Below are 115,343 nucleotides of genomic sequence, written 5' to 3'. Positions count from 1 at the left end.
CACCGTTTTCTTCTACAACCCCAATATCCATCCGGTGCGCGAATATGAACTGCGCAAGCAGGAAAACATCCGCTTTGCCGAACAGCACGGTATCGAATTTATTGATGCCGACTACGACGTGGATAACTGGTTTGAACGCGTACGCGGCCTGGAACACGCCCCCGAGCGCGGCGAGCGTTGTACGGTCTGCTTTGACATGCGCTTTGAGCGCACAGCCCTCTACGCCCATGAAAATGGCTACGACATCATCTCCAGCGTCCTGGGTATTTCGCGCTGGAAAGACATGAACCAGATCAACGACTGCGGCGAGCGCGCCGCAGCCCGTTATCCGGAGATGAAATACTGGACCTACAACTGGCGCAAAGGTGGCGGCTCGCAACGCATGCTGGAGATCAGCAAGCGCGAGAACTTCTATCAGCAGGAATATTGCGGCTGCGTGTACTCGCTGCGCGACACCAACCGCCACCGCCGCTCGCAAGGCCGCCCTCGTGTCGAGATCGGTGTGAAGTTCTACGGCAAGGATGAGCTGGACCTGACTCCGCCCCCAGCACCGGCGCAAAAGAACGCATAAGCGAGGCCTGAACGGTCGTCCTGGCGGACTTAGCACACCTGGCTGAAACAGCCTCTGCTTGACAGTTGTCCCTTATACGAACAGTGCATCGATAAGCCCCACCAGGATTCTGAATAGCTTTGTCTTTGCCAAAACCCAAGTGGGTGGCACAGATCACAGGTAAAGCAACCCAAGCTTGAAACAATCCGTCGAGCCAAAGAAAAAGCGCCTTGGTTGCCCAAGGCGCTTTTTTTACTGCCGTTTCAACTAAGGCTTACTGCATGCGCTGGTCCGCTCTACTGCTCAACGCTCACCAGCACAGCAGTAATCAGAGCCTGCTCATTACTGGATACTGCGGGTGAACGTAAACTCGCCGTCCTTCCAGTCCACAGGCACCACATCTTTAGGACCAAAGCGACCTTCCAGAATCAGACGTGCCACCGGGTTCTCAATGTGCTGCTGGATAGCACGTTTCAACGGACGTGCACCAAACACAGGATCAAACCCGGCCTTGGCCAACTGCGCCAAAGCAGCCTCGCTGACTTCCAGATGCATGTCACGTTGAGCCAGACGCTGATCCAGACGCTCAAGCTGGATACGAGCAATGGACTCGATGTGTTCTGCTTCCAGACCGTGGAATACCACCACTTCGTCGATACGGTTCAGGAACTCGGGGCGGAAATGCTGTTTCACTTCTTCCCACACCACTTCCTTGATCACATCGTAAGGCTCGCCCGACAAACGCTGAATATGCTGCGAACCCAGGTTCGAGGTCATGATGATCACCGTATTGCGGAAGTCCACCGTACGGCCCTGACCATCGGTCAAACGGCCATCGTCCAGCACCTGCAAGAGCACGTTAAAGACGTCGGGGTGTGCTTTCTCGACCTCATCCAGCAAAATCACCGAATAAGGTTTGCGACGCACGGCCTCGGTCAGGTAACCGCCCTCTTCATAGCCCACGTAGCCGGGAGGCGCCCCGATCAAACGAGCCACCGAGTGTTTCTCCATGAATTCGCTCATGTCGATACGAATCATGTGATCCTCGGAATCAAAGAGGAAGTTGGCCAATGCCTTGGTCAGTTCGGTCTTACCCACACCGGTTGGCCCCAGGAACAGGAAGGAACCATAAGGGCGGGAAGGATCAGACAGACCGGCACGCGAGCGACGGATGGCATCCGACACCAAACGTACGGCTTCACCTTGGCCGACCACACGCTTGTGCAAGTAGTCTTCCATCTGCAAGAGTTTTTCACGCTCGCCCTGCATCATCTTGGACACAGGAATACCGGTTGCGCGCGAAACCACTTCCGCGATTTCCTCGGCACCAACCTGTGTACGCAACAAGCGAGGCTTGTCCTGATCAGCCTTGTCCATATTGGCTTCAGCCGCTTTCAGGCGCTCTTCCAGTTCGGGCAGCTTGCCGTATTGAAGCTCGGCCAACTTGTCGAACTGGCCCTTGCGTTGCAGCTCGGCCATTTCGGCACGCACTTTCTCGATTTCCTCTTTAACGACTTGCGAGCCCTGAACTGCCGCTTTTTCGGCTTTCCAGATCTCTTCGTAGTCGTTGTACTCACGCTGCAGCTTCTCCATCTCGTCATTGATGGCCTGCAAACGGCGCTGAGAGGCTTCGTCCGTGTCCTTGATGACGGCTTCACGCTCAATCTTCAACTGAATGATGCGGCGATCCAGCTTGTCCATGACCTCGGGCTTGGAGTCGATCTCCATGCGGATACGGGCCGCGGCCTCGTCGATCAGGTCAATGGCCTTATCGGGCAGGAAACGGTCCGTAATGTAACGCTGCGATAGCTCGGCCGCAGCCACAATGGCCGGGTCGGTAATCGCCACACCGTGGTGCAGCTCGTAGCGCTCCTGCAAACCACGGAGAATCGCAATGGTGGACTCCATGTCCGGTTCGTTAACCAGCACTTTCTGGAAACGACGCTCCAGAGCCGCGTCTTTCTCGATGTACTGGCGATACTCGTTCAGCGTAGTAGCACCGATACAGTGCAGCTCGCCGCGCGACAAGGCGGGTTTGAGCATATTGCCGGCATCCATGGCACCTTCGGCCTTACCGGCGCCCACCATGGTGTGCAACTCGTCAATAAAGACAATGGTTTTGCCATCGTCCTTGGACAGCTCTTTCAAGACGGCTTTCAGACGCTCTTCAAATTCGCCACGGTACTTGGCACCTGCCAGCAAGGCAGCCAGGTCCAGCACCAGAACGCGCTTGCCCTTCAGGGTTTCGGGCACTTCGTTGTTCACGATACGCTGCGCCAAGCCTTCCACAATGGCGGTCTTACCTACACCAGGCTCACCAATCAACACGGGGTTGTTCTTGGTGCGACGCTGCAGAATCTGGATAGTGCGACGAATTTCGTCGTCACGGCCAATCACCGGGTCCAGCTTGCCCAGACGGGCACGCTCGGTCAGGTCAGTGGTGTACTTGTCCAGCGCCTCACGGTTGCTATCACCTTCGGCATCACTCACATTGGCACCACCGCGTACGGCCTCGATGGCCGCTTCCAAGGCACGGCGCTGCAAGCCGGCATCGCGCAAGGCACGACCGGTTTCGCCTTTGTCGTCAGCCAGGGCCAGCAGGAACAACTCGCTGGCGATATAGGTATCACCGCGCTGGGCGGCTTCCTTGTCGGTTTTGGCCAAAGCGGCTTGCAGAGCCGAGCTGAGCTGCTGCTGACCTTCCGCCCCTTGTACCTTGGGCAGATTGGAGATCAGGCGGTTAAGCTCGTTTTCCAGACGGGGAATGGCGACGCCCGCACGAGCCAGCAAGCTGCCAGTGCCGGAATCGGCATCGGCCAGCAAGGCGACCAGTACGTGGGCGGGTTCCAGATAGGGGTTGTCTTCGCGAACAGCCAGGCTCTGCGCATCGGCTAGAGCCTGTTGAAACTTCGTTGTCAATTTATCGATTCGCATAGAATTTTCACTTGAGAAAATATGCGATAAGCTAAAGCAAACAGTTACTAAATACTGCTCGCTCAGATCTCGCAACAAATAACAGGATGAATTGAAGATAAGGCCAAAAACCAAGTATTCAAGTGTTTGGATCGCTTTTAAACAACAACCTGGCAAGAGCAGTCTGACCGCGCTGTACCCGGCATGGGCAGCCGCTTCCCGCATGGCGCAGCTCTTAAGAACTAAACATATTAAGGATTAGCGGGAATACCAACCAATAAAAAGCTACAATTACACTTGATTTGACTCAAAGATTTAGCGTTTCGCCATCTGACATTATTCCTTATGCAAAAACGTATCTCGGTTACCGCTGACTCCATACGCTGCTCCAGCTGTATGCTCAATGAGGTATGTCTACCTCTTGGGATGCCTAAGCATGAAATGGAGCGGTTGGACGAATTAGTCAAGGAGCGCATCCGCATCCCCAAGGGCGGCGTGCTGTTTCGACTGGCCGACTCAGTCGAAGGAATCTATGGTCTGCGCTCTGGCTCGATCAAGATGCAGCTGGAAGATTCCACCGGCCACATCCAGATTACGGGCTTTTTATTACCAGGAGAAATCCTTGGCATGGATAGCCTGGTTGAAAACCGCCATGTCTCCCATGCCATCGCCCTGGAAGACAGCGAAGTCTGTGTGATCCGCCTTGATGATCTGGACCGCCTGTCGGCCCAACTGCCTATCTTGCAACAACAATTCCGTCGCTTGATGAGCAAGGAAATCAACCGCGCCCATCAACTGATGATGACCTTGGCCGGACTGCGTTCCGAGCAGCGCCTGGCCGCCTTCTTGCTGAACCTGTCCCAGCGCCTGTCGCTGCTTGGCTACTCCCCTTACGAATTCATTCTGCGCATGAGCCGCGAAGAAATCGGCAACTTCCTGGGCCTGACACTGGAAACGGTCAGCCGCCTGTTCTCGCGTTTTGCGCGCGAAGGTCTGCTGAAAATTTCTCAGCGTGAAGTCCACTTGCTGGATCTGGCCGCCCTGCGCACTCTGGCAGGCACGGAGTGCGATTAAAGCCACTGGCTGGCTCCTTGCCTTTACCTGGTATTGCCTAGGGCTTACGCAAGGCTCTGAACGTCTCTAGGGCCTGCTGCATCACTCCCCAGCGCCAAGCGCGTACAAAAAAAGCACATGCAAATTGCATGTGCTTTTTTGTCGTTTGGCGCTTGTCGAAATCAGTCCAGACTATCTGCCGGTTCAGCCAGTACCGCTGGCGAACCAGAGGACATATACAGGCTAAGCGTACAAGCCACCGCAGCGGCCACCCAGAACAGAAAAAACGCCACCGTGTAAAAGGTCAGTCGATCTACTTGCATATGTCCAAGCACAACGATGTCCAACGGGTCTACCAAAGCAAACACAATTGCACTCAGTACCCCAGCGACCAGGAATGAAGGCCACAGTATCCACATCAACGATCGGATGGTCATTCGTACCCCCTTCTTGAACGGAAACATACTTCTCTCAACCCTAGCGTAACGGTGTATCAACTACTTTTAGCGCTGCTCGCGGGCAGGCTCGCCTTTGGTGACGACCAGACCTTGCTTGACGCCGCCGTCCGTCACTCCCTGATTACTGAAGTTCTGGAACGCCAGCACAATGGTAATGACGCAGCCCACGATAGCCAGAGCCGGGCCGGCCATCAACAACCAGGGCCACGGTTCACGCCACCAGGGTCCACTGTCCTTTGATTCGTCCATGTTTTGCTCTTTATAAAGTTACTGAGGAATATAGAAACTACTGCGTTCATTCACGTAGGTCTTGCGGCCGCCTTCATGCTCGCCGACTGCCTGAATGGAAATATCATACAGGCCTGGCTTGGCACTACTAATTGGGACTTGCACCACGACAGGCAACAATCTATTGCCTGCAGGGGCCACATGAATGTGATCCTGGCCGTTCTCGGTCAAGTGAATGCGTGCACCTTCCAGACCTGTTACGGACAACTGCAACTCCATCGCCTCTTCCGAGGTATTGATGACTTGCAGACGGAACACGTTTTCGATCATGCCGCCAGGCACTTCACGGCCCAGAGCACCACGGTCACGAATCACGTCCACACGCATCGGGGTACGGGTTGCCAGGGTGTAGACGAAGGCACCGCAAATGACGGCCAGAATCAGGATATAAGACAGCACGCGCGGGCGCAGCATGCGACGCCGCACCTGCGATTGCGTCATGCGCTCTTTAATGGCGCGCTCCGAGGTGTAGCGGATCAGGCCCTTCTCATAGCCCATCTTGTCCATGACCTGGTCACAGACGTCCACACAGGCGCCACAGCCAATACACATGTATTGCAGGCCATCACGAATATCAATACCGGTCGGACAGACCTGAACACAGAGGCTGCAGTCCACACAGTCACCCATACCGGCTTCTTTATGGTCAATCTTGCGAGATCGACCACCGCGGGTTTCACCACGCACAAAGTCGTAGGTCACCACAAAGGTATCGCTGTCCACCATGGCACTTTGGAAACGTGCGTAGGGGCACATGTACTTACAGACGGCTTCGCGCATGAAACCGGCGTTACCCCAGGTGGCAAAGGCGTAGAACAAGAGCCAGAACCACTGCCAAGGGCCCAGAGACAGGGCGATCAGCTCGCCACCCAGTTCGCGGATAGGAGCAAAGTAGCCGATAAAGGTAAAGCCGGTCCACAAAGCAATCACAATCCACAGGAAGTGCTTGGTCGCTTTGAGACGCAATTTACGGGCGTTCCAGGCTTGCTCATCCAAGCGGATACGCGCCAGACGGTCCCCTTCCACCTTGCGCTCGACCCACATGAAGATCTCGGTGTAGACCGTCTGCGGACAGGCATAGCCACAGAACAAGCGTCCGGCCATGGCGGTGAAAAGGAATAAGGAGAAGGCAGATATCAGGAGCAGCACCGTCAGGTAAATAACGTCCTGGGGCCACAAAATCATGCCAAAGATGTAGAACTTGCGTTCCAGCAGGTCAAACAGCACGGCCTGACGGCCATGCCATTCCAACCAGGGCAGACCATAGAAAATGATCTGCGTGAAATACACCATCCAGATCCGCCAGCGGGCGAATACGCCCTTGACGGATCGTGGATAGATTTTGCTGCGTACATCGACCAGCGCCTTCTCGACTTGCGGAGAGGTTCCACCCGCTCCCTTGGTGTTACGTGGAGGTTGCCACTTGGGCACAGTTCCCTGCGCGTTATCAGCGCTGGGTTGGGAAGAATCACTACTCATTGCAAGTCCTGAAGGCGTCAGATCAATTTAAAACACATTAGTTAGCCTGGGCAGGCTCGGCATTGTTCGACAAGCCCCAGACCCAACCCGCCAGCAAACGAATCTGCTCAGGAGTCAAAGTGGCTTTCTGAGCCGGCATCTGGTTGGTACGGCCCTGCAAGACGGTCTGAACGATGGTGGCTTCGGAGCTGCCATACAACCAGTAATCGTCCGTCAGATCAGGAGCGCCCAACAAGGTGTTGCCCTTGGCATCCGCACCGTGACAGGCAAAACATGCGCTGTCATAGACACGCTTACCAGCCACCAGACGCAGAGGATCTGCAGCCAGGCCGGACAAGGAACGCACATACTGAGCCACGTCGGAGGCTTGAGCGGGGGTGAATTGCGCTTGTGGCGGCATCATCCCGGTACGACCTTCGGTAATGGTGTGCAGAATCTGCTCGGGCTCGCCACCCCACAACCAGGCTTTATTGGCCAGGTTAGGGAAGCTGGGAGAACCCTGCGCATCAGAGCCGTGACACTGGGCGCAGTTGTTCAGAAACAGGCGCTGACCAATTTCGCGGGCTTCCTGATCGCGAGCGATCTCTTCAATAGGCATTTCGCGGTAACGGGCGTACACAGGCTCCAGGCGAGCATTGATCTCGGCCTGTTGCTGCTTGACCTGCTGGCCGGAACTAAACCCCAATGTGCCCTTGAAACTGCCCAGGCCGGGATACAGCACCAGGTAACCCAAGGCAAACACACACAAACCGATGTACATCACGGTCCACCAGCGAGGCACCGGCGTGTTCAGCTCGGTCAGGTCACCATCCCAGACGTGGCCGGTTTCTTCCACATCGACCGTCTTGCCCAGAAATGCACGCTGAGTAAATAACAGCCACAAACAAAATATGATGCCTAACAAGGCGATGCCGGAAATCCAGAGGCTCCAGCCATTATTAAAAAAGTCACTCATTCGGAACCCCCAGGGTTTTTATCGTTGCATCCCTCGTCGGGCAAGGCGAAAGGCAGAAGCGCGGCTTCTTCGTTGGCCTGGCGGCGTCCCCGAGAGAACGCCCACCAGCAAATGCCAAGGAAGGTCGCCATCGCCAAAGCAGTCATAACACCGTTGATGATGGCTAGCATTTAGTGGCTCCCCTGCTCCACAGCCCTAGCAGCTGCGTCGCGACTGGCTACGCCCAGGCCCTGCAAGTAAGCAACCACCGCATCTTCTTCGGTCTTGCCTACCAGCTCCTGAGGAGCAGCATCAATTTGTTCCTGCGTGTAGGGGACACCCAACGTACGCAATACCTTCATGCGATCCTGAATGTTTTCACCTTCGACCGAGTTTTTCTGCAGCCATGGGTAGGCGGGCATATTGGACTCTTTCACCACGTTACGTGGGTTGCGCAGGTGAATGCGGTGCCATTCGTCGCTGTAGCGCTGACCAACACGGGCCAGGTCAGGACCAGTACGCTTGGAACCCCACAGGAAGGGGTAGTCATAGACAGACTCCCCAGCCAGCGAGTAAGGACCATAACGCTGCACTTCGGACTGCAGCATACGAATCTGCTGCGAGTGACAGCCCACACAACCCTCACGGATGTAGATGTCACGTCCCATCAGTCGCAAAGGCTCGTATGGCTCGATACCTTCAGTGGGCTGGGTCGTCGAGTGTTGAAAGAACAAAGGTACGATCTGTACCAGGCCAGCGAAGGAAATCACCAAGATACTCAGGATGATCAGCAGCCCGGTATTTTTCTCGATCGTGGCGTGCGAAAAGCGCTTATTAGTGTCATTAGCCATGATTTACTCCTTAGGCCAGCACAGGGGTTGGACCCACCAGGGCTGGATCGCGGGCGTCTGGGTTCTTGAGGGGCACAACAGGGTTGATGCCTTTCTCGCCTGCACGGATGGTCAGGAACACGTTCCAGGACATCAGCAAGATGCCGGCCACAAAGAAGGCGCCGCCCAAAGCACGGATTGCGTAAAAGGGGTAAGTAGCTTTCACGACTTCCACAAAGCTGTACGTCAAGGTGCCATCAACACCGGTAGCACGCCACATCAAACCTTGCATCACACCGGCAATCCACATCGCGGCGATATACAGCACCACACCCAGGGTAGCCAGCCAGAAGTGCAGGTCGATCAGACGAGGACGAGCCATTTCAGTACGGCCGTACAGACGGGGAATCAGGTAGTACAGAGAACCGAAGGTAATCATGGCAACCCAGCCCAACGCGCCGGAATGCACGTGACCAATGGTCCAGTCGGTGTAGTGCGACAGCGCGTTCACCGTACGGATAGCCATCATGGAGCCTTCAAAGGTGGACATACCGTAGAAGGACAGAGCCACAACCATGAACTTCAGGATCGCGTCAGTACGCAGCTTGTGCCAGGCACCCGACAAAGTCATGATGCCGTTGATCATGCCGCCCCAGGAGGGAGCCAGCAGAATCAGGGAGAAAGTCATGCCCAGGGACTGAGTCCAGTCTGGCAAGGAGGTGTACAGCAAGTGGTGAGGACCTGCCCACATGTACGTAAAGCCCAGAGCCCAGAAGTGAACGATGGACAAACGGTAGGAGTAGATGGGGCGGTTGGCCTGTTTGGGGATGAAGTAGTACATCATGCCCAGGAAGGACGTGGTCAGGAAAAAGCCCACGGCGTTATGGCCGTACCACCACTGCACCATGGCGTCCTGCACACCGGCGTAGGCCGAGTAGGACTTCATGAAGCTGACTGGCAGTTCCAGGTTATTGAAAATGTGCAGTACAGCGATGGTAACGATGTAGGAGCCAAAGAACCAGTTGGCCACATAAATGTGACGCACACGGCGCTTGACGATCGTGCCAAAGAACACAATGGCGTAAGCCACCCAGACCAGCGTGATCAGGATGTCAATCGGCCATTCCAGTTCGGCGTACTCTTTGGAGCTGGTGTAACCCATAGGCAGGGTAATGACCGCGGCCACCAGCACGGCTTGCCAGCCCCAGAAGGTGAAGGCTGCCAGCTTGTCGCAGAACAAACGGGCCTGACAGGTACGCTGCACGACATAGTAGGATGTCGCGAACAAGCCGGTGCCACCAAAGGCAAAAATCACAGCGTTCGTATGCAGTGGACGCAGACGTCCAAAACTAAGCCACGGTGTGTCGAAATTGAGTTCTGGCCAAATCAACTGCAAGGCAATAAAAAGGCCTATTGCCATGCCGATGACGCCCCAAAATACGGTCATGATGGCGAACTGCCTCACAATCCCGTAATTGAAGACTTCGGCGTTATTTCCGACTGCATCGGAAGTGCCCATTTGCTTCCCCTAAACAAACATTGTTAATACAAGCGACAACAAGCTACATCATCCAGCAAGTCGGTAATCTGCTACTTGATGCTTATCAAAAAACTTCGGAAAGCACGCGCTCGCGCGTGTTTCCGCCCCGCAGACTGTGTGTCGCCGACCATTTGCAGGGCTAAAAAACAAAAAAATTGGAAGGTATCAGGAATCGGGTGGACGCTCTGCTCCCGACAAACCCGCTGTGGAGTCGTCGTCCAGCAAGATGGAATCAGCCGCATTGCCCGTATCTTCAAACTGGCCAGCAAAAATGGCCCACCAGAAAGAGACACCGATAACAATGACCAGGAAAATGGAGATGGGGATCAGGACCAGCAAAGAGCCAAACATATCAGCCCTGCCTTGCTGCTGGACCGGTCCACTGAGCCGGCACCTCGCGGGTGCGGCTGCGATAGATGCGCCAGGAGTTGGCCGCCACGGCCAAAGAGGACACCAGCATGCTGACGGCGGCCAGCCAGGGAGCCACAATGCCCAAGGCCGCCAAAGGAGTCATGAGCAAGTGCCAGACAATCGAACCGTACAGGTTTTGACGGGCGATGCGGCCGGTTTGCTGGGTCAGTTGTACAACTTCAAATTCATTCTTGGCAGGTCGGGCCAGCAAACCGGCATGCGCCGAAGCGACGGCCGAAGGCACCGACATGGACATGGCACAGGGACAGCTCATGACCAGCATGGCAACCACAACGGGAACGACATGCGAAGGGTCCATCCAGTACCAGACCAGACCAAATGCGGCGGCCAATACCAGCTGAATGCTGACAAACCAGAATGCCAGAGTATTGGCATGACCTGTCACAGACTGGCGAAAGCGTTCGATCAGGTCATGGGATGCGGACTGCGTCACCGACTGGCGCGCGCAAAGCTCCAGATAACGGGCAGTCAGCAAAAAGGCCACGAACATCGTGACCGAGTCGTAGTACACCTCACCCTGCTGGATCCAGGTGTTGTACACGCTAGGCAGGAAGGCACCCACAATACCCAAGGCCACCGGCACATCCATGCCTACACGACCTTCGGACAAGCTTTTGATAGCCCCTTTTAGAATGGGCCAGGCACAGTACAGCACGACAGGCATGGTCAAGCACAGGCCCGCCCAGTTCATGAGCACAATGACTTGCGAGAGAGATTCAATGTCTTCAGCGCGAGTGCTGAAAGAGCGCATATAGCCAGGGAAAGCAAACATCATCACCTGCATGGCAGCCAGCCAAGACAGGCCCAAACGGGCTAATGTATGTCGCCGACGCGACCGCTGCTCATCGGTGAGGGGCTTTGGAAGAGAAAAAATCGAATATGCGCGCATGGAAGGACTATAAGCCACTGATATTTCTTCATTCTTGATTTAAATCAATACGACTTTGCTTCGATCCTATATCGTTGTCCTTATGCATCTTGTTCAGGCCGTTACCCCCCCAACGCGGCGCTAACTGTTCAATGCTTTCAAGGCTGCTTATTGGCAGCCTTTTTTTTATTCCCATCCGCAACACAGGGCAAGGATTTCGCACTGCTTGTGCGTCTCTTGCGCGGCCAAAGTCTACCACGCCTTTTCCCTATGAGAATGCCTTGATTATCAAGACTTTTCATGACGAAATAATGTAGCTCTGTGAATGCAAATCAATCCACGCAAACGTGCACCTTGAATTGAAGAACAGGCAGGTCTGACCACCCGCTTTGCAAGCCTTTCCGGGCTTGTTTCCGCTCCCTCTTTCCATACTTTCAAACTCTGTTCAAAACAGCTTCCACCAAATATCAAGCCTTCAAATTTGATATTTGAAATATGTAGCTTTTAAGCAAAAAAGTGTGCCAATAAAAAAGCAGCCCACCGACTGGAGCGTACGGTGGGCTGCCTGCAACCAGAGAAGGGGCTATCTACCCTTCCCTGTCCTGCTTATGCCTCGGAGGGCGCAAACTGCTCGGCTTCTGTGGAGCCGGCCAGTGCGGTCGTCGAGGACTTACCGGCTTCAACTGTCTGAGTGACAGCATCAAAGTAGCCTGTACCCACTTCGCGCTGGTGTTTCACAGCGGTAAAGCCCAGGGGTGCAGCGGCGAACTCTTTTTCCTGCAGTTGAACGAAGGCGCTCATCTGGTTGCGGGCGTAGCCATGGGCCAGCTCGAACATGCCGTAGTTCAGTGCGTGGAAACCAGCCAGAGTGATGAACTGGAACTTGTAGCCCATGGCACCCAGCTCGCGCTGGAACTTGGCAATCGTGGCGTCGTCCAGGTTCTTCTTCCAGTTGAACGATGGCGAGCAGTTGTAGGACAGCAGCTTGCCAGGGAACTGACGGTGGATGGCTTCCGCGAAGCGGCGGGCGTACTCCAGATCCGGTGTGGAGGTTTCGCACCAGACCAGATCGGCATAAGGAGCGTAGGCCAGACCACGGGCAATGGCTTGATCCAGACCGGCACGGGTGCGGTAGAAGCCTTCCACCGTACGCTCATCCAGAATGAAGGGGCGATCGTACTCGTCCACATCGCTGGTGATCAGGTCCGCTGCATCCGCATCCGTACGGGCAACCAGAATGGTGGGAACGTCCAGAACGTCAGCAGCCAGACGAGCAGCCACCAGCTTGGAGATGGCCTCACGAGTTGGCACCAGCACTTTGCCACCCAAGTGACCACACTTCTTGGCCGAAGCCAGCTGGTCCTCGAAGTGAACGCCAGCAGCGCCAGCCACAATCATGGCCTTCATCAATTCAAATGCGTTCAGCACGCCACCGAAACCGGCTTCCGCGTCGGCCACGATAGGAGCGAAGTAATCCACGTAGCCTTCGTCACCCGGGTTCACCCCTTCCATCCACTGGATCTGATCACAACGGGCCAGGGAGTTGTTGATGCGACGCACCACGGATGGCACCGAGTTGACGGGGTACAGCGACTGGTCAGGGTACATTTCGCCAGCGCTGTTAGCGTCGCCAGCCACTTGCCAACCCGACAGGTAAATCGCTTTCAAACCGGCCTTGACCTGTTGCATGGCCTGGTTACCCGTCAGAGCGCCCAGTGCGTTCACAAAGGGTTCCTGATTGATGGATTGCCACAGACGCTCAGCACCACGGCGAGCCAGGGTGTGCTCCTCAACCAGAGAACCACGCAAACGAATCACTTCCTCAGCGGTGTAACCACGCTTGATACCTTGCCAGCGTGGGTCTTCTGCCCAGCGTTTTTGCAAATTGCGGATCTCAGTTTCTCGAGCATTCATGGTGAACTCCTAAGATGGATTTAACAGTGAACAAGATGACTACAGTCTACCCAAATGCTGCACCGCATCCATGTTTTCTATCTTATATAAGAGTAAATATTTTTCTTTTAAAAATCATATAGATATATAATTAATTCCGAGATATGAAATTACTTACCTGTTTGTGAAATGAAAAACTGTGCGGCGCGCAAGCCGTTTTTTGCATACTGAGACAAGGATTTCACAATGTGGGATAATCGCCTTTATACCGCCCGGTGAGCGCCTGCTCGCTGCACCGGTTTCCCGTTTTATTTCTGCAGCACCCGTCAATGAGCAACAACTCCCCTCTTAAAGACTCGCCTCTTGGGCACGATGTGGTTTATCCCACACAGTACGACCCCAGTGTCCTGTTTGGTATTGAGCGCTCCCTGAACCGCCAGGCGCTTCAGCTTCCCGAGCAATGGCATGGCGCCGATATCTGGAACGGTTACGAGATCTCCTGGCTCAATCCCAAAGGCAAGCCTGTCGTCGCACTGGCGCGCTTTGTTATTCCCTGGAATAGCCCACGCATCATCGAGTCCAAATCCTTCAAGCTTTATCTGAACTCGTTCAATGATGAAGTGGTGGAAGATGCGGCCAGCCTTGTGCAACGCATGGAGCAAGACTTGAGCGCGGTTGCCGGTGCCGCTGTCAATGTGACGCTGATTCCGCTCAAGGCCTTGAACGGCCAGCCTATCCGTCAGCTCGAAGGCCATTGCATTGATGAGCTGGACATCAGCATTCAGGACTACACGCCACAAAGCGGCTTGCTGCAATGCCTGCCAGATGCCCCCATCGTGACCGAATCCCTGGTTTCTGATTTGCTCAAGTCCAATTGCCCCGTTACCGGCCAGCCCGACTGGGGTAGTGTGCAAGTACGCTATACCGGCCCGCAGATTGATCCGGCTTCCTTGTTGCGCTATATCGTCTCACTGCGCTGGCATACCGAGTTCCACGAACATTGTGTAGAACGCCTCTACAGCGATATCCAGCAAAGCTGCCAGCCCGAGCGTTTGCTGGTGTACGCGCGTTATACCCGCCGCGGTGGCCTGGACATCAATCCCTGGCGCAGCAGCCACGCGGATAGCGTGGACGAACCTCGCCTGGCGCGTCAGTGATCTCTATATAAAGCCAGCTAGAGATGTTTGAACCAGGAGGGCCAATACGCCTTTCTGGATTCAAGGTGCCAAGCTCCGCAGCAAGACGCAGCCAGGGCAAGAAAAAACCCCAAAAACTTGACAGGTTTTTGGGGTTCTCTTTTAGGGCTTTCCAAGTAGCCATGAATAGCTTCAAGCCAATCAGGATTTGGCCGCACGGCTTACGGTAGAAGCCACATACACCGCTAGGCCAGCCGCAGTCCAATACCCGATGGCTGCGCCGTACCAGGGAGCCTGGGTCAAACCCACGTCCAGCAGCAAACCAAAGCCCACTGGTGCCAGGGAAGAACCTACGTCCATGCCCGAGTACACCAGACCATACACTGCGCCGGTAGACCCTTTGGGAGTGACACGACGTATCAGCATGTCCCGCGATGGCGAGGCAATACCCGAGCAAAAGCCAGCCGCGCCCACCACGAACAAGGCCAACGAAGGCATGACCCAACCTGCCCCCAGTACCAGCAACAAAGCGCCCGATACGCAAAGGGACACAAACACAATCAATTCAGAACGTGGTGTCGTGGAAGCAATAAAGCCACCCACAAACATGCCCGCTGCCGAGGCCAGCATGAAACCGGACAAAGCCGTACCCGCCGTCACCTTATCAATGCCATAGGTGTTATGCAGCATAGGAATGGTGTAGTTCTGCACCACGGCCATCGCTGCCGTAGCAAAGGCAAAGAACAGGAAGGCACCCCACAGGGAAGGACGGGACAGCAAAGTAGATAGCGTCGTCCAAACCGATTCTTTGCTCTGTGGACGTGCAGGCGCTGTTCCCGAGGCTGTACGTCCCGCCAAGGCATCCCGGTTGATCAGGACTAGCACCAGAATAGCCGCAATCAGGGCTGCCGCCGACAGCACGGCAACACGCCAGTTAAAGTAAATAGTCAGCGTGGTGATAAAGACCGGCGTCAGGGCCCAGCCCAGATTCCCAGTCAAACCGTGTGCGCTAAAAGCGTGGCCCAAACGAGCCGGGCTGACACGATGATTCAGGATGGAGTAATCCACCGGGTGGAACACGGCATTGCCCACGCCACCGATCAAGGCAGCCGCCAACAGCATTCCATAGCCATTGGCCGTCCCGATCAGCAAGGCCGCCACCACAAAACAGGACAGACCCACTTTCAGGACCGGCAAGGCGCCGATGCGGTCAACCAGAAAACCGGAAGAGGCCTGCCCAAAACAGGACACCAGATAAAAGGTGGTCACCAGACCACCCAAGGTCAGGAAGTCGTAACCGAACTCTTGGCCCAGGGAAATATACAGTGTGGGCAGAATCAGCTGAAAGAAGTGCGAACTGGCGTGGGCGATACCAATAACGCCAATAACCCGCCAGTCCTGTGAACCGTCAGGCCCCGCCCCATCCAGCGTCGTTGTTGATGAATTAGCCATTTAACTTAAAGCTGCTTTTTCTTGATTTCCGGCCAGGCCTTCTGCAAGTAATAGCACATGGACCAGACCGTCAGGACTGCAGCGACAATAATCAGGGCTTGCCCAATGATCCGTGTCGGCAGGCCCATGACAGGCGACCAGTACAGCAGACAAGGAATGGCAACCATTTGCGCCGCAGTCTTGAATTTACCCAAGCGGTGAACAGCCACACTACCACTGGCACCAATCTTGGCCATCCATTCCCGCAATGCCGAAATGGTGATTTCGCGGCCAATAATAATCAGGGCGATAAAGGCGTCCACACGGCCCAGATCCAGCAAGACCAGCAAAGCGGCACTGACCATGAGTTTGTCCGCAACCGGGTCCAGGAAGGCCCCGAATGAGGACGTCTGGTTCCAGCGGCGAGCCAGCCAGCCGTCAAACCAGTCCGTTGCGGCGGCCACGATAAACACCGAAGCGGCCCACAGATCGCGTGTTTCCATGCTCAGCCAATTCGCTGGCAGATAAAACAGGGCGACGATCAAGGGGATCAGAACGATGCGAAGCCACGTCAGGGCTATGGGCAGATTAAAAGGCATAGCTTGGATACCAACCTAATTTAAAACAAAGGCTCTAGCCTATCGTAAAGCATGATAAATGCGTTCGGCCAGTTCAGTGGATATTCCATCAACCGCACTAAGCTCATCAATACTTGCGTCCGCAACGCCACTAAAACCACCAAAGCGAGCCAGCAGACGCTGACGCCGTTTGGCGCCAATCCCGTCAATATCTTCCAGGCGTGACACATTGCGCGTTTTGGCACGTTGGGCACGCATGCCCGTAATGGCAAAACGGTGCGCTTCGTCACGCACCTGAGCGACCAGCATCAGTGCCGCCGACTCCACACCCAAAGCCACAGGCGGGCGATCATCGGCAAATACCAGGGTTTCCAGACCTACTTTACGCTTTTCACCCTTGGCAACGCCGACCAGGACGTGAATATCCAGGCCCAGTTCCACAAAAACCTGGCGGGCAATTTCCACCTGCCCCTTGCCACCGTCGATCAACACAATGTCGGGCAAAGGCGCCAAACCTTCGGCAACCCGCGAGAAACGTCGGTTCAGCACTTGGCGCATGGCCGCATAATCATCGCCGGGCGTGATGCCTGCAATGTTGTAGCGGCGATAAAGCGAGTTCTGCATCTCGTGGTGTTTATAAACCACACACGAGGCTTGGGTGGCCTCCCCTGCTGTATGGCTGATATCGAAACATTCGATGTGCAGGGTATCAAGCTGGGCCTCATCCAGGTCCAGTTGCAGTGCTTCGGCCAGGGCTCGGGTACGGTCAGCGCGAGCGGTGGATTCGCTCAGCACACGGGCCAAGGCCAGACCGGCATTCTTGGTGGCCTGCTCCAGCCAGATCTTGCGTACCCCTTGGGGGCGCACCACCACACGCGCCTTCACACCGGTTTGCTCGGCCAGCAATGGCATCAGGTCTGCATCGGGTAAAGCGTGCGAACAGACCAGAACCGGCGGCATGCGGCGCTCCAGATAGTGCTGGGCGATAAACGCGGCCAGCACATCGCTAGGGGTGTCATCGTTGATTTGGGTGGGGAAGAAAGCACGGTCACCCAAGTGACGGCCGCCACGCACCATGGCCAGGTTCACACAGAACTTACCACCGGCGTTCAGCACCACAATAATGTCTACGTCTTCCTTGCCTACCTGCTCCATGCTTTGCTGCTGCAGTACGGCGGACAGGGCTTTCATCTGGTCGCGCAAAATCGCTGCCTGCTCGAAATCCAGCGAGTCCGAAGCCTGCATCATGCGCTCTTGCAGCTCGCCCAGAATTTCAGAGGTATTCCCGTCCAGAAAGCTGATGGCGCGCTGCACATCCAGCTGATACTGCTCGGGCGCGATCAAGTTCACACAGGGGGCCGAACAGCGCCCGATCTGATGCAGCAAACAGGGACGGCTGCGGTTGGCGTACACGCTGTCTTCACAGGTCCGCAAACGAAACACCCGTTGCAGGATCTGAATGGTTTCACGCACTGCCCAGGAGTTGGGATAAGGGCCGAAAAAATGCCCTTTTCCGCTGGTACTGCCCCGGTAATAGGCAATACGCGGCGCCTGGTGGGCGCTGATCATCAGGTAGGGGTAGGACTTGTCGTCCCGGAAAAGAATGTTGTAGCGCGGCCGCAGGCGCTTGATAAGGTTGTTTTCCAGCAGCAAGGCCTCGGCCTCGCTGCGGGTAACGGTTACCTCGATGCGCGCGACGCGCGCCACCATATGGGCAATACGGGGACTGCTCAGCGTTTTCTGGAAGTACGAGCTGACACGGCGCTTGAGATCACGCGCCTTGCCCACATACAGTACCTCGCCCTGTTCGTCGATGTGCCGGTACACGCCCGGCAGATTCGGCAAATCAGACAGATAGGATTTTAGATTGAAGTCCGCGGGCATATTGATAGTGTTCATCCGCTTGCAAAGCGTCCCAATCCAGGGCTGGCGTCGTCGGCATCAAACGACGAATGCGGTTTTGCGATTCCTCGGAAATCGTGAAATCCAGGCGCGAGAGCAAGTCGTCGGCCAGATCAGGACGATTGCATACCAGCACCATGTCGCAACCGGCCCCCAAGGCGGCCTGAGCACGTGCCAGGATATCGCCCACGACAGTGGCGCCTTCCATGGTCAGGTCGTCGGAAAAAATCACGCCGTCATAAGCCAGGGCCTTGCGCAGCACACGCTGAATCCAGTATGACGAAAAGCCGGCTGGCAGCGGGTCCACTTTGGAATAAATCACGTGAGCAGGCATCACCGAAGGTAGCTGCAAGGTGCCCAGCCAGCCGTAAGGAGCAGCATCCTCGTCCAGAATCTCTTCCAGCGTACGATCGTCAACGGGAATCTCGTGATGCGAATCTGCCTCTACACCGCCATGGCCAGGAAAGTGCTTGCCGCAGGCAGCCATACCGGCCTTGTTCAAACCACGGATCAAGCCGGCTGCCAACATGGAGACGGCACGGGGATTACGGTGGAAAGAGCGATCACCAATCACCTTGCTGACACCCCAGTCCAGATCCAGTACCGGCGTAAAGCTCATGTCCACGCCGCAAGCGCGCAGCTCGGCCGCCAGCACATAGCCCGTATCGGCGGCAACAGCAGCGGCCTTGACCGCATCGCGCGTCCACAGTTGACCCAACTGGCTCATGGCGGGCAGCGTGGTAAAGCCATCCTCGCGGAAACGCTGTACCCGGCCCCCCTCATGGTCCACGGCGATCAGCAATGGCTCATCTCGCGCTTCGTGAATGGACTGGCACAGGGCGGTCAGCTGAGCACGATTTTCAAAGTTGCGGCTGAACAGGATCACGCCACCGACCAGAGGGTGGCGCAGGCGCTCACGCTCCTGATCCGTCAGGATCATGCCCTGCACGTCCACCATGACCGGGCCCGGAGGCAGCACTGCTTGCGAGGAAGAACTCATTTAGTATCAGACTCAGCTAAGGATAAGGAAGGAATGGCAGGCGCTTTGGCTTCCAGCACAACAAAGGCCATGGCCATATCGGATTCATCTGTCAGGGAAATATGAACGGCCCCGAAGCGGGCGTCAAACCAGTCTTGCAAATCAGCAGACAGGCGCACTACCGGGCGGCCACCAGGCGCGTTCAAGGTTTGCATGCGTGACCAGGCCATAGGCATGCGCATGCCCAGCCCCACCGCTTTGGAAAAAGCTTCCTTGGCTGCGAAACGGGTGGCCAGATAGCGCAGGCCGCGCACCGGGTCGCGTGCCTGACGGCGGGCATAGACCTCTCGCTCCTGCTCGCCCAGAATGCGCTTTACAAAGCGATCACCATGACGAGCCAAGGCGCGCTCGATCCGCTCGATACGGATCAGGTCGGTGCCGATGCCGGCAATCAAACCGGACGGTATTGGGGGCATGATGTCATCAGAAAAAATACTGCAAAAGCGGCCTGGGCCGCCCACCAGCTTGCAATGATACCGTGAGAGCGCGGAATACAAAAACGGCCCTGCCAGAGCAGAGCCGTTTTTTTGACGTCAACACGCCAGACTTAGAACGCGCGCTTGTCGATCACACGTTTGGCTTTGCCCGTCACAGTACGCTCGACCATGCCGGAGGACTGCACACGAATTCGTGCGCTGACACCGATAAAGGTCTTGATGGAGTGGCTCAGACGGCGGGCCATTTGCTCGCGCTCGGCGTCGTTCAGGTGATTGAACTCGGGACGCACTTCAACCAGAATTTCCAGTTCGTCCATATTGCCGTTACGGCTCAATACCAACTGATACTGGGCGGCCAGCTCGGGCATCTTCAGAACCAGTTCTTCGACCTGGGTCGGGAACAGGTTCACGCCACGCACAATGACCATATCGTCGCTGCGGCCCGTAATCTTGCCAATACGGCGCATGCTGCGCGAAGTGGGCGGCAACAGTTGTGTCAGGTCGCGAGTGCGGTAGCGAATGACGGGCATGGCTTCCTTGCTCAGCGAGGTAAAGACCAGTTCACCACTTTCACCCTCAGCCACAGGCTCGCCGGTTTCAGGGTTGATGATTTCGGGGTAGAAATGGTCTTCCCATACCACTGGGCCGTCCTTGCTTTCCACACACTCCATGGCCACGCCCGGGCCCATCACTTCGGACAGACCGTAGATGTCCACGGCGTCAATGCCAGCGCGCTGCTCAATATCCAGACGCATCTGGCCGGTCCAGGGCTCGGCACCAAAAATACCGATACGCAAGGAGGTATCGCGGGGGTCCATGCCCTGGCGCTCGATCTCTTCGACGATATTGCAGAAGTACGAAGGGGTAACCAGAATCACGTCGGGACGGAAATCCTGAATCAGCTGAACTTGTTTTTCAGTCTGACCACCGGACATGGGAACCACGGTACAACCCAGACGCTCGGCACCGTAGTGCGCACCCAGACCGCCAGTGAACAGGCCGTAGCCGTAAGCCACGTGGGCAATATCACCGGGGCGGGCACCGGCCGCCCACATGGAACGGGCAAACAGATCGGCCCAGGTGGAGATGTCATTGGCGGTGTAGCCCACCACGGTTGGCTTGCCCGTGGTGCCACTGGAAGCGTGCACGCGTGCCACCTGTTCACGGGGAACCGCAAACATCTTGAAGGGGTAGTTGTCACGCAGGTCCTGCTTGGTCGTGAAAGGGAACTTGGAAATGTCCGACAACTGCTTCAAATCGTCGGGGTGCACGCCCGCTTCGTCAAATTTCTGCCGATAGTGCGGCACATTCTCGTAAGCATGCTTTAGCGTCCATTTCAGACGCTCCAGCTGCAAGTTGCGGATTTCGTCAACACTTGCATGCTCAATGGCATCGCGGCCAACCTGTTCTTTAATTGCTGTCATGGTGTACTCCTGCCCTGCCGCTGGTGTGGTACTTCCGACCCCCCCGGGTCTACAGGGTATGTATCGTCAAAAAATTATTTTTTTTCAATCCCGCCCAGTACCGTGCCATTCAGCCGGTACGAGCGCCCACGGAACAAGGCAACGCGCTTGTTGTTCTGGTTGACCACCTCGATGTCATACACCCCGGTGCGACCGGCCAGGGAGGCCTCGACCGCACGAGCGGTCAGGACGTCCCCTTCAAAGGCAGGAGCCAGGTAATCGATAGTGCAGCCGGACGCAACAGTCGGTGCATTGCGAGAATTGCAGGCAAACGCAAAGGTGCTGTCAGCCAACGCAAAAATGAAACCACCGTGACAGGTCTTGTGCCCGTTGAGCATGTCGGCGCGCACCGTCATGCTCATGTCGGCCTTGCCCGGTGCCACGCTATCCAGGCTCAGGCCCAAAGCCTGAGATGCCTGGTCATTGCCATACATATGGTCACTGACCTGCTCGGCCAGTGCTTGTGGGTCTTCAACAGCCATTGCGTTGCTTTGCATTACTTTCCTTTAAATTGGGGGGCACGCTTGCCCAGGAATGCATTAACACCCTCGCGGTAATCCTCGGATGCACCCAGTTCACGCATCAAGTCGCGCTCCAGATCCAACTGTTGATCAAGCGAATGGGCATCACTGGCATAAATCGCTTTCTTGGCGTAAGCCAGACCTTTGGTCGGTGCCTGCGCAAAATGGGCAGCCAGTTCGTTCAGGCGAGCCTGGAAAGCGTCATCGTCCACGCATTCCCAGATCAGGCCCCACTGCGCTGCCTGCTCGGCCGAGAGCTTGTCACCCAGCAAAGACAGGCCCATCGCGCGTGCCGTGCCCACCAGACGAGGCAGGAAGAAGGTACCGCCAGTGTCAGGCAGCAAGCCCAGGCGGCAGAATGGCTGGATGAAGCTGGCCGAACGAGTGGCGATCACGATGTCGCCGGCCAGAGCCAGGTTCGCGCCAGCACCGGCGGCCACACCATTGACACCCACCACCACAGGGGCCGCCAGCGCACGCAGACGGCGCACCAGCGGTGCGTAGAATTTTTCAATGGTGGCACCCAGATCCACGGGGGCATCGCCCGCGCTCATCTGACGCTCGGACAGGTCCTGGCCGGCGCAAAAGCCACGGCCATTACCGGTCAGAATCAGCACACGCAGATCCGCGCACTGTTCTACTTTATCCAGAGCCTGAGCCAGCTCGCCGTGCATATCGGCCGTGAAGCTGTTGAGCTTGTCGGGACGATTCAAGGTAATGCGTGCTACGCCATTTTCCAGCTGAAATTGAATACTTTGGTCAGTCACCTGGCCACCCTCCTTTAGAAATGCCAGCGAGTCTGAACGACACGGAAGCGGTTAGCAACATAGGCCGAATCCGACAGGGATGCGTTGGCAGCCGGGTTGGCGCCAGTGCCGTGGAAGTCGCTATAGGCTGCGGTCTGGTTGATGAACACAGCGCCGGTCAGGTTCAGGGACAGGGATACGCCGGAACGCTCGGCCATGCGCTGAATCTTGGCGGTCACGGCATCATCGGTGCTGTAAGCCGACAAGGTCAGTGCGCCGTGCTCGATCACGTTGCGACCTGCCACTTCAATGCTTTGCTCGGTCGAATCGGTTTGCACCACAAAAACGATGGGGCCGAACCATTCTTGTTGAATCTCGGGCTGATCCACACGGGCCTGCAAGACCAACGGTGTACGTACGCGGGCACCGGGGAATGCGGGGTGTTCCAGCGTCTGGCTGTCAGCCAGGATAGGCATGCCCAATTGGCGAGCCTGATCAATACGCTGTGCGCAGGCTTCGTTTTGCACGGCACCCGTAATTTCAACGGCACGGGCCGGATCGGACACCAGCTTTTGCACTGCCTGGGCCAGACCTTGAGCCACTTCGTCAAAGCTCATCACGCCATCGGCAGTACGGATACCGTCACGAGGCACGTAAATGTTTTGAGGGGCGGTACACATCTGGCCGGAGTACAGCGCAAAGGAGAACGCCAGGTTGCGGGCAACCGCCTTGAAATCCTCAACCGAATCAATGATGACCTGGTTCACACCGGCTTTTTCGGTGTAGACCAAGGCGTGGCGAGCATTTTCTTCCAACCAGTTACCGTTCTGGCTGCTGCCGGTAAAGTCGATCAGCTTGACGGCCTTGTTCAGTGCCAGTTGCTGGGCGGTGTCTTCCGATGGCTCGTGAGCGGCCAGCAAGACCACATTAGGATTGAAGCCGGCTTCGGCCAGCACTTCGCGGGCGACAGCAACGGTAATGGCCAGAGGCAGAATCGCGCCAGGGTGCGGCTTCACAATTACGGTGTTACCGGTTGCCAGCGAGGCAAACAGACCGGGGTAACCGTTCCAGGTCGGGAAGGTGGAGCAACCAATCACCAGACCAATGCCACGGGGCACGACTTTGAACTGTTTCTTCATCTGGATGGGATCGTGCTTGCCCTGGGGCTTGATCCAGTCAACCAGACCGGGGATACGGGACATTTCCTGCCAGGCGTAGGCCACGGCTTCCAGCGCACGCTCCTGGGCGTGGGGGCCACCGGCCTGGAAGGCCATCATGAAGCCCTGACCCGTGGTGTGCTGCACAGCGTGAGCGATCTCGAAGCTGCGCTGATTCAAGCGATGCAGGATTTCCAAGCAAATGCCAACCCAGGCTTGCGGGCCAGCATCGCGCCAGCTGTCCAGCGCCAGTTGCGACTGAGCCAGCAATTGGTCCACCGGCACTTTGGGGTAGCTAATGCCCAGATCAAAACCAAAAGGCGATTGCTCGTTGCCGACTTCACCTTGTGCGCCTTCCAGCGTCAAGGGAAAGGCTTTGCCACGGTAGGCTTCAAAAGCAGCCTGACCATCCTGAGCCGCGGTTTCACCGTAGGCGCGCGGGCTGGGATTTTCAGGATAAGCGCTCCAGAAGTTGCGCTCCAGAATACTGCTCAAAGCCTGATCCAGCGTTGCCTGATGCGTCTTGAAAAAATCTGCTGCCATACAATGTGCTCCTGAAACTAGTAGGACGCCAAGCTGGGAAGCTGGCGTCCAGATTCTTGAAAAACCGCTATGTTGCTGCGGTCTTAGGTTTCCTGATCGAAGTCAATCACCACCCGGTCGGTAACCGGAAAGCTTTGGCAACTGAGCACGAAACCGCGGGCTACTTCGTAATCTTCCAATGCAAAGTTGGCGTCCATGTCCACTTCGCCCTCTACCACTTTGCAACGGCAGGTAGAACAAACCCCACCTTTACAGGAGTAAGGCAATTCCAGCCCTTGCTCCAGTGCCGCATCCAAAATGCTGCTGTTGCTTTTGCTGATAGTCAGGTTGCGGGTAATGCCGTCCTGAATCACGGTCAGCTCGCACTCTTCCTTGCCCGGAGCCTTGCGCGACTCTTCGCCCGTACGTAGTGCTCGTGGGCCTTTGGGAGCGCCGAACAGCTCGAACTTGATCTGGGATTTTTCCAGGCCGTTTTCCTGCAAGGCAGCAACCACCTGCTCGCTCATGTCCTGGGGGCCACACACAAAGGCCACGTCCACACTGGCCGGATCGAACCATTGCTGCATCAGTTGGCGCACTTTCTCGCCATCTAGACGACCATTGAACAGGTCGATATCCTGCGTTTCCCGGCTCATGATATACACGATGGAGAAACGTTCCATATAGGTGTTTTTCAGGTCCTCGATCTCTTCGCGGAACATGATGGCCGAGGAAGCACGGTTACCGAAAAACAGCGTGAAAGTGGACTTGGGCTCGGTATCCAGCGCGGTTTTTACCAGCGACAGAATCGGTGTAATGCCACTACCGACCGCAAAGGCGGCGTAACGGTGAGCCTGGCTGGGATCAAAGTCCACGGTGAAGTTGCCATCAGGCGGCATCACTTCCAGGGTGGCGCCCGCTTCCAGATGACTATTGGCCCAAGTGGAGAAAGCGCCATCATTCACACGCTTGATCGCCACGCGCAGCAACCGATCGTGCGGAGCCGCACAGATCGAGTAGGAGCGGCGCAATTCCTGGCCATCCAGGTGAGTGCGCAAGGTCAGGTACTGACCGGGACGAAACTGAAACACATCCTGCAAATCCTCGGGCACGGTAAAGGCCACCACCACGGCGTCGCGGGTGCTGCGGGAGACCGAGGCCACAGGAAGAGAATAAAACTGACTCATAGGACTAATGCGCCTTAAAGTAATCGAATGGTTCACCGCAACTGATGCAGCGATACAGCGCCTTGCAGGGTGTGGAGCCAAACTGGCTGATCACCCGGGTATGCGTGGAGCTGCATTGAGGACAAGCCACCACGGGCGCCTCGGGCTGACGCAGCAAACCAGAAATATCAACCGCACTTTGAGCCGGAGGAGCGATACCGTAATCGCGCAAGGCCAACTTGCCCTGCTCGCTCATCCAATCGGTCGTCCAGGCCGGTGACAACTTGGTATCCACCCGAACCTGCTCGATACCGGCCTGTTGCAAGGCCTGTTCAATCGAGTGGCTCATCTCGTACATCGCCGGACAACCGGAGTAGGTCGGTGTGATGGTGACCACACACACGTCCTGCTCCCAACTCACGTCACGCACAATGCCCAGGTCCAGCAGGGAGATCACGGGGATCTCCGGGTCTGGAACCGTGGCCAGCACTTGCATGACCTGCTCGGTGCTCCAGGTCTGTGTCATGGCGATCACCAAGTGGCGTCAGGATACATACGTGGCAGGTGCTGCATTTCTGCCAACAGAAACCCTAACGCTTCCGTGTGACGGCCTTGGGGACCACCACGGTAGGCCTTGTGCTGAGCATCCTGCTCGGCCGGGCAACGCAAGGTGGCGCGCTCCAGCGCATTCTGGATGTACTCCAGGCAAGGCTGCCACAGGCTGGCCATCAACGGCACAGCCTGACGCTGAGCCAGTTCCTCGGTGACCTCGTCATCCAGGAACAGCTCACCCAGGTAGAACCAGGCATCATCAATGGCTTTTTGCATGCGCTTGTGGCTTTCCGGGGTGCCATCACCCAGGCGCACGATCAAGTCGGTCGAGCGGCGCAGGTGATACAGCACTTCCTTATGCGCCTTCTGGGCAATCTCGCGAATCTGCTCGTCGCTGGATTCGATCAACTGCTCCAGCAGGAAGCAATGCCAGGCATCAAACAGGAACTGACGTGCCAGCGTGTCGCCGTAGTGACCATTCTCGCGCTCCACCAACAAGTAGTTGGTGTACTCGTGGACGTCTCGGTGATAGGCCAGACGATCTTCATCCCGGCCCTGACCTTCGGTCTCACCTGCCAGTGTCAGCCACATACGGGCCTGACCCAGCAAGTCCAGTGCCGTATTGGCACAGGCCAGTTCTTCTTCCAGAGCCGGGCCGTGGCCAGTCCACTCACCCAGGCGCTGAGCCAGCACCAGGGTGGAATCGCCCATGCGCAGGGCGTAGGAAAACAAAGCTTTGTCCATACCAGTTCCTACATATTGATGCCGTCAGGCATGGGGAAAAACGTAGGGTGACGGTAGACCTTGGTGTTGGATGGCTCGAACAGCGGGCCTTTGTCACCAGGGCTGGAAGCAGCGATATCGGCTGCACGTACGACCCAGATGCTCACGCCTTCGTTACGGCGGGTGTACACATCACGGGCATTGTTGATGGCCATTTCGGCGTCCGGAGCATGCAGGCTGCCTACGTGCTTGTGGGCCAAGCCATGCTGGCTGCGAATGAAAACTTCCCACAGGGGCCAATCGTTCTTGCTCATAACTGAAAATTCCTTGCTGTGCAGCGGCGCTGTCAAAGCGCCTGCTGCGAATCGGATCGAATCAGAAACCGTGCTGGTTTCCTAGCCTTCTTGATCAGGCCACCTTGCGGACGGCTTCCTGCTTTTGGGCATGTGCATCCAGTGCATCACGGAACCAGGCGCCGTTCTCGTGGGCCTGGACTCGGGCTTCGAGTCGCTCACGATTACAGGGACCATTGCCCTTGATCACCGCCCAGAATTCTTCCCAGTCGATCTCGCCAAAGTCGTAGTGACCGCGCTCTTCGTTCCAGCGCAGATCAGGGTCAGGAATGGTCAGACCCAGGTACTCGGCCTGAGGCACGGTCTGGTCCACCATCTTCTGGCGCAGTTCGTCGTTGGAGAACAGCTTGATCTTCCACTGCATGGACTGGGCGCTGTTGGTGGAGTCCGCATCCGAAGGACCGAACATCATCAAGGCAGGCCACCACCAGCGGTTGATGGAATCCTGAACCATGGCCTTTTGCTCCGGCGTACCGTGCAGGCACATCTGAATCAGCAAGTCGTAACCCTGGCGCTGGTGGAAGGACTCTTCCTTGCACACGCGCACCATGGCACGGGCATAAGGACCGTAGGAGCAGCGGCACAGCGGAATCTGGTTGATGATGGCCGAGCCATCGACCAGCCAGCCGATCATGCCGATATCGGCCCAGTTCAATGTTGGGTAGTTAAAAATACTGGAGTACTTGGCTTTGCCCGACAGCAGATCGTCGACCAGCTTGTCACGGCTTACGCCCAGCGTTTCGGCCGCGCTGTACAGGTACAGACCGTGACCGGCCTCGTCCTGCACCTTGGCCATCAAGATGGCTTTGCGCTTGAGCGAAGGGGCGCGAGTAATCCAGTTACCTTCGGGCAGCATCCCGACAACCTCGGAGTGCGCGTGCTGAGAAATCTGGCGAACCAAGGTTTTGCGATAGGCTTCGGGCATCCAGTCCCTGGCTTCGATGCGGACACCCTCATCGATGCGCTCTTGGAACCGACGCTCTTCGTCGGACATCTGCTCGATATCCTGGACCTGCTTGACGCCTGTCTCTACAAGTTGTGCATACATGACCATCCCCGGTAAGAGTGCAGAAAGCGCCCAAACAAATTTGTTTCGACGCAAACCATATACACTTCATTATTTAATACGAAAAATGTGATGTCAATCGTAAAACCGTATCATATGACCTTGAAGCAGATACTTTAAGGGTAAATACTTAGACGTAAAAAAACCGAGGTGCGACAAATCGCTATCTCGGTTTTGATCCTGCCAATGTGTCCCCGCCTACAGCTGCAGCGCGCTCACGAACCGTGCTGGGACCCGCACACCTTCCGCCCTGCCTGCCCTTCCCGTTTACAGACGGATGAAGTGCTCGCGGTAGTGTTTCAGCTCGTCAATGGACTCGTAAATATCGGCCAAGGCCTCGTGGCGGCTTTGCTTGACGAAACTTTTAACCACTTCAGGCTTCCAACGCAAGGCCAGTTCTTTCAGAGTGCTGACATCCAGATTGCGATAGTGGAAGAAAGCCTCCAGACGAGGCATGTAGCGGTACATGAAACGACGGTCCTGGCTGATGGTGTTGCCACACAGGGGCGACTTGCCAGCCGGTACGTGCTCTTTCAGGAATTCCAGCAACTGATCCTCGGCTTGCGCTTCGGTCAGGGTAGAAGCTTTGACCTTGTCGATCAGGCCGCTACGGCCATGCGTACCCTTGTTCCAGGCGTCCATGCCATCGAGCAATGCATTGCTTTGATGAACCACCAGAACCGGGCCTTCCGCCACCAGAGTCAAGTCTGCTTCTGTTACCACGACCGCAACTTCGATGATGCGCTCTTTGTCCGGATCCAGTCCTGTCATCTCCATATCGAGCCAGACCAGACGCTGTGTATGAACCGCCATATAATCATTCCTCAAAACGCCCATTTTACATATAGCCGCCTACATGCTGACTTTGTTGTTCATTATCTTTCTGCTTGCAGACGTTTTGCTGCGCTTTTATTTAGGCCTGCGGCAGATCCGGCACGTTTATCGTCATCAGAACGAGGTGCCGGCCGAATTTTCCGAACGCATTGGCCTGCATAGCCATCAACGTGCGGCACGCTACACCATCGCACGCACCCGGCTGGGTTTAAGCGAGCGTCTGGTAGAGGCCCTGGTCTTGCTGGGCTTTACGCTGCTGGGCGGTCTGCAATGGCTGGATGTCACGCTGGGCAACTGGATCAGTCATGAACTGCTGCGTCAGCTAACCCTGATTGGCACGGTCCTGGCGATTATGGGTGTCGTGGGCCTGCCTTTTGCCTGGTATCGCAAGTTTGTACTGGAAGCGCGCTTTGGTTTTAACCGCATGAAGCCTGCCCTGTTCTTTGCCGATACCGCAAAAACTCTGATCATCGTCCTGATTCTGGGTACACCCTTGTGTGCCGCCCTGCTCAGCCTGATGGATTGGGCCGGCCCGTCCTGGCCCTGGTACGGCTGGGGTCTGTGGCTGGTTTTCAATCTGCTGGTGCTGTGGCTGTACCCGCGCGTTATCGCCCCTATTTTCAATACCTTCAAACCACTGGAAGATGCCAGCCTGCGTGAACGCATCAATGCCCTGGCGCAACGTTGCGGCTTTCAAACCAACGGCTTGTATGTGATGGATGGCTCGCGCCGCTCCGCCCATGGCAATGCGTACTTCACCGGCCTGGGTCGCCAAAAGCGCATCGTGTTTTTTGATACCTTGCTGAACAAGCTGCAGCCCGAAGAAGTAGAAGCCGTGCTGGCGCATGAGCTGGGCCACTTCAAGCATCGCCATATCCAGCGCCGTCTGCTGATCAGCGTATTCACATCCCTGATCTTTTTTCTGCTGGCCGGCTGGGCCTGGGGCAAGGTGGGCTTTTATACCGGGCTGGGCGTGATTCCCCAGTTAGGTCGCCCCAACGACGCCCTGGCCCTGATCCTGTTCTTTATGGTGGTGCCTACCTTCACCTTCTGGATGGGCCCCTTGAGCGCCCTGCTCTCGCGCCGGGACGAATATCAGGCCGACAGCTTTGCCGCCCAGCACAGCCAGGCCCAGGACTTGATCAGCGCCTTGCTCAAGCTCTATAACGACAATGCCGCAACCTTGACGCCCGACCCTATGCACTCTGCCTTTTACGATAGCCACCCCAACGCGATTGATCGCATTCGACACCTGAAAAGCCTGGCATGACATCTAAATACCTTAGCGGTCTGGTGACCGCCGCCCATGGTCGTCACTACTTTGTCGAACTGCCTGATGGCGAAACGATCAAGTGCTTCCCTCGTGGAAAAAAAGCCGGGATTGCGGTTGGCGATCAAGTCGATGTGTTGATGCAGGCCAAAGGGGAAGGCTCTATTGAGGCGGTGCAAGAAAGGCGCAATCTGCTATATCGCTCTGACGACTTCCGCACCAAGCAGTTTGCCGCCAATATTGATCAGCTTCTGATTGTGGTGGCACCAGAACCCGTTTACTCCGAAGACTTGCTGGGACGCGCCCTGGTCGCGGCCTGGAGTGTGGATATTGAGCCGGTGATTATTCTGAACAAGGCCGATCTGAGCACCCACCTGGAGCGCGCACGCGCCAAGCTGGCCCCTATCGCCGCCCTGGGCGTCCCTATTCTGGAAATGGTGGCGCTGGAACCAGAACAGACACGGGAAGCGCTGGCCCCCTGGCTGGCGAACAAACGTACCTTGCTGCTGGGGCAAAGCGGCATGGGTAAATCCACCCTGCTCAATGCCCTGGTCCCGGATGCCGGCGCGCTGACCCAGGAATACTCGCAAGCCTTGGGGGCGGGCCGACACACAACCACCAGCACCCGCCTGTATCACCTGCCTAATAGCGGCGACCTGATCGACAGCCCCGGCTTCCAGGCCTTTGGCCTGTCGCATATGACACAGGAAGATATTGCGCACGGCTTCCCCGATTTCCGAAAAGCGGTGGAGTCTTGCCGCTTTTATAACTGCACCCACAGGCATGAACCGGGCTGTGGCGTGCTGGCGGCCATCGAAGCCGGCAGCATTCACCCTGAACGGCACGCGCTATACCAGCGTTTGCTGGCCGAGCACGAAAACAAGCCACGTTATTAGGGGAACAAGGGGCAAAGCAAAATGCCCCTTTTTTGTGAAGGCGGAATACGCTGCAAAGCGCCCGCCTGTCAGACCTGATTACAGGCTTTTGGCGTGAGTGTCTCCACCGGCAGACAACTGCACCCAGGCAGCCGACAAGTGGTGGTAAAGATTACGGATCAAGACCGCCGTGGCACCCCAGATAAAGTACGGCCCCCAAGGGATGGAGAAGTAGTAACGCCCTGCCCCGTCCGGCAAATCGGCGTGATGCAATTGATGACGCTGCGGGTCCAGCAGGACCGACAAGGGCACTTCAAAGACCTCGGCCACTTCAGAGCTATCGGGCAACACCTGAAAACCCTCTTGCAGCTCGCCAATAATGGGGCGCATCGCAAACTGGGTACTGGTGACAAAAATAGGATGCTGACCCAGATAACGCACAAAGCGCGGCTCGATGCCGATCTCTTCCTGGGTTTCACGCAAGGCGGCTTCGACCGGCCCCAGATCCGAGGCTTCAATACGTCCGCCGGGAAAACTGATCTGCCCTGCATGATTGTGCAAGTGCATGGCCCGACGCGTAAAAATAACGGTGGGCCCTTCGGGGCGCTGCATCACACCAATACAGACGGCGGAGCGCACATTCATGGAACCGGGCAAAAACTCTGGATAAAAGGAGCTGCGAAACAAAGGCTCGACCTGCCACTGTATGGGCTGGGCAAAAGCGCTACGTAGAAAATCCAGTTGCTGGGCCTGAGCAGGCAATTCAGGCAAAGAGTCTAATGCAACCAGAGGCTGGCTGCGAGGGTCGAATCCAGGAACGATAACGGGCCTGATACGAGGCTTATCCATAAGAACTGGTATGTGATCCCACATAAAAACAAAGGCACCCGCCTGGGTGCCTTTGCATCGCTGTTCGCTTGGGAATTAGTTACCCGAACGACGAACGAGTTTTTCTTTGATGCGAGCGGCTTTACCCGAGCGATCGCGCAGATAGTACAGTTTAGCACGACGCACAGCGCCACGACGCTTGACTTCGATGCTGGCGATCTGAGGGGAATACAGCTGGAATGTACGCTCAACAGCTTCGCCCGAAGAAATCTTGCGAACGATGAAAGAAGAGTTCAGACCACGATTGCGACGGCCGATAACCACGCCTTCGTAAGCCTGGACACGCTTACGCGTACCTTCAACCACGTTTACGTTCACAACAACAGTGTCACCAGGACCGAACTCGGGAGGCAGCTTGCCACCGGTCAGGCGCTGGATTTCTTCTTGCTCAAGAATAGCGATCAAATCCACGATTGACTCCAAAACCATCGTATCAGCCGCACACATTATAAAAATCGCGCTGACAGAGGATGAAAAAATGATTAGCCCATGATTCTATCAGCAAAAAGCCTGAATTACCAAGCTTTTTGACTGATCGGGGCTTCGTTTCCCGGCGTTTAACTACGCTAAAATACGACACTTTGGGCACGATGCCCCCGTATTAAACGCAGCAAAGGCGGAAATTTACTCGATTCGCCCTCCCCTTGGCAAAAAGGGGCCGACCTTATCAAAGGACACAGTCTATGCATGCTGAATACAAAGTCCCTGGCGGCAAGCTGGTCGTGATCGATCTGGATGTCAAAGATCATATGATCGAACAAGCACGATTGAGCGGCGACTTTTTTCTGGAACCTCCCGAAGCACTGGGCCTGATCAATCAAGCCCTGCAGGGCCTGTCCGTCAACAGCAGTGCTGAAGAAATTGCGGCTCATGTTAGCCGCGCCCTGCCTGCCGACATCGAAATGTTCGGTCTGGACCCGCAGGCCATTGGCGTGGTCGTGCGGAGGGCCTTGGCATGATGAGCTGGAACGAGTTGCCCTGGGAACTGGTCCATATGGAGCCGCAACCCGCTGCCCTGCATATGGCCCTGGATGAAATCATCACCCAGGAAGTCAGTGAAGGCACCCGCGCCCCCACCCTGCGCATCTGGGAGTGGCAAGAAGCGGCAGTGGTGATTGGGCGTTTCCAGTCCCTGCGCAATGAAATTGAAGCCGAGGCAGCTGCCCGTCACGGTATACGCGTCGTGCGCCGTATCAGTGGCGGTGGTGCCATGTTCATCGAGCCAGGCAACACCATAACGTATTCGCTTAGCGTACCCAAGCAGTTTGTAGCCGGCATGACGTTTCAGGAGTCCTACGAGTTTCTGGATTCCTGGGTGATCGAAGCCCTACGGGAAATTGGTATTGATGCCTGGTACCAACCGCTGAACGACATTACCAGTGCTGGTGGAAAAATTGGCGGCGCCGCACAAGCACGCCGTGGCAATGCTGTATTGCACCATGTGACCATGGCCTACGATATTGATGCTGACAAGATGCTGGAAGTCCTGCGCATCGGTAAGGAAAAACTCTCGGACAAAGGCACCACCAGCGCCAAGAAACGCGTGGACCCTATCCGCAGTCAAACCGGCATGAGCCGCGAGGCTGTGATTGAAGCCATGCTGGACGTGTTCCGCAAAAAGACGGCACTTCAACCCCGCACACTGGAAACACCCACACTGGAGCAGGCCGAAAAACTGGCACGGGACCGTTTCCTGTCAAACGACTGGACACAACTGGTGCCCTGATCGCCCCTTGGAACAGCACAAGGGCGTGGCCTTAAAACCCGCCCATGCTGCCCAACCACAACAAGCCAGGAATACTGGCACCCCACACGGCAACCAAACACACATCCATGACCTTGGCCTTGAAAGACAGAGGCTTGGTGAACGGACTGGACGAGGCTGCGGAACGGACTGGGCCACGGAAACGAGGAGTGGCTTGAGGACGGTAATGACGGCTTGGACTGGGCATGGCTAACTCCGATTACTGTTTTCTTATACAGTACTGTACTTAAAACCAGCTTTTAGTGCAATTAGTACCTGCGCGAATGTTGCGCCTTGTCCACTGATGCGCTGAACCCCAGTCCTGAAGCCAGCTGCAGTCAATTTCTTACCAGGCTTGGCTTGCCTGCCCTCTCCCCTCCGCAGCTGGAAAACTGTGATTACCCCGTGGTTTTATACAGTAGTTCTATGCCGTAATTGTGATCCCCAGAAACCCTTGAAAAAACACCAGGACATGCGCTGAGCCCAAGCGAGAGCTGCCTACCTGGAAAGGCTGTACCCATAAAAAAGCCCTCGTGCCATAAGCAGGAGGGCTTTTTGTCTGAGCCTAAAGACCAAGTGGCAATTACTTGTTAGGCTGAGGCGTCACACGCAGGTAAGGACGGATCTCGGTGTAGCCTTTGGGGAATTTCTGCTTCAGAACTTCCGGATCTTTCAGGCTGGGAACGATGATCACGTCGTCGCCGTCTTCCCAGTTCACTGGCGTGGCCACGCTGTGGCTGTCGGTCAGTTGCAGGGAATCGATCACGCGCAGGATCTCGTTGAAGTTGCGGCCCGTGCTGGCTGGGTAAGTGATGATCAGACGCACTTTCTTGGCCGGGTCGATGATGAACACCGAACGCACAGTCACGGTGGTGCTGGCGTTGGGGTGAATCATATCGTACAGATCCGACACCTTGCGGTCAGCATCAGCCAGGATGGGGAAGTTAACGGTGGTTTTTTGTGTTTCGTTGATGTCATCAATCCACTTGCCGTGGGAATCAACGTCGTCAACGGAAACGGCAATCACTTTCACGCCGCGCTTGGCGAACTCGTCCGCCAGTTTGGCGGTGTAACCCAGTTCGGTGGTGCACACAGGCGTAAAGTCGGCTGGGTGGGAGAACAGAACGCCCCAGCTATTACCCAAGAACTCGTGAAACTTGATGGTGCCAGCGGAGGATTTTTGTTCAAAATCAGGGGCCAGGTCACCCAGACGAAGTGTAGCCATTACGTTCCTCTTTTCGAAATGCAGCCGCGATCAGGAGATCACCGACTTAAATAATCAGGACTAGTCAGATGATTTTGTCAGTATAAAGAGCACGTTTCAAATAATTAAACGTTATATCAATATACCCAAAAAAGGCCCGGCAGCCAAAGAAGCGGCGCGGGCCTTTATGCCTTGGGGCTGATCGAGTTACAGCAGCTCAGTCGACAGGTAAGGAGTCAGCTCCACACCATCCGCTACGGACTGTGCCAAGGCACCGGCACGTGGCAGCAAGTGGCTAGCAAAGAACACGCTGGTCGAGAGCTTGCGGCGCAGGAATGGATCCTGGCTGCCTTCGCTCAATGCTTTCTCCGCAGCCAAAGCGGCACGGGCCATCTGCCAGCCAGTCAGCACATAGCCGGACAGCATCAAGAATGGCACGCTGCCCAGGAACACGGCAGGCAGGTCTTTCTGAGCGTTCATCAAGGTGAACATGGCAGCGCGTTCCACGCTCTTCACTCCGGCTTCCAGACGATCGGCGATCAAGGTCAACGCCGCTTTGTGATCACCGCCTTGAGCCGCACGCTCACGCAGCTTGGCAACAGTTGCACCCAACTCGGGAGCCAAGCCCTGGATCACAGCACCGGCGTCACGCAGAACCTTGCGACCGATGAAGTCATTGGCCTGAATCGCGGTTGTCCCCTCGTAGATAGGCAGAATGCGCGAGTCACGGTAATGCTGGGCCGCACCAGTTTCCTCGATAAAGCCCATACCACCGTGCACCTGCACGCCCAGGGAAGTCACTTCCAGGGACATTTCAGTGCTGAAACCCTTGACCACAGGCACCAGGAATTCGTACAGAGCCTGGTAGCGCTTGCGGGCATTTTCGTCGGCACTGTGACGCGCCTTGTCGTTCACACCGGCAGCAAAGTAAGCCAAGGCACGGGAGCCTTCTGTCAGGGCACGCATTTGCACCAACATGCGCTGCACGTCGGGGTGATGGGCAATCGACACAGCCTTGCCGCCAGTCAGAGGCGCACCCTGTACACGCTCGTTGGCGTATTCAAGAGCCTGCTGGAATGCACGTTCGGCCACGGCGATACCTTGCACGCCCACCGCGTAACGGGCCGCGTTCATCATGATGAACATGTACTTCAGGCCTTCGTTTTCCTTGCCGACCAGGTAGCCGACGGCACCCTCGCCCACCTCACCCTTGCCTGAGCCGTACAGCAGCACAGCGGTTGGGCTACCGTGGATGCCCAGCTTGTGCTCCAGCGAAGCACACCAGACGTCGTTACGGGCGCCCAGGGAGCCATCGTCGTTCACCATGAACTTGGGCACGATGAAAAGCGAGATCCCTTTCACACCGGCAGGTGCATCAGGCGTACGGGCCAGCACCAGATGGACGATGTTCTCGGCCATATCGTGCTCACCGTAGGTGATGAAAATCTTTTGACCGCTGATGCGGTAGCTGCCATCATCCTGAGGAACAGCACGGCTGGCAACCTGGGCCAGATCCGAACCGGCCTGAGGCTCGGTCAAGTTCATGGTGCCGGTCCAGCGGCCTTCCAGCAAGGGAGGCAGGAAACGTTGTTTCTGTTCTTCCGAGCCAACCATGGACACGGCTTCGATCACGCCGTCGGTCAGCAACGGACACAGGGAAAAAGCCAGGTTGGCAGCATTGATATTTTCACATGCCACGGCGCCGATCAGCTTGGGCAAGCCTTGGCCACCCAGTTCGGCTTCGTGCTGCAGACCCTGCCAGCCAGCTTTTGCAAATTCTTCAAAGGCTTTCTTGAAGCCGGGTGTGGTGGTGACCACACCATCATTCCACTTGGCGCCATTCTGATCACCGGCGCGGTTCAAAGGTGCTACTTCCTGCTCAACGAAGCGGGCGTTCTCATCAATAATGGCATCGATCAACTCGGCCGAGAAATCCTCAAAGCCAGGCAATTCCAGCACACCAGGTAGATCAGCCAGCTCTGTAAGTGCAAAGCGGATGTCTTGGGTGGGTACACGATACGTCATGAACACTCCTACACAGAAACAAAAAGGACCGAAGCCACAATCAGGCCCCTAGGATATACGCACTGAAAAAAAGCCTGCTGGAGAAGTCCCCAGCAGGCCGATGGGCGCTTAGAGCGCTTTTTCTAACTCAGGCACAGCTTCAAACAGATCCGCGACCAAACCGTAGTCGGCCACGCCAAAAATAGGCGCTTCGGGATCTTTGTTGATCGCCACGATAACCTTGGAGTCTTTCATGCCAGCCAAGTGCTGGATGGCACCGGAAATACCCACGGCCACGTATAGCTGAGGAGCCACGATCTTGCCTGTCTGACCCACCTGCCAGTCGTTCGGAGCATAGCCGGCGTCCACTGCAGCGCGCGAAGCACCCAGTGCCGCGCCCAGCTTGTCAGCCAGACCGTCCAGCAATTTGAAGTTTTCGGCGCTGCCCATACCGCGACCACCGGACACGACCACACCGGCACCCGCCAGCTCAGGACGGTCGCTCTTGGCCACTTCACGGCTGACGAACGTAGAACGGCCCGAATCAGCCACGGCGCTCAGCTCTTCAACAGCGGCACTACCACCTTCAGCGGCCACAGCGTCAAAGGCGGTGGTACGCACGGTGATCACTTTAACGGCATCGCTGGACTGAACGGTCGCCACAGCATTACCGGCATAAATAGGACGGGTGAAGGTATCCGCCGACTCCACGGACAAAATGTCCGACACTTGGGCAACATCCAGCTTGGCCGCAACGCGAGGGGCAATGTTCTTGCCCGAAGCGGTTGCCGGGAACAGGATGTGGCTGTAACTGGAGGCGATGGCCAGCACTTGGGCAGCCACGTTCTCGGCCAGGCCTTCAGCCAATGCAGGGCCATCGGCCAACAGGACCTTGCTGACACCCTGAGCCTTGGCAGCCGCCTGGGCCACGCCAGCAGCCTGGTTGCCTGCGACCAGAACATGCACATCACCGCCGATCTTCTGAGCGGCAGCCAGGGCGTTGAGCGTTGCAGCCTTCAGCTGCTGATTGTCGTGCTCGGCAATAACAAGGATAGCCATTTAAATCACCTTCGCTTCGTTCTTCAGTTTCTCGACCAGTGTGGCAACATCGGGCACCATAATGCCGGCAGCACGAGCTGGAGGCTCAGTCACTTTCAGAGTTTTGATACGAGGAGCCACATCAATGCCCAGCTCTTCGGGAGTCAGGGTTTCCAAAGGCTTTTTCTTGGCCTTCATGATGTTGGGCAGTGTCACGTAACGAGGCTCGTTCAGGCGCAGGTCGGTGGTGATCACAGCGGGCAGGCTCAGTTTCAGTGTTTCCAGACCTCCGTCCACTTCACGAGTGACCGACACGCTGTCGCCCGAAACTTCAACTTTGCTGGCAAAAGTGGCTTGTGGCCAGTCCAGCAAGGCAGCCAGCATCTGGCCGGTTTGGTTGGCGTCATCGTCGATCGCCTGTTTGCCCAGAATCACGAGCTGAGGCTGTTCTTTGTCCACCACGGCCTTGATCAGCTTGGCCACGGCCAAAGGCTGCAACTCAGCATCGGTTTGCACCAGGGTGGCCCGATCCGCACCAATGGCCAAAGCCGTGCGCAGCGTCTCCTGGCTTTGTGCAACGCCGCAAGAAAGAGCGATCACTTCAGTGGCTGCACCGCTTTCTTTGAGGCGAGTGGCCTCTTCGACAGCGATTTCGTCAAAGGGGTTCATGGACATTTTCACATTGGCAATGTCCACCCCGGTTTGGTCAGATTTCACGCGCACCTTGACGTTATAGTCAACTACGCGTTTCACGGGTACTAACACCTTCATGTAATGTTCTCCAGTGCAGTCTTAAATAAAAATTATTCTGTTGAAATAAGGCTTTAGAAGAATTCCAAAGCCCGAAGCCACTCGCCTAAAGCCCGGCGAAGGCCTTGATGTGAGCCACCACGCTGCGCCCCAGGGACGAGGGATCGTACCCCCCTTCCAGCATACTGACCAGACGTTGTCCGGCACTAGGCGCACTGGCCTGGACCACCATAGCGGTCAATTCCGCATAATCGGCCTCAACCAAGCTGAGCTGTCCCATTTCATCTTCACGGTGGGCATCAAAGCCGGCCGAGAAAAAGACAATTTCAGGGGCAAACGCCTCTATGCGGGGCAAACAAACCTGCTTGAACAGATCGATAATCAGAGCAGACTTGGTGTAGGCCTCAACCGGTATATTTACCATGTTTTGCGCCGCCGGGTCCTGAAAGGAATCAGGAAAAAACGGGGACTGAAAGAAACTGCACATCAGAACCCGCTCGTCGCCGGCAAAAATCTGCTCGGTTCCATTGCCGTGGTGCACATCAAAATCCACGATCAGCACACGCTTGAGGCCATATTTTTCCATCGCATAGGCCACGGCCACAGCGATATTGTTAAAAAAACAAAACCCCATCGCCCGCGCCCGCTCGGCATGATGACCGGGAGGTCGTACCGCACAAAATGCGCCCGTCGCCCCTTCGTTCATGACGCCATCGACTGCATCCAGGCCCGCTCCGGCAGCGGCATAGGCAGCTTCCAGAGTGTGCGGATTCATCAAGGTGTCCGGATCGATATTGAAATACCCCTGCTGCGGCAATTGCTCTTTGAGCTTTTGCACATAAGCGGCATCGTGTACCCGCAAGATATCCTCATCCGTCGCCAGCCTTGCCTGTCGCTGAACCAGATAGGATGCCAGACCGCTTGATAGCAGTTGATCGTTTATGGCATCCAGTCGCTGCGGACTTTCCGGATGCCATCGGCCCATCTCATGCAAATGGCATGATGGATGGATAAAATATAGTGTCTCCATGAGGATGGATTATGTTCAGACCCACTCGAATTTTGCAAGCAGTACTGATCGCGCTGAGCACTGCCGGCTGCGCCACAACCACTTCCCAAGCTCCGTCCACGGACACCAAACCCAGCAGCGGCGCGGCCCTCCAGACCTCGGTAAAAAAAACCGGCACCGTCGCAATCAAGGCTTTGGCCGAACCCGAGTCCATTCAGGCCGGTGAATCTCGCTCTGGTCGGACACAATTTTTTAAATTAAACGGTGAATTAAACGATGACATTGCGAGCTACGCCCAGGAAGTGGCGACAGTACGCAAGATCCCGCTGGATGTCGTCACCGACATGTTGCAGCAAGCTCAATATAACGAGACCGCCGCTAAATTAATGCGCCCCACCAAAGGGCGCATCAAGCGCAGTTGGGTAACGTATAAAAAACGCAATGTAGACCCGGCCCGCATTCAAGGTGGCGTCCAGTTCTGGCAAAAACATCGCCTGGCCTTGGACCAGATTTCCAAAGACTATGGTGTACCGCCCTCTATTATTGTGGCCATCCTGGGCGTGGAAACCGTCTACGGCAAAATCATGGGCGACTTCAAGGTGCTGGATGCCTTGTTTACGCTGGGCTTTGCCTATCCGGATGACAGCCGTCCCGAGCGTGGTCAGTTGTTCCGTGATCAATTAGCTGACCTGATCGAATTGCATTATCAAGGCGAGCTGGACGCACGTATTGTTCAAGGCTCGTTCGCAGGCGCTATGGGTATGTCCCAGTTCATGCCCGGCAGCTTGATACGCTATGCCGTCGACGGCGATGGAGATGGCCGTATTGATCTGCGCAATAACCCAGCCGATGCCATGGCGTCGATTGCCAACTTCTTGCGTGCACACGGCTGGGAACCCGGCCTGCCGGTTTTCGCTCCGGTCGAATTGAGCAACGCAAGTAAAGCGATGGTGGACGGCGGCATTTATCCCAAACTTAATTGGGCACAATTGAATAATGCCGGTGCGACGGTGAAAGGTCAGAGCCAGAACGCAGGCCCCTGGCAGCAGGCTCAATTAGGTGTAGTGAACCTGGTGGACGAGCCACGCAATACTACCGAGTATCGCCTGGGCACGCCCAACTTCTTTGCCATTACCCATTACAACCGCAGTTACTTTTATGCCAGCTCGGTCGCCGATCTGGCTTCCGAACTGGCCAAACAAATGGGCTACGGCAACCCTAATTAATTAAAGATGCCGGTAGACAGGTAACGGTCGCCACGGTCGCACACAATGAACACGATCGTGGCGTTTTCTACGCGCTGAGCAACGCGCATGGCAGCCACCAGAGCACCGCCGGATGAAATACCGGCACAGATCCCCTCTTCAGCGGCCATACGGCGCGTCATGATCTCGGCCTCTTGCTGGCCAATTTCCTCGAACATATCCACTTTGGAGGGATCGTAAATTTTGGGCAGATACTCTTCTGGCCATTTACGAATGCCGGCAATTTGCGCCCCTGGTGCAGGCTGAGCCCCCACCACCACTATGCCGCTATTCTGGCTACGCAAGTAATTACCCACCCCCATGATGGTGCCGGTCGTGCCCATGGCGCTGACAAAGTGAGTAACCTGACCAGCGGTTTGCTGCCAGATTTCCGGGCCGGTGCTATGCACGTGCGCCGCTGGATTATCCTTGTTGGCAAACTGATCCAGCACCTTGCCCTGCCCTTCGGCCTGCATCTTCAGCGCCAAATCACGGGCGTATTCCATACCGCCTTGATCCGCAGGCGTCAGAATCAACTTCGCTCCGTAAGCCGTCATGGAAGCACGACGTTCCAGCGACAGGTTATCGGGCATGATCAAAATCATTTTGTAGCCACGCACGGCCGCAATCATGGCCAGTGCAATACCAGTATTGCCACTGGTGGCCTCGATCAAGGTGTCTCCCGGCTTGATATCACCGCGGCGCTCGGCCTCCTGAATCATAGAACTGGCAGCACGGTCTTTCACCGAACCGGCAGGGTTATTGCCTTCCAGCTTGGCCAACAAGACATTACCGCGTGCCTGCCCAAACTCGCCTGGAATACGCTGCAAGCGAACCAAGGGGGTTTGGCCAACGGTATCTTCAATGGTGGGATAGTTTTTCATCGATCAATCTCTTACCTTGAGCAAGAAGGCAGCCAGCTCGCACTGACTGCCCATGCAGACTAAACAAACTACTAGCTTAAAGCGAGTCTACGCCCAGGGCTACGGCTTTCTTCTTATATCCGCATCGGCCCTATTGGAAACCGCCTTGCTGGCGGCTTTGGCAGGTTCCACTTTCAGGCCCGACTGCTCCATCGTAATAATCTTTTTCGCGCCTATCCCTTTGACCCGGTCCGCCAAATCCTGCAAAGAGTCGAAAGGGCCACCCCGCTGGCGCTCCTCCAGAATCAACTCGGCCGTGCGGGGGCCTATACCTTTAATTTGCTGCAATTGTTGAGCATCAGCCGTATTCAAGTCGACCGCAGCGACCAAGCTCCAGGGCCCCAATAAGCAGAGGGCAAGCAGAAAGCGAAGAACGGACGCACGCCAACCTTGCATTGAGTGCAGCCAGCGATGGGAAACGGGGGACAAGATCAGGGAGGTAGACATGATAAAGGCTCCTTGGAAAGAAGCCTTTATGGTGCTGCCTGGGTGAATGCAAAAGCGGGCCGGAGACCGCGTTTAGCCATGCGTGGCAGCCCGCATGGACTTTAAAGCCCTGTTGCTTAGCGCAGAGCCCCCGACTGCAGCAGACGGCGTACGTACTCGGCGACACCCGTCTGTACATCGTGGAAAGGCTTGTCGTAACCAGCCGCACGCAACTGTGTCAGGTCTGCCTGGGTGTGGCTTTGATAACGGCCTTTCAGATCATCGGGAAACGGGATGTATTGCAGAAACTGCTGCGTCACCAACTCTTCCAATGTCAGGGCAGGCAAGCCATCATGCTCACGCAAGGTGTTGACGACGGTCTGGGCCACATCATTGAACGGCTGGGCACGCCCCGAACCGCAGTTGAACACGCCCGACTGCTTGTCCTGACCCAGGAAATGCAGATTCACCGACACGACATCATCAATAAAGACGAAGTCACGTTGCTGACCGCCATCCACATAGCCATCCCAGCCACCAAACAAGAGTACATGACCGTCGCGACGGTATTGCAGCATATTGTGATAAGCCACCGAGGCCATACGACCTTTGTGCTGCTCTTGTGGACCATAGACATTGAAGTAACGCAGGCCGACCACTGGCGCACGCAGACTATCCAGATGACGACGCAGCACTTGGTCGAACAGAAACTTGGAATAGCCGTAGACGTTCAACGGCGCTTCGTTGCTGAGGTCCTCGGCATACAAGGGACCTGCACCGTAAACAGCGGCGGACGAAGCATACAAGAGAGGAATACGCTTGGCCTGGCAGTACTCGAAGATTTCCAGCGTCACGCGGTAGTTGTTGTCCATCATGAACTGACCATTGCGCTCGGTCGTATCCGAACATGCGCCCTGGTGCAACACAGCTTCAATATTGGAGAACTCGTCGCGCGCCAACCGGGCACGGAAATCGTCCTTGTCCATATAGTCGGCAATTTGGCCATGCACCAGATTGACGAACTTGTCGCCATCGCTCAGGTCGTCCACCACCAGAATGTCGGTCACACCCTGCTGGTTCAGGCCTTTCACCAAATTGCTGCCAATAAAGCCAGCGCCACCGGTCACTACGATCATGCCAATTCCTTTGCCGTCACAATGGACGTACCCAATTTTCCGACCACGATACCACCCGCGCGGTTCGCCCAGCGCATGGCCTGCAACCAGTCCAGACCCGCCGCTCGCATCACCGCCAGCGTTGCCAATACCGTGTCCCCGGCACCCGAGACATCGAACACCTCTTGTGCCTGCGCATCCACATGCTCACGCCCCTGCTCGGTGAACAAGGTCATCCCTTGTTCGGAACGGGTAATCAGCAAGCATTCCAAATTCAGCTTGCGACGCAAATCTTGAGCGCGTCGCATCAAATCATCTTCATCTTTCCAAGCGCCCACGGCTTCCTGCATTTCCGAACGATTCGGCGTCAGGATAGTAGCCCCTTGATAGCGCTCGTAGGTTTTGCCTTTGGGATCGACCAGAACAGGAATGTTCTTCGATCGTGCCAACGCAATCAAACTTTCTACCTGGGCCAAAGCGCCTTTCGCATAGTCCGACAAGACCAGCACTTGATGCTGATCCAGCAAGTCGCTCATGCTTTGCTGCAACTGATCCAAAGCACTGCTGGCCGGGCTTTCTTCAAAATCCACGCGCAACAATTGTTGCTGGCGACCCAGCACGCGCAGCTTCAGCGATGTGGGCATGACCGGATCTTGCACCCAATGCGCCTGAACATGGTCCGCTTCAGCCAGTTCACGCACAGTCTTGCCCGCTTCGTCCTGCCCGATCACGCCCAGCAGGCTGGCCTGGGCACCCAAAGCGGCAATATTGCGTGCCACGTTGGCGGCACCACCCAGACGGTCCTCTACCCGCCCCATCTTGACCACAGGAACGGGTGCTTCGGGGGAGATACGATCCACATCGCCAAACCAGTAACGGTCCAGCATGACGTCACCCACGACCAGCACACGGCTGGCAGCAACAGCTTCACCAGGGAAGGTCATCATTTCAGCTCCTCAAGGCGGCGAGGTGCATAGGTTTCCCAAGAGTTGCAGCCGGGACATTGCCAATAGAAATGGCGAGCTTCAAAGCCGCAAGAACTGCAGGAATAACGATCCAGACGCTGGGTGTGGCGATGAATCAAGGAACGCAGCAGGCTTAAATCCGCACCTGCAATAATCTGATCGACACCGACAGCCTCCGCGCCGTCGGTACTTTCCTTGCCCTGCCCTTGATCCTGGAGTTCAACTTCCAGCATCTTGTCCAGACCCAATAGAGAAGGATGGGCACGCAAGGCATCACGCGCAAACGCCCAGGCCTGCAAATGGCCTTCCTGTTCGCGCAGAACACGGAACAGCACATTGAAAATATCCAGGCTGGGATGCTGCTGATAATGACTGCGCAACATGGCAACGCCCTCTTCGCCCCGCCCCAGCTTGCGGTAACTGTCCAGCAGCTCGGTCGCGTACAGGCCCACATATTCAGGCGCACTGCTCAAAATGGAAACAAGATAAGCCCGCTCCTGCTCGCTCTGGCCTTGCATACGCGCCACACGAGCACGCAAACCGGCAACCCGCGCCTGAGAAGCATACATGCCTTGGCCCGTGCCCAGCTTGCGAATGGCATTATCCGCCTCGTCCAAGGCTTTGGCGGCACGTTCAAAATCAGGCTGCTTGCCTTGCAAGGCCCCTTCAGCCTGCTCACACTGGTAATGCACCAGTTGCGGCACGGGTTCATCGACCAGGGCACGCAAACGGCGCACCGCTTCAATGGCACGCGGCCAATCGTGCTCGGACTCATAAATACGGATCAAGGCGCGCATGGCCGGAATAGCAAAGCGCGTTTCACGCACCGCTTCAAAAGCGGCCTCGGCTCGGTCCAGCATGCCAGCTTTCAGGAAATCCTGGGCAATCTGAAACTGGGCATTTTCACGATCTGCAACTGGCAAATCAGCGCGCGACAGCAGACTTTGATGCACTCGGATAGCGCGCTCCATTTCACCACGACGGCGAAACAGGCTACCCAGTGCAAAGTGCAGCTCGGTGGTTTCGGGGTCCAGCTTGGCCACTTCCACAAAGGCGTCAATGGCGCGATCCGGCTCTTCATTGAGCAGGAAGTTCAAACCCTTGAAATAGGAATCCGGCAAGGTGCGAGTTTCGGACATCATCTGCCGAAAATCCACCCGCGCGGCGACCCAGCCCAAGGCAAATAGAATTGGTACAAAAACCAACCACCAGGTTTCAAAATCCACTGTTTACTCCAAGGACTTACAAAGGCGCCAGCGGGGCGACGGTCTCGGGCGCCACAGCAGCCGTATTCACGGGCGATTGCTGCGCTTGCTCCAGTCTGTCTTGCAGACGGTCCATTTCGCGGCGCAGGCGGTTGACCTCGCGACGGCGGCGCATCACCGCACCCACCATCAAAAGCAGCCCCAACACCAAACCTAAAATAAACGCGGCCAGCATTACGACGATCAGCGGAACGTCTTGAATAATATGCTCGGCGAAAAAGCTGACTTGCACCGGTTCCGTGTTTTTCAGTGCGAACAGCAGCACGATCACAAAAACGAGCAGACGCAGTACCCAGACTAGATAGCGCATTTTTAGGGCTCCAACAGTGTTTTTATAATGTCTGATTGTACGTGCAAGCGGAATTTAGCGCACACGCAAAACAGGCCCTGAAAAGGGCCTGTGTAATCAGTATGCAAGTAGGTCTTAACCGTGACGGACTCTCGCATTGAGCTGCTCAAAGGCAGACGACTGGTCGTCTGCTTCGATTTGCTCTTGCTCGAGAAAGACAGAATCGACTCGCTCGCGCAATTCCTTGCCGGCCTTGAAGTGCGGCACCTGTTTGCCAGGCACCATCACTTTTTCACCCGATTTGGGATTGCGCCCTACCCGCGGCGAGCGGGTAGAGAGCGAAAAACTGCCAAACCCTCGGATTTCGATTCGTTGACCGCTGGCCAGGGCCTGGGTCATAGAATCCAAAACCGTTTTCACGGCGAAATCCATATCGCGCAGAGCCAGCTGCGGATAGCGGCTGGCCAACAACGCGATCAGCTCAGACTTTGTCACGCTGATTAACCGTCGTCACGTTGCTGCTGGTCCAGCTTGGCACGCAGCAGAGCACCCAGATTGGTCGTACCGGACGAAGCGCTGGCTTCGGTCAGGCGGGCCATGGATTGAGCGGTTTCGGCGGTATCACGAGCCTTGATGGACAACTGAATCGAACGGGTCTTGCGATCCACGCTCAAGATCATGGTTTCGATTTCCTGACCTTCTTTCAGAGCCGTCGTGGCATCTTCAACACGGCCCGAGGAAATCTCGGAGGCGCGCAGGTAGCCTTCAACGTCCAGCGACAGAGTTACAACAGCACCCTTGGCTTCCACGGACTTGACGACGCCGCTAACCACGGCACCCTTGTCGTAGGTTGCTACGAAGTTGTTGAACGGATCGCCTTCCAGCTGTTTGATACCCAGGGAAATGCGCTCTTTGTCGGTGTCGATGCCCAGAACCACGGCGTCAACTTCGTCGCCCTTCTTGAAGTTGCGAACGGCTTCTTCGCCAGTTTCGGACCAGGACAGGTCGGACAGGTGAACCAGACCGTCGATGCCGCCAGGCAGACCAACAAACACGCCGAAGTCGGTGATGGACTTGATGCCACCGCGAACCTTGTCGCCGCGCTTGAAGTTGATGGCGAAATCTTCCCATGGGTTGGCACGGCACTGCTTCATGCCCAAGGAGATACGACGACGATCTTCGTCGATTTCCAGAACCATGACTTCGACTTCTTCACCCAAGGTCACAACCTTGCGTGGGTCAACGTTCTTGTTGGTCCAATCCATTTCGGATACGTGAACCAGACCTTCGATACCGTCTTCCACTTCAACAAATGCACCGTAGTCGGTCAGGTTGGTAACCTTGCCGAACAGACGGGTGTTTTGTGGGTAGCGACGTGCCAGACCGATCCATGGATCTTCGCCCAGCTGCTTGACGCCCAGGGAGACGCGGCTCTTTTCCTGATCGAACTTGAGGACCTTGGCTTCGATTTCCTGACCCACCTGCAGAACTTCGGATGGGTGACGAACACGGCGCCATGCCATATCGGTGATGTGCAGCAGACCGTCGATGCCGCCCAGATCCACGAACGCACCGTAATCGGTGATGTTCTTGACGATACCTTTGACGATAGCGCCTTCGGACAGGGTTTCCAGCAGTTTCTGACGCTCTTCGCCCATGGAGGCTTCCAGCACAGCGCGACGCGACAACACGACGTTGTTACGCTTGCGATCGAGCTTGATGACCTTGAATTCCAGGGTCTTGCCTTCGTATGGCGTGGTGTCCTTAACAGGACGCAGATCAACCAGCGAACCGGGCAAGAAGGCGCGGATGCCGTTGGTCATGACGGTCAGACCGCCCTTGACCTTACCAGTGATGGTACCGTTGACCAGTTCGCCGGACTCAAGCGCTTGCTCGAGGGACAACCAGGCCGACAGACGCTTGGCGCGGTCGCGGGACAGAATGGTGTCACCGTAGCCGTTTTCGAAGGCGTCGATTGCCACGGAAACAAAGTCACCAGCTTGAACTTCCAGTTCGCCCTGATCGTTCAGGAACTCTTCCAGAGGGATCAGTGCTTCGGACTTCAGGCCAGCATTGACCAGAACGTAGTTGTGGTCAATACGCAGAACCTCGGCGGAGATAACTTCGCCGCTTTTCAGGTCTTGGTTTTTAATGCTTTCTGCAAACAAATCGGCAAAGCTTTCGCCGCCCGTTGCGTCTGTGTGAAGGTTAGTGGACATTAAATCAATCCGTTAGCCAAAATGGCCATAAAAAACACACCAGGCAGAACCCGGTGGAGTGAACAAAGCCCGATCAGCACGGGATTAGGCTGTCGGGACCGCAATGCCCGACCAAAGGTCGAGCACCTTATTTACAACTTCCTGGATGCTGAGCTGGGAAGAATCCACAATGTGGGCACCCGGCGCAGGCACAAGCGGAGCATGAGTTCGAGAACGATCACGTTCGTCGCGCGCACGCAAGTCCGCCAAAAGACTCGTAAGATTAGCAGAAATACCCTTTTCGCTCAACTGTTTACAGCGTCTTTGGGCCCGCACCTCCGCATCTGCCAGCAAAAATATCTTTAAAGGTGCGTCCGGGAACACAACTGTGCCCATATCGCGCCCATCGCCCACCAAACCGGGGGCAACGCGAAAATCCCGCTGCCGTTGCAAAAGTGCCTCACGCACCAGAGGCAAGGCCGCCACCTGAGAGGCCAGATTTCCTACCTCTTCCTGACGAATAGCGTCGCTGACGTCATCGCCATCCATGTAGATATGGGGGTAGTCAAACTGCACGTTTAGGCTCTGGGCCGCATGCTGGACCTGGGCCTCGTCCTGGACATCCACGCCGCGACGCAGGCAGGACAAGGCGGTCAGGCGATACAAGGCACCGCTGTCCAGCGTATGCCAGCCCAGCCGCTGCGCGACCAGGGAAGCAATCGTCCCTTTACCGGAAGCGGTAGGGCCATCAATGGTTATGACGGGAATGCTCTGCTCTGTCATGCCTGCACCAATTGTTCAAAAACAGAAAAATACTCGGGGAACGTCTTGCTGACACAGCCGGGATCCAGAATGGTGACCGGCACCGGGCCAAAGCTGGCCAGTGAAAAACACATGGCAATGCGGTGGTCATCATACGTTTCGATGCTGGCCGAACGCCATTGATCGGCGGCAATAGGATGCACAGTCAGCCAGTCCGGCCCGGATTCTACTGTTGCCCCCAGTTTGCGCAATTCGGCCTGCATGGCATCAATACGGTCTGTCTCCTTCACGCGCCAACTGGCGATATTGCGCAAGGTGCAAGGACCATCAGCAAACATGGCCATGGCAGCTGCCGTCATGGCGGCGTCAGGAATATGGTTGAAATCCAGATCAAAGGCCTTGAGCTTGTCGCCCTTGGCTACGCACTCACCAGAAACGATCAGTTCATTGGCATGACGCTCGATACGAGCACCCATGGCTTGGGCCACATCCGCAAACTGAATATCGCCTTGCAGACTTTCTGTACCCACGCCCTGAATACGTAGCGGGCCACCGCCAATAGCTCCCAAAGCAATGAAATACGAAGCGGACGAGGCATCGCCCTCCACCACGTACAAGCCGGGGCTGACATAAGCCGCATCGGCGGGGACAGTAAAGCTGCTCCAGCCGTCGCGCTCCACCTGCACACCGAAACGCGCCATCATGGCCAGCGTGATTTCAATATAAGGCTGAGAGATCAACTCCCCTTCCACCTCGATACGCAAAGGCTGGCCCGTACGAGCAGTCAACAAGGGAGCGGCCATTAACAAGGCTGTCAGGAACTGGCTGGATACCGAGCCTTTCACCGACACACGACGCTGATCAGCCTGTACCAACTCACCAATCGCCAAGGGAGGATAGCCCGCTGCCCCCAGATATTGCACCTCAGCTCCCAGGCTGCGCAGCGCATCCACCAGATCCCCAATGGGGCGCTCGTGCATGCGGGCAATACCGCTAAGGTTGAAGCGACCACCCATCAAGCCCAAAGCAGCGGTCAAGGAGCGGAAGGCCGTACCGGCATTACCCAAAAACAGATCGGCATCGCGGTGCGCAAAAGGAGCCCCACCGTCGATCACTACCGTGCCCTGCCCCAGGTCCTGCACAGCCACGCCCATTTGCTGCAGAGCGGCTATCATGACGCGGGTATCGTCCGAATGCAGCAAGCCTTCCAGGCGTGTTTGCCCTTGAGCCAAGGCGGCCAACAACAGGGCTCGATTAGAAATGCTCTTGGACCCTGGCAATTGCAGTTGTCCGCTAGCGCGGCTGACGGGGTTCAAAACAAGACTGTCGCTTTGGCTCATTGCAAACCACTCCTACTTGCCCAAAAACGGCGCGCCAAGGCAGCACGCTCTAAAAATTCGTATAAAGCCTGACCATCCTGGTCCTGCAAAGCCTGTTCGGCCTGATCCAGGGCCTGACGTACTTCCTGCAATTGGCCCAAGACAGCCTCGCGGTTGCTCAGAAAAATGTCGCGCCACACTTCGGCTGATCCGGCTGCAATGCGGGTGAAATCCCGAAAGCCAGTTCCAGCCAAGGCAAAGCGCTGATCCGAGTTGGCACTGGAGGCCACCTGCCACATAAAAACCGAGGATAAAAAGTGCGGCACATGACTGACCGATGCCAGCACTTCGTCATGCGTAGCCGGGTCCATCAACATGACACGCGCCCCGCAAGCCTCCCACACGGCAATCAAACGCTCGCGTGCGCTGGCACTGTTTTCTTCCAGGGGGGTCAAGATGACGTTGCGACCGTCGTACAGATCAGCACGCGCCGCTTCGGGACCTACGGTCTCCGCACCGGCGATGGGGTGGCCGGGAACAAACTGGCTGATACGATCACCCAGCGCCTCACGCGACACACTGACCACATCGACCTTGGTGCTACCTGCGTCACTGATCAAGGTGCCGTCACGCAGATGGGGACGCAAGGTTTTCAATACCGAGGCCATGGCCCCGATAGGCGTAGCCAACACAATCAGGTCCGCTTGCTGCGCGGCTTGCTCAAGCGTGGCGACATCGTCAATCAGGCCCAGTTCTTGGGCACGTCGCAAGCTTTTCAGCTGCCGACCTACGCCCAGCACTTTTCCTACCGCCCCGGAGCGCTTGAGCGCCAGAGCCAAAGAGCCGCCAATCAAACCGACTCCGACGATCGCCAGCACCGGAACCAAGGGCGGCGGCGCCATAGTTTCTGATGACGCTATCATGATTAATTCCGTTCCCTCTCAGGCCGTCCATGCTGCGCGTATTGCGTGAAATAGCACGAGCAAAACCGGGATATTGATGCAGACTTTGCCAGACGGCTGCCCAAACCCCATCAAAGGATTAAAGCAACACGCAAAGCCTCTATTTTGTCTAGCCAGCTCTTGATGGCACAACGCACCAAGCAACTGCGCAAGACTGACCGAAACAAGCAGATCCTGTGCGAGCCACTCGTTCTGACAAGGCATGTCCTGAACAGACAATAAGGCCTTGAGGGTGAAACCTCCCCCCAGGCCTTTCTTGTTGCTGATGCTTAAAAGTCGTTTACGGGGTAAGAACCCAGAATCTTGAAAAAGGCGACTTGTTTCTTCAGTTCTGCCAAAGCAGCAGCCATGGCTGGCTCATCACGATGGCCGATCAGGTCTACGTAGAAATAATATTCCCACTGCCCTGTCCGTGCAGGACGCGACTCCAGGCGAGTCATGGACACGCCATGCACAGCCAAAGGAGACAGCATGTCATAAACAGCACCAGCCCGGTTGGGCACCGCCAGAATGATGCTGGTCTTGTCATTACCGCTAGGCAGGGACTCGATATTGCCAATGGCCAGGAAACGGGTGCGGTTGTGCGGATCGTCCTGAATACCGGCCTCGACCACCCCCAGATTCCAGGCGGTAACAGCCGTATTGCCCGCAATCGCTGCAACCGTAGGATCGGACGACGCAATGCGTGCTGCTTCAGCGTTGCTGGAGGCGGCCTCACGCAAAAGCTGTGGGTAATGCTTTTGCAGCCAGTTCTGGCACTGCGCCAAAGCCTGAGGATGGGCCATCACGCGGGTGACGCCTTCCATCGTGCCAGTTTGGGTCAGCAGATTGTGATGCACACGAATCGAGCGCTCGCCCAAGACACGCAAGGGCGAGTTCAGCAGCAAATCCAGCGTGCGGTTCACGGCGCCTTCTGTCGAGTTCTCGACGGGCACCATGCCCACCTCAGCCTGACCCACTTCGACGCTGCGGAAAACCTCGTCGAAGGAATCACATTGCAGGCCATCCAAAGCATGGCCGAAATGCTCGTAGGCGGCTTGCTCGGAAAAAGAGCCCTGCGGGCCCAGATAAGCCACGCGCAACACGCTTTCCAGACCGCGACAGGCAGAAATAATCTGCCCCCACACCGCTTCGACTGCTGCCGGTGTGAACGGGCCCTCATTTTCTGACTGCAAGCGACGCACAATACGTGCCTCGCGTTCGGGCTTGAGGATGACTTCCTCTGTATTGAAGTCCTGCTTGATCTTGCCCACCTCCAAAGCCGCACGAGCACGCTCGTTGAGCAGCTCCAGGATCTGGCGATCCAGCTCATCAATACGATTGCGCCAAGGGAGCAGGCGCTCAGTTAAGGTATTAGCCATTCCGTCGTTCAAATTCAGTCATGAAATCGATAAGTGCCTGCACACCCTCCAGCGGCATGGCGTTATAGATTGAAGCGCGCATACCGCCCACGCTCTTGTGTCCTTTCAGGGAAGTCAGACCTGCAGCCGTAGCCTGTTCCAGGAACAGGGAATCGAGGGACTGATCACGCAACAGGAACGGGACGTTCATGCGCGAGCGATACGCCGGATGCACGGTGTTGTTATAGAACTCGGACGCATCCAGAAAGCCGTATAAAGCTTCGGACTTGGCCGCATTGCGTGCCTGCATGGCAGCCACACCACCCTGGCGCTCCAGCCACTTGAACATCAGCCCGGCCATGTAGATCGAGTACGTAGGCGGCGTGTTGAACATGGACTGCTGCTTTTCAATGTTGGCGTAGTTGAACGCCGACGGGCACAGATCCATGGCATGGCCCAACAGGTCCTTGCGTATCATCATCAAGGCGATGCCGGACATACCCGCATTCTTTTGCGCCCCGGCATAGGCCACGGACACGCGCGAGAAATCGATCGGGCAGGACAGGATGTTGGAGGAAACGTCTGCAACAACAGGCACATCCAGCTTGGGAATGTCGTTGAACTCCACACCACCAATCGTTTCATTGGTGCAAACGTGCAGGTAAGCCGCGTCCGGGCGCACATCCCATTGAGAAGGCTCGGGGAACCAGGTCCAGGGCGCCCATTCCTTGCCCTGATCCTGCCACGCCTGACCACTGGTACCGGCAACGTGAATATCACCGTAGCGCTGAGCCTCTTCGCAGGACTTGACCGACCAGCTGCCCGAAAGCACGTAGTCGGCCTTGCCACTGCCATTGCGCTGAATCAGGTTCAAGGGCAAAAGACCATTCTGGCCTTGTGCCCCACCCTGAACAAACAACACTGCAAAGTCATCGGGCACGGACAGCAAGCTGCGCAAATCGGCTTCTGCCTCGTCACGCACACCCATATAGTCCTTGCTACGGTGGCTCATTTCCATGATGGACATGCCGGTGCCATGCCAATCTGTCATTTCAGCAGCGGCTTGCTCCAGCACTTCCAACGGCAGCATTGACGGGCCTGCCGAAAAATTCCATACACGCATTACTCGTTTTCCTCGCCGGAAGGGTCCGCCTGGTCTTGGGCGGAATCAAGTTGATTATCCTGCTCCTGACCTTCTGGCGCCTGACCCTCTTCGGCCAGCTCGGCGTCGACCTCGTCATCGGTCTCTACCACGCGGTACACACCAGACAGCTCGCTGTCATCGTCCACGCTGATCAAGGTCACACCTTGAGTCGCACGACCCATTTCGCGGATTTCAGCCACGCGAGTGCGTACCAGCACACCAGCGTTGGTGATCAGCATGATCTCGTCGGTTTCACGAACCAGCACCGCACCCACGACCTTGCCGTTACGAGCCGAGGTCTGGATGGCAATCATGCCCTTGGTGCCACGACCGTGACGCGTGTATTCGCCAATCGGGGTACGCTTGCCGAAACCGTTCTCGGTGGCGGTCAGCACGGATTGGGTTTCGTCTTCGGCCACCAGCAGGGCAATCACGGACTGACCTTCTTCCAGCGTCATGCCGCGCACACCACGGGCTGCACGGCCCATTGGGCGCACATCGCCCTCGTCAAAGCGCACAGCCTTGCCGGCGTCCGAGAACAACATGACGTCGTGCACACCGTCGGTCAGTTGAGCGCCGATCAGGTAGTCGCCCTCGTCCAGGCCCACAGCAATAATGCCGGCCTTACGGGGGTTGGAGAAGTCGGACAGCGGGGTCTTCTTGACCGTACCGCGCGAGGTCGCCATGAACACGAACTGATCTTCGCTAAATTCCTTGACGGACAGCACCACATTGATCTTCTCGCCATCTTCCAGAGGGAACATATTGACGATAGGACGGCCACGCGAGTTGCGTGAACCTTGAGGCACTTCCCAGACCTTGAGCCAGTACACACGGCCACGGTTGGAGAAGCACAGCAGGTAATCGTGGGTATTGGCGATGAACAACTTGTCGATCCAGTCGTCCTCTTTCATGGCGGTGGCTTGCTTGCCACGGCCACCACGACGCTGGGCCCGATATTCGGACAGCGGCTGGCTCTTGATGTAGCCGGTATGCGAGAGCGTCACCACCATATCCATAGGGGTGATCAGGTCCTCGGTATCCAGCTCGGTGGCGTTGTGCTCGATTTGCGAGCGACGAACGTCCTTGCCAGTGGCCGAGAACTCGTCGCGCACGGCGATCAGCTCGTCACCAATAATGGCGGACACACGGGCCGGGTTGGACAGGATGTCCAGCAAATCAGCAATCTTGTCCATGACCTCACGGTACTCCTGAACAATCTTGTCCTGCTCCAGGCCAGTCAGGCGCTGCAAGCGCATGTTCAGAATTTCCTGGGCCTGCACTTCGCTCAGACGGTACAGACCATCTGTGTTCATGCCAAATTCAGCGCCCAAATCATCCGGACGGTAAGCCTGGCGGCCGCCCACAATGGCGCTGGTGTCGGCACGGGCCAGCATCTCGCGCACCAGACCGGAATCCCAGGACCGAGCCATCAGCTCGACACGGGCAACCGGTGGCGTTGGAGCCGCTTTGATGATTTCGATGAACTCATCAATATTGGCCAGGGCCACAGCCAGACCTTCCAGCACATGACCGCGCTCGCGCGCTTTGCGCAACTGGAATACGGTACGGCGAGTAACCACTTCGCGGCGGTGGCTCAGGAAGTAATCCACCAGCTGTTTCAGGTTGAGCAGACGGGGCTGGCCATCGACCAGTGCCACCATGTTCATCCCGAAGGTTTCTTGCAACTGCGTATTCTTGTAGAGGTTGTTCAGCACAACTTCCGGCACTTCGCCGCGCTTCAGTTCAATGACCAAACGCATACCGTCCTTGTCGGACTCGTCGCGGATATCGGAGATACCCTCGATGCGTTTTTCGTTGACCAGCTCGGCAATGCGTTCCTGCAGCGACTTCTTGTTAACCTGGTAAGGAATGGCGTCGACCACGATGGCCTGACGATTGCCCTTTTCCATGTCTTCAAAGTGTGTACTGGCACGCATGATGACGCGGCCACGGCCCGTGCGATAGCCTTCGCGCACACCGGACATGCCATAGATAATGGCACCGGTCGGGAAGTCGGGGGCCGGGATGTATTCGATCAGCTCATCAACCGTGCACTCGGGGTGGCTCAGGCAGTACAGACAGCCGTTGACCACTTCAGCCAGGTTATGCGGCGGAATATTGGTAGCCATACCCACGGCAATACCCGAGCTGCCGTTGACCAGCAGGTTGGGCAGACGCGAAGGCAACAGGGCCGGTTCTTTTTCGCTGCCATCATAGTTAGGCACGAAATCCACGGTTTCCTGGTCGATATCGGCCAGCAGTTCGTGGGCGATCTTGGCCAGACGGATTTCGGTGTAACGCATGGCCGCGGCGTTATCCCCGTCGATGGAACCAAAGTTACCTTGTCCGTCGACCAGGGTGTAGCGCATGGAAAAGTCCTGCGCCAGACGCACGATAGTGTCATAGACGGCAGAGTCACCATGAGGGTGGTACTTACCGATCACATCACCGACGATACGAGCCGACTTCTTATAGGCACGATTCCAGTCGTTATTGAGTTCATGCATGGCGAACAGAACACGGCGATGCACGGGCTTCAAACCATCTCGCACGTCGGGAAGAGCACGGCCCACAATCACGCTCATGGCGTAATCGAGGTAGCTGCGGCGCATCTCCTCTTCAAGCGAAACGGGAAGCGTCTCCTTGGCAAAGGAATCCATAGGTCAATTCTTTATAGATATGGGTTAAGCAGTAAGCCAGCCGTAAACGGACAAGAGGAAATTCTAGCACTTTCACATAGAGGGACGCAGCGTAGCGAGGCGAGAAGGCGGGCGATATGTGATTGAAACGGTCGATTCGCCAAAAATCCATCGTCCACTAATCGTATCGATGATGGATTGAAGAAGCGGCCCCACCCTCCCCCTGTTGCCTAAAACCAACAATAAAAGGAAAGAACAAGGCTAATTCCACGCATCTTCACGAATCGTTCCCCGTCCCCCTCACGCATGCGGCCGAAATGTCTTAAGATTCGACCTAACACGCATGAAACCCAGCGCAAGCAAGTCTTTGTTCCGTTCAAAGGATTGCTATACTGGTTCCGTTAATCAGCGGCAGGGGTTCGCTGCGGTCACTTAACAGCATCAGCTCAACGAGGAGAAATATGAACAAACCCTCCAAAATCGCACTTGTACTCGCCATTGCCGCCGCATCGGCCACTAGTGCAGTTTCCGCACAAGAGTCCGGCGAAGTTAACAACTGGCGCAATCCGTTCGGCGACGTTTGGAAAAACGGCACCAACGAACTGTGCTGGCGCAACAACTTCTGGACACCTGCTACAGGTATTCCAGGTTGTGACGGTGTGCCCGTTGCCCAAGCCCCCGAAGCTCCTGTCGTCGCTCCTACTGTCACCAAAGTGACTCTGAACGCTGACACGTTCTTCGACTTCGACAAATCCACCATCAAGCCAGAAGGCCGCCAGGTTCTGGATCAAGTGGCTGACACCGTTCAGTCCATCGATCTGGAAACTCTGATCGCTACCGGTCACACTGACTCGATCGGCGCTGAAGCTTACAACCAGAAGCTGTCCGAGCGTCGCGCCAATGCTGTTAAAGCATACTTGGTCAACAAGGGCGTACCTGCAGACCGTATCTACACCGAAGGCAAGGGCGAAGCTCAGCCAGTGGCGTCCAACAAGACCCGCGAAGGCCGTGCTCAAAACCGTCGCGTAGAAATCGAAATCGTGGGCAACCGCAAGTAATTCTTGCTGCATCACGTATTTCTGTAGCTAAGGCTACAATTAAGGCTCCGCTTTTGCGGGGCCTTAATTTTTTTGGATGAGCCATGACCGCTTCCACCGTCACTAACGTCAATGTCGATCCCGCAGAGATCGATAAATTCAGTGCACTGGCATCCCGCTGGTGGGACCCTGACAGCGAGTTCAAACCGCTGCACGCCATCAACCCTTTGCGTCTGGACTGGATTCTGTCCTACACCGGCTCCCTGGCGGGCAAGCAGGTATTAGACGTCGGTTGTGGTGGCGGAATCTTGTCGGAAAGCCTGGCTCAGTCCGGTGCCGACGTCACCGGCATTGACCTGGCCGAGCGCTCCTTGAAGATTGCCCGTTTGCACAGTCTGGAATCGGGCGTACCCGTCAAATACGAGATGATCAGCGCCGAAGACATGGCTGATCAGCACCCGGGTCGTTTTGACGTTGTCACCTGCATGGAAATGCTGGAACATGTCCCCGATCCGGGCTCCATCATTGCGGCCTGCGCCAAACTGGTCAAACCCGGTGGCTGGGTCTTTTTCTCGACTCTGAATCGCAATCCCAAATCTTTTTTGTTTGCCATTGTGGGCGCCGAGTACCTCTTGCGCCTGATTCCCAAAGGCACGCACAGCTATGAGGGCTTCATCAAACCCAGCGAGCTGATTTCCTCGGCCCGCCGCAGTGGTCTGGATGCCCTGGCATTGAAGGGTCTGGAATACAACCCGATTACCGAGCACTATCACCTGTCTGGCGACACCTCCGTCAACTACCTGCTGGCCAGCCGCCGCCAAAGCTAAGCCCTCATGAATAAACTGGTTCTATTCGATTTCGACGGCACCTTGGCCGACTCTGCTCCGGATCTGGCCGCTACGGCCAATCGCATGCGCAAGGAACATGGCCTGCCTGATTTGCCCTACGAAGCACTGCGTCCCTATGCCTCGCACGGTGCACGGGGGCTGCTCAAGGTAGCCCTGGATATCAATACCGATCACCCCAACTACGCACAATTGCGAGCGCAGTTCCTGCAGGACTACAACGATCACATGACGGAGCTGACCTATCTGTTTGAGGGCGTAGCCCCCATGCTGAAACAGTTAGAGCAGGCCGGCTACACCTGGGGCATCGTCACCAACAAGCTGGAATACCTGGCCCTGCCCCTGATCCGTCATTTAGGACTGGAAGCGGGTTGCGCAGTCACCGTCGGCGGGGATACTACCCAGCACACCAAACCTCATCCCGCCCCCTTGTTGTATGCCGCCGAGAAAACGGGCTTTGATCCCAAAGACTGCCTGTACGTAGGTGATGATCTGCGCGACATCCAGGCAGGTCAGGCTGCTGGCATGGCCACCATGATTGCCGCCTACGGCTACTGCGCTCAGGACGAGAGCCTGAGCACTTGGCAAGCCGATATGACCGTGCATCACGCCTCTGATATCTGGGAAGGCGTACAACGCTGGGCCAACGGTCAGCTTTCCCGCCCTTCCCCACTAGCCTGCTAAACAGGCTTAAGGCAGCAGCTCCGACAGGCGCTGCTGCATCCACACTGCCGCAGGGGGCAAAGTTTGCCCCTGCCGCCACAGCATCCGCACTGGCAAGGGTGGCAAAACCATCTCCCGGCAATGCAACTGCGCCAGCTTGTTGCGCAAGTTTGCATACTCGGCAATATTCAGGGGCAAAATCGCCCAGCCCAGACTATCGGCCACCATATCGGCAATGACATAAAAGCTGTCTGAGCGCCACACACTGGGGCTGACAACCATTTGCTCTGTCCCTTCAATATGAATCAGCAATTGTCGATGTGCCGTCAGCTCTTTACGGCTGACCTGATGCTGACTGGCAAGCTGGTGCGTACGCGCCACACAAATCGCTTGGGGCACAGCGCCGATATAACTTTGCGCGAATGACGCGGCATCAGCACCGCGATCAAACTGAAAAGCCATATCCGAGCGGCCTTCCTGCACATAGTCCATCACCTCGGAAGCGGTTCCGTTCCAGACCGTTAATTCCAGTGCAGGCCAGCGTTCAGCCAGCTCCTTGAGCAGCAGCCGCAAGGGCTCTTGAGGCAAGGCTTCATCCAGAGCAATTTCCAGTCTGGTCGGTTGCCCTTGCGAGAAATCCAGTGCCCGACGATTCAACACGTCTACCTGACGCAACAGAGCCTTGGCTTCCAGCAGCATGATTTCGCCCGGCACCGTCAGGCTTAACGTTCGTCGTGAACGATCAAACAACTCCAGATTCAGATCCGCTTCCAGCAGGGAAATCGAGGTGCTGACGGCTGACTGCACCTTGCCCAACTCTTTCGCGGCCTGAGTCATGGAGCCAGTTTCTGCCACAGCGACAAAATGTCGAATACGTTCCAGTGTCCAATCCATTTATCTATTTTATAGATGCTAATCAACTTTGACTGTTGATAATATTGATAGATCATACTTGCTTTCCTACCGCTCTGGTCTTTTATGCTGCACAGCTCGATTACCCATCAAGCCCACACTGCTCCCCTATCCCCAAGCCGTCGCTGGTTGATCCTGGCAATTGTGTCGGCAGCTCTTCTACTGATTGTGGTGGACATGACGGTGCTCTACACCGCCCTGCCACGCCTGACCCATGATCTGCAGGCCTCGGCCTCGGACAAGCTGTGGATCATCAACAGCTACGCTCTGGTCGTCTCCGGACTGCTGCTAGGCATGGGCACCCTGGGTGACCGCCTGGGTCACAAGCGCCTGTTCCTGTCGGGTCTGGCCATGTTTGGTCTGGCTTCAGTCGCAGCCGCCTACTCTCCGAACCCAACGGCCTTGATCGCCGCACGCGCCTTTTTAGGTGTGGCAGCGGCCATGATGATGCCCGCCACTTTATCGCTGATACGCATCACCTTTCATGATGAGCGCGAACGTGCGGTGGCCTTCGGTGTCTGGTCTTCTATCGCCTCCGGTGGTGCCGCCTTTGGTCCGGTTCTGGGCGGATTCCTGCTGGAACATTTCTGGTGGGGATCAGTCTTTCTGATCAACGTGCCCATCGTGCTGATCGCGTTGCCTATGGGCTGGATTCTGGTGCCCCGCTCCACGCCAGATGCATCGCGCCCCTGGGATATCAAAGGCTCCTTGCTGATCATGGTGGGCCTGGTAGCCAGCACCCTGGCTATCAAGGAAATGGGCAAGCTGCATACGGATTGGGGTTTGACCGCTGCCGCCCTGCTGATCGGCATCTTGTTTCTGAGCTGGTTTGTCCGTCAACAGAACCGCAGCCCTTTCCCTTTGCTGGACTTTGCCCTGTTCAAGGACGCCACGCTAAGCACCGCCGTACTCTCTGCCTTGACGGCCTCAGCGGCCTTGATCGGTATGGAGCTGGTGTTCAGCCAACGCCTGCAATTGGTACTGGGTTTCTCACCATTGGAAGCGGGCCTGGCCATTATTCCCTTGCCGCTGGCAGCCTTTATAGCCGGCCCCTTGGCCGGGCGCCTGCTGGTCGTCATCGGCAGCAAGCGACTGCTGATTGGCGCCCTGAGCTTGGCAGGAGCAGGCATGGCCGCTTATCTGCTGTGGCATAACAGTGCACAGCCTCTACAAGTGATCAGCCTGGTCATGCTGGGCCTGGGCATCGGTGCGGCCATGACGGCGGCTTCCAGCACTATCATGCAAAGCGTGCCGCCTTCGCGCGCTGGTATGGTGGCCTCGGTCGAGGAAATGTCTTATGAACTGGGTGGTGCGCTAGGCGTGACCATTATGGGTAGCCTGCTGTCCTTCGTATATAGCGCCAGCCTGATCTTGCCACAGGAATTAAGTGACCGCGCCCTGGCCTACGACAGCCTGGATCAGGCCTTATTGATGGCAGAAACCATGCCACAGAATCTGGCTCTGACCTTAAGTGAACTGGCCCGTGACTCTTTTGATAAAGGCTATGTCGCCGTACTGGCCAGTTGTACGGCTTTGCTGGTGATGGCGGCCTTGGCGGTCTGGTACTTCCAACGCAACAACAGCCATCAGAAAGCCCATTAATCTTTCTTCAACAGCGCCAGCTTGTCGGTCTGAGTCGCCCAGTATTCATGATCCGGCAAGGGCGCTTTTTGCTGGCTGATACGCTTCCAGGCCGGGTCCTCGCTCAAGGTCCGGTTCAGCTCCACATAGACCTGCTGCTCGGGCGTCACATCCTGATCACTGACAATCGCCCCCACCGGACACTCGGCCACGCAGATGGAGCAGTCAATGCATTCGTCAGGATGAATGACCAGGAAATTCGGGCCTTCAAAAAAACAATCCATGGGACACACCGTCACACAATCGGTGTACTTGCACTGGATACAGGCTTCCGTCACTACATAGGTCATGAAACAGCTACTTCAACAAATAAAGACGGGGCATAGCATAACAGCTGAGCATGAACATCATGTGATCGCTGTCGGCTATGCCCCGGGTATTCAGCCTAGAGTGGCATATACCACTGCCCCATTAAACAGCGGGCGGTTCGGCGGGTTCGAACTTGAATGGCTGGGCTGGTTTGAAGTGGTCCAGCACTTCACCCATGTAGACCTTGCTTTGCTCCGGCCCCAGATCCAGCTTCATCACTTTGCCGGTTTCTGCCGAAAAATCCGCTTTTTTCATATCCACCCAGAATGCACCGGGTGACAGAACCGAATCAAAATAATACAAACTACGTTGATGGTCGAACACCGTGCGCCAGCGTGTCGAGGAGTTGTTGGGCTGACCGGGCACTGTCATGCCATATGGAGTAGAAGCGTTACGTATCACGCTCAACACACTGGCTACGGCCTTGTCATCACTCAGGTTGCGTGGCACTGCATCAATGTAAAAAGAGGCGCGAGCAAAACGATCTGCAGCACGGCTAGTGCCGGGTAACATGTTCATGCCCCCCACCTGTTGCCAGTAATCCTTGATGGCCAATTGCTGATCAAATGTGGGCGAATTGGTCAGAACCTGATATTTACGACTATGGTGGATGTGTTGCTTACCGTCGATATACTCGATAATCGCACTATCCCCTGTGGCATCCGACATGGACAGGTGCAAAGTTGCCAAGCGATCTTCACCTTTGACCTTGGCAGTAACGACTACAAAGGGATTTTTTTCTAATGCAGCAACCGCTTCGGCCACGGTTGCAAAATTATCCAAGACGTACTGTCCCCACAAAGACATGCTTAAGGTCTTATCGCCTTTTTGAGGCGTGGGATATTGGGACTCCACCAGCCACAGCAAGTTGACGTTCAAACCTTTTTCATTGGCCCCGTCGGTAGAAGCAATGTCATAACCCGACGCAATCACGCTGCCGTATTTCGAGGTCCACTCAATGGACGAGGGGCCAGCTTCGCCAGTACGTTTTTCACCGCGAGGAAAAATCCAGAGGTTGGTGCCGACATCCAGCTTCCAGTCCATGGAACGACCGGTAATCACCTGTCCGTTATCACCCAGAAAAACAGCTCGGGTACACGCCTGAGAGGCCGCAGGCACCAAAGCCAGCCCAACTGCGCATGCCAGCAAAGTACGACGACATTTTTTTAGCAACATCTTTCTCTCCAGAGACGGCTAGCCGCCCAATCAATAAAACAAAAAAACCGACTGCTTACACAGCCGATACATTGGACACGGGTGTAACAAAAACAGGATTAGGACATTGCGTCAAGCCAAGTTAAGTCTTGTGGTGCAAGACCGACAAAAACGGAGCATGAAATCCCTTGTTTTGAGAATAAAAACATTTGCTAACTCATGATCGACCGCAATATTATTTTTTCTTCCTGATCGCCTTGAAACTGCGTTTTTCACTCTGAAAACGTGGGTAGCTGCCTTATCAGCCCGCGTATAAATGAACCAAATACGATCTCCAAACTAAACAGGCCTTTTTCTTGTTTTAAAAAACTTAAAAATAGTCATTCAGATCTGAAAACACAGGCGATGTGTGCTCGAAATCTTTTACCCAGAACTGGAAGATCATTAATTACCAGGAATGGCCAAATCCTACCCGTAGGCACAAGGAACGGCATAATGCCTCGACACGGACTTCAATAACATGCAATAAAAAACAGCCCGTAACGGGCTGTTTTGCAAATTCATCTAAAACTCCAGGCAATCAAAAAACCCCGGCAATCCTGCATAGCTATCCATGAGCTGGTCAATGACATAAGCACTATCACGGGTTTCCAGAGCCAGCAGGTTTTCCCGGTAATCTTCTTCAGCCAAGCCAACGGCTATGCGACCCGGTTCGACACGGGCACCGGCCAGCAGCTCGGACAGCTTGGGGTCCTGCATCGCCTCCAGGGCAGCGCGCAAGGCCAGTTCTTCGTCCGTGAAACCAACTTGTCCGGTGCGATCAGCGTGTAACGCCGCTTGCACTAAGGGCAACAAATTATCAATATCTTGCTTGCTAAGGTAAAACACATGCATGACACGTTCTCCACGGGTTGGTGATCGGCTAGTCCAGCATACCGAAAGACACAAGACTGGCGCTAGTGCACCGTCATTTACAGAATTAAAAAGAGGGGCCATGACAATGATGCGTAAACTCACTTATTCCCGCTGGCTATTATTGGGAATCTTGCCACTGGCCAGTCTGGCTCATGCCCAAGTGAGTGCTCAAGGTCCAGACGCCATGTCCGACAGCACGACTTCGCCACACTATGCCGTGCAGATTACACCCTATGCCTGGATTACCGGCTTGTCGGGTGAGTCCTCCCCCTTCAAACGCGCGCCCTCCCTGGATATAGAAAAGTCCTTTTCAGATGTCCTGCACGATCTGCGTGCCGCGGCCTTTCTGAACGCCTGGGTACGTCGAGACCGCTATGTATTCAACAGTGACCTGCTCTACGTGAACACACGCGAAAGTGAAGTAATAGGTGGTTTGCCTTTGGTCGGTGCTGCAGAAGGGACCGTGGACACACGTCTGTTCATGGCCACATTGCAAGGTGGTTACCGCATCTACGACACTGAACAAGCCAGCCTGGACGCACTGGCCGGTTTTTCGTTTTGGGATATACGCACCCGTGCCCATCTGAGTACGGCTGGCCGAACCCGACATCATCAGGAGAGCTTCAATTGGGTGGACCCCATGATAGGACTGCGTGCGTTCTATCGTTTCACCCCGGAGTTTTCCACTCAAGCCCAGATCCACTTGGGCGGCTTTGGCGTGGGCTCGCGCCTGAGCTATCAAGCTACCTTGACCTTGAACTACGACCTGTCAGAGAACTTCTCCATCGCTGCCGGATACAAGATGCTGGATGTGGACTATCGTCGCTCCGGCCATGTCTTTGACACTCGCATGTCGGGCCCCGTGCTAGGGCTGAGCTGGCGCTACTGACGGCACGTGAAAGGGGGCAGCACCGCCCCCTTTTCACAAGACATCAGGCCATACCATCTACCTGATGCCGTCGCTCCCAGAACCGTGAAGACACTTTTTCAAGCAGATCATCACCGGTTTTAATGACGAACACACCCTTGTCTACTGATACGCCCGCCCTGTCCAGCAAGGGCTGGGCTGCGCCGTTATGACCAATTGCTTTCAAGTGTCCATAGGCGTCGGCTACAAAATCCACTGCCGCCTTGTTAGTGCACAGTTTTGAAGCCTCTTCCTGGGTAAGCAGCAAGGCCACCGCATCAAACAGAACCGAGGGCGCACCCGCAATCTTTTCGTCGGCAGCCAAGTGTGTGCCGTCTGACAGCGTCACCCCCCCTACTTGCGGAGCGATAAGCTTGACGGCCACCCCGGCTTCCTGAGCCCCTGTCAGCAGCATTTCCAGCAAGCCCTTGTCAGCTCCGTCCGTTACCAGAATACCCAGCATCCGACCGGCAATCGGCGACTTCTGGGCCAGTATGGACAAGGCTTTGGAAGGTGCCATGTCGATCGGCTCGCGGGCGGGCTTGGCAGGAGGCGGCAAATCCAGCCCCAATCCCTGAGCCGCTCGTTTGGCCAGATCCTCATCAATGACACGCATGTGCGAGAGCACACGCACACGAACATGATTGAGCTGGACCTTGGACAGTTCAAATACCAGCCCGGCAATCAGATGCTCCTGCTCAACTTCAGTCTGAGAGCGATAAAACAATCGGGCCTGGCTGTAATGATCCGAGAACGACTCAGCCCGTACACGCAGTTTTGCGCCATCGTCTACGGTACTGGGGAAGGTGCGAAAGCCATGCGGCTGCGCGCGCGGTCCGCCCGATTCACCCGCCTCCTCCAGGCTATTGGGCTCGTAGGTCGCACGGCCCTTGGGAACCTGCGTCTGCATCATGCCGTCGCGCTGCATATTACTGAATGGGCAGCGGGGTGCATTGATAGGAATCTGATGAAAGTTGACCGTTCCCAGTCGAGACTTTTGCGTATCCAGGTAGGAGAACAAGCGGCCTTGCAGCAAGGGATCATCCGTAAAGTCGATTCCCGGAATGATGTTGGACGGCAAGAAAGCAACTTGCTCGGTCTCTGCAAAGAAGTTGTCGGGATAACGATCCAGAACCATACGACCCACAATTTTGACGGGCAGACTTTCCTCGGGAATGAGTTTGGTCGCATCCAGCACATCGTAGTCCTGCTTGTCAGCCCACTCCTGATCGAAAACCTGCACACCCAGTTCCCACTCCGGGAAGGCTTCGTTTTGAATCGCCTCGTACAAATCGCGTCGTAGATAATCCGAGTCCGCCCCGGAAATCTTGACCGCCTCATCCCACAGGGTGGACTGCAAGCCCTGCTTGGGTTTCCAATGAAACTTCACAAAGTGCGACTTGCCCTTGGCATTCACAAAACGGAAAGTGTGCACACCAAAGCCCTGCATCATGCGAAAGGACCGTGGCAAGGCTCGATCAGACATCAGCCACATCACGGTATGCAAAGACTCGGGCATCAGGGAGACAAAATCCCAGAATGTGTCATGGGCTGACGCTGCCTGGGGAAAGCCCCGGTCCGCCTCGGGTTTGACGGCATGGATCAGATCCGGGAACTTGATGGCGTCCTGGATAAAAAAAACGGGCATATTGTTGCCCACCAGATCCCAGTTGCCTTGCTCGGTATAGAACTTGACCGCGAAACCACGCACGTCGCGTGGTGTGTCTTTGGAGCCTTTAGAGCCGGCTACCGTTGAGAAACGACAGAACACCGGCACCCGATGTCCTTCCTTTTGAAATACACAGGCCTGGGTCAACTCCGGGATTGCTTGCGTGCATTCAAAATAACCATGTGCTCCTGTGCCGCGAGCATGAACAATGCGCTCCGGTATACGTTCATGGTCGAAATGGAATATTTTCTCGCGCAGGACAAAATCTTCCAACAAGGTCGGGCCACGCGCCCCGAAACGCAAGGAATTCTGATTGTCCGATATCGGTACGCCATGATTGGTCGTCAACTCAGCATGGCCAAACTGATGTAACTCCCCGCCTTGCCCCACGGCATCCTGATTGGTTTTGGCTGCGGATTTTTTAGTCACCATATGTCCTCCAATCAAATCAAACGAAAACCCCGTTCCACTGGGGTGCCCTTGGGAAAAAGCCTAGAAGTTTTAATGACTTGATGTGCGAAGCAATCTCTCAAAACGTAATCAAGCATGTCCACCTTTTTTCGTGACGGAGCTGTAACTGTCTGATGAGCGCTGACATCATGCCCACTTCCTCGCTCTATACTGGGCACGCTTTATCGCCTGCTCAAGCGCGGGCTCCCCGTTTCTTTTTGGAATGATTTCGTGTTTCAAGTCGCTGCCCTCGTTTTTGCCCTTTATGTCGCCTGGCGACTGATCAAACCGCTGAAGATCAAACCCTGGATCAAATGGCTGCTCAGCATCTTGGCCGTCGCCGCCACCTTCCACCACTACACCGTAGCGCTGTTCTGGGGCTCACGGGCCTCACCGGAAATTCCCGCACAAGTCATCATGGTCCTGGGCTGGGCTTTTGGGGCAGTCCTGCTGGCCGCCTGCTTTACCTTGATCACCGATCTGGCAGGTTTACTGATGCGCGTTCTGTACAAGCCAGCCGGGCTGCTTCTGTTGCGCTCCTCTACCTTGCGGGGCATGCTGGGCATCGCAGCGGTCAGCCTGTCCGCACTGGGTGTCTGGCAGGCAGTGCAAGTCCCCGAGCTCAAGTCCATCGAAGTAAAGGTCAAGGGCCTGTCCCCCAAGCTGGATGGTTTCAAGCTGGTGCAACTGACTGATCTGCACGCCAGTCGTCTGCTGCAAGGCCCCTGGATACAAGCCATTGTTGATAAAACACAGGCTTTGAAACCGGACCTGATCGTCATTACTGGCGATCTGGTCGATGGCACGGTGACAGCGCGCCGCGATGATGTCGCCCCCTTGCAAGCCCTGTCTGCCCCGCAAGGGGTATGGGTAATTGCAGGCAACCACGAGTACTACACCCAGTACCAGCCCTGGATAGAGCACTTCAACAGCCTTGGGCTACGTATGCTTCTGAACGAGCACAGCATTATTGAACAAGACGATGCTGCTTTTGCTTTGGCTGGCATTACTGACAAGTCGGCAGCCGTGCATGGGCAACCCATGCCCGATGTAGCTGCAGCAGTCGCCGGGATCCCTGCTGGCATGCCCATCATCATGTTGGCCCACCGCCCTGACACCGCCAAGGAAAGCGCAGCGGCCGGCACGGCCTTGCAGTTGTCGGGCCATACCCATGGCGGCCATATTGTGGGCATGCACAAGCTCGTGCAGATGGCCAATGATGGCTATGTGGGTGGACTGTATCAAGTAGGGGATATGCAGTTGTACGTCAGCTACGGTGCCGGACTGTGGGCGGGCTTCCCGCTGCGACTGGGGCGCGCCTCAGAAATCACCTTGATTACCTTGCGCGCCCCCTGATTCCAGGACTGGAACCGGAGCATCAAGACACGCTGCGCAGCGCCCGTCGACACAGGCGCTGCACAGCAGCATTATCCGGCGCTTGCATCTGCCATTGGGCACATAGATCACGTACCCACTGCGGCTGATCCTTGGCCGCATCATTCAAGAAATTGGCTACCGAGTCCTGCACATACACACTGCCATCCCGATACAAGAGCTCAAGAATCGGCAACATGCGTTCCGGTTCTTTTTTCAGGATGGCAATATGTGCGCACCACACTCCCCGAGGGCGCAAAGCCTCACACGCAAAGCGACGCAGATATTCCGAGTCTGAGCGCGCCCACTGCTGCAAGCTCTGAATCGACGCATCCAGCTCGGCCACCAAATGAGGACGTACCGCCATCCAGGACCATTCACGCACACCAAAATGCGCATCATCAGCCAAAGGGCGCAGTGCCTCCAGGCGCTGAGGCACACTTAAAGATGCACGGGCTCCCACCATAAAGCAGGCCCAGCCCCGCACCACATCAGCCGGGTGATCCGAACAGCGCGTCCAGGCCATCTCGCCATACGTGTCCAGCAAATATTCCCCAATGGCTTTCATGCGCTTGAGAATGCCCAATTGGGCCAGGGTGTCGATGTGCTGTGCACCCTGCTCATCCAAATCCGGAAATACGGTCGCCACCAGCACGCGCTGATCGATGGCCAAGGACTCGGTCAGAGTAAGACCCTGGATTTCCCCCTTGGACAGAGCCAGCAAAATATCAGCCGGTATATCCGCGACCTTGGCATAAGCCTTGCGGTTCTCGATACTCATGACGCGTCTTCTCCACCAGCGGCTTTGTTCAACAAGGCGCTAAGCTGGGTGCACTCCGCCTCGGACAAATGCCGGAACAATTCGCCTATCCACTGGGCGTGAGTTCCTACCAGCGTCCTGGCCAACTCCGCCCCCTGAGGGCTGAGTTTCACCATGACAGAACGCCGATCGGTCTGAGCCGCAAAGCGCTGCACCAAGCCCGCTTTCAGCAGCCCATCCACCAGAGTTGTGACAGTCGCCCGCGTCACGCCTGCCCGTTCAGCCAGGATGTGGGAAGGCATCCCGTCGGGTGCTTCCTCCAGCAGGAACAAAAGTACAAAACGGGCTTCACTCAAGCCATGGGGCGCCAACAAGGCGGCGCAGTCCCGATCAATACGGGCAGACAAGGACAGGAGCTGAAAACACAGGGACATGCCCTGAACGTTGACGCCCTTTTGCTGCTCTGCGTGCGAGAGCAAGGCCCGATATTTCGCTTCCAGTTTCATAGTTCGACATCAAATGATTTGATGTCGAATCTTAATATCAGAGCGCTTCAAAAACAAGAAAAATAAAGGAGGGCTGATTTCACATCATACCAATCCAATCCATAAAGCGGAATATGTCCAGGTAGTAAGGAGCCTATCGACAAAGACAGCCGTTTTTTCGACAAAAGAGTGTCGCCAAAATTCGACAATGCCACATTTTAAGCTTGATGCTTACAAGACAGGCCCACGCATGCGGTAAGGTATAAGGCTGGTCAGGCATCAGCCCTGCCACCGTTCATCAGCAGCACACATGGAATCCGATTACCAGCATCATGAATAGCATCAAGAAATCGAGCAAATTGGCGAATGTTTTGTACGATATTCGCGGCCCCATCATGGACCGGGCCAAACAAATGGAAGACGAGGGCCAGCAACTGATCAAGCTCAATATCGGCAACTTGGCGGTATTCGGTTTTGACGCCCCGGAAGAAATCCAGCTCGACATGATCCGCAACCTGCCCAACTCTTCGGGCTACTCGGATAGCAAAGGTATTTTTGCCGCGCGCAAAGCCGTCATGCACTACACCCAGGAGCAAGGGATCAAGGGCGTGACGCTGGAAGATATTTACCTGGGCAATGGCGCCTCTGAGCTGATTGCCATGGCCACCAACGCCCTGCTGGACGACGGTGATGAACTGCTCCTGCCCATGCCCGACTATCCGCTGTGGACGGCTGTCACCAGCCTGTCCGGCGGTACACCCGTGCACTACTTGTGTGACGAATCCAAAGGCTGGATTCCGGACCTGGACGATATCCGCTCCAAGATCACCCCACGCACCAAGGGCCTGGTTGTCATCAACCCGAACAACCCCACCGGCGTGCTCTACCCCGACTCGGTGCTGCGAGCTCTGGTCGATATTGCTCGCGAATTCAATCTGGTGCTGCTAGCCGACGAGGTCTACGACAAGGTCCTGTTCGACGACATGAAGCACACCGCCATGGCCAGCCTGTCCAACGACGTACTGACCCTGACCTTCAACTCCCTGTCCAAGAGCTACCGCGCATGTGGTTACCGCGCAGGCTGGCTGGTGATTTCGGGCGACAAGAAAGCCGGTGCCGACTACATCGAAGGCCTGAGCATGCTGGCCAATATGAAGCTGTGCGCGAACGTGCCCGGCCAATGGGCCATTCAGACCGCCTTGGGTGGCTATCAAAGCATTAACGATCTGGTATGCGAAGGCGGACGCCTGCGCCGTCAGCGCGATCTGGCTTACGAGCTGATCACCGCGATTCCAGGGGTCAGCTGCGTCATGCCCCACGCTGCCCTGTACATGTTCCCGCGTCTGGATCCCGAGGTTTATCCCATCAAGGACGACCGCCAATTCTTCCTGCAACTGCTGGAAGCCACCCGCGTGATGCTGGTGCAAGGCACGGGCTTTAACTGGCCTCATCCGGATCACTTCCGCATGGTGTTCCTGCCCCACGAGCCGGACCTGCGCGAGGCCATCAACCGCATCGCCAAGTTCCTGAAAGACTACCGTATCAAGCACGGTACAGAACGGCCTGAGTTTGCCCAGGCGACCATTCCAGTCGTAGACAGCGCCGAAGCTGAATAAAAATCGGATTCAATGAAAAAAGCCAAGGATTCATTCTCCTTGGCTTTTTTTCTGGCACTCAAGATACTTGAGTCAATTGCTCCGCAACCCAATCAATAAAGACACGCAGCCGAACATTCGTATGTTTGCTGCGATGAAAAGCCACATACAAGGGCATAGGGTCCATCGTCCAATCCGGGAATAACGCGATCAGGCGCCCTGCTTGCACCGCTTCCTTGGCCAAATACGCCGGCAGGCAAACCAGCCCCAAACCCGCTTCACCCGCTGCCAGATAGGCGTTGCCATCATTCACGGCCAAGCCATAACGGCCTGGCAAAGAAACCCGTTCTTTATCGCGACGCAAGGCATAAGGAAACGGTTTGTTCTGATGCTCCCACAGGTACCCCACCATTCGATGTGCAGACCCGTCCAACTCTTCAGGATGCACAACGGTACCAAACCGCTCCAGATACGAGGGTGCTGCATAGATGGACAGATGCAGCGCCCCCACCCGCTTGGCGATCAAGGACTGGTCCTGAATCTGACCACCTCGAACCACACAGTCCATGCTTTCATCGAGCAGATCTACCGTCTTGTCGCCTACGCCCATATCCAGCTGAATATCCGGGTAGCGTGCGTAGAACGACGGCAAGGCAGGCACCAGCACACGGCTGGCTAAAGGGCTGGGCACATCTACCCGCAAGCGGCCACTGGGCGAAGCCAAGGCTTGGGCCAGATCCCGCTCACTGTCTTCCAGATCGGCCAGCAATTGCACCACACGCTCAAAATAAAGTGCCCCAGCGCTGGTCACACTGACCTTGCGCGTCGTGCGATGCAGCAAGCTCACCTGCAAGCGTGCCTCCAATTGCTGCACCAGATGCGTGGCCCCGGTTCGGCTCAGATGCAAAGCTTGGGCCGCCTTGGTAAAGCTGCCCGTTTCCACCACCTTGGCAAAGGTACGCATCGCTTCGAAACGGTCCACGTATTGTCCCCAATCGGTTGCATTGACTGTTTGGATTATAGAAACAGTGTTGTCTGCCATCCAGCGTTGATCTGTCCACGCACAAGACCTACAGTGCATAGAGCTCAATGAACTTCACCTGCCCAGCAGGCACTGGAAAGCATGATGACTACCTTACGCCAAGCCGTCTTCCCCACCGAACGCCAAGCCTTGTATGAGCGCGGTCACTACTCACCTGCGATTCGTTCCAATGGCTTTTTGTTTATTTCTGGCCAGGTCGGCAGCCGCGAAGACGGCTCACCCGAGCCGGACCTGGAACAGCAAATACGCCTGGCCTTTGAGAACCTCAATACCGTGCTGGCCGCAGCAGGTTGCAGCTTTGCTCATGTGCTGGATGTGACGCTGTTTTTGGTGAACCCGGAAGCCAATCTGGAAACCCTGTGGAAGGTTCTGCCGGACTACTGGGGTGATGCGCCCTACCCGGCGTTGACAGGCGTAGGGGTGCCTTGGCTGTCGGGTTTTCATTTTGAAATCAAGGTGGTGGCACAACTGCCCGAACAAGCCTGATACGCAAGCTCTTGTCGCCTTTATCGATAGGCTAATCGTGCTAATCGGACTCACTGCCAGGCAATGCAGCTAATACCGCAGCCTGCATACTTTGCGTAAACGCGGTATCGCCCATGGCCCGACTGATCATCCCTGTCCCCAGCATGGCGGCAAACAAGAGCATGACTTGCTCTTCGGTCTGCTCGGCACACGCTTGCAGGGCAACGCCACGAAACTGCTCAAACAAGCTCTCTACGCCTTCACTGTAAATTGCCGTGGTCTGCGCATCCGCAGGCAGGCCGCTGGCCAGGGAAGAAAAGGCCAGGATCGGGCAGCTTTGGGTTTGAGGACGGTGCTTGAAATATCGCCGCATCAAGGCTTGAAACCCTTGCACGGCGTCCTGTTCATAGCGCTGGTTGATACGCTCCCAGGATTCGGAGGACTGGGTAAAAGCAAATCGGGAGGCCTCATCAATCAAAGCCTCCTTGGACACAAACTGCTTGTAGAACGCGCCTGCCGTCAAGCCCGCCTCTTTCATGATGTCCCCGATCGAGACCCCTTCCACTCCATGTTTGCGAAACAGTCGGCAAGCCGTCTCCAGCACACGCTCGCGGTTGCGTTCGGCCTGCTCACGCGAGACACGCCCCATTCAAACCTCCGGACGACGAAAGGCAATCAGCTTGGCAATCAGGCGCTGGCACACTTCATTGTTCTGATTCAGGGTGTGAGACTCCACCACCACCATGCCCCTGTCCGCTTTGGAGCGGGAGAGCTGAATGTCGATGATTTTACTGAGCACATGCAAGACATCGCCAGGGCGCGTAGCCCGTGGCCAATCGATTTGCCCACCTGCACCAATAATCCCCTGACTGAATACCAGGCTGTCCACCAAAAGCCTCATGGTAATGGCGGCGGTATGCCATCCACTGGCGGCCAGCCCCTGAAAGAACGTGCCCTTGGCCGCCTCTGCATCCAGATGGAAAGGCTGCGGATCGAACTGGCGGGCAAAGCTGACAATTTGCGCTTCATCCAGAGCATGTTCTGCGCTGCGAAACTCCATTCCCAGGGCCAGATCCTCAAGATAGACAGGTGCTGTAAGGCTCATCCGAATACTCTCCAGAAAGTGTGTGAGTACGCGTCGCTGCCCGCGTAAATAGATTATGGATGGCAGCTATCCTTGCACAGCTTTCCCGGGAAAGCAAGGATAGATTATGGCCATACTCTATTTTTAAAATGGTAATAGTTCTACTTTTTTTACTGCGGAACAAACCATCCAGAAGCTTGCAAGCAGGTGCCTGAATAACGAAAAACAGTCTAAAAATCAGTTCCTTGCGGCCAGTTGAAGGCACAATAGCCAGTGACACACCCGTCAGGCACACCCCTGCTACTACAGGGACAATGCATCTTGAATGCTACACACCCCTCCAAAAACCAACGCCTGAGTTTTCTATCGTTCTGCTTCTGATTACAATCACACTCTTGCGGTTTTGTCGGGACGAACGGTGTTTCATACCCGTCTTTCTTTCCCAGGCACAACCAGTCCTTACCCTGCCCTGAGGCCACAAGCTTGTTGATTCAACAAGTCTTTTGTACCCGCTTCAAGCATGGCTAACCCATTGATTAAGAGGAGATCCTACACCTATGTGCACATTCATTTATGCACTCTTCTTTGGTATAGAGAACGGCTCAAGTTTTCGATTTCGCAGCGCGATAATCTAGACTTGAGCGAAGCAATAACTTACTGAAGGACTTCACTCAGGCCTCAAGAATTATCGTCAGCTTCTATTGACGAGGATGCGCTGTACCCGCGCACCCAAGAAACTTGAGCATGTCATGAGTACTTTACTGTCAGTCCACTCACTCTCTTACGAAACCCTTTCCGGTCCTTTATTCAAAGAAATTGCCTTCACTATCAAGGCCGGAGATCGAGTTGGACTTATAGGCCACAACGGTTGTGGCAAAAGCACCTTAATCAGCCTGCTGTGCGGCGAACTGACGCCCAGGCAAGGCAGTATTTCACTAGCAAACCACTGCATTCTGGCGCGTGTTGAGCAATACCTGCCAGCGGATCTGCACGCCTTGAGTTTGCTGAACGCCGTACTGGCTGCCCTGCCCGCAGAGCAGCACGATACGGATGCCTGGCGCGCAGAAAGCTTGCTTGGCGAGATGGGCTTTCAGGAACAGGACTGGCATACCCGGGTCAGTGCCTTAAGTGGTGGGCAGTACACTCGCCTGCTGCTGGCACGGGCCTTGATTACCCAGCCTGATCTGCTCTTGCTGGACGAACCCAGCAACCACCTGGACCTGCCTTCCCTGCTTTGGCTGGAAAGCTTTCTAAGCAATTGGCGCGGCACATTTGTGCTGGTCTCTCACGACCAGCGCTTGCTGGATCGCGTGTGCAACAGCACCATTATTTTGCGCGATCGTACGCTGTCTTTTTTCTCTCTACCCTGCTCGGCTGCGCGTGAAGCGTTGCGCAATCGAGACGAGGCGGATTTGCGTCGTTATCAAGGCGAGCAAAAGGAAATTGATCGCATCGAACAAAGCGCAAAACGCTTGGCTATCTGGGGACAGGTCTACGACAACGAGACCTTTTCCCGCAAAGCCCAAAGCATGGAAAAGCGCCTGTCCAAACTGCGCGAAAACCAGACCGATCTGACGGATGGCACACCCTGGACCTTGCAGTTGCATGGCCTGGACATGAAGGCAGATCGCCTACTGGATATTGCAGATATGGTCGTCAGCCCGGCACAGAACCTGCCTGCTCTCTTTCAAGCCCATGGCCTGCAGGTGCGCAGCGGGGATCACATCGGATTGGTCGGTCGCAATGGTTGCGGTAAATCCTCTTTATTGCGTCAGCTATGGCAATACTGGCAGGACGAGGCGGACATGGACGGGCTGAAGTTTCACCCGCAATGCCGCATTGGTTATTACGACCAGGACCAACAGCAACTGGATGGTTCCAAGACCTTGCTGCATGCCTTGCAGGACTTTTCGCCCTTGCCGGACGATGTCAGGAAAATGGCGCTGATCAGTGCCGGTTTTCCTTATCTGCGGCATGCACAGAAAGTGAATAGCTTGAGTGGTGGCGAGCGTGCTCGGCTGATGTTTATTGCCCTGTCGCTGGCCAACTATCATCTGCTCTTTCTGGACGAGCCAACCAACCACCTGGACCTGGACGGCAAGGAAGAACTGGCAGAGGAACTGTGCGAATTCAAAGGCGGTTTTATCCTGGTCACCCATGACCGGGAGCTGCTGGAGAAAAGCTGCAATCGCTTCTGGCTGGTGGACGAGGGTTCCTTGACGGAAATGCAGGACTTGACGCAGTTGTATGCTGCTCTGGTCCAGACAGGTCAGCCAGAGGAATCCTCACCCATCCTCAGCCCGGGCACAGGAAGCACAACAAGGGCTCAATCAGCCCCCTCCAGCGACGACACATTGCTGGAACAACTGATTGAACTGGAAAGCAAACTGGAGGCTGATCTGGCACGCAAGCCCAAGCATCAAAAGCCTGGCTTGCAAGAGGTCTGGCAAGCGGAAATCCACAAGCTGCGCCAAGCCTTGAACCTGGAGTAATCCAGACCTTATGCCTTGTCTGCTCAACAGATCCGGCAAGGCATAAAAACAGCCCCTTGTTATCAGATTCAACAAGGGGCTGTCTGTATCTGCTGGGCTTCAGTCTGCTAAATCCAGCACCAAGGTCTGCGACATCAAGGACGAACCCTCACGCAAAGGCTCGGGCTCTCCGCTGGGCACAAAGCCGTAACTCTCATACAGCCGGACGGCTGCTTCATTCGTCAGGGTCACGCCTAAGCGAACACAGGCTGCTTGCCTGCTTTTTGCCCATTGCACTGCGGTATCCAGCAGAGCAAAACCCGCTCGCAAACCTCGCGCCGACGGCGCCACCCACATCTGATAAATATCGGCCAGAACGGGCTCTGAGGCAGACAACTTGCACCAGACCAGGCCGCAAGCCTGCCCCTCTTTTTCAGCGAACAAGACGCGGTCCGTCTCGGACGCACAAGCAGCTTGAATCCGCTCCTGCCAGAAATGCTCAGGATGTGTGGACTCCACGGCATAGGTACTCCCAAATGCATCGGGACAATCACGCAAGGCGCCAAGACGCAATGCTTGATACAGACGCCATTCCTGCGCCTGAACCGGACGAATAGAGATCACAACACATCCTTTTCAAGAAAAATCTGGCGGCGATCAAGGTCGCACGGCCGTCACCTCCAGCTCGACCAGCCAGCCTGGGTTCACCAGAGCCTGGACCGCCATGGCTGATCGCACAGGCAGATTTGGCTGCTCCTTGGTTCCAAAGTACTTGGAATAGCCTGCCATGAAGCCGTCAAAATCCAACTTGCCACCCTCCGGAGCAACCAGGAAGGCCTGCATCTTGATAATGTCCCCTACCGACATGCCCATCCCTTCCAACTGAGCCTTGATCTGCTCCATGATGGATTCGGTTTGCTGCTGCATATTGCCGTAGGCTGCCGTGCTGGCCGCATCAGCCGACTTGTCGCGCACAGCGGGAACAGTACCGCTCAAGTACACCGTGGTTTTACCGGCAGGCACTTCCACTGCCGTCAGAATCGGGAAATCCGAATTGGGAATAGGATGGCGCTTCACATCCTGCGCCAACGCTGGTGCAGCCAGGCTACTGATCAAGGCAGCAGAGGCAAGCATCTTCACGACATTCATAGTTTTCTCCTGATTGAAGGTGTAAAAACCAAGACTTCATTAGGTACGAGCTCTTCCCTAAAGCCTATTTAATTTCAGAAAGCCGCCCTAAAGTTCAGACAGTTATCTTTTGATTCAAAAAAACTGACTTTCTGTAGCCTGTGTAGCAGGCTGTTATCAAGGCAGTAAGCTCATCCACAGAAAGCCTCTGATCGGTCCAAGGCTTAACTCAAAGGCCTCAACAGCAATAAAGCACACAAAGCCAGCATGAAAACAGCAATGCTGCCATCCAGTACACGCCAGGCCAACGGCTGACGAAACACAGGTTGCAGCAACCGCGCCCCATAGCCCAAGGCCAGAAACCAGCTGGCACTGGCCGCACAGGCCCCCAAAGCAAATGCCCACTGCAAGTTACCGGGATAAGGCGTGGACAGACTGCCCAACAGCACCATCGTATCCAGATAGACGTGGGGGTTCAAAAAGGTGAACGCCAGACAGGTCAGCAAGATACGGCGTCGATTGCGCTCGCTCCCCTGCCCGGCCATCAGGCTTCCTTTACCCGTCCAGGCCCGCTGCGCGGCCAGCAGCCCATACCAGGCCAGAAAAGCCGCGCCACCAAAGCGCAGAACTTGCAGCAAACCAGGCCATTCCTGTACCAACGTACCAATGCCAGCCACGCCCCCCAGAATCAGGACAATGTCGGCCAGCGCGCAGATTGCCACCACCAGCCCCACATGACTGCGCTCCAAGCCCTGTCGCAACACAAAGGCATTTTGAGTGCCGATAGCCATGATCAGGCCCGCCCCCGTCAGAAAGCCAGTTGCAACAACAGAGAAGAACATGCCAGCCATCCACAGAATTGAAAAACTGCGTTATGGTGCTGTCATTTACGGTTTAAGAAAAGCTAATTATTCTTCACTTAATTAAGAATAATTAATCAAACAAGCCAATTATGGATCTGCTGCACCCACAACTACGAGCATTTACGGCCGTCCTGGAAGAAGGCAGTTTTGAAGCAGCCGGGCGCAAGCTGTACATCACCACCTCAGCCATCTCGCAGCGTATCAAAGCGCTGGAGGACAGACTGGGGCAAGTGCTGGTCCTGCGCCAGCCGCCTTGTCGTCCAACACCGGCGGGAGAGTTGCTGCTGCGTCGTGTACGGCCCATGCAGGTTCTGGAAGCCGAGGCCGTCGCAGACTTCCTGCCAGAGCAAAATGGCCCACGACGGCCTATCGCCATTGCGGTCAATAGTGACTCGCTGGACACCTGGTTTCTGGAAGCCTTGTCCCGGCTAAGTCAGGAATATGGCTACCTGTTTGATGTGCGCGTGGATGACCAGGACCACACACTGGAATTGATACGCAATGGCTCCGTGCTGGGCGCGGTCACTGCCGAACCTGCCCCCCTTCAAGGCTGCGAGGTGCAGGCCTTGGGCATCATGCGCTATCAGGCCATTGCTTCTCCCGAGTTTGTGGCCCGCCATTTTGGATTGGGAATAGACGCAGAAACCCTGGCTCAAGCCCCCATGATCGTCTTTAACCGCAAGGACGAATTGCAGTGGCGCTTTATACGCCAAATCACGAATGAATCCGTAGCCCCTCCCATCCACTACCTGCCCACCTCCACCGGCTTTGTGAAAGCAGCGGCTTTGGGCCTGGGATGGTGTCTGGCACCCGACTCCATGGTCAGCGATGCCCTGGCCACCGAAGAGCTGGCTTTAGTCGCCCCCGGCCTTTGGCTGGATGTGCCTTTGTATTGGCAACATGCGGCTATCCGCTCCGACACCTTGCGCAATATGGGTAGGGCCCTTCAAGAAGCGACCCGCAGCTCATTGCTGCCGGCGCCTTCTTGAACAGCTCTTTGAGGCCCGTACGGGGAAACAATGGGTGAAGTTTTCCACTTCAGGAAGATGGCAGAAGTCTGATTCATGCCGGCTCTTGCCACAGACTTGTCGAGAACAGCACTCAGGACTTTCGTTTGGTTCTGGAAGGTCGGGCAAGCTCAGAAATAATGCGCGCCAGCTTCTGCGCCGCTTCCCTCATTTGCTCGGGACTGAATGCGCTCAAACCCAGAATCAGTCCCGAAGGTCCCTGCCCAGCGTGATACATGGGTGAGACGGGACGCACTGCCACGCCTTCCTTCATGGCTCGCTGCGCCACCACCACATCATCAACCGGCGAGGTCAGCCACAAGACGGAATGCATGCCTTGATCGCTTGGCTGCAAGCTGGCCAAATCACTGGGCAAAGCCTCGCGCACAATCTCAAAAAGGTGGTTACGACATTGGGTGTAGATCCCGCGCATACGCCGAATATGGCGCTCCAGATGCCCCTCTGAAATAAAGCTGGCCAAGACATGCTGGTCTGCACTGGGCGGGTGCCGATCCAGCAGAACGCGCGCTCCGCAAAAAGCCTGGACCAACTGCGGCGGCACAATCGCATAACCCAGGCGCAGCGAGGGAAACAACACCTTGCTGAAGGTTCCCAGATAGATCACCCGCTCCGGGTCCAGACCCTGCAGGGAAGGAAAGGGATGGCCACTATAGCGGAACTCGCTATCGTAATCATCTTCGACAATCCAGGCGGACATATCGCGTGCCCAGGCCAACAAGGCATTGCGCCGCGCCATGCTCATGGGCATGCCCAAAGGATATTGATGCGAGGGAGTGACAAAGGCAAGCCGCGCATCTGCTTGCAAACGTATGCCCGCAGCCACATCCAGCCCCTCTTCATCCACAGGTACACGAACCATCCGTTCCGGCGAACCTATCGTATTCAAGATCGCGGTAATACCGGGATAGGCGGGGTTCTCTACCCAGGCAAAATCCTGCCTGCCCATCAACACCAGACAAGCCAGAAACAAGCCCTGCTGTGTACCCGTCGTCACAATGACCTGCTCCGCCTCGCAGCGCACCGAGCGTGACCGGCGCACGTACTCTGCAATAGCCTCTCGTAAAGGCAAGGCGCCTTGAGGGTCCCCATAACCACCCGGCGCGCCCTGACCATGGGCTCGCAAGCGATTCCCCAAACGTCGCCAGATGGGGCCTGGCGCAGCGGCACCCAAGGGGATCGACACGGCAAACGGGGCAGAGGGTAAAGGCTGAAATTGAGCCGCAACCGTATTGAATGGCTGGGCGGCAAGTGGTGCAGGCTGGGCAGGCAGCGATGCCGTCCTGCGCTTCTTCGGCCTTGTTTTGGGATTGGCCAGCGAGTGAGCGATGTAAGTGCCCACGCCCGGCGAGGACTCCAGAAAGCCTTCGGCAATCAGTTGCTCGAAAGCCTCTACGACCGTGCCACGGGCGACACCCAAAGACGCTGCCAAGGCTCGTGTGGAGGGCAAGGACTCACCCGGCTTGAGCGCACCGTTTTTTACTGCTTCGCGCAACTTCTGCGCCAACTGACGGCCCAGGCCCCCTGCACTTCGGTCCAGTTCGCCAAGGGAAGGAATCTTTGGATTATGAGCAGTACGAGACATGAATTGTGGTCCATAAAAATAGCGCCAAACTGGTACAGATCAATGATCCAGAATAGACCAATAATAGACACATCACCCCTGAACCCCAAGCCAAGAAAGACAACGATGTATATCCCCGCTCACTTCAATGAATCCCGCCCTGAACCACTGCACGAGCTGATCGCCCAGCATCCACTGGGCATTCTGGTCACCCATGGCAAAAGCGGACTAAGCGCGAATCACCTGCCCTTCATGCTGCATCCCCAGGAAGGTGCACAAGGAGTACTGCACTGCCACGTCGCCAGAAACAATCCCGTCTGGCAAGACCTGGAAAACGGTGACGAAGTGATGGTGATATTCCGTGCAGGAGACGCCTACATCTCCCCACAGTGGTTCCCAAGCAAATTGGAAACACACAAGCAAGTTCCGTCCTGGAACTACATCGTGGCACACGCCTATGGGCGAGCAAGAATACGCGATGAAGAACGCTATGTGCGCGGGGCCGTGGCACGTTTGACCCGCATCCACGAAGCCAGCCAGCCCGTACCCTGGAAGATGACAGATGGCCCTAAGGACTATATCGACGCCATGCTGAAAGCCATTGTCGGAATTGAAATTGAGATCACTCGGCTGATCGGCAAAACCAAGCTGAGCCAGAATAAGGAGGCTCGGGATGTGGAGGCGGCATCAGCAGCATTAATCAGCCAGGGAGATCATTTCATTGGCTGTGCGATGCAGGCGGTGGCAGTAGACAAACGGGAGCAGGAGAACAAAGCGTAGATCACCTGTTCCCCAGCAATAAATATCTTTGCGTCTATTTTTTATGTGCTGAGTGAAGCCAATGCCCGCAAGGGTGACGGCTTCACTCAAGCAGCCGCCTCGGCAACAGCCTTGCGCACAGCTTCACGCGCCCCTACGCGCTCCAGATAAGCACTTAGTTTGGGAAATTGACTCATATCGACTGCATCTCCCTCCAGCCAACCACCTACTGTGTACAGATAAGCATCAGCCACGCTGAACTGCTCGCCCAACACCCAGGGACCCACAATCAAGGATTCCAGATAAGCCGCACAAACCGTCATGTTTTGCGGCACCTTGGCGCGCATGGCTTCTTCGGCCGCTGGATCATCTGCCCAACGGGAACCACGGCGCTTATGTGCGTGGGCCACATGCACCGTGGACGCCAGATAGCTATGCAGCTCCTGCATACGGGCGAACGCAAAGGGATCATTCACAGGCGCCAGCTTGGCATCCGGAAAGCTCTGTGCCACAAAAGTCAGCAAGGCCGGAGTTTCCGTCAAAGCCCCCTGCTCTGTCACCAGTGCCGGCACACGCCCTTTGGGATTGACGCGCAGAAACTCCGGGCTTTGCTGTTGATTCGCACCAAAATCCAGCTTGACCACATCAAAGTCAGCCCCTGCTTCATGCAGCGCAATATGAGTTGCAAGCGCGCAGGTACCTGGCGCGGAATAGAACACCCAACGAGACATGTCGATCTCCTTTTGTCCATAAAACGAAGGGATCATTATGACGCTGAAGCCTTGTTGAGCAAGCAGAAAACAAAAAACCCAACAGCCGTTAAGCTGTTGGGTTCCTTGGGATATCTTGGTGGAGTCGGGGGGAATTGAACCCCCGTCCGCAAGCCGTCCACAGACAGTTCTACATGTGTAGTCAATTAATTTTAAGTTTTAACCTTGGACTGTGCCAATTGACAGGCCTTTCCTTGGCGATCCACTAAGTTTTAGAACCGGACTTCGTGGCGCAGGCCGATTCGATTCTTTGTAAATAACACTGCTGTAGGTTGCCCTACCTAACCCAAAGACAAATTAGTGCAGTGGCCCAGCCTTAAGCGGCTAGAGCGAAACGCTCGTCGTTGGCGTTTGTAGTTTTCCAGTGGATTTACGAGCGTACTGGTGCTCGACACGCCCTGATCTGCTTCTTGACCCACGTCGAAGCCATGTCGACCCCATGTGGATTAGCAACCATATCACATCGGCTACAAAATGTATAGCTCCTGGTGCTAGAATAACCCTCTTCCGCGCTCTGGCTGAGTCCTCGCCAGAGCGTTTTTCACGTACTTCACGCCTACCCATTTGTTTGGAGTCGCTTTTCATGGCCCATCCCGCCAACCAAGCCAGAGGCCCATTAGGCTTTATCCTGCACGGCAGTCTTGTTACTCAAATTGTGATCGGTTTGATCGCCGGTATTTTGCTGGGACGCTTTGCTCCCGATGCCGCGCACTCGATCGCCCTGCTGGGCCAATTATTTGTCTCTGCCTTGAAGTCGGTTGCGCCGATTCTGGTGTTTGTTCTGGTGATGTCTTCCATTGCCAACCAAAAAGCCCAGTCCTCCACCCGCATGGGTCCTATTTTGCTCTTGTACGTGCTGGGCACCTTCCTGGCTGCACTGATTGCCGTGATCGCCAGCTTCGCCTTCCCCGTCAAGCTCAAGCTGGATCTGGCCGATGCCACCTTGAACCCTCCTGGCAATATCGTTGAGGTATTGCTGGATCTGCTGACCAGCATTGTGGTGAACCCGGTTGATGCCTTGCTCAATGCCAACTACATGGGCATTTTGGCCTGGGCTATTGCTCTGGGTCTGGCGCTGAAACACGGCTCGCAAGGTTCTCGCGACCTGCTGACCGATATGGCCAATGCCGTGTCGTCCTTGGTGCGCCTGGTCATTCGCTTTGCGCCGCTGGGTATTTTTGGTCTGGTGGCAGTCACTATTGCTGAATCGGGCTTTGATGCGCTGCGCCAATACGGGCTGCTGCTGATTGTGCTGGTAGGCTGCATGCTGGTGGTGGCTCTGGTCGTCAACCCCTTGATCGTGTTTGCCAAGCTTCGTCGCAACCCCTACCCGCTGGTATTCACCTGCCTGCGTGAAAGCGGTATCACAGCCTTTTTCACCCGCAGTTCTGCGGCCAACATCCCTGTGAACATGGCTTTGTGCGAGCGCCTGGGCCTGCATAAGGACACCTACTCGGTTTCAATTCCACTGGGTGCCACCATCAATATGGCCGGTGCTGCCGTTACGATTACCGTCCTGACGCTGGCTGCGGTGCACACACTGGAAATCCCGGCTGACCTGCCTACCGCCCTGCTGCTGAGCCTGGTGGCTACCATTGCCGCTTGCGGTGCATCGGGCGTTGCTGGTGGCTCTTTGCTGCTGATTCCACTAGCATGCAATATGTTCGGTATTTCCAACGATGTCGCCATGCAAGTGGTTGGCGTTGGCTTTGTGATTGGAGTGGTACAAGACTCGGTAGAAACGGCCTTGAACTCCTCGACCGACGTGCTGTTTACCGCTGCGGCAACACTCGAACCAGGCCGTGCCTGATTTGATATCTTGACGCACAAGGGGCCAGCCATTCAGGCTGGCCTTTTTTGTAGGCCGATCAAGCAACGCCTGATTGCCTCAGCCCAAGTACCCGCCGCCATGCTTGAGTGTGCAGGCACTCAATGCTTCTGCAATCAGACTCTTACCAAGGAATCTTCGTGGATTTAGCCAGCCTTTCTCTGTATATCGTTGCAGTATCGGCCGTCACTATCATGCCGGGCCCCACCATGCTGCTTGCCTTGAACAATGGTGCACATGGCGGCAAACGGATCGCAGCATGCGGTATTGCGGGTGCGGCGCTCTCGGACCTGATTCTGATTGCTGCCGTCAGCTGTGGACTGGGCGCGCTGCTGCTTGCCTCCGAGCAGCTTTTCACAGTGGTGAAATGGATAGGTGCGGCGTATCTGCTCTATCTGGCCTATGGTCTCTGGCACGCTCCGGTCAGCTCTATCCAGACAGGCACCCCCACGGAAAAAGTTCGGACGGGTCGCGCGGCTTTTCTGCGATCTTTGCTGGTTGCCCTGTCCAACCCTAAAGCGCTGCTGTTCTTCTCTGCATTTTTGCCGCAATTCATTCGTCCGGAAGAAGCGATTGCCGTTCAGTACATCACACTGGCCTTGGTCACAGCCCTGATTGATATGGCTTTAATGACTGTCTACGCCGTGGGTGGCCATCACGCCATGCGGCTGCTTTCCGGCAAGGCTATGCGTTGGTTGAACCGGGCTTGTGCTGGCATGCTGGCAGGTCTGGGTATTGCGCTAAGTCTGTATCGACGCGGTAATTCCAACTGAAGATCGCAACCGCCAAGGAAAACAAGGGACCTGAATCGGTCCCTTTTTCTTATGTGCTGCAAGCCAGTCTTGTCTACGACAAGACTGCACCTCACCATCCGTGACGCTAGAGCAACACGCCAAACGACAAACCGCAAACCCGTGCCAGGTCCTTTCACCCAGCGCCATGTTCAGGCTGATGGGATCGTATATCATCATTCAGATGGCCACCACGAATAGCCTGCTATGGGTTCAGAACAGCCATGTCTCACAAACTCCGGTTTGCCCCAGCGGCCAGCAGCCCAGCCTGAACCGGCACGATTTCCCTTCACCCCGAATCAACAAGGAGCCAAGATGAAGCGTATCTATTTAGCGGGTCCTGATGTGTTTTTCAGCGATGCCACCGAGCGTGCCAAGCTGCACAAGCAATTGGTACGAGACTTTGGCTTCAAGCCCTTGCATCCCGTTGATCAGGAAGAGATCGAGGCCTCGGCTATCTACCACCATAATATTCGTCTGCTGGACCAAGCCGATGCGGTTCTGGCCAACATCACGCCCTTTCGAGGCGCAGAGATTGATACCGGCACCGCTTTTGAAATCGGTTACGCCGTAGCCCAGGGCCTGCCTGTTTTTACCTACCGCTCTACCGCCGATACCGTTCTGGACACCGTCCGCGAGCACTACAGCCCAATTGTGCTGGACCCGGCCAGCCAGATCTGGCGTGATCGCAATGGTGCGCTGATCGAAGACTTTGGCCTGCCCTCGAACTTGATGGTGGCGATCAGCACGGAGTTTGTACACGGTTCCTTTACGGATGCCCTGATCGCCGCACAGGATTATTTCAAAGCTATTGGCTAATTCATTTTCGGAAAAAATACTGCTGATTAATCAATCACAAGCAGTCAAACAGAGTCAAAATTAAACGGTTTTCAGGGACATTAAACGCATCTTGTACTCAGGTATGATGTGGACTTGAAACTCCCTGCCCGAACACAGGAACCACAATTGGTTCCCCGCCGTACCCGCTTTTCCTGAATCAAAAAAACAGGGCTATGCCCCGCACCATGCCAGACACCAGCAACATCTCTTTTCTTGATCGTGTACGCGCCATTCTTAGTGATCTCCCCGCTTCCGAACGACGTCTGGCCCAATTCACACTGGATTTCTCGGGTGATTTATCCAGCTACAACGCCTCGGAACTCGCCAGTCTGGCCCAAGTTTCCAATGCCACTGTCACACGTCTGATCCGTCGTCTGGAATACGCCAACTACGAAGCGGCACGCAAGCAGATTCGCACGGAAAGAACGGATGACTCCTTCACCTCGGTCCACCAGCCGCTATCTCCGGGCGAGGCCGCCTTGCACTCACACTTGCAGGAAAGCTATAGCAAACTGGGCAATACCTATCGGCATCTGTCCCATTCTGTTCTGCAGGAAGCCAGTCAAGCCATCAGCCGTGCGCGGCAGGTTTGGCTGGTGGGTTTGCGGGCAAACTACTTTCTGGCCGGGCATTTTTACTGGCATTTGTCCAAACTCATGCCGGGCGTACGGCTTATCCCCGGAGCGGGGCAAACCGTCTCCGACTACCTGGCCGACATTCAGCACCAGGATGTCGTGATTGTTTTTGATTTGCATCCACGCCCCAGCTACATGCCGGAGCTGATCGGACGCCTGGAAACACGCTGTGCGGACATCGTGCTGATCACCGACCAGGATTACAAAGAGCGGCCCAAGAGCCGCTGGTCCCTGCCCTGCCAGCCTGGGCCTGAAGCGCTGCCTGATAATTCGGTGGCCGTTGCCAGCCTGTCTCATCTGCTGCTGTCCGAAATACTGAAAGTACGTGGCGCTGATCGCCGTGATGAATCAGAACAAGAACTGGCCACCGCTGACGCGCTGTTTTGAACTAACAAAAAACACCCTTTTCAAGCTCTGCAAGCCACTCAGAGCAGAAGAGACCAGCTCTTGTGCCAGTGCGTCTCCTGCATCATTTGCCCCGCCCAGCTAAACCAAGGCTCCAAAATCAGAGCCGTCTCCTCCCTCATCTACGACCAAAGTCGCCTGTTGGGAAAAGTTGATTCGTTCTATACATGCTGTACACAGAGCGCCCTCAAGCGCCAACTCTCTGTACACGCCGTGTTTAGAGAGCCTCGATGCCAAGAATCATCAAACCCCATAAGGAGACATAAGAATGAGCTCAGCCAATACTGTCGTGACGGCAGTAACCCAGCACCCCGCCTATCAAGAGCTGCTTAGAAGACGCAACCGCATGAGCCTGGTTTTTTTCGGCTTGACCGTGATTGTGTACGCCGGTTTTATCTTGACCCTGGCCTTTGACCCCGAACTTTTCAGCCGCTCTGTCGGCTCCATGACCATGACCATTGGCGTGCTTAGCGCCGCCATTGTGCTGATTAGCGCCGTCGTCCTGGTGTCCACCTTCGTCTACATTTCCAATAAGGTGTATGACCCCTTGCTGGCTCAAATCATGAAGGACGTGACATGAAGAGACTACTTCTGAGCCTGGGCCTGTTTGGCATGGCCAGTGGCAATGCCATCGCGGCCCCGTCCGGCCAGGCCAATACCTCTGCCATTGTGATGTTCCTGATCTTTATTGCCGGGACCATGGTCATTACCTGGTGGGCGGCCCGCCGTACACGCACCACGTCCGACTTTTACACCGCCGGTGGCGGTTTGACCGGCTTTCAAAACGGCCTGGCAATTGCCGGGGACTATCTGTCCGCCGCTTCTTTCCTGGGGATTGCGGGCATGGTGTACGTCAGCGGTTTCGACGGCATGATTTACGCCATCGGCTTCATGTTCGGCTGGCCGGTTGTGATGTTCCTGATTGCAGAGCGCCTGCGCAATCTGGGCCGCTACAACTTTGCCGACGTCACCTCGTTTCGCCTGTCGCAAAACCCCATGCGGATTCTGGCGGCCAGTGCCTCGCTTCTGATCATTGCCCTGTACCTGATCGCGCAAATGGTCGGTGCTGGCAAGCTGATCGTGCTGTTGTTTGGTCTGGACTACAACGTGGCCGTGGTGATTGTGGGTTCGCTGATGATGATTTACGTCACCTTTGGCGGCATGACGGCCACCACTTGGGTACAAATCATCAAAGCCGTGCTGATGCTGGTCGGTGCTACCTTGATGACTGTTCTGGTTTTGGCCGCGTTCTATTGGGATGTCGATGCCATGCTGGCCGCCGCCGTGGAAACACACCCCACCGGACACGCCATTCTTGAGCCCGGCGCTGCCGTCAGCAGCAACCCGCTGAACGTGCTGTCGCTAGGTATCGCGCTGGCCTTCGGTACCGCAGGTCTGCCCCATATCCTGATGCGCTTCTTCACCGTGGCGGACGCCAAGGAAGCCCGCAAATCCGTGATCTACGCCAGCAGCTTTATTGGCTACTTCTACCTGCTGACCTTCATCATCGGTTTCGGTGCGATTGCCTTGCTGGTCAAGCATCCCGAGTACTTCCAGACGGGTCCGGACGGCTCTTTCAATATGCTGACCAACCTGATTGGCGGCACCAATATGGTGGCGGTGCACCTGGCCAATGCGGTAGGCGGCAACCTGTTGCTGGGCTTCCTGGCAGCAGTTACCTTCGCCACGATTGTGGCCGTGGTTGCAGGCTTGGCCTTGGCCGGTGCCGCCGCCATTTCTCATGACCTGTACGCCAACGTCATTGCCAAAGGCCGCGCCACCGAGAAAGACCAGATGCGCATTTCGCGTATCTCCACAGTGGTGTTGGGCGTGCTGGCGATTTTGCTGGGCATTATCTTTGAAAACCAGAACGTCGCCTTCATGGTGGGCCTTGCCTTTGCCATTGCAGCCAGTGCCAACTTCCCGGTCCTGGTGCTGTCGATTGCCTGGCGTGGCTGCACCACGCGTGGTGCCACCATTGGCGGTTTTCTGGGCCTGGTCACCGCCACGGTGTGGGTGGTCTTGAGTAGCACCGTGTGGGTGGATGTCTTCGGTTTTGCCGAGCCCATCACCCCCTTCCCTAACCCTGGCATCCTGTCCATTCCGCTGGCTTTCTTCTCGATCTGGCTGTTCTCAACCCTGGACAACAGTGCCCGCGCTGCCAAGGAACGCGAAGCCTTCGAGGCTCTGACCGTACGCAGTCAAACCGGCATTGGTGCTGCCAGCGCCAGCGCTCACTAAACACACTTTTCATGCTGATGTAATCAGCACGCAGGAACAAGAACAGGGCATTTCGGTGCCCTGTTATTACTGATAGGCAGCTCATCCTGGCAGGCACCATTACAGATACTTGAACATGGCATAATCCCCACATGAATGAACTGCTCATTGCTGACGATCACCCCCTGTTTCGTGAGGCGTTACGAGGCGTCGTCGCCAGCCTGTTTCCCGGCACGGCCATCTACGAAGCGGATCGTATCTCCAATTTGTATCCCCTGGTCGACGACCATCCTGACGCCGATCTGCTCTTGCTGGATCTGGATATTCCAGGGGCAATCGGTTTCAGCGCTTTAGTCCATTTACGCGCGACCTACCCATCCCTGCCCATCATTCTGGTCACCGCCCATGAAGAGGCCCGCTTCATGCGCCGCGCCATGGATCACGGAGCCATGGGCTTCATCCCAAAATCCATTGATGCACAGACGCTGGGCGTAGCCCTGCAGGTGGTTCTGGATGGTGGCACCTGGTTGCCGGAAATCGGCTCTTCCTCTCCGGGCATCAGCCTGGACGAACGGGAGGTCGCGGCGAAATTGCGCGAGCTGACACCGCAGCAATTTCGCGTGCTGCAAATGCTCAGCACCGGGCAACTGAACAAACAGATTGCCTACGAACTGAATGTCTCGGAGGCCACCATCAAGGCGCACATGACCGCCATCCTGCGCAAGCTCGGTGCTTCCAATCGCACCCAGGCGGTCTTGATGGCCAGTCATCTTGGCCTGAACCAGGACGAATCTCAGGACGCTAATACGTTTTAATTTGCGCGGCCAAAAAAGCTCGCAGTGAAGCGGGCTTGACCGGCTTGGTCAGCACCAGATAACCATATTGTCGAGCCGCTGCTTTCAGCTCGTCGCTACCATCCGCCGTCAACAAAGCGCCTTGCGCATGAGGCAGATGCAGACGCAATAGTTGCAGTGCCTGCAAGCCGTCCAGCCTATCATGCAAGTGATAATCCACCAGCAAGACATCGGGACTCAAGGCAATTTTCTCCAAAGCGCTATCTACCGTGTTGGCGGTGATAATTTGTGCTCCCCAGCGCCCCAGCAGCACTTCCATACCCGCAATAATATCCAGATCGTTATCCAGACACAGCACACGCAAGCCTGTTAAAGGCAAGCCATCGGCAGGCTTGCTGGACTCGTTATTTTGCTGACTGCTGGCCTGCGTAGCGTCACTCAAAGGAACGCGAATGGAGAACATGCTGCCACGCCCCACTTCGGATCGCACATCCAGCATGTGCCCCAACAAGACCGCAATACGTTGGCAAATGGACAGGCCCAAGCCCAGGCCACGGCCATCCCAATCGAAGGCTTGTTCATAGCGATGAAACTCCGCATAAATCTGCTGAATATGATGTGGCGGGATACCCTGGCCTGAGTCCCAGACCTGAAACTCCAGCTCCTCGCCCCGGACCCGCACGCCAAACACCACTCGTCCTTCCTGGGTGTAGCGCAAGGCATTGGCCAGGAAATTCTGCAACACGCGCCGCAACAGACGATGGTCGCTATACACCTGCAAAGGTCGAGCATGAATCCGCAACTGGATACCACGTCGAGCAGCCATAGGAGCGTATTGGTCTGCCAAATGCTGCAGCAGATGCTGCACATTGATCACGCCCAGATCCGGCTTCAAGGCTCCGGCATCCAGACGGGAAATATCCAGCAGGCCTTCCAGCAACTCCTCCGCCGTACGCAAAGAGGTATCGACTCGCTCGGCCAGATTGGGCATCTCCGCCAGGTCATGCGTATCGCGCAAGGCCGACGCAAACAGACGTGCCGCGTTAATCGGTTGCAGCACATCGTGGCTGACGGCCGTCAGGAATCGGGTACGAGACTCCTGGGCTTTTTCCGCCTCCTGCGTACGCACCGCGACACGCTGCTCCAGGCTGTCGTTCATCTCCCGCAGCTCGCGCTCCACGCGCTTGTAGTGCGTGATATCGCTATAGCTGGTGACATAACCGCCGCCCGGCAAAGGCCGCCCCCGCAGCTCGATCACCTGCTTGTCATTCAACATACGCTGAGTCACATAGGAAGAGCCTTCGCGCATGAACTGAATACGACGTTCTATGGCTTGTTCCACCCCTATGCTTTCCACGCCATCGACCTTGCCCCGCTCGGCATTAAAGCGAATCAGGTCCGCCACGGATCTTCCCACGTACAACATGCTGGGCGGGTAATCGAATAACTGCTGATAGCGCTGGTTCCAGGCGACCAGCCGCATGTCCGCATCCACCACACTGACACCCTGATCAATGTTCTCCAAGGTGGCCAGCAAAATATCCCGATTGAAACGCAGTTCCTGCCCCGCCTCATCCAGCACGGCCATGATGGCAGCCACCTCCATGCCCGAACCACGCAAGGCGCTGGTCAGCACCAGGCGCGCGGACGCGGCCCCCACCGCAGCTGCCAGCAATAGCTCCGTGAAATGCACCCAGGAACTATCCGCCCGCAAACCAGGCTCCAGCGATTGCTTGGCCTGTCTGGCCTGCGTTTCAAAAGCCCGCTTCGCCATTTTTTTACCAACGATACGCTCTGCCAAAAGCAGCAAATCCTGTACCGACAAATCCCCATAAGAATGACGGGCCGCCAAGGTCTGCCGCTCCGCATAAGGATTAAGAAACGGCTCGGCCCGCAAGCGCTCTCCCAAGCCCGGACGCCGACGCCAGGACACCCACAAAAAGGCGCTGATATTGCACAGCAGGGACCAGAAAGTGCCATGTGTCAGCGGGTCCCAGCCCTCTACGCCAAAAAGTTGATAAGGGCGCAGCCAGGACAGGCCAAATGGCCCGTGATACAACCAATCATCCGCCAGCCAGCCCACCTCGGTCAGCGTCGGCAAGAGCAAGGTATAGACCCAGATGGCAAAGCCCAATAGCAGTCCGGCCTCTACGCCCTGTCGACTGGCACCGCGCCAATACAAACCACCAATCAAGCCCGGCCCAAACTGCGCAACCGCCACAAAAGCCATCAGCCCATACGCGGCCAGGGTCGTATCGCTGCCGCTGAGCATGTAATAGCCGTAAGCCACACCCGCCAGCGCCATGATGGCGACACGGCGTATCCATAGCACTGTGGAAGCCACCGTACTTTGCTGATACTGCGCCCAGCCACGACGCAGCAACAAAGGCATCACCAAGTCATTACTGACCATGGTTGAGAGCGCCACGCTGGTCACAATGACCATGCCAGTTGCCGCTGAAAAACCGCCTATGTAAACCATCAAGGCCAAGCCAACCTGGTTTTGCGACAGGGGCAAGGCCAGCACAAAACTGTCCGGTGCCACGCCCTCGCCCCCGACGCCAAACAGGCTGACTCCTGCCGCGGCAATAGGCAAGACCATGACGCTGACCACCAGCAGATACGCCCCAAACAACCAGCGCGCCCGCCGTATATCCACCACGTCCCCACATTCCACAATGGCCACATGGAACTGACGGGGCAAACAAATAATCGCGGCAAAGGCCAGCAAGGTTTGACCGACAAAACCCACCGGCGGACTGTTCTCGAACAGTGTGCTGACGGCCCCCACCATATTCAGTTCAGTCTTGCCAAACCAGCGAAAGGCGAACAGGCCAACCGCCACCAAGGCCACCAGTTTCACCACGGACTCAAAGGCCACGGCCAGCATCAAACCCGGTCTATGCTCGGTCGCGTCCACCTGGCGTGTTCCAAACAGAATAGAAAACAAGGCCATCAAAATCGCGACATACAAGGCCGGATCACCAAACAGCCCGGCGTGAAACTCGGTCCCGGCCAGCACACTCAAACTCAAGGCCACCGCCTTGTATTGCAGGGCCAGATACGGCACGGCCGCCACCACGGCAATCCCCGCCACCATGGCCGCCAAGCGCTGCGAGCGCCCATAACGACTGGCCATGAAGTCCGCAATGGAAACCGTGTTCTGGGATTGAGCCACCAGCGCCAGGCGTTCAATAATCCGCCAGCCAAACAGCAGCATCAGCATGGGGCCAAGATAAATAGGCAGAAAGCCAATGCCATAGCGCACCGCCGACCCGACCGCGCCGTAAAACGTCCACGACGAACAGTACACAGCCAAGGCAAGGCTGTAGACCGTAGGTCGCAACCAGGGGCGCTGGGTATACAAAGGATTCCTGTCCCCGAACCAGGCAATGGCGAACAAAATTGCGGCGTAAATCAACGAGGCCAACACCACCCAAGCTGGCGTCATCTGCACTGTCTCCTACTTTGGTATAACGCGATGATTTTTCTCGCGATTGTGAGTAATACTAAGACAGTTCCAGCAGGATCTGAGCTCGGAAAACTAGGGCTTATCACCTATACCCAATTTGATTTTCGGGACAGATCTCTTGGGCAGGCAGCACCCGCAGCATCATGAGCCACGGTGAGGATCACCTCACGCACCGATAAACCCAGAACGATGCCTGCATTCCTGTCCTCATGTCGCATTTAACAAGCGCAGCAAAACAATGCGCAGGCGGTATTCAAGCCAGCGCTGCATCACCTGTTTGGACGAAGAGCTTTCGTCTGGCATCACAAGAAGAAATAGAGCGTTTGAAACCGGGGAGTCACTGCTCCAGTCCAGAACTCATCTATCACTCGCAAACGAAAAACGCCCCGACAAAAAAACTATCTTTCATCGTCACGCGGGGCAAATTAAAGGAGGCAATATGAACCACTCAACATTGAACTTTGATCGCTATCCACAGCAACCGCACGGTGGAACGCTGGTCAACCAGGTTGTCCCGGAGGATCGCGTCAAGGACGAGATCGAACGTGCGCGCACCCTGCCCAGCATCCGCGTGGATCTGGAAGCCGTCATCACCATCGAGATGATTGCTACGGGCGTGCTCTCCCCCAACAAAGGCTTCATGAACGAGGCCGACTACAACTCCGTGCTCAAAGAGGGTCGTTTGAGTAATGGTGTGGTGTGGCCTGTGCCGCTGAGCTTCGCCCCGATTGGCGATCGCAACCGCGACATTATTAAAGGACTTTCGGTCGGCTCTGAAGTGGCGCTGACCAATAGCGACAACGAGCCGGTAGCCATCCTGAGCATCGAGGACATCTTTTCCTACGACAAGGAGCAGCGCGCTCAGCAACTGTTTGGCACCACGGACAGAAATCACCCCGGTGTGGACTCCATTTACCGCCGCATGGGCGATGTGTCCCTGGGCGGGACCTTGCACCTGCTGCAGCGTGTGGACTGGGGCCCGTTCGAAAAGCTGCGCCGCGAACCCAAAGACACCTGGCGCCTGTTCTACGAAGAAAAGAAATTCAATTCCGTGGCAGGCTTTATCACCGGTGCGAATCCGCTGCACCGTGGCCACGAGTACATTCACCGCAATGCGCTGGAAGGGATTGATGGCCTGTTCCTGCAACCATTGGTGGAAATGGCCAAGCGTGAATACGTGCGCCACGAGTTCCGCATGATGGCCTACCGAAATGTGCTGGATACCTACTACCCCAAGGACCGTGCCATCCTGTCACCGTTGCGCGTCACCTATATTTTTGCTGGCCCTCGCGAAACCATTTTGCATGCCCTGATCATGAAGAACTATGGGTGCACCCACGCCTTGATTGGTCGGGATCACGCCGGGATTGGCAGTTACTACGACAAGTACGCCAGCCACAGCATTTTCGATCAGTTCAGCCCCAAGGAAATGGGCATTGATGTGCGCCTGTTCCATGAAGTGTTTTACTGCACGCGTTGTGCCTGCCATGCCACCTCCGAGACCTGCCCGCACGATGATCGCTTCAGGCTGACCATCTCCGGCACCGGCATTCGCGAGATGCTGCGTCACGGCATCATGCCGCCCAAAGAAATCTGCCGCCCTGAATCCATTCTGCCGGCCATGCAAGGCGTACAGCCCAAAGGACTGTGCGAGGCAGGCGAAGCCATCCAGCCCGTCAGTAAAGTGATCCAGAGCATGTTCCCCTACTACACCCAGTACACCCGTCTGGGCGGGGCCAAGCGTAGTGAACCGCTGGATCCATCTCAGCTGACGGTGCGCGATCTGGAAATCGCCAGCCACGACGTGCGGCACCATGCGGGAGATATCTACAACGGGGTGTACACCGAGTACAGCGCCGTGGTGGATCACAACCGCAATATGCAAGCCGCCTGGATTGAGGATGCACGTGCTGCCCTGCGCTTCCAGCAAGAGCGTCTGATCAGCGATCTGGAAGAAAAGCAGCAGCAAGCACCGGAAGAAGCCTCGGACGAGTTCATGTATCAGGACAAGCAAGAAGTCGTGCGCGAGCTGCATTCGGCCCGCAGCTTGCTGGATGATATTCCGACCGTGATTTCTGCCAAGCAGTTGACCAAAAGGACCTGGAACGTCCTGCCTTACCAGCGCTATCGTGGGGCGGATAAGGAATAAGGCTCTATCCAGCTTCCCCCTGAACAGAAAAAGCCCCTGACCTTAACAAGATCAGGGGCTTTTTCATCACGAAATCTGCCCGAAGGCAGACTCAAACTGTCCAGAACCTGCTTAACAGACCTCTTCCAGATTGACCTCATTCACAGGCATCAGGCGGCGGTAGAAAGTAGGCAAAGCAAACAAGGCACCATGAATATCAGCGTTGTAGAACTGCAGGGAATCCTGGTTCTCGCTGCTCATACGCTGCTCCAGTCGTTCCTGGATTTGCTCGGCGGAGAAAGCACGCGGGTTCAGCTCGTCGGAGGCAATTGCCAGCCCCCAGTAAGAGCCGTACAGCGGAATATGCAGACCGTAGCCATGCACTTGTGCAAACACACTGGCCAGGGATTCGCTCAGGTTCTTGACTTGCTGACTTTCGTGGAAAGGCGAACCCAGGTGCAATACCAAAGCACCACCACTTGCCAGCGCACGTTTGCAGGACTCAAAAAAGGCAGTCGTGTACAAGGGACCGGCCGGAGTTTCGGGGTCGGTGAGGTCCAGATAGATCAAGTCAAAGCGTTCCTGTGTATTGGCCAGGAACTTCGCGCCGTCTTCGATCTGAATTTGTACACGCGGGTTATCAAACGCCCCCTTGTGAATGGACTGCAAGTGCTCGCGGGCCACCTCGATCACCTCCCCATCCAGCTCAACCAGAGAGACTCGCTCCAGACTGGGGTACTTCAGCAGTTCTTCCAGGGCTCCACCATCCCCACCGCCCACAATCAGGGCACGACGTGGATTCGGGTGAGACATAGCGGCCGGGTGAATCAGACCTTCGTGGTAGAAAAATTCTTCGGCCTCGGAAGTCATCATGCAACCGTCCAGGCGCAAGGTCTTACCCAAGGTTTCGGAACGCAGCAACTCCAGACGCTGAAAAGCAGTCTGGCGCTCCAGCAAGCGCTCGGTGAAGCGAAAGCCGTACAGCGCATCCTGATTCAGGTTTTCCGTCAGCAGTTCACCAGCATGGGCCGGGCCATCGGCCTCGCCACGCCACAAGCGATTACGCTGGGCCTGACCGGGCTTGAAAGCCTGCTCAATACCGTCAATCAGGCGGGTCGCCTTGCCGGAATTGTCCTGCATGAAATTGCAGACATAAACGTCCAGCGTCACGCCACCACGCTCTGGCCAGGTATGGATGGCCAAGTGAGACTCGGCCAATAACAGTACCCCGGTAACACCACCAGGCTGCCCTTCAAATTCGGGAAATGCCTGCCACTCCTCACCAACAATCGTCAGCCCTGCATCAATAGTCTGCTGACGGCAAAAATCCGCCAGTTTCTGGGCATCGATCAGCAGCTCCGGGCTGCATGCACATTGGTAAAGGTCTGCGGTCAAGTGCAAGCCTTGCATAATCGTGTGCTCCTTTAACAGATTTTGCGCTCCCTACCAACGAGACGACCGCAACGTAAAAACTTCAAAGCGAGGTGCACCTGGAATGGCGATCACCTCGCTTCATCGAAAAGAGCGCAAATTGTACCTTATATCAAACTTAAATATATGAAAATAACCCTATTTAAGGGAAGATTAAGGTATATACGACGCGGAAGGCAGCAGAACCAATTCCATGACCAAATGCGCTCCTGGACCCGGACGGTCCTTGAAATAGACTCTGCCCCCGTGGTGGTGAACAATCGAGCGCAAAATGGACAAGCCCAGACCGCTTCCTTGCACCTGTTGGCCGGGCAGGCGATAGAACTTGTCAAAGACCTTCTCTTTATAGAGCGGATCAATTCCCGGCCCTTGGTCCAGGACCTCTATCCGAGCCCAACCGGTTTCGCCCGGCTGCAAGCGCAGGGTCACCATGGTGTCCGGCGCGGAGTACTTCAGGGCATTTTCCAGCGCATTGCGCAAAGCCACCAATAAAGGAACGATATCCACCTTGGCCCACAAGCCATACTCGGGCACATCCAGGTAAATGCGGTGGCGCTGTTCGTGAAAGGGGCGCAGACTCAGGCGCAGCACGGCACGCAAATCGGACTCGCGCCATTCCTGCATGCTCGTGCCCTCATACTCCATGCGATTCAAGCGCGTCAAATCGTCCAGCAGCACATCAACGCCACGAACCTTTTCATGTAATTGAGAGTAGATCTTGCTAGCCCAGGCTGACGGGGTTGTCTCCAGTTGCAGCAATTGGATATAGCCGCTGATGGCGGCCAGCGGGGAGCGTATTTCATGGGCAGCCATGGCAAAACAGTCAGCACGATCGCGCTCCTGTTGCATTTTTGTGCTGACATCGCGAATCATCAACAAAGTTGCGCTGTCTGAATCGGAGGCCGCATAGGCATGAAACTCCAGGGCGCGGGCCTGTTCCCCTTCCCCATCCCGGTGCACATAGTAAAAAGGATTTTTTTCGCGGTTAATAACCCGACTAATCCCAGGGAGCAAATACGCTAAATCTGCCCGTATTCCCTTTTCCAGATTCTGGAAAAAATCGATTAAATCATCGTTATCATTGGCCAATTCCGGCGTATCCAGCAAACGCCGCATGGCCCGATTACAACCCTCAATTCGACCACAGGAATCGAACATGACAATGGCATCGGGCAAGGCATCCAGCATTTGCTCAAAGCGATGTGCTTTTTCATAAGCCTGTCCCGGCCATTTAGGCGCGCCCGCTCGGTCAAACAAACGTTGCCCGATCAAAAAACTGGTAAATAGTGTGAGCAACAAACCAATCCCCTATTTTCGTCCCAAAACAAGCACCAGGCCTGCCTCAGTGTGATTTCAATCTCCATACGACAAAAAGCCAGTCCAGCGGATAAACCAAGCATTTTTCTAGATGGGATTACTGATCTGCCAATGCCCTTGCATCAGCCTGGGTGAAAAAACGGTTAATCGCCTAATAAATAAATTTCATAACAATCAGGCGGAACAATAAGAAAGGGATTAGTACTTTTTAAAAGTTTTACTCCAAAACCACCGCCCATACTGCTTAACGGCAGAAACGGCCTTATCATAAGGCGCATAAATTTTCTTTGAGGAAACAAGGGGGCTTGTACAAAATGGATTCCTATTTATTTCATAAAGACTGACCAGGATCAAGACTAACGATAAAAACAAGTGCTAGGGTGCTAACACCGTTTTTCTTGGCCCGACAAGCCGAGCACCGCCCGGACCCGCCCGTAACATCAACACTTATAAGTGTGTTCAGCTCCCCACACTGGGCCCGTCCGGTAACACGACAGCGCAAGGGATACGCGTAAAATCAGCAAGGCGAGTCCAGGTTCACAGGCCCGCCCGATTGAAGTGAGTCCCTGATGAAGCATGAACATCTGAAAATCGGAGATATTAGAAGCATGTGTGTCGAATACTCTGCCTATCACTTGGCGTGAACAGGCCACTTCCCCTTGCCATTAGTAGTATTTCTGTACTTACTAATACCGTCTCTACACTCTGCACTGCTACATCGGGGCCCATAGCCTTTCTTTCCCCGGTCTGGCCTGCTTTCATTTTGTTGACTCCATGAACGACGCCGTTTACTCCACTCGGCAGGCTGCTGATTTACTAGGTGTGTCTGTACGCACCGTACAACTTTGGGTAGAAGCCGGGACCCTGAAAGCCTGGAAAACCCAAGGCGGGCACCGTCGCATCGACCGCGATTCCGTACAAGCCATCTTGCAAGAGCGCCGTGGGCAAACCAGCCCCCCGACGCCTGATGTTCCGATCACTCCCAGCCTACCTGTTTGCAGCGGTGAACCCTGCCTGCGCGTACTGGTCGTTGAAGACGACCTGGATTTGCTGGCGATTTACCGCATGGCCATGGAACATCTGCCCTTCCCGGTCGAATTGCGCTGCGAGCAAGATGGCCTGAAAGGTCTGATTGCTGCCGGCAATTTCTACCCCGATGTGCTGATCGTGGACCTGAACCTGCCCAAACTGGATGGTTTTGCCATGCTCAAGGCGCTGGCCGATGCCCCTGAAACCGAACATACCCAGATTTATGTGATTTCTGCATTGAGCGCCGCCGATATTCACGCGCGTGGCGGTCTGCCCGGCAAAGCAACAGCCCTGACCAAGCCCATTCCCATTGCCCTGCTCCTGCAACTGCTCAGCGAAGCCTTCCACGCCCAGTACCTGCCCTCCTGAGCACGTCCTCTGCCCTTTATCAGCCAGGATCAATTTTTTCAATTTCGATCTTTTTGTGACAAAAATTTTCATTTGATTATCATTTTTTTATTTTTAGACATAAAAAACGAATCAAATGATACTATTCACGAAAATTCACAACAAGAAATTGATCCGTTTATCTCGAGTCTTTTGCTGATACAAAAATACAAAGGGAAAGGCTATGCGCAAGAACCTACCAATTACCGGCATCGAAACCGAGCTGCTGGACGAGCAATATCTCATTTCCAAAACTGACCTGGCCGGCCGCATCATTTATGCGAACCCGGCCTTTGTCGAGGTGAGCGGGTTTAGTCGGGAAGAATTGATTGGCGAGCCGCACAATATCGTGCGTCACCCCGATATGCCATCCGAAGTTTTTGCAGATTTGTGGCATACCTTAAAACAGGGCCGTTCGTGGGTGGGGGTGGTAAAGAATCGCCGTAAAGACGGCGGTTTTTATTGGGTTCTGGCCCATGCCAGTCCCATTATTGAACAAGGGGAATTAACCGGCTTTGCGTCGGTTCGTGTGCGCGCAAAACCTCAGGATATTCAAGCAGCTGAACAGTTTTATCAGGAATTGCGCGAAGGTCGAAATCGTTCCCGAACGATACGCGCTGGCCAAATTACGGCTCGCAGCTGGCGTCGCCCTTTTGCCGGCCTTCGTTTCCTGGCTGGTCCCAGTTTGCTGGCCGCCTTTTTACGAAAAGGCCTGTTGAATCTGGGTATTACCGGCGGGATTATTGCCATGATCCTGAATACGGAAATGCCACAGCAAAGCATGATCCTCCTGGCCAGTTCTCTGGGGGTGGGGACACTGATGATTTTGGGCTATCAGGCCGTGCTGATGCGACGGGTTTTGGGATCGTTTAAAACGGCCACGCACATCGCCCAACAAATTGCCGCAGGCAACCTGACAGTCAACACACGCGGACCCGCTGTGAAGAAGCTGGAAACGCTGGGCCAGAATCTGGATCTGATGCGTAAGAGCCTGATGAGCATTAGTACCGACGTGGACCATAGCTGCAGCAACAATCAAATGGTGTCACGCAAGCTCTCGGATAACAGCGCCCTGCTGGAAGCACGCACTCAAGAGCAAGCGGCCTCCATGCAGCAGACCACTGCCAGTATGAGCTCCTTTGGGCAAGCCGTTCTACAGACCGCAGAAAACGCCAAGGCCAGCCACGAACTGGCTAGCCGCAGCGCGGATATCGCGGGTCGCGGGAACGAGGCGGTTCAGAAAGTCAGCTCATCCATGCAGCAGATTCTGGAAAGCTCGCAGCATATCGGCAATATCGTGTCGATGATCAATAACATCGCCTTTCAAACCAATATCCTGTCGATCAACGCCTCAATTGAATCGGCCCGCGCCGGAGAGGCCGGTAAAGGCTTTGCGGTGGTTGCCTCTGCCGTGCGTTCGCTGGCTCAGCAAGCGGCTCAAGCGGCCGATGAAATCAAGCAACTGGTCACCGAAACCCAAACCCTCAGTGCTGAAGGTGCCACCCACGCCGCCCATGCGGGGCAGACCATGCAGGAAATCCTGACATCCGTGTCTGAGGTTGCGGGTTTGATGGGTGAGATTTCTGCTGCCACCAGCGAGCAAAGCATCGGTTTGGGCCAGTTGACCCAGGCCTTGAAACAGGTGGACCAAATCACCAGCGACAACGCCGCTCTGGTCCATGACTTGAGTGAAACAGCGCAGGAACTGAACCAGAATGGGGCCGAACTGCAAGAGGCTATCAGCGTCCTGAATCACGGAGAAAGTGCGCATACTCACCCACCCACTCGCTCTGCTGCCCCCTTGATCCTGGCCCCGGTTGTGAAAATGGACGCCGCTCGTCGCAAACCGGCCCACCCAGGCCGACTACGACAATTGGCATCCAGTACCTGAGTTCGCTAAAAGCCCAGGCTTTCAGCCCCTCCCAACAAGGCCAGCACACCCAGCACGGCAAAGATACAGGCAGCAATCCGGTGTACCAACTGAGTCGGCAAACGGCGGGCAATGCGCTCGCCAAACAAAACGGCAGGTGCGTTGGCCAACATCATGCCCAAGGTCGTGCCCAGCACCACCAAACCGAACTCTTGATATTTAGCAGCCAAAGCGACCGTCGCAATCTGTGTCTTGTCGCCCATCTCGGCCAGGAAGAAGGTCACCAGCGTGGTGCCAAAAACACCAAAACGCGTACGGGTGGCTTCGGCATCATCGATCTTGTCAGGAATCAGAATCCAGATGGCCATGGCCAGAAAGGAAATACCCAACACCCAACGCAGCACTTCAGGATCCAGCAAAGCGGGAACCCAAGCACCAATGGCGCCAGCCAGACCGTGATTAACCAAGGTTGCTATGAAAATAGCGAGAATGATGGGCCAAGGGCGTTTGTAGCGGGCTGCAAGAATAAAAGCCAACAATTGGGTTTTGTCCCCAATTTCTGCCAAGGCAACCACACCCGTGGAGATAAACAACGCTTCCATAACAACTCCTGGCCGGATATGAGACAAATGACCACAAACCCTCCCGGCCAAACGCGAAGGTCCATGGTCAAAAGTCTTGCCAGGCTAAGTTGCTATCAGCGCCATGACCCTGTGTAGGTCAAGTATGTTGACGCTGATCTTCGGTAAACCGAAGCGGCTACTCCCTAATGACGAAGCGCATCGTAGCCCAGATTAAGACGCCTGTCCAATCGGGGCTTTTCAACGCACAAGAAGTACACTTGCTTATTTTCACGCTTTCACCAGACGCATGACTGCCCAAAACCCAGCATCGGCTCAGCCCAACACCTACCAGCGCTATGTGCTGCTGTATCTGTTATTCATGATTTTGCTGTGGACCGTTTTGATGGCAATTAGCCATAAAGCCCCCGATCTGGACGGCATGGAAGAACTGGTCTGGTCGGCCAGCTTCGAGCTGGGCTATTTGAAGCATCCGCCCTTCCCAGCGTGGGTGATGGCCGCCTTGACCAGCGTAGTCGGACGCCCGGCATGGCTGACCTTTGCCGCGGGCATGACAGCTTCGGTGCTGGGGCTATGGTTTATCTGGAAACTGGCCTGCGAATTTCTGAATCCCGAACGCGCCTTCATGGTCTTGCTGATCAGTTCTGTCAGTATTTACTTTTCCTTGCGCGGCACCATTTTTAATCACAACACGGCACAACTGTGGTCCGTAACCGCCGCGACCTGGTTTTTCTATCGCGCCAGCCGCGACCAGAAACCGGCAGACTGGTTATGGCTGGGCGCCGTCGCTGCGCTGTCTACGGTCACCAAATACAGTGCCGTGATTCTGTTCACCGCCTTCTTTTTGTATTTCCTGCGCAGCGGTATGTGGCGTCAGCGGCAGACCTGGATAGGGCTGGGCTTGGCCCTGCTTGCCTATGTGCTGGTCTTGTCGCCCCATCTGTACTGGCTGGTGAAGCACGACTTCGCCCCCTTCCGCTATATGGACGGCTCGCTGGAAACACATACCCGCTGGGAGGCCTACAAGGAACTGCTGGCGTTTAGCCTGGACCAGCTGGGGCGACTAAGCCCCATGGTTGTGGCCATGATTGCGCTGGGTATCTGGAATCGTCGTGACAGGAAAAAGCTGGCCCCATCTGACGCGGCCTTGCAAAACAAGCAGCGCTATGCCGATGATATTTCCCGCAGCGACAAGCAATTCCTGCTGTGGGTGGGCCTGACTCCGATCGTCAGCACCGTCTTGATTTCAGCCATGATGGGCACCCGTCTGGTCGCTTCCTGGGCCACCACCTTCTTTGTTTTGTATGGCTTTTTTGCTCTTTGGGTCATGCACGGCAAGGACAAGATCCAGCTGCGGCGCGTGGCTATTATTGTGATCGTGTTGCAGATATTGCTGGCATCGGGCTACGCCTTGGCTCGTGGCCCATTGGCCTGGCATAAAGGTCGGGACTCTCGCTCCACCTTCCCCGGCCCGGAAGTGTCTGCCCAAATGCAAGCCATCTGGAACGAACACATGCCCGGCATCCCACTTAAAGTCGTAGTAGCCGATACCTGGCTAGGCGGCAATATTGCCGTTCATGCCGGCCAGGATGTGATGGTCTTTATTGATGCTGACCCGGCTGCTTCACCTTGGCTGACACTCCCGCAGGATATGGAATGCGGCGCTCTGATTGTGTACAGCATTCAGACCCGTGGGAAACCTCCCGCATCCTTGCTCCAGCTGTACGAGCAAGCCCCTATCAAGGGGCAGGCCGAGCAGCGCTGGTCTTCCAAGCGCAGTCCCATGATTGATCTGAACTGGGCCATTCTGCCGGCACAAAGCAGCTGCCCCTTTGCAGCCACCGCCCGCTGAATCACTTAAATTTTGGGGTGATGCACCGGCAGTTGCTCACCCAGATAATCCAGAAAATGTCGTACCGCCGGGGCCATGCCTCGGCGGGAAGCAAACACAGCGTGAATAATCCCCGGCAAGGGTGCCCACTGTGGCAATACCTGCACCAGGCGTCCGGCTTTCAAGGCCTCGCAACACATATAGTCGGGCAAGATACCCACGCCTATGCCCTGCTCCACCCCTTCACGCAACGTCAGCAAATCCGAGGCCATATAGCGCGGCCTGTGCGTTACCGTCAGGCTGGCGCCCTCGGGACCATACAGCTCCCATTCGTTTTGACCTTGTCGGGCCGACATGGCCACCGTGGGCAATTTCACCAAATCAGCCGGGCCGCGCACCGGATCAAAACGCGCCAGCAGTTCAGGCTGAGCAACCAGAATCGCCCCTGTTTCACCCAGGCGCTTGACGATATAGCTCGCACTATCACTTAAGGTGCTGCGCACTCGCAAAGCCACATCAATCCCGTCCGCCACCGGATCAACCACCCGGTTGCTGACCTCCACCTCCAGCTCGACCTGAGGGTAGCGAATCAGAAACTGTGCAAACACGGTCGACAAGACCGTATGGGCCAAGGTGACCGGGCAACTGATACGCAAGAGACCACGCGGTTCTTGCTGCACTTGAGCCACCGCAGAATACGCAGCTTCGGCCTCGTCACGCATGGCCTGGCAATGGCGCAGGAACACCTCTCCAGCAGGGGTCAGAGACAGGCTGCGCGTGGTGCGTTGCAGCAGGCGCACACCGACTTCAGCCTCAAGACGGCTAAGACGTCGCGATACTCGCGATGGCGGCATGCCCAAGTGTCGGGCAGCAGCACTAAAGCCGCCACGCTGTACCACTTCGGTAAACAGCACCATGTCATTTAAGTCATACATACAGGGAAGTTTTCCAGGATTACAGACAAAAGTAGAATAATCTTTCTCAGAAAAACCGGCTTATCAAAGGTATGGGCATCAAACATAATGACACCATTCCTTCATCGCTTTGGACACCAAACATCATGAAACTGCTACACGTAGACTCCAGTATCACCGGCGCCAACTCCGTTTCCCGCGAACTTTCGCAATTTGTGGTTGATCAACTGCGCCAGCAAAATGAGCAAGTCCAAGTGGAGCATGTAGATCTGGCCCTGAACCCGCCACCTCACTTTTCGGCTGACTCCCTGGGCATGCGCCTGGGTCTGGACCCAGCCACCCTGAGCGAGCGCCAGCGTGCCGAGAACGCCATCACCGAACAATACCTGAGCCAGTTCCTGGCTTCCGATGTGGTGGTGATTGGCGCCCCCTTCTACAACTTCACCATTCCTAGCCAACTGAAAGCCTGGATGGACCGTCTGGCTCAAGCTGGCCGCACTTTCCGCTACACCAGCAATGGCCCGGAAGGTCTGGCTGGCGACAAAACGGTTTACCTGGTTCTGAGCCGTGGTGGCATCTACTCCGAATCGGAGCAAGGCCAGGCCATGGAACATCAGGAAAGCTACCTGCGTGTGATGTTCGGCTTCATGGGTGTAACGGACCTGCGTATTGTGTACGCCGAAGGTCTGGGCAAAACCCCAGAGCTGCGTGATCAGATTGTAGAGAACGCCAAGGCCAGTGTCAGCGCCTTGCTGGAAAAGAGCCCTGCCTAAGACCGGGAAGGCCTGGTTCGACCAGGCCTTGGCTGTTTAGTTCTGCACAAGCAGCCACCCGCCCCTTCAGCTCTCAAGCCTGAGCAAGCAAAGATAAAGCCGGATCCCAATCCCTGTGTGGACATCGGATCCGGCTTTCTCTTTTGCGTTGCCTGCCAGCAGGCAGCACATTCTGATCGCGCTTAATCTCCACCAGAGAAAAACACAAAGGGCCAATTGATGGCCCTTTGTGTTGATACCGCGATAAGCAGGAACGAAATCGGAGCAGAATCAATTTCTGCCCGCGCACCCCTTTTTATTCGTCTGTTTCCAGCCAGTGGCCCAAGCGCAGACGCTTGGTGTTCAGGTAAGCCTCGTTGAAGGGATTACCTTCAATTTGATGCGGCACACGCTCCACCACATCAATGCCAATTTCTTGCAGGGTTTTTACCTTGCGCGGATTATTGGTCATCAGACGCAGCTTCTGGATACCGACGTGCTCGAGCATATCCTTGCAAATATCATAGCGACGCATATCCGCAGGAAACCCCAGCTTCTCGTTGGCTTCCACCGTATCCGCACCCTGATCTTGCAGGTTGTAGGCACGGATCTTGTTCACCAGACCAATACCCCGCCCTTCCTGGCGTAAATACATCAAGGCACCACGGCCTGCCGTAGCAATACGTTCCAGTGCCAATTGCAGTTGAGGGCCGCAATCGCAGCGCAGGCTGAACAAGGCATCGCCCGTCAGACACTCGGAGTGGACACGGGCCAGGACAGGCTCGCCGTCGGCCACATCCCCCAAGGTCAACAAGACGTGTTCTTTTTGATTGCTGCGCTCTACAAATACATGGATTTGGAATACGGCCCAAGGGGTAGGCAAACGGCTGGAGCTGACGTAGTCCAATAAAGCGCCGGGTTTGGCCTGCTGGGCAGCCAGCGGGGAGTCCGATTCTGATGCCAGTGCGGCATCCGGGATGGATTGCATAATGAGTCTCTGCTGCAACGAAGAAATGCGGCTTGGCCCCATCCGGGGCAACCTAGCAATGATAGCCCAATTCAGTCCATTTCTTTAAGCCTGAGGCAAGATGCTTTTCAGGACTAATTTCGCTTGTCCCCCCTATGACACAGACATGAAACATTCACCTTATGTGCCTATCCTTATAGCGAAAAGTTCTGCGATCCGGTATTCTACGCAACAAGAAAATACATAAAATGTTATGAAACTTACAAATACAGATGATCTATGGCGCTTTGTGTTTTTCACTGAGCCTTGATCATCCTCTTACTCGATTGATCATGCCCGCCACTAAGGTCTTTATTCGTTATGTTGTGATTGGGCTCGGCTTGGCCCTGCAACCGTTTGTCGCCCATAGTGCGGCAAGCCAGACCTGGCCCCAGCCTCCTTCTCAATTAAGTCTGGACAGCCCCTACGGCACCTTGCAAGTGAGCCAAAGCGATTATGTCTATGAAGCACAACTGCAACTGGACTCGCAAATCATCGCGCCCGAACTCAAGGGCTTGATCAATATTCCCTACGCCTTCAGACAATCCAACAACCAGACAGCGTTGATTTCGGTGGACAACGGCCTGGGGGGTTGCTCGATTTATTATCACTGGGTCACAGTGTCCTCCAAGGGCTATACCGTCTCGCCAGCGTTTGGGTCTTGCAGCGCACAAATTCGAGTACGCCACCAGGGTCAAACCCTGATCATGGAAACCCCCAGCCTGGATAATCCCACCCTGATCGACGAGTACCGTTACGACGGTCGCAAGATCAGTTTGCGCAAGCGCAAACCCCGCGCTCAATAAAAGAAGGAACCCGCGGCGGAAAACGGACTCCAAGACAACACTGACTATAATCAGATGTCTTAGTCTCTCCGGATTTTCCCCATGCAAGCCTCCTCGACTCGCCCTTTACTCATCTGGGATCTACCCACCCGCCTGTTCCACTGGCTGCTCGTGATCAGCATCGTGGGCTGTTTTGTGACGATCAAGGTTGGCGGTTTGTGGATGGACTGGCACGTACGCTTTGGCTTGCTGGCCCTGGGGCTGCTGGCATTTCGCCTGGTCTGGGGCCTGATTGGTGGTTACTACTCCCGCTTTAGCCACTTCCTGCCCAATCCTGTACGCAGCCTGCGCTACTTGCGTGACAAGCCCGCGGTTTACCCAGGCCACAACCCCATCGGTGCCTGGTCCGTCTGGATCATGTTGATTGTGTTCGGCTTTCAAGCCGTCTCGGGCCTGTTTGCCAATGACGACATCTTCACGACTGGCCCTTTGGCCTATCTGAGCAGCGACTGGTCCAAAACCCTGACGGGCCTGCACAAAGCCAATGAATGGATCATGCTGGCCATTATTGCCTTGCATATCCTGGCTATTTTCCTGTATCGCGTGTTGCGTGGTCAGAAATTAACCAGCGTCATGGTCAAGGGCAGCATGCCGGTTCCCGCCGATGCCAGCCTGCCTGCCAGCAAAGACAGCTGGAAAACCCGTTTTCTCGCTCTGATCATTGTGGCTCTGATTGCCTGGGGCGTGTACTGGATGACAGGTCTGGCACCCGTAGGCGGTGGCATGGACGACTTTATGTAAGGCCGACTTATCCCCAGAAGCTGTGAATAAACCTGGGGATAATGCGGGGACTGTTTGGGCTGAGCCGCATTTTTACTAGCCGTCTTTTAAACTGGACGGTGACTAGCCGCTTGAGCACTTCCTGCGCAGAAAGCGACGGCCTCAAGATACTTTTTAGCGCCGTCGCCAAAATCCCCACAAAACCAGAACCAGGCCCAGCACGGCGGCTAATAAACCCGCCCAGCTGAAAATAGTCAGGCCCAGCCATGCGGGACCGCGCGTAACCAGCACCGGACCCAAAATCAATACAAAAGCCGCCGTCACAATCGCAATGGCCAGACGGGTGGCTGCCTTTTCCAGCGACGAGGCCAGACGCGGCATGCCCTCGATTTGAATACGCGCCGAGATCTTTCCTTGCCGCACCCTATGCATCAACAGACGCAGCAATTGGGGCGCATCCATGGCCAACTGCCGCGACTCCAGCAAACTGCGTTGCAGGTCCGCATAAACACGACGTGGCGAGTACTGCTTGCGCATCAAGCCCATAATCACGGGCTGCGCGACTTCGACCACATCAAACTGCGGGTCCAGACGCTTCAGCACACCGTCCGCCGTGATAAAAGCCTTGAACAGCAAGGCCAGATCCGGCGGCAGAATTAAATGGTTCTCGCGCGCCAGAGCCATGAAGTCCAGCAAGGCAGCCGAGATGGACAACAGCCCACTGCTTTGTCGGGCTACATAACGCTGGGCACTTTCTTCCAGACGGCTCCAATCAAAGTCCTCTGCCCCGGACCAGTCCAGCAAGGTCGTTGCCACCCCATCTGCCTGTCCATCCACAATCGCCCGTAGCAACACCAGCAATTGCTGGCGGCGACGTTCCGTCAAATGGCCCACCAAGCCGAAATCAATAAAGGCAACCTTATTGCCCGGCAAGGCCATCATATTGCCGGGGTGCGGATCAGCATGAAACAGCCCGTCCTCCAGCACCATATGCAGGAACGCCAAGGCACCTCGGCGGGCCAATAAAGGACGATCCGCCTCAATGGCTTGCAACAGTGCCTCTTGAATGGGCGAGACCCCGGGGACAAACTCCTGCACCATGACCGTCGCGCTGGTCCACTCCATATAGACACGCGGAACCACGATGTCCTTGAAGGGCTGCATGTTCTCGCGCACCGCCAAGGTATTGGCCGCTTCGCGGGTGAAGTCCAACTCATCGGCAATGGCTTCAGCCAGGGCACGCACAATATCGTAAGGGCGATACTCGGGCAGCAGGCCTTGTTGCTGGACCAGGCGGGCAATCTGTTTCAACAAACGCAAGTCAGCCTGAATCAGTGGCTCCAGACCAGGGCGCTGCACCTTCACCACGACTTCGGTGCCATCCCGCAAACAGGCGCGATACACCTGTGCCATGGAGGCCGAGGCCAGCACCTGGGTGTCAAAGCGCGCAAAGGCTTGCTCAACCGTTTGACCCAAAGCCTGCTCCAGCTCGGGTCTGATCGTTTCCCAAGGCACCGGCGCGGCATGACCTTGCAGCTTCTCCAGCTCCTGCGTCCACTCCAACGACAGCAAATCATTACGTGTAGCCAGAATCTGACCCAGCTTGATAAAGGTCGGACCCAGCTCTTCCAGCGCACGTCGCAAACGTTCAGGTGCCGAGCGCTCGGGCATTTCGGCCGCCACCGGGGTCTTGTTACCGGGCAGGAGGTCCGACAAGCCCAGGCGATGCATCACATCCCCAATCCCGTATCGAGCTATAACCGCTCCAATGGCACGGACTCGTGCATGGTCGCGCAAGGCCAACAAGGTTCCTCCCAACATACTCGCTCTCCAGTAGGGTACGCTCTGAGAAAAGTAGCATACCGCAGTGTCCCGGTGACTTACTTATCCACATTTTCAGTGGGCAAGCTCGGGGATAGTCTTTGGACAAGTCACATTAAGCCAAGCAATTCAATGACTTGTCATGGCGGGGTAATTAACGCCCCCTACCCGTTTTCCGATGACAAGAATCGAAAATGCCCCTGCTCTATCCACGGAAATCAGAGTACATTGACGTTTTCCAATTCAAGGAGAGCGTGATGCGTCTGGATAAGTCTCGCTCCAGCCGTAATGTCGAGGACCGCCGTGCCAATGGGCCACGATTGAGCGGCGGCAAGATCGGCCTGGGGACAATCGTGCTGGCCCTGGTGGCCATGTACTTTGGGGTGGATCCCAGTGTGGTGCTGAACCTGGCCGACGGCCCTACCAGCGCCCCTCAGTCTCAACCCGTTGCAGCCTCGGATGCACAGGGCCAAACCATTGCCAAGATCCTGGGCGAAACCGAGGATGTCTGGCGTGATGTTTTTGCCAAGCAAACCAATGGCAGCTACCGCGATCCCGTGCTGGTGCTGTACCGGGGCGCCACCCCGACCGCCTGCGGGGCAGGTCAATCTGCCATGGGTCCGTTTTACTGCCCTGCCGATCAAAAGCTTTATATAGACTTGGGCTTTTTCACCGAGATGGAGCAAAAGATGGGCGTCAAGGGCGACTTTGCCCCTGCCTATGTGATTGCGCATGAAGTGGGCCACCATGTTCAGAACCAGTTAGGCATGATGCGTCGTGTCGATGAGGCCCGTCGCAGCGGCTCCGCCTCTCAGGCTCGTCAAGCCTCCGTACGCCTGGAGCTTCAGGCTGATTGCTATGCCGGTATTTGGGCAAACCACGCTGACGCGCAACGCCAGATTCTGGAACCAGGCGATATTCGCTCGGCCCTGGATGCCGCTCAAGCCGTAGGCGATGACACCTTGCAAAAGCAATCGCAAGGCTATGTGGTCCCCGATTCCTTTACCCATGGCAGCTCGCAACAACGCATGGCCTGGTTCATGGAAGGCTATAAAACCGGACAGCTGAAAATGTGCGACACCTTCACCCGTCCTGACCCAGTCTCCTGATATACGTAAAATTATGTAACTGCGTCTTGCGCTAGATAATTTCCGTTCTATAATCTTTTTCTTCGCAGGAAACGGGGGTCGTTAGCTCAGTTGGTAGAGCACTGGACTCTTAATCCATTGGTCGACAGTTCGAGTCTGTCACGACCCACCACATGTCCTGCTGCTTACGGTACACCATGCCGTAACACCGTAAATCAGCCCGCTACTGTAGCGGGCTTTTTTGCGTCTGAACACTATCCCTGCGAAGCTCAAGGGCCCTGCCAATTTTTGAGTGGCAGGGCTTGGGTGACAATACTGCACACGGTCAATAGTCGTGGCACCCCTTCTGTAATTCGGTCATGAAGCGGCCCGCATGAAACCCGTCACACTTGCCATCATCTTTTCCTGAATCTCCATACTGTCCATCCAGGCAAGTGTATAGAAAAATGCGGTAAGCAGTGCCACTCTGCGTTCTTCAAAACCCTGCCTTAAACAGAAGCCGAACCACTCACAGGACTTCCTGCCTTTGCCTGAATCTGCGACAGCGTGCGGGAGGGATCCACCAAGAGAAAACCCAGCACGGCTCCCAGCAGCAAAAGTACGGCCGTCAAGGCAAAGCCCTGGTGAAAACCGGCAAGACCGGGCTCGGCCTGAATCAGCCTTCCCATCACAATGGGCGCAACCAGGCCCGCTGTTGTGGACAATGAATTGGTGATGGCCAGTGTGGAACCCCGCTTTTCGATTGGGCTGATTTGCGCTGAGATTGCCGAACAGAGCACAAAACCGACCTGGGGAAAACTCAAGCCCAAGGCGATCAGCACAATCCCGGCTGTTGGACCCGGCTTCAAGTAAGCGGCCGCCAGCAGGCACAAGGCCCCTGCCAACAAGAAACCGACCGTGACCAGACTGCGTGCCACTCGGGACGAATACCCTTGGCGCAAGAAGCGGTTGGACAGGTAAGAGCCGCCCGACACAATCGGGATTGCCACGAAAATGCACAAGGAAAACAGCCATCCCGCCGTGTCCGACGAGAAGTTCAGACCGCGTTGCAAATAAGCGGGCAACCAGGTAAAGACCAGCGCAGCACACCAGTACGCTACCCAGTACATCAGCAGGTTGCCGATGAAACTACGATTCAAAAGCACATCACGGTACGAACAGCGAGACTGCGGCTTGCTCTTGCCAACGGCGGGCACCGGATTCGCACTGATGGGACCATCCTTGCCCAACAAGGCCCATACCACCAGCCACATCAGCCCTGCTGCCGCTGTCACCCAAAACACCGAGCGCCAGCCATGACTGATGGTCAGGTAACCCACCAAGGGACCGGCCAGCAGCATACCTACCTGCCCACCCTGCATCACAATGGCCGTAGGCCAGGTACGCTCCTGATCCGGAAACCACTTGTAGCACGCGTGCAAGGCCAGGGGGTAGGCAGGGCCTTCCCCCACGCCCAGCAAAATGCGACAAGCCATCAAGGCAATAATCGTGCTGGCTCCCATAGCGATCGGAACCTGGGCTACAGACCAGATAATGACCAGCCCCACCAGCAGCAAACGCGAGGACACCGTATTGGACACAAAACCCACCACAATGCCCGAGATCGCAAACAGGAAGAAAAAGCTGCCTGCAATGGTGCCAAACTGCTGTGGCCCGATGGCCAGCTCCTCCATCAACGGCACGGCGACCAGACCAAATATCGCCTTATCGGCAAAGTTGATCACCATAAACAAGAACAACAAGAACACCACGACGTAGCGCTGTCCTGGGAAATACTTTTTCTGGTTTTCCATGTCTCCCCCCAACTTGTCAAAAGTGCAGCGATACGATCAATAAGGACGGTCACCAATAATGGTGGCTCGGGCCATTTTGCGGGGCAAAGGAAAATAGTCCTGAACGGCATAATGCTGAGTGGCCCGGTTGTCCCAAAACGCAATGGTGTGAGGCTGCCATTTCAAGCGCACCTGATACTCCGGGTGACGGGCCTGATCCACCAAATACTGCAGCAGGAAATGAGCACCGCTTTGCAGCTCGGGCATGCCACGGAAAAAGCCGGTTTCAATGTAGTTGGCCAGATGGGTAGTCCAGCTACTGACATACAAAATCCGCTGACCGGTTTCTGGATGAGTACGCACCACAGGGTGTGTCTGCGCTGGAAAACGATCTCGCATTGCCGCCCTGTCCTCCTCAGGAATACGGTCTATGAAACCAGGCAATAAATCGTGCACGGCTTCCAGCTCGTGCAAAATATCTTTGATGTGAGGCGGCAAGTTCTCATAGGCCAGTGCCATATTGCACCAGATCGTATCGCCCCCGGCGGGTGGACATTCAATGCAACGCAGAATGGAACCCATGGAAGGTTCGGCCCGCCAGCTGACATCGCTATGGTAGATATTCTCACGCCCCGGCTGCGTGTTATTGCCCCCCAGCAGCACCAGCTCGGGATAATCCGGATCGTGTGGAAAAACCGGATGCACTTCCAGCTCACCAAAGCAACGGGCAAATGCAACATGCTGTGCCGCATTCAAAGGCTGGTCACGAAACACCAGCAATTGATGCTTCAACAACAAGGCGCGCAGCTCCTGTACCTGCGTATCTTCCAGGGGCTGAGTCAAATCGACACCCGCTACCTCGACACCGATAGCGGGCGACATGATTCTGGTTTCCAAGCGGCTGGCTGCGATTGGGCTGTCTACGACCTGCGTCATGATCCTCTCCTGAATATTGTTTCGTTTCAAACGAAACAATATTAGCGTGAGAAATATCCAGTACAACTCGGTGATTACCCTTGAGACTTCAAATATGTGCGTCGCCGCTGAAATCGCTGCCAAAGCGCTGGACCATACGGTTCTCCAGGCGCGTCATCATCTCTTTAAAGGAGCTGAGCTCTTCCTGGCTAAGCACGGACGTCAGCTCCTGCTCCAGACCCAGAGCGATAGGCACAATGCGATCGTGCACTTGCTGGCCCTGCTCGGTCAGACACAGCAGATTGCTGCGCATATCGTTTTCATTATCGCGACGAGCAATTAACTGAGCGGCTGTCAGGCGAGAAACGGCACGGCTGACCTTGGCCTTGTCCATGCTGGTGCGCTCGGTCAAACTGCCCGAGGTCAGGGTGCCATAGCGTCCCAGGGTCGCAATGATGCGCCACTCTGGAATGGACAAACCAAATTGCTGTGCATGCTGACGCGCAAAGGTCACCGCAATATGCGAGGCCAATATCGTGACTTGATAAGGGAGAAAATTCTCCAGGTCCAGGGTGGTTTTTTCCAACTCGCTTCCCAAGGCGCTAGTCCGCTTTCTGTAAGGAGTTTGATCATAGCATCGCCAGGCAATGGCTTCGCCGATTGGCTGCCCAGCTTCTTTTCGATGCAACAAGAAAAAACAAGAGCGGCCTGCCCTGCAGTCATAGTTGTTTACTTTAGCTGCGCTCTAAATCCGATACGCTGGAAGATCACTTCAGTCAGGAGATGCTCATGCTAATTGCTATTGATCCCACCAAAGCGCCCGACACCACTCCTCCCGGCAAAACGCCCAACCCCGAGCCGGATCCTAAAAAGATTCCTGGCAATGAGCCGCCATCCAAAAAATAGTCAAAGGCCAGAGCTTTTGACGCTGGTATTTGCAGGAATTTGAACACTTGCTCGCCATACGCAGGTCGCATGTCATTACATTGAGATGCGGCCTGAAACGGCTGTCACATTTTCTGCAGTACAGTGAATCGTGGTGATATTTATTACAAACCATCACCCTACGCTAATTGGCAAGCCAGTTTGCAAACGCTATTACATCAACCACAAAATTATTTGAGGAGCATTGTATGGCCCAGCTAGACCGAGGCACCATGTGCATCATGTGCCAAACCCTTCCACTATCGCAACCCAACGCTCAACGACATCCTTACCTCAAACCCATCAGACGAGTCGATGACACTGACGAACAAAGCACCGAAAGTCTGTATCACTGCACTGTTTGTCACACCCATTGGCTATACCAACGCGACAAATGGGACGCCTGCCTGGGATTCAAATTATGGCAAGGAGGTCTGCAGGCATTTAACCGGCGGCATGTACCGCTTACCTTCTCCACTCAGAGTACAGACAGCAAAAAAACCAGAAAGCACAAAGGTCCTGAGCTGCTCTCTTGATCCTTGCTAGTCGCAGAACTAGCTCTATCGATACACGGGCAGCGCTGACATGCGGGCTGCCCTGTGGATCCTCCTGGCGCCCTGCCTGCCATTCAGCCACGGCAATTCCAGCACGAACAGGTCTGTTCTGCCTGCTCTGCAGCTGGTCATTTTTCTGAACCGAATGTTGCAAAGTTAAGACTATTAAAAAAAAATGCGCACTTGTTGCGCCGCAACATATATTATTTTTCCATAGTCGTTGTTCCTGCGGTGGTGAGATGAGCGGAGACAGGCGTCACAGAGCGCTGCTGTTATCTCGCTGCCCACCGACTAGGCAAGACCGGGGTCACGTGCCTAGCTAGCTTACTCGCCTTGCCGGAATTG

At 55.8% G+C, this 115,343-nt stretch carries 107 protein-coding genes, 1 tRNA gene, 1 other RNA gene and 1 riboswitch (1 of these 110 running past the window's edge); of the genes, 35 read left to right on the top strand and 74 right to left on the bottom strand.

Going from position 1 to position 115,343, the window contains the following annotated elements; genetic code table 11:
• Nucleotides 1-571: the 3' portion of an epoxyqueuosine reductase QueH gene (locus tag ACU6HM_RS02640; protein ID WP_009455936.1), read on the top strand. 128 nt of this gene lie to the left of the window's left edge; 571 of the gene's 699 nt are visible here — the last part of the coding sequence; the start codon falls outside the window, past its left edge; it ends in the stop codon at nt 569-571.
• A gap of 321 nt (nt 572-892) precedes the next feature.
• Here ACU6HM_RS02640 and clpB read toward each other — a convergent pair whose 3' ends face one another.
• The gene (clpB, locus tag ACU6HM_RS02635) at nt 893-3,484 is read right to left on the bottom strand and encodes an ATP-dependent chaperone ClpB (RefSeq protein WP_446763310.1); all 2,592 of its coding nucleotides are present in this window, start codon (nt 3,482-3,484) and stop codon (nt 893-895) included.
• Nucleotides 3,485-3,808: 324 nt separating this feature from the next.
• Between clpB and ACU6HM_RS02630 the strand changes: the two genes are divergently transcribed.
• Nucleotides 3,809-4,537, top strand: coding sequence for a helix-turn-helix domain-containing protein (locus ACU6HM_RS02630; protein ID WP_009455938.1), 729 nt, complete (start codon nt 3,809-3,811; stop codon nt 4,535-4,537).
• 161 nt (nt 4,538-4,698) lie between these two features.
• Here ACU6HM_RS02630 and ACU6HM_RS02625 read toward each other — a convergent pair whose 3' ends face one another.
• From ACU6HM_RS02625 to aceA, 10 genes are all read right to left on the bottom strand, one after another.
• The gene (locus ACU6HM_RS02625) at nt 4,699-4,953 is read right to left on the bottom strand and encodes a hypothetical protein (protein WP_022983138.1); all 255 of its coding nucleotides are present in this window, start codon (nt 4,951-4,953) and stop codon (nt 4,699-4,701) included.
• A gap of 66 nt (nt 4,954-5,019) precedes the next feature.
• Nucleotides 5,020-5,223 (bottom strand): FixH family protein, encoded by a 204-nt coding sequence (locus ACU6HM_RS02620; protein ID WP_009455940.1) that lies wholly within the window; start codon nt 5,221-5,223, stop codon nt 5,020-5,022.
• A gap of 18 nt (nt 5,224-5,241) precedes the next feature.
• Complete coding sequence (gene ccoG / locus ACU6HM_RS02615) at nt 5,242-6,741, bottom strand: cytochrome c oxidase accessory protein CcoG (protein ID WP_026482942.1); 1,500 nt, start codon at nt 6,739-6,741, stop codon at nt 5,242-5,244.
• Between the two features lie 37 nt (nt 6,742-6,778).
• Nucleotides 6,779-7,696 (bottom strand): cytochrome-c oxidase, cbb3-type subunit III, encoded by a 918-nt coding sequence (ccoP, locus tag ACU6HM_RS02610; RefSeq protein WP_009455944.1) that lies wholly within the window; start codon nt 7,694-7,696, stop codon nt 6,779-6,781.
• Complete coding sequence (locus ACU6HM_RS02605; RefSeq protein WP_009455945.1) at nt 7,693-7,866, bottom strand: CcoQ/FixQ family Cbb3-type cytochrome c oxidase assembly chaperone; 174 nt, start codon at nt 7,864-7,866, stop codon at nt 7,693-7,695. Before ACU6HM_RS02605 ends, ccoP begins: the two co-directional genes overlap by 4 nt.
• A complete protein-coding gene (ccoO, locus tag ACU6HM_RS02600; protein WP_336971515.1) occupies nt 7,867-8,526 on the bottom strand; it encodes a cytochrome-c oxidase, cbb3-type subunit II in 660 nt (219 codons plus the stop codon).
• Between the two features lie 10 nt (nt 8,527-8,536).
• The gene (gene ccoN / locus ACU6HM_RS02595) at nt 8,537-10,024 is read right to left on the bottom strand and encodes a cytochrome-c oxidase, cbb3-type subunit I (protein ID WP_021446465.1); all 1,488 of its coding nucleotides are present in this window, start codon (nt 10,022-10,024) and stop codon (nt 8,537-8,539) included.
• A 186-nt stretch (nt 10,025-10,210) separates the two neighbouring features.
• The gene (gene ccoS, locus ACU6HM_RS02590) at nt 10,211-10,396 is read right to left on the bottom strand and encodes a cbb3-type cytochrome oxidase assembly protein CcoS (protein WP_009455947.1); all 186 of its coding nucleotides are present in this window, start codon (nt 10,394-10,396) and stop codon (nt 10,211-10,213) included.
• A 1-nt stretch (nt 10,397) separates the two neighbouring features.
• Complete coding sequence (locus ACU6HM_RS02585) at nt 10,398-11,366, bottom strand: hypothetical protein (RefSeq protein ID WP_446763557.1); 969 nt, start codon at nt 11,364-11,366, stop codon at nt 10,398-10,400.
• Between the two features lie 585 nt (nt 11,367-11,951).
• Nucleotides 11,952-13,259: an isocitrate lyase gene (gene aceA, locus ACU6HM_RS02580; protein WP_009455950.1), complete on the bottom strand. Its 1,308-nt coding sequence runs from the start codon at nt 13,257-13,259 to the stop codon at nt 11,952-11,954.
• A 308-nt stretch (nt 13,260-13,567) separates the two neighbouring features.
• On the opposite strand from aceA, the gene queF reads away from it, so the two are divergent.
• Entirely contained in the window at nt 13,568-14,395 is an 828-nt protein-coding gene (queF, locus tag ACU6HM_RS02575; protein WP_446763309.1) for an NADPH-dependent 7-cyano-7-deazaguanine reductase QueF, read from the top strand.
• Nucleotides 14,396-14,575: 180 nt separating this feature from the next.
• Here queF and ACU6HM_RS02570 read toward each other — a convergent pair whose 3' ends face one another.
• From ACU6HM_RS02570 to orn, 15 genes are all read right to left on the bottom strand, one after another.
• Nucleotides 14,576-15,826, bottom strand: coding sequence for an MFS transporter (locus ACU6HM_RS02570; protein WP_031231865.1), 1,251 nt, complete (start codon nt 15,824-15,826; stop codon nt 14,576-14,578).
• Nucleotides 15,827-15,831: 5 nt separating this feature from the next.
• A complete protein-coding gene (pgsA, locus tag ACU6HM_RS02565) occupies nt 15,832-16,404 on the bottom strand; it encodes a CDP-diacylglycerol--glycerol-3-phosphate 3-phosphatidyltransferase (RefSeq protein WP_009455960.1) in 573 nt (190 codons plus the stop codon).
• 39 nt (nt 16,405-16,443) lie between these two features.
• Nucleotides 16,444-18,267 carry an excinuclease ABC subunit UvrC gene (gene uvrC / locus ACU6HM_RS02560; protein ID WP_250757239.1) on the bottom strand — a complete coding sequence of 608 codons (1,824 nt, stop codon included), beginning with the start codon at nt 18,265-18,267 and terminating at the stop codon, nt 16,444-16,446.
• Nucleotides 18,230-19,285, bottom strand: coding sequence for a beta-N-acetylhexosaminidase (nagZ, locus tag ACU6HM_RS02555; RefSeq protein WP_254499022.1), 1,056 nt, complete (start codon nt 19,283-19,285; stop codon nt 18,230-18,232). The genes uvrC and nagZ overlap by 38 nt, the downstream gene beginning before the upstream one ends.
• Entirely contained in the window at nt 19,282-19,740 is a 459-nt protein-coding gene (gene acpS, locus ACU6HM_RS02550; protein WP_060185274.1) for a holo-ACP synthase, read from the bottom strand. Before acpS ends, nagZ begins: the two co-directional genes overlap by 4 nt.
• A 131-nt stretch (nt 19,741-19,871) precedes the next feature.
• Nucleotides 19,872-21,185 (bottom strand): phenylacetate--CoA ligase PaaK, encoded by a 1,314-nt coding sequence (paaK, locus tag ACU6HM_RS02545; protein WP_009455971.1) that lies wholly within the window; start codon nt 21,183-21,185, stop codon nt 19,872-19,874.
• Nucleotides 21,186-21,259: 74 nt separating this feature from the next.
• Nucleotides 21,260-21,721, bottom strand: coding sequence for a hydroxyphenylacetyl-CoA thioesterase PaaI (gene paaI / locus ACU6HM_RS02540; protein WP_009455979.1), 462 nt, complete (start codon nt 21,719-21,721; stop codon nt 21,260-21,262).
• Complete coding sequence (gene paaG / locus ACU6HM_RS02535) at nt 21,721-22,512, bottom strand: 2-(1,2-epoxy-1,2-dihydrophenyl)acetyl-CoA isomerase PaaG (protein WP_009455980.1); 792 nt, start codon at nt 22,510-22,512, stop codon at nt 21,721-21,723. Before paaG ends, paaI begins: the two co-directional genes overlap by 1 nt.
• Before the next feature lie 14 nt (nt 22,513-22,526).
• A complete protein-coding gene (gene paaN, locus ACU6HM_RS02530) occupies nt 22,527-24,191 on the bottom strand; it encodes a phenylacetic acid degradation protein PaaN (RefSeq protein ID WP_022983271.1) in 1,665 nt (554 codons plus the stop codon).
• Nucleotides 24,192-24,274: 83 nt separating this feature from the next.
• Nucleotides 24,275-25,357, bottom strand: a complete 1,083-nt coding sequence (gene paaE, locus ACU6HM_RS02525) for a 1,2-phenylacetyl-CoA epoxidase subunit PaaE (protein ID WP_009455981.1) — start codon at nt 25,355-25,357, stop codon at nt 24,275-24,277.
• A 4-nt stretch (nt 25,358-25,361) separates the two neighbouring features.
• Nucleotides 25,362-25,862, bottom strand: coding sequence for a 1,2-phenylacetyl-CoA epoxidase subunit PaaD (gene paaD / locus ACU6HM_RS02520; RefSeq protein WP_060185316.1), 501 nt, complete (start codon nt 25,860-25,862; stop codon nt 25,362-25,364).
• Nucleotides 25,863-25,867: 5 nt separating this feature from the next.
• Nucleotides 25,868-26,632 (bottom strand): 1,2-phenylacetyl-CoA epoxidase subunit PaaC, encoded by a 765-nt coding sequence (paaC, locus tag ACU6HM_RS02515; RefSeq protein ID WP_035272706.1) that lies wholly within the window; start codon nt 26,630-26,632, stop codon nt 25,868-25,870.
• An 8-nt stretch (nt 26,633-26,640) separates the two neighbouring features.
• A complete protein-coding gene (paaB, locus tag ACU6HM_RS02510; protein WP_003799192.1) occupies nt 26,641-26,925 on the bottom strand; it encodes a 1,2-phenylacetyl-CoA epoxidase subunit PaaB in 285 nt (94 codons plus the stop codon).
• Nucleotides 26,926-27,019: 94 nt separating this feature from the next.
• Nucleotides 27,020-28,012, bottom strand: a complete 993-nt coding sequence (paaA, locus tag ACU6HM_RS02505) for a 1,2-phenylacetyl-CoA epoxidase subunit PaaA (RefSeq protein WP_009455984.1) — start codon at nt 28,010-28,012, stop codon at nt 27,020-27,022.
• A gap of 285 nt (nt 28,013-28,297) precedes the next feature.
• Entirely contained in the window at nt 28,298-28,843 is a 546-nt protein-coding gene (gene orn, locus ACU6HM_RS02500) for an oligoribonuclease (RefSeq protein WP_009455985.1), read from the bottom strand.
• Between the two features lie 43 nt (nt 28,844-28,886).
• On the opposite strand from orn, the gene ACU6HM_RS02495 reads away from it, so the two are divergent.
• Both ACU6HM_RS02495 and rsgA read left to right on the top strand, forming a co-directional pair.
• Nucleotides 28,887-30,134, top strand: coding sequence for a M48 family metallopeptidase (locus ACU6HM_RS02495; RefSeq protein ID WP_035272704.1), 1,248 nt, complete (start codon nt 28,887-28,889; stop codon nt 30,132-30,134).
• Entirely contained in the window at nt 30,131-31,030 is a 900-nt protein-coding gene (rsgA, locus tag ACU6HM_RS02490) for a ribosome small subunit-dependent GTPase A (RefSeq protein WP_026482958.1), read from the top strand. Before ACU6HM_RS02495 ends, rsgA begins: the two co-directional genes overlap by 4 nt.
• A 78-nt stretch (nt 31,031-31,108) precedes the next feature.
• On the opposite strand, the gene ACU6HM_RS02485 is transcribed toward rsgA, so the two are convergent.
• Nucleotides 31,109-31,780, bottom strand: a complete 672-nt coding sequence (locus ACU6HM_RS02485) for an NUDIX hydrolase (protein WP_009455988.1) — start codon at nt 31,778-31,780, stop codon at nt 31,109-31,111.
• Between the two features lie 153 nt (nt 31,781-31,933).
• Entirely contained in the window at nt 31,934-32,308 is a 375-nt protein-coding gene (gene rplS / locus ACU6HM_RS02480; RefSeq protein WP_003799181.1) for a 50S ribosomal protein L19, read from the bottom strand.
• A 272-nt stretch (nt 32,309-32,580) separates the two neighbouring features.
• On the opposite strand from rplS, the gene ACU6HM_RS02475 reads away from it, so the two are divergent.
• Nucleotides 32,581-32,856, top strand: coding sequence for a biotin/lipoate A/B protein ligase (locus tag ACU6HM_RS02475; RefSeq protein WP_022983275.1), 276 nt, complete (start codon nt 32,581-32,583; stop codon nt 32,854-32,856).
• Nucleotides 32,853-33,623 carry a lipoate--protein ligase family protein gene (locus ACU6HM_RS02470; protein WP_035272697.1) on the top strand — a complete coding sequence of 257 codons (771 nt, stop codon included), beginning with the start codon at nt 32,853-32,855 and terminating at the stop codon, nt 33,621-33,623. Before ACU6HM_RS02475 ends, ACU6HM_RS02470 begins: the two co-directional genes overlap by 4 nt.
• Before the next feature lie 31 nt (nt 33,624-33,654).
• Here ACU6HM_RS02470 and ACU6HM_RS02465 read toward each other — a convergent pair whose 3' ends face one another.
• From ACU6HM_RS02465 to ACU6HM_RS02440, 6 genes are all read right to left on the bottom strand, one after another.
• On the bottom strand, nt 33,655-33,849 hold the full coding sequence (locus ACU6HM_RS02465; protein WP_250755864.1) for a hypothetical protein: 195 nt from the start codon (nt 33,847-33,849) through the stop codon (nt 33,655-33,657).
• A 375-nt stretch (nt 33,850-34,224) separates the two neighbouring features.
• On the bottom strand, nt 34,225-34,866 hold the full coding sequence (locus ACU6HM_RS02460) for a peroxiredoxin (RefSeq protein WP_009455994.1): 642 nt from the start codon (nt 34,864-34,866) through the stop codon (nt 34,225-34,227).
• Between the two features lie 186 nt (nt 34,867-35,052).
• Nucleotides 35,053-36,870, bottom strand: coding sequence for an acyl-CoA dehydrogenase (locus tag ACU6HM_RS02455; RefSeq protein ID WP_022983277.1), 1,818 nt, complete (start codon nt 36,868-36,870; stop codon nt 35,053-35,055).
• Nucleotides 36,871-36,978: 108 nt separating this feature from the next.
• Nucleotides 36,979-37,908, bottom strand: a complete 930-nt coding sequence (locus tag ACU6HM_RS02450) for an electron transfer flavoprotein subunit alpha/FixB family protein (RefSeq protein ID WP_254499018.1) — start codon at nt 37,906-37,908, stop codon at nt 36,979-36,981.
• Nucleotides 37,909-38,658 (bottom strand): electron transfer flavoprotein subunit beta/FixA family protein, encoded by a 750-nt coding sequence (locus tag ACU6HM_RS02445; RefSeq protein ID WP_009456000.1) that lies wholly within the window; start codon nt 38,656-38,658, stop codon nt 37,909-37,911.
• A gap of 85 nt (nt 38,659-38,743) precedes the next feature.
• Nucleotides 38,744-39,622 (bottom strand): histone deacetylase family protein, encoded by an 879-nt coding sequence (locus ACU6HM_RS02440; protein WP_446763308.1) that lies wholly within the window; start codon nt 39,620-39,622, stop codon nt 38,744-38,746.
• Nucleotides 39,623-39,678: 56 nt separating this feature from the next.
• Between ACU6HM_RS02440 and mltB the strand changes: the two genes are divergently transcribed.
• On the top strand, nt 39,679-40,872 hold the full coding sequence (gene mltB / locus ACU6HM_RS02435; protein WP_254499017.1) for a lytic murein transglycosylase B: 1,194 nt from the start codon (nt 39,679-39,681) through the stop codon (nt 40,870-40,872).
• Here mltB and cysM read toward each other — a convergent pair.
• The 14 genes from cysM to gyrA all read right to left on the bottom strand — a co-directional run bounded on the left by cysM (nt 40,869) and on the right by gyrA (nt 56,261).
• Entirely contained in the window at nt 40,869-41,774 is a 906-nt protein-coding gene (gene cysM, locus ACU6HM_RS02430; protein WP_446763307.1) for a cysteine synthase CysM, read from the bottom strand. The two genes, mltB and cysM, sit on opposite strands and share 4 nt — an antisense overlap.
• A gap of 99 nt (nt 41,775-41,873) precedes the next feature.
• Complete coding sequence (locus ACU6HM_RS02425) at nt 41,874-42,260, bottom strand: ComEA family DNA-binding protein (protein ID WP_369326973.1); 387 nt, start codon at nt 42,258-42,260, stop codon at nt 41,874-41,876.
• Between the two features lie 116 nt (nt 42,261-42,376).
• A complete protein-coding gene (rfaD, locus tag ACU6HM_RS02420) occupies nt 42,377-43,375 on the bottom strand; it encodes an ADP-glyceromanno-heptose 6-epimerase (protein WP_088450358.1) in 999 nt (332 codons plus the stop codon).
• Nucleotides 43,372-44,301, bottom strand: coding sequence for a D-glycero-beta-D-manno-heptose-7-phosphate kinase (gene rfaE1, locus ACU6HM_RS02415; RefSeq protein WP_250755868.1), 930 nt, complete (start codon nt 44,299-44,301; stop codon nt 43,372-43,374). Before rfaE1 ends, rfaD begins: the two co-directional genes overlap by 4 nt.
• Nucleotides 44,298-45,545, bottom strand: a complete 1,248-nt coding sequence (lapB, locus tag ACU6HM_RS02410; RefSeq protein WP_250755869.1) for a lipopolysaccharide assembly protein LapB — start codon at nt 45,543-45,545, stop codon at nt 44,298-44,300. The genes rfaE1 and lapB overlap by 4 nt, the downstream gene beginning before the upstream one ends.
• Nucleotides 45,546-45,561: 16 nt before the next feature.
• Nucleotides 45,562-45,894 (bottom strand): lipopolysaccharide assembly protein LapA domain-containing protein, encoded by a 333-nt coding sequence (locus ACU6HM_RS02405; protein ID WP_009456012.1) that lies wholly within the window; start codon nt 45,892-45,894, stop codon nt 45,562-45,564.
• 114 nt (nt 45,895-46,008) lie between these two features.
• Nucleotides 46,009-46,368: an integration host factor subunit beta gene (locus tag ACU6HM_RS02400; RefSeq protein WP_026482971.1), complete on the bottom strand. Its 360-nt coding sequence runs from the start codon at nt 46,366-46,368 to the stop codon at nt 46,009-46,011.
• Nucleotides 46,369-46,373: 5 nt separating this feature from the next.
• Entirely contained in the window at nt 46,374-48,092 is a 1,719-nt protein-coding gene (gene rpsA / locus ACU6HM_RS02395; RefSeq protein WP_022983279.1) for a 30S ribosomal protein S1, read from the bottom strand.
• Nucleotides 48,093-48,176: 84 nt separating this feature from the next.
• Nucleotides 48,177-48,854, bottom strand: coding sequence for a (d)CMP kinase (cmk, locus tag ACU6HM_RS02390; RefSeq protein WP_203145669.1), 678 nt, complete (start codon nt 48,852-48,854; stop codon nt 48,177-48,179).
• A complete protein-coding gene (aroA, locus tag ACU6HM_RS02385; protein ID WP_446763306.1) occupies nt 48,851-50,173 on the bottom strand; it encodes a 3-phosphoshikimate 1-carboxyvinyltransferase in 1,323 nt (440 codons plus the stop codon). Before aroA ends, cmk begins: the two co-directional genes overlap by 4 nt.
• Nucleotides 50,170-51,054, bottom strand: coding sequence for a prephenate dehydrogenase (locus ACU6HM_RS02380; protein ID WP_250757240.1), 885 nt, complete (start codon nt 51,052-51,054; stop codon nt 50,170-50,172). The genes aroA and ACU6HM_RS02380 overlap by 4 nt, the downstream gene beginning before the upstream one ends.
• Before the next feature lie 329 nt (nt 51,055-51,383).
• Nucleotides 51,384-52,475 (bottom strand): prephenate dehydratase, encoded by a 1,092-nt coding sequence (gene pheA, locus ACU6HM_RS02375; RefSeq protein ID WP_026482974.1) that lies wholly within the window; start codon nt 52,473-52,475, stop codon nt 51,384-51,386.
• Nucleotides 52,468-53,577, bottom strand: a complete 1,110-nt coding sequence (serC, locus tag ACU6HM_RS02370) for a 3-phosphoserine/phosphohydroxythreonine transaminase (protein ID WP_009463913.1) — start codon at nt 53,575-53,577, stop codon at nt 52,468-52,470. The genes pheA and serC overlap by 8 nt, the downstream gene beginning before the upstream one ends.
• Nucleotides 53,577-56,261: a DNA gyrase subunit A gene (gene gyrA, locus ACU6HM_RS02365; protein ID WP_035272681.1), complete on the bottom strand. Its 2,685-nt coding sequence runs from the start codon at nt 56,259-56,261 to the stop codon at nt 53,577-53,579. The genes serC and gyrA overlap by 1 nt, the downstream gene beginning before the upstream one ends.
• A gap of 440 nt (nt 56,262-56,701) precedes the next feature.
• On the opposite strand from gyrA, the gene ompA reads away from it, so the two are divergent.
• The 3 genes from ompA (at nt 56,702) to gph (ending at nt 58,806) form a co-directional block, all read left to right on the top strand.
• Nucleotides 56,702-57,298 carry an outer membrane protein OmpA gene (ompA, locus tag ACU6HM_RS02360; RefSeq protein ID WP_009464175.1) on the top strand — a complete coding sequence of 199 codons (597 nt, stop codon included), beginning with the start codon at nt 56,702-56,704 and terminating at the stop codon, nt 57,296-57,298.
• An 83-nt stretch (nt 57,299-57,381) separates the two neighbouring features.
• Complete coding sequence (ubiG, locus tag ACU6HM_RS02355) at nt 57,382-58,104, top strand: bifunctional 2-polyprenyl-6-hydroxyphenol methylase/3-demethylubiquinol 3-O-methyltransferase UbiG (RefSeq protein WP_250755871.1); 723 nt, start codon at nt 57,382-57,384, stop codon at nt 58,102-58,104.
• Between the two features lie 6 nt (nt 58,105-58,110).
• A complete protein-coding gene (gene gph / locus ACU6HM_RS02350) occupies nt 58,111-58,806 on the top strand; it encodes a phosphoglycolate phosphatase (RefSeq protein WP_022983283.1) in 696 nt (231 codons plus the stop codon).
• A gap of 6 nt (nt 58,807-58,812) precedes the next feature.
• Here gph and ACU6HM_RS02345 read toward each other — a convergent pair whose 3' ends face one another.
• Nucleotides 58,813-59,679, bottom strand: coding sequence for a LysR family transcriptional regulator (locus ACU6HM_RS02345; RefSeq protein ID WP_022983284.1), 867 nt, complete (start codon nt 59,677-59,679; stop codon nt 58,813-58,815).
• 84 nt (nt 59,680-59,763) lie between these two features.
• Between ACU6HM_RS02345 and ACU6HM_RS02340 the strand changes: the two genes are divergently transcribed.
• Nucleotides 59,764-61,299, top strand: coding sequence for an MFS transporter (locus ACU6HM_RS02340; RefSeq protein ID WP_083053338.1), 1,536 nt, complete (start codon nt 59,764-59,766; stop codon nt 61,297-61,299).
• Here the strand turns inward: ACU6HM_RS02340 and fdxA are convergent.
• The 3 genes from fdxA to ACU6HM_RS02325 form a co-directional block, all read right to left on the bottom strand.
• Nucleotides 61,296-61,628, bottom strand: a complete 333-nt coding sequence (gene fdxA, locus ACU6HM_RS02335; protein ID WP_009464181.1) for a ferredoxin FdxA — start codon at nt 61,626-61,628, stop codon at nt 61,296-61,298. The genes ACU6HM_RS02340 and fdxA overlap by 4 nt on opposite strands.
• A gap of 121 nt (nt 61,629-61,749) precedes the next feature.
• Nucleotides 61,750-62,823 carry a linear amide C-N hydrolase gene (locus ACU6HM_RS02330; protein WP_022983286.1) on the bottom strand — a complete coding sequence of 358 codons (1,074 nt, stop codon included), beginning with the start codon at nt 62,821-62,823 and terminating at the stop codon, nt 61,750-61,752.
• Nucleotides 62,824-63,366: 543 nt separating this feature from the next.
• The gene (locus tag ACU6HM_RS02325) at nt 63,367-63,696 is read right to left on the bottom strand and encodes a hypothetical protein (protein WP_009456315.1); all 330 of its coding nucleotides are present in this window, start codon (nt 63,694-63,696) and stop codon (nt 63,367-63,369) included.
• Between the two features lie 106 nt (nt 63,697-63,802).
• Between ACU6HM_RS02325 and ACU6HM_RS02320 the strand changes: the two genes are divergently transcribed.
• On the top strand, nt 63,803-64,606 hold the full coding sequence (locus ACU6HM_RS02320; RefSeq protein WP_009456314.1) for a hypothetical protein: 804 nt from the start codon (nt 63,803-63,805) through the stop codon (nt 64,604-64,606).
• 43 nt (nt 64,607-64,649) lie between these two features.
• Here ACU6HM_RS02320 and ACU6HM_RS02315 read toward each other — a convergent pair whose 3' ends face one another.
• Nucleotides 64,650-66,725: a catalase gene (locus ACU6HM_RS02315; protein WP_022983288.1), complete on the bottom strand. Its 2,076-nt coding sequence runs from the start codon at nt 66,723-66,725 to the stop codon at nt 64,650-64,652.
• Nucleotides 66,726-66,974: 249 nt separating this feature from the next.
• Between ACU6HM_RS02315 and ACU6HM_RS02310 the strand changes: the two genes are divergently transcribed.
• Entirely contained in the window at nt 66,975-68,099 is a 1,125-nt protein-coding gene (locus tag ACU6HM_RS02310) for a metallophosphoesterase (protein WP_446763305.1), read from the top strand.
• A gap of 22 nt (nt 68,100-68,121) precedes the next feature.
• On the opposite strand, the gene ACU6HM_RS02305 is transcribed toward ACU6HM_RS02310, so the two are convergent.
• Both ACU6HM_RS02305 and ACU6HM_RS02300 read right to left on the bottom strand, forming a co-directional pair.
• Nucleotides 68,122-68,898 (bottom strand): DNA alkylation repair protein, encoded by a 777-nt coding sequence (locus tag ACU6HM_RS02305; RefSeq protein WP_250755873.1) that lies wholly within the window; start codon nt 68,896-68,898, stop codon nt 68,122-68,124.
• The gene (locus tag ACU6HM_RS02300; RefSeq protein ID WP_022983289.1) at nt 68,895-69,383 is read right to left on the bottom strand and encodes a MarR family winged helix-turn-helix transcriptional regulator; all 489 of its coding nucleotides are present in this window, start codon (nt 69,381-69,383) and stop codon (nt 68,895-68,897) included. Before ACU6HM_RS02300 ends, ACU6HM_RS02305 begins: the two co-directional genes overlap by 4 nt.
• Before the next feature lie 311 nt (nt 69,384-69,694).
• Here ACU6HM_RS02300 and ACU6HM_RS02295 point away from each other — a divergent pair, with 311 nt between their 5' ends.
• Nucleotides 69,695-70,978: a pyridoxal phosphate-dependent aminotransferase gene (locus ACU6HM_RS02295; protein ID WP_324575678.1), complete on the top strand. Its 1,284-nt coding sequence runs from the start codon at nt 69,695-69,697 to the stop codon at nt 70,976-70,978.
• Between the two features lie 58 nt (nt 70,979-71,036).
• Here ACU6HM_RS02295 and ACU6HM_RS02290 read toward each other — a convergent pair whose 3' ends face one another.
• A complete protein-coding gene (locus tag ACU6HM_RS02290) occupies nt 71,037-71,939 on the bottom strand; it encodes a LysR family transcriptional regulator (protein WP_446763304.1) in 903 nt (300 codons plus the stop codon).
• A gap of 144 nt (nt 71,940-72,083) precedes the next feature.
• Here ACU6HM_RS02290 and ACU6HM_RS02285 point away from each other — a divergent pair, with 144 nt between their 5' ends.
• A complete protein-coding gene (locus ACU6HM_RS02285) occupies nt 72,084-72,485 on the top strand; it encodes a RidA family protein (protein ID WP_369327207.1) in 402 nt (133 codons plus the stop codon).
• A gap of 40 nt (nt 72,486-72,525) precedes the next feature.
• Here the strand turns inward: ACU6HM_RS02285 and ACU6HM_RS02280 are convergent, their stop codons facing one another.
• Together ACU6HM_RS02280 and ACU6HM_RS02275 are read right to left on the bottom strand one after the other, a co-directional pair.
• Nucleotides 72,526-73,113 carry a TetR/AcrR family transcriptional regulator gene (locus ACU6HM_RS02280; RefSeq protein ID WP_022983256.1) on the bottom strand — a complete coding sequence of 196 codons (588 nt, stop codon included), beginning with the start codon at nt 73,111-73,113 and terminating at the stop codon, nt 72,526-72,528.
• Complete coding sequence (locus ACU6HM_RS02275; protein WP_009456299.1) at nt 73,114-73,569, bottom strand: MaoC family dehydratase; 456 nt, start codon at nt 73,567-73,569, stop codon at nt 73,114-73,116. It abuts the gene before it with no gap.
• A gap of 728 nt (nt 73,570-74,297) precedes the next feature.
• Between ACU6HM_RS02275 and ACU6HM_RS02270 the strand changes: the two genes are divergently transcribed.
• Entirely contained in the window at nt 74,298-76,040 is a 1,743-nt protein-coding gene (locus ACU6HM_RS02270) for an ABC-F family ATP-binding cassette domain-containing protein (protein ID WP_446763303.1), read from the top strand.
• Between the two features lie 99 nt (nt 76,041-76,139).
• On the opposite strand, the gene ACU6HM_RS02265 is transcribed toward ACU6HM_RS02270, so the two are convergent.
• The 3 genes from ACU6HM_RS02265 to ACU6HM_RS02255 form a co-directional block, all read right to left on the bottom strand.
• Nucleotides 76,140-76,643, bottom strand: coding sequence for a GNAT family N-acetyltransferase (locus tag ACU6HM_RS02265; RefSeq protein ID WP_009456292.1), 504 nt, complete (start codon nt 76,641-76,643; stop codon nt 76,140-76,142).
• A 33-nt stretch (nt 76,644-76,676) separates the two neighbouring features.
• Nucleotides 76,677-77,168: a RidA family protein gene (locus ACU6HM_RS02260; RefSeq protein ID WP_009456291.1), complete on the bottom strand. Its 492-nt coding sequence runs from the start codon at nt 77,166-77,168 to the stop codon at nt 76,677-76,679.
• A 203-nt stretch (nt 77,169-77,371) separates the two neighbouring features.
• Nucleotides 77,372-77,989 carry a LysE/ArgO family amino acid transporter gene (locus ACU6HM_RS02255; RefSeq protein WP_083053920.1) on the bottom strand — a complete coding sequence of 206 codons (618 nt, stop codon included), beginning with the start codon at nt 77,987-77,989 and terminating at the stop codon, nt 77,372-77,374.
• Between the two features lie 110 nt (nt 77,990-78,099).
• Here ACU6HM_RS02255 and ACU6HM_RS02250 point away from each other — a divergent pair, with 110 nt between their 5' ends.
• Nucleotides 78,100-78,999, top strand: a complete 900-nt coding sequence (locus ACU6HM_RS02250) for a LysR family transcriptional regulator ArgP (RefSeq protein ID WP_446763302.1) — start codon at nt 78,100-78,102, stop codon at nt 78,997-78,999.
• Nucleotides 79,000-79,111: 112 nt separating this feature from the next.
• On the opposite strand, the gene pdxR is transcribed toward ACU6HM_RS02250, so the two are convergent.
• Entirely contained in the window at nt 79,112-80,620 is a 1,509-nt protein-coding gene (pdxR, locus tag ACU6HM_RS02245; RefSeq protein WP_254499007.1) for a MocR-like pyridoxine biosynthesis transcription factor PdxR, read from the bottom strand.
• 105 nt (nt 80,621-80,725) lie between these two features.
• Between pdxR and ACU6HM_RS02240 the strand changes: the two genes are divergently transcribed.
• Entirely contained in the window at nt 80,726-81,379 is a 654-nt protein-coding gene (locus ACU6HM_RS02240; protein WP_446763301.1) for an FMN-binding negative transcriptional regulator, read from the top strand.
• 86 nt (nt 81,380-81,465) lie between these two features.
• Here ACU6HM_RS02240 and ACU6HM_RS02235 read toward each other — a convergent pair whose 3' ends face one another.
• Entirely contained in the window at nt 81,466-82,089 is a 624-nt protein-coding gene (locus tag ACU6HM_RS02235) for a glutathione S-transferase family protein (protein WP_336971451.1), read from the bottom strand.
• 116 nt (nt 82,090-82,205) lie between these two features.
• Nucleotides 82,206-82,567, bottom strand: a transfer-messenger RNA (tmRNA) gene (ssrA, locus tag ACU6HM_RS02230).
• Between the two features lie 144 nt (nt 82,568-82,711).
• Between ssrA and sstT the strand changes: the two genes are divergently transcribed.
• The 7 genes from sstT (at nt 82,712) to ACU6HM_RS02195 (ending at nt 89,662) form a co-directional block, all read left to right on the top strand.
• Complete coding sequence (gene sstT, locus ACU6HM_RS02225) at nt 82,712-83,938, top strand: serine/threonine transporter SstT (protein ID WP_009456287.1); 1,227 nt, start codon at nt 82,712-82,714, stop codon at nt 83,936-83,938.
• A 158-nt stretch (nt 83,939-84,096) separates the two neighbouring features.
• Nucleotides 84,097-84,729 (top strand): LysE family translocator, encoded by a 633-nt coding sequence (locus tag ACU6HM_RS02220; protein ID WP_369327006.1) that lies wholly within the window; start codon nt 84,097-84,099, stop codon nt 84,727-84,729.
• A 333-nt stretch (nt 84,730-85,062) separates the two neighbouring features.
• Nucleotides 85,063-85,566: a nucleoside 2-deoxyribosyltransferase gene (locus tag ACU6HM_RS02215; RefSeq protein ID WP_446763300.1), complete on the top strand. Its 504-nt coding sequence runs from the start codon at nt 85,063-85,065 to the stop codon at nt 85,564-85,566.
• A 194-nt stretch (nt 85,567-85,760) separates the two neighbouring features.
• The gene (locus ACU6HM_RS02210) at nt 85,761-86,609 is read left to right on the top strand and encodes a MurR/RpiR family transcriptional regulator (protein ID WP_254499004.1); all 849 of its coding nucleotides are present in this window, start codon (nt 85,761-85,763) and stop codon (nt 86,607-86,609) included.
• Nucleotides 86,610-86,895: 286 nt separating this feature from the next.
• Nucleotides 86,896-87,207 (top strand): DUF485 domain-containing protein, encoded by a 312-nt coding sequence (locus tag ACU6HM_RS02205; protein ID WP_026483001.1) that lies wholly within the window; start codon nt 86,896-86,898, stop codon nt 87,205-87,207.
• The gene (locus ACU6HM_RS02200; RefSeq protein WP_446763299.1) at nt 87,204-88,868 is read left to right on the top strand and encodes a cation acetate symporter; all 1,665 of its coding nucleotides are present in this window, start codon (nt 87,204-87,206) and stop codon (nt 88,866-88,868) included. Before ACU6HM_RS02205 ends, ACU6HM_RS02200 begins: the two co-directional genes overlap by 4 nt.
• 131 nt (nt 88,869-88,999) lie before the next feature.
• Nucleotides 89,000-89,662 (top strand): response regulator transcription factor, encoded by a 663-nt coding sequence (locus ACU6HM_RS02195; RefSeq protein WP_009456278.1) that lies wholly within the window; start codon nt 89,000-89,002, stop codon nt 89,660-89,662.
• Here the strand turns inward: ACU6HM_RS02195 and ACU6HM_RS02190 are convergent.
• On the bottom strand, nt 89,649-93,092 hold the full coding sequence (locus tag ACU6HM_RS02190) for a hybrid sensor histidine kinase/response regulator (RefSeq protein ID WP_446763298.1): 3,444 nt from the start codon (nt 93,090-93,092) through the stop codon (nt 89,649-89,651). The genes ACU6HM_RS02195 and ACU6HM_RS02190 overlap by 14 nt on opposite strands.
• A 460-nt stretch (nt 93,093-93,552) precedes the next feature.
• Between ACU6HM_RS02190 and ACU6HM_RS02185 the strand changes: the two genes are divergently transcribed.
• Nucleotides 93,553-95,262, top strand: coding sequence for a sulfate adenylyltransferase (locus tag ACU6HM_RS02185; RefSeq protein WP_446763297.1), 1,710 nt, complete (start codon nt 93,553-93,555; stop codon nt 95,260-95,262).
• Between the two features lie 111 nt (nt 95,263-95,373).
• Here ACU6HM_RS02185 and speE read toward each other — a convergent pair whose 3' ends face one another.
• A complete protein-coding gene (speE, locus tag ACU6HM_RS02180) occupies nt 95,374-96,651 on the bottom strand; it encodes a polyamine aminopropyltransferase (protein WP_250755884.1) in 1,278 nt (425 codons plus the stop codon).
• A gap of 174 nt (nt 96,652-96,825) precedes the next feature.
• Nucleotides 96,826-97,968, bottom strand: coding sequence for a sensor histidine kinase (locus ACU6HM_RS02175; RefSeq protein WP_446763296.1), 1,143 nt, complete (start codon nt 97,966-97,968; stop codon nt 96,826-96,828).
• Nucleotides 97,969-98,763: 795 nt separating this feature from the next.
• Here ACU6HM_RS02175 and ACU6HM_RS02170 point away from each other — a divergent pair.
• Both ACU6HM_RS02170 and ACU6HM_RS02165 read left to right on the top strand, forming a co-directional pair.
• A complete protein-coding gene (locus tag ACU6HM_RS02170) occupies nt 98,764-99,387 on the top strand; it encodes a helix-turn-helix domain-containing protein (protein ID WP_009456265.1) in 624 nt (207 codons plus the stop codon).
• A gap of 202 nt (nt 99,388-99,589) precedes the next feature.
• Nucleotides 99,590-101,296, top strand: coding sequence for a methyl-accepting chemotaxis protein (locus ACU6HM_RS02165; protein ID WP_226349410.1), 1,707 nt, complete (start codon nt 99,590-99,592; stop codon nt 101,294-101,296).
• A gap of 5 nt (nt 101,297-101,301) precedes the next feature.
• On the opposite strand, the gene ACU6HM_RS02160 is transcribed toward ACU6HM_RS02165, so the two are convergent.
• Nucleotides 101,302-101,877, bottom strand: coding sequence for a TMEM165/GDT1 family protein (locus ACU6HM_RS02160; protein ID WP_009456260.1), 576 nt, complete (start codon nt 101,875-101,877; stop codon nt 101,302-101,304).
• Nucleotides 101,878-102,055, bottom strand: a riboswitch (yybP-ykoY riboswitch).
• A 90-nt stretch (nt 102,056-102,145) separates the two neighbouring features.
• Here ACU6HM_RS02160 and ACU6HM_RS02155 point away from each other — a divergent pair.
• Nucleotides 102,146-103,708 carry a glycosyltransferase family 39 protein gene (locus tag ACU6HM_RS02155; protein ID WP_302356918.1) on the top strand — a complete coding sequence of 521 codons (1,563 nt, stop codon included), beginning with the start codon at nt 102,146-102,148 and terminating at the stop codon, nt 103,706-103,708.
• A gap of 5 nt (nt 103,709-103,713) precedes the next feature.
• On the opposite strand, the gene ACU6HM_RS02150 is transcribed toward ACU6HM_RS02155, so the two are convergent.
• Nucleotides 103,714-104,622, bottom strand: a complete 909-nt coding sequence (locus tag ACU6HM_RS02150; protein ID WP_009456252.1) for a LysR substrate-binding domain-containing protein — start codon at nt 104,620-104,622, stop codon at nt 103,714-103,716.
• A 125-nt stretch (nt 104,623-104,747) separates the two neighbouring features.
• Between ACU6HM_RS02150 and ACU6HM_RS02145 the strand changes: the two genes are divergently transcribed.
• Nucleotides 104,748-105,374: an FMN-dependent NADH-azoreductase gene (locus ACU6HM_RS02145; RefSeq protein WP_026483011.1), complete on the top strand. Its 627-nt coding sequence runs from the start codon at nt 104,748-104,750 to the stop codon at nt 105,372-105,374.
• 295 nt (nt 105,375-105,669) lie between these two features.
• Here ACU6HM_RS02145 and ribA read toward each other — a convergent pair whose 3' ends face one another.
• A complete protein-coding gene (gene ribA, locus ACU6HM_RS02140; RefSeq protein ID WP_009456248.1) occupies nt 105,670-106,341 on the bottom strand; it encodes a GTP cyclohydrolase II in 672 nt (223 codons plus the stop codon).
• A gap of 311 nt (nt 106,342-106,652) precedes the next feature.
• Here ribA and ACU6HM_RS02135 point away from each other — a divergent pair, with 311 nt between their 5' ends.
• Both ACU6HM_RS02135 and ACU6HM_RS02130 read left to right on the top strand, forming a co-directional pair.
• On the top strand, nt 106,653-107,165 hold the full coding sequence (locus ACU6HM_RS02135) for a hypothetical protein (RefSeq protein WP_039941590.1): 513 nt from the start codon (nt 106,653-106,655) through the stop codon (nt 107,163-107,165).
• An 81-nt stretch (nt 107,166-107,246) separates the two neighbouring features.
• Nucleotides 107,247-107,945: a cytochrome b/b6 domain-containing protein gene (locus ACU6HM_RS02130; protein ID WP_009456245.1), complete on the top strand. Its 699-nt coding sequence runs from the start codon at nt 107,247-107,249 to the stop codon at nt 107,943-107,945.
• A gap of 153 nt (nt 107,946-108,098) precedes the next feature.
• Here ACU6HM_RS02130 and ACU6HM_RS02125 read toward each other — a convergent pair whose 3' ends face one another.
• Nucleotides 108,099-109,745 (bottom strand): ABC1 kinase family protein, encoded by a 1,647-nt coding sequence (locus ACU6HM_RS02125; protein ID WP_239054462.1) that lies wholly within the window; start codon nt 109,743-109,745, stop codon nt 108,099-108,101.
• A gap of 257 nt (nt 109,746-110,002) precedes the next feature.
• Between ACU6HM_RS02125 and ypfJ the strand changes: the two genes are divergently transcribed.
• Both ypfJ and ACU6HM_RS02115 read left to right on the top strand, forming a co-directional pair.
• Nucleotides 110,003-110,854, top strand: coding sequence for a KPN_02809 family neutral zinc metallopeptidase (gene ypfJ, locus ACU6HM_RS02120; protein WP_060186892.1), 852 nt, complete (start codon nt 110,003-110,005; stop codon nt 110,852-110,854).
• A gap of 75 nt (nt 110,855-110,929) precedes the next feature.
• Nucleotides 110,930-111,005: transfer RNA gene (locus tag ACU6HM_RS02115), tRNA-Lys, on the top strand.
• A gap of 316 nt (nt 111,006-111,321) precedes the next feature.
• Here the strand turns inward: ACU6HM_RS02115 and ACU6HM_RS02110 are convergent.
• The 3 genes from ACU6HM_RS02110 to ACU6HM_RS02100 form a co-directional block, all read right to left on the bottom strand.
• The gene (locus tag ACU6HM_RS02110; RefSeq protein ID WP_446763295.1) at nt 111,322-112,626 is read right to left on the bottom strand and encodes an MFS transporter; all 1,305 of its coding nucleotides are present in this window, start codon (nt 112,624-112,626) and stop codon (nt 111,322-111,324) included.
• 36 nt (nt 112,627-112,662) lie between these two features.
• Entirely contained in the window at nt 112,663-113,541 is an 879-nt protein-coding gene (locus ACU6HM_RS02105; RefSeq protein WP_026483019.1) for a TauD/TfdA dioxygenase family protein, read from the bottom strand.
• An 88-nt stretch (nt 113,542-113,629) separates the two neighbouring features.
• Nucleotides 113,630-114,106, bottom strand: a complete 477-nt coding sequence (locus ACU6HM_RS02100; RefSeq protein ID WP_009456231.1) for a MarR family winged helix-turn-helix transcriptional regulator — start codon at nt 114,104-114,106, stop codon at nt 113,630-113,632.
• Nucleotides 114,107-115,343 lie beyond the last annotated feature (1,237 nt).

This window comes from Alcaligenes sp. RM2 (assembly GCF_052931795.1).
The sequence above is the reverse complement of the archived record's forward strand: the minus strand, read 5'-3'. Positions and strand labels throughout refer to the sequence as shown.

Coding starts and splice junctions, on each gene's coding strand:
- clpB (WP_446763310.1), bottom strand. CDS start 3,484: ATGCGAATCGATAAATTGACAACGAAGTTTCAACAGGCTCTAGCCGAT.
- ACU6HM_RS02630 (WP_009455938.1), top strand. CDS start 3,809: ATGCAAAAACGTATCTCGGTTACCGCTGACTCCATACGCTGCTCCAGC.
- ACU6HM_RS02625 (WP_022983138.1), bottom strand. CDS start 4,953: ATGACCATCCGATCGTTGATGTGGATACTGTGGCCTTCATTCCTGGTC.
- ACU6HM_RS02620 (WP_009455940.1), bottom strand. CDS start 5,223: ATGGACGAATCAAAGGACAGTGGACCCTGGTGGCGTGAACCGTGGCCC.
- ccoG (WP_026482942.1), bottom strand. CDS start 6,741: ATGAGTAGTGATTCTTCCCAACCCAGCGCTGATAACGCGCAGGGAACT.
- ccoP (WP_009455944.1), bottom strand. CDS start 7,696: ATGAGTGACTTTTTTAATAATGGCTGGAGCCTCTGGATTTCCGGCATC.
- ACU6HM_RS02605 (WP_009455945.1), bottom strand. CDS start 7,866: ATGCTAGCCATCATCAACGGTGTTATGACTGCTTTGGCGATGGCGACC.
- ccoO (WP_336971515.1), bottom strand. CDS start 8,526: ATGGCTAATGACACTAATAAGCGCTTTTCGCACGCCACGATCGAGAAA.
- ccoN (WP_021446465.1), bottom strand. CDS start 10,024: ATGGGCACTTCCGATGCAGTCGGAAATAACGCCGAAGTCTTCAATTAC.
- ccoS (WP_009455947.1), bottom strand. CDS start 10,396: ATGTTTGGCTCTTTGCTGGTCCTGATCCCCATCTCCATTTTCCTGGTC.
- ACU6HM_RS02585 (WP_446763557.1), bottom strand. CDS start 11,366: ATGCGCGCATATTCGATTTTTTCTCTTCCAAAGCCCCTCACCGATGAG.
- aceA (WP_009455950.1), bottom strand. CDS start 13,259: ATGAATGCTCGAGAAACTGAGATCCGCAATTTGCAAAAACGCTGGGCA.
- queF (WP_446763309.1), top strand. CDS start 13,568: ATGAGCAACAACTCCCCTCTTAAAGACTCGCCTCTTGGGCACGATGTG.
- ACU6HM_RS02570 (WP_031231865.1), bottom strand. CDS start 15,826: ATGGCTAATTCATCAACAACGACGCTGGATGGGGCGGGGCCTGACGGT.
- pgsA (WP_009455960.1), bottom strand. CDS start 16,404: ATGCCTTTTAATCTGCCCATAGCCCTGACGTGGCTTCGCATCGTTCTG.
- uvrC (WP_250757239.1), bottom strand. CDS start 18,267: ATGCCCGCGGACTTCAATCTAAAATCCTATCTGTCTGATTTGCCGAAT.
- nagZ (WP_254499022.1), bottom strand. CDS start 19,285: ATGAGTTCTTCCTCGCAAGCAGTGCTGCCTCCGGGCCCGGTCATGGTG.
- acpS (WP_060185274.1), bottom strand. CDS start 19,740: ATGCCCCCAATACCGTCCGGTTTGATTGCCGGCATCGGCACCGACCTG.
- paaK (WP_009455971.1), bottom strand. CDS start 21,185: ATGACAGCAATTAAAGAACAGGTTGGCCGCGATGCCATTGAGCATGCA.
- paaI (WP_009455979.1), bottom strand. CDS start 21,721: ATGCAAAGCAACGCAATGGCTGTTGAAGACCCACAAGCACTGGCCGAG.
- paaN (WP_022983271.1), bottom strand. CDS start 24,191: ATGGCAGCAGATTTTTTCAAGACGCATCAGGCAACGCTGGATCAGGCT.
- paaE (WP_009455981.1), bottom strand. CDS start 25,357: ATGAGTCAGTTTTATTCTCTTCCTGTGGCCTCGGTCTCCCGCAGCACC.
- paaD (WP_060185316.1), bottom strand. CDS start 25,862: ATGACACAGACCTGGAGCACCGAGCAGGTCATGCAAGTGCTGGCCACG.
- paaC (WP_035272706.1), bottom strand. CDS start 26,632: ATGGACAAAGCTTTGTTTTCCTACGCCCTGCGCATGGGCGATTCCACC.
- paaB (WP_003799192.1), bottom strand. CDS start 26,925: ATGAGCAAGAACGATTGGCCCCTGTGGGAAGTTTTCATTCGCAGCCAG.
- paaA (WP_009455984.1), bottom strand. CDS start 28,012: ATGTATGCACAACTTGTAGAGACAGGCGTCAAGCAGGTCCAGGATATC.
- orn (WP_009455985.1), bottom strand. CDS start 28,843: ATGGCGGTTCATACACAGCGTCTGGTCTGGCTCGATATGGAGATGACA.
- ACU6HM_RS02495 (WP_035272704.1), top strand. CDS start 28,887: ATGCTGACTTTGTTGTTCATTATCTTTCTGCTTGCAGACGTTTTGCTG.
- rsgA (WP_026482958.1), top strand. CDS start 30,131: ATGACATCTAAATACCTTAGCGGTCTGGTGACCGCCGCCCATGGTCGT.
- ACU6HM_RS02475 (WP_022983275.1), top strand. CDS start 32,581: ATGCATGCTGAATACAAAGTCCCTGGCGGCAAGCTGGTCGTGATCGAT.
- ACU6HM_RS02470 (WP_035272697.1), top strand. CDS start 32,853: ATGATGAGCTGGAACGAGTTGCCCTGGGAACTGGTCCATATGGAGCCG.
- ACU6HM_RS02465 (WP_250755864.1), bottom strand. CDS start 33,849: ATGCCCAGTCCAAGCCGTCATTACCGTCCTCAAGCCACTCCTCGTTTC.
- ACU6HM_RS02460 (WP_009455994.1), bottom strand. CDS start 34,866: ATGGCTACACTTCGTCTGGGTGACCTGGCCCCTGATTTTGAACAAAAA.
- ACU6HM_RS02455 (WP_022983277.1), bottom strand. CDS start 36,870: ATGACGTATCGTGTACCCACCCAAGACATCCGCTTTGCACTTACAGAG.
- ACU6HM_RS02450 (WP_254499018.1), bottom strand. CDS start 37,908: ATGGCTATCCTTGTTATTGCCGAGCACGACAATCAGCAGCTGAAGGCT.
- ACU6HM_RS02445 (WP_009456000.1), bottom strand. CDS start 38,658: ATGAAGGTGTTAGTACCCGTGAAACGCGTAGTTGACTATAACGTCAAG.
- ACU6HM_RS02440 (WP_446763308.1), bottom strand. CDS start 39,622: ATGGGCCGATGGCATCCGGAAAGTCCGCAGCGACTGGATGCCATAAAC.
- mltB (WP_254499017.1), top strand. CDS start 39,679: ATGTTCAGACCCACTCGAATTTTGCAAGCAGTACTGATCGCGCTGAGC.
- cysM (WP_446763307.1), bottom strand. CDS start 41,774: ATGAAAAACTATCCCACCATTGAAGATACCGTTGGCCAAACCCCCTTG.
- ACU6HM_RS02425 (WP_369326973.1), bottom strand. CDS start 42,260: ATGTCTACCTCCCTGATCTTGTCCCCCGTTTCCCATCGCTGGCTGCAC.
- rfaD (WP_088450358.1), bottom strand. CDS start 43,375: ATGATCGTAGTGACCGGTGGCGCTGGCTTTATTGGCAGCAATTTGGTG.
- rfaE1 (WP_250755868.1), bottom strand. CDS start 44,301: ATGATGACCTTCCCTGGTGAAGCTGTTGCTGCCAGCCGTGTGCTGGTC.
- ACU6HM_RS02405 (WP_009456012.1), bottom strand. CDS start 45,894: ATGCGCTATCTAGTCTGGGTACTGCGTCTGCTCGTTTTTGTGATCGTG.
- rpsA (WP_022983279.1), bottom strand. CDS start 48,092: ATGTCCACTAACCTTCACACAGACGCAACGGGCGGCGAAAGCTTTGCC.
- cmk (WP_203145669.1), bottom strand. CDS start 48,854: ATGACAGAGCAGAGCATTCCCGTCATAACCATTGATGGCCCTACCGCT.
- aroA (WP_446763306.1), bottom strand. CDS start 50,173: ATGAGCCAAAGCGACAGTCTTGTTTTGAACCCCGTCAGCCGCGCTAGC.
- ACU6HM_RS02380 (WP_250757240.1), bottom strand. CDS start 51,054: ATGGCGCCGCCGCCCTTGGTTCCGGTGCTGGCGATCGTCGGAGTCGGT.
- pheA (WP_026482974.1), bottom strand. CDS start 52,475: ATGGCTAATACCTTAACTGAGCGCCTGCTCCCTTGGCGCAATCGTATT.
- serC (WP_009463913.1), bottom strand. CDS start 53,577: ATGCGTGTATGGAATTTTTCGGCAGGCCCGTCAATGCTGCCGTTGGAA.
- gyrA (WP_035272681.1), bottom strand. CDS start 56,261: ATGGATTCCTTTGCCAAGGAGACGCTTCCCGTTTCGCTTGAAGAGGAG.
- ompA (WP_009464175.1), top strand. CDS start 56,702: ATGAACAAACCCTCCAAAATCGCACTTGTACTCGCCATTGCCGCCGCA.
- ubiG (WP_250755871.1), top strand. CDS start 57,382: ATGACCGCTTCCACCGTCACTAACGTCAATGTCGATCCCGCAGAGATC.
- gph (WP_022983283.1), top strand. CDS start 58,111: ATGAATAAACTGGTTCTATTCGATTTCGACGGCACCTTGGCCGACTCT.
- ACU6HM_RS02345 (WP_022983284.1), bottom strand. CDS start 59,679: ATGGATTGGACACTGGAACGTATTCGACATTTTGTCGCTGTGGCAGAA.
- ACU6HM_RS02340 (WP_083053338.1), top strand. CDS start 59,764: ATGCTGCACAGCTCGATTACCCATCAAGCCCACACTGCTCCCCTATCC.
- fdxA (WP_009464181.1), bottom strand. CDS start 61,628: ATGACCTATGTAGTGACGGAAGCCTGTATCCAGTGCAAGTACACCGAT.
- ACU6HM_RS02330 (WP_022983286.1), bottom strand. CDS start 62,823: ATGTTGCTAAAAAAATGTCGTCGTACTTTGCTGGCATGCGCAGTTGGG.
- ACU6HM_RS02325 (WP_009456315.1), bottom strand. CDS start 63,696: ATGCATGTGTTTTACCTTAGCAAGCAAGATATTGATAATTTGTTGCCC.
- ACU6HM_RS02320 (WP_009456314.1), top strand. CDS start 63,803: ATGATGCGTAAACTCACTTATTCCCGCTGGCTATTATTGGGAATCTTG.
- ACU6HM_RS02315 (WP_022983288.1), bottom strand. CDS start 66,725: ATGGTGACTAAAAAATCCGCAGCCAAAACCAATCAGGATGCCGTGGGG.
- ACU6HM_RS02305 (WP_250755873.1), bottom strand. CDS start 68,898: ATGAGTATCGAGAACCGCAAGGCTTATGCCAAGGTCGCGGATATACCG.
- ACU6HM_RS02300 (WP_022983289.1), bottom strand. CDS start 69,383: ATGAAACTGGAAGCGAAATATCGGGCCTTGCTCTCGCACGCAGAGCAG.
- ACU6HM_RS02295 (WP_324575678.1), top strand. CDS start 69,695: ATGAATAGCATCAAGAAATCGAGCAAATTGGCGAATGTTTTGTACGAT.
- ACU6HM_RS02285 (WP_369327207.1), top strand. CDS start 72,084: ATGACTACCTTACGCCAAGCCGTCTTCCCCACCGAACGCCAAGCCTTG.
- ACU6HM_RS02280 (WP_022983256.1), bottom strand. CDS start 73,113: ATGGGGCGTGTCTCGCGTGAGCAGGCCGAACGCAACCGCGAGCGTGTG.
- ACU6HM_RS02275 (WP_009456299.1), bottom strand. CDS start 73,569: ATGAGCCTTACAGCACCTGTCTATCTTGAGGATCTGGCCCTGGGAATG.
- ACU6HM_RS02270 (WP_446763303.1), top strand. CDS start 74,298: ATGAGTACTTTACTGTCAGTCCACTCACTCTCTTACGAAACCCTTTCC.
- ACU6HM_RS02260 (WP_009456291.1), bottom strand. CDS start 77,168: ATGAATGTCGTGAAGATGCTTGCCTCTGCTGCCTTGATCAGTAGCCTG.
- ACU6HM_RS02255 (WP_083053920.1), bottom strand. CDS start 77,989: ATGTTCTTCTCTGTTGTTGCAACTGGCTTTCTGACGGGGGCGGGCCTG.
- ACU6HM_RS02250 (WP_446763302.1), top strand. CDS start 78,100: ATGGATCTGCTGCACCCACAACTACGAGCATTTACGGCCGTCCTGGAA.
- pdxR (WP_254499007.1), bottom strand. CDS start 80,620: ATGTCTCGTACTGCTCATAATCCAAAGATTCCTTCCCTTGGCGAACTG.
- ACU6HM_RS02240 (WP_446763301.1), top strand. CDS start 80,726: ATGTATATCCCCGCTCACTTCAATGAATCCCGCCCTGAACCACTGCAC.
- ACU6HM_RS02235 (WP_336971451.1), bottom strand. CDS start 82,089: ATGTCTCGTTGGGTGTTCTATTCCGCGCCAGGTACCTGCGCGCTTGCA.
- sstT (WP_009456287.1), top strand. CDS start 82,712: ATGGCCCATCCCGCCAACCAAGCCAGAGGCCCATTAGGCTTTATCCTG.
- ACU6HM_RS02215 (WP_446763300.1), top strand. CDS start 85,063: ATGAAGCGTATCTATTTAGCGGGTCCTGATGTGTTTTTCAGCGATGCC.
- ACU6HM_RS02210 (WP_254499004.1), top strand. CDS start 85,761: ATGCCCCGCACCATGCCAGACACCAGCAACATCTCTTTTCTTGATCGT.
- ACU6HM_RS02205 (WP_026483001.1), top strand. CDS start 86,896: ATGAGCTCAGCCAATACTGTCGTGACGGCAGTAACCCAGCACCCCGCC.
- ACU6HM_RS02200 (WP_446763299.1), top strand. CDS start 87,204: ATGAAGAGACTACTTCTGAGCCTGGGCCTGTTTGGCATGGCCAGTGGC.
- ACU6HM_RS02195 (WP_009456278.1), top strand. CDS start 89,000: ATGAATGAACTGCTCATTGCTGACGATCACCCCCTGTTTCGTGAGGCG.
- ACU6HM_RS02190 (WP_446763298.1), bottom strand. CDS start 93,092: ATGACGCCAGCTTGGGTGGTGTTGGCCTCGTTGATTTACGCCGCAATT.
- ACU6HM_RS02185 (WP_446763297.1), top strand. CDS start 93,553: ATGAACCACTCAACATTGAACTTTGATCGCTATCCACAGCAACCGCAC.
- speE (WP_250755884.1), bottom strand. CDS start 96,651: ATGCAAGGCTTGCACTTGACCGCAGACCTTTACCAATGTGCATGCAGC.
- ACU6HM_RS02170 (WP_009456265.1), top strand. CDS start 98,764: ATGAACGACGCCGTTTACTCCACTCGGCAGGCTGCTGATTTACTAGGT.
- ACU6HM_RS02165 (WP_226349410.1), top strand. CDS start 99,590: ATGCGCAAGAACCTACCAATTACCGGCATCGAAACCGAGCTGCTGGAC.
- ACU6HM_RS02160 (WP_009456260.1), bottom strand. CDS start 101,877: ATGGAAGCGTTGTTTATCTCCACGGGTGTGGTTGCCTTGGCAGAAATT.
- ACU6HM_RS02155 (WP_302356918.1), top strand. CDS start 102,146: ATGACTGCCCAAAACCCAGCATCGGCTCAGCCCAACACCTACCAGCGC.
- ACU6HM_RS02150 (WP_009456252.1), bottom strand. CDS start 104,622: ATGTATGACTTAAATGACATGGTGCTGTTTACCGAAGTGGTACAGCGT.
- ACU6HM_RS02145 (WP_026483011.1), top strand. CDS start 104,748: ATGAAACTGCTACACGTAGACTCCAGTATCACCGGCGCCAACTCCGTT.
- ribA (WP_009456248.1), bottom strand. CDS start 106,341: ATGCAATCCATCCCGGATGCCGCACTGGCATCAGAATCGGACTCCCCG.
- ACU6HM_RS02135 (WP_039941590.1), top strand. CDS start 106,653: ATGCCCGCCACTAAGGTCTTTATTCGTTATGTTGTGATTGGGCTCGGC.
- ACU6HM_RS02130 (WP_009456245.1), top strand. CDS start 107,247: ATGCAAGCCTCCTCGACTCGCCCTTTACTCATCTGGGATCTACCCACC.
- ACU6HM_RS02125 (WP_239054462.1), bottom strand. CDS start 109,745: ATGTTGGGAGGAACCTTGTTGGCCTTGCGCGACCATGCACGAGTCCGT.
- ypfJ (WP_060186892.1), top strand. CDS start 110,003: ATGCGTCTGGATAAGTCTCGCTCCAGCCGTAATGTCGAGGACCGCCGT.
- ACU6HM_RS02110 (WP_446763295.1), bottom strand. CDS start 112,626: ATGGAAAACCAGAAAAAGTATTTCCCAGGACAGCGCTACGTCGTGGTG.
- ACU6HM_RS02105 (WP_026483019.1), bottom strand. CDS start 113,541: ATGACGCAGGTCGTAGACAGCCCAATCGCAGCCAGCCGCTTGGAAACC.